The following is a 93,198-nucleotide window of genomic DNA, read 5'->3' on the forward strand; positions in this document are numbered from 1 at the left end:
GGAGACATTTCCTCAAGCACAGTCATGACACGTGAGCTCATGTCTGCATAAAGCGCATAGTTGCTGCTGAATGTGACAATATTGTGCTTGTCGAAAAGGTCACGCATTTTGAAAAATGGATCACCCATCTTGATGCCAAGCTTTTTAGCCTCAGCACTTCTGGCAATGACACAGCCGTCGTTGTTGCTGAGAACCACCACAGGTCGCCCCTTTAAGTCCGGCCTGAACACAGTTTCGCAACTGGCATAGAAGCTGTTCACATCAGCCAGGGCAAACATTATTGAAATCCGTTAATGCTGAAGGTGACGACGCCGAAGACTTCCAACTCATCACCGCCGTCATGTAAGACAATTGGGGGGAAATCGGGATTCATAGGCACGAGCTGAAAGACTGGGTGCGTACAAAGCCGTTTGACTGTGTATTCTCCTCCCAATGAAGCGATGATTATGTCACCGTGTTTTGCCTGCAGGCTGCGGTCAACAACAAGCAATGATCCCTCATAGATGCCCGCATCCATCATGCTCATGCCTGTTGCCATTACAAAGTAAGTCGCTGCGGGGTGATTCACACAAAGTTCATTTAAATCAATACCTTTCTCAATATAGTCTTGTGCTGGAGAAGGAAATCCTGCCTGTACTTTATCTTGAAAGAAAGGGATCAGGAGCTTTATTGGCTCAGGAATTGGGTAAAAGATATTCATAATTCGCGCCCATAAATACTGTTCATGCATACAGTATAATCATGGGCATTACGTGCTGAAAAGCCCGATCATCAACATTTCTGTTATGCCGCTGATCGGCAAGGGAAGAATTTATGTGGAGGGTTCTTCATAATCTTCGGAGCTGGGCACGGTAATGATAGGCGGCGCTTCTTTCCATGGGTCCTCATTTTCAATCGCGGTATTTTTAATAACTTTGGATTGATCTTTGATGCTTGCGATCAGCGCTCTTGCATCATCCGGCTTGTCCAGTGCCAACTCCACCAGTTCGAATAGAGTCTTGATAGCCTCCGTGTGATACGCCGCTGCAGCGCCTGCTGTGTTCAGGTATTTGAAGTTGGGGATAACGGTACCGTCGCTAAACTTCCTGTCCCCGTTGTAGGTAATCGCCTCTTTACATGCCCGTTCCACGTCCTGCGCAATCAGCCCGACTTCTCTTCCCCCGTCTTTTTTACCGTAGATAGAACCGTTAAAAGTTAGAACGGATGCTAATGCGTTTTTTACTTTTTCAATGTCGAACTTGTGACGGATATCAGATCCAGATGTCCAGGTGCCGGACGCTGTCGCATTGCCGCCTCGGAGAAACTCCCATCCGCCGCCTCCAGACAACGCGACGAAATAAGACTGAATTGTAGTATCTCCAGCTCGCCGTATACCTGTCTGAGCAAGTTCGTTATACCAGCGGTAAACTGTCCAACCTATAGGATTCCCCACGCCACCGCCTGATGTGACGTTATTTATTTCTACTCGGTTGTTCTCTCCTGCCGCTACGGCTAAACCTGCAGCAGCACCAGCGGTTAGTGAACCTGAAACGGCTCCGCCTGCTGTAGAAAATGCGCCTAATGCTGCCCTTGCGGCGGCGGCGGTTGCAGCACCTGTTCCACCGTTTACAATCGGCAAGGTGCCATTAACGCCAGAACCAAGAGGCACTTGTATTTTGCCGTACTGAGGAACCCATTCAGACCAGTTAGGGGATGCAGGGGTGAATGCACCCGTCAAACCACGGGTATATGTCTCTCCTTGAAAGGAGATGTACATTTGCTGGCAGCCATAGGCTGATTTAGTCACATAGAGCGTCCCGGCTTTTGCAATCGGGTATCCGTTGGCAACGATCGCATTGGCGTTTGCTGTCTGGTAGTAAATATTGAAATCAGTCACATTCCCCAGACTGTTTGGCGTCACTGTGGCATTCAGAAGGCCACCGTCGGTATAAGCTTTCGCCATGTCAGACGTCAGTTTTGCAAAACTACTGATGTTTACGACCGTTCCATCAGGAGCCGTTACACTGACAGCGCCAGTTCCGGTCATGATTTGCTGCCAGCCGTCCATCTGTGACTGGTAGTAACCCAGCTGCGCGGCCAAGCGTTTGGAAAAGTCAGGTATCGAATCCGTATAAAAGCTCATCACCGCGTAAGCAGAGCCAGCGGCCACGGTTCCGGCAGAGGTCGTGAGGGTAAGGTGATTAGCATCCTCCACGCTGGCAATCTCATAGATTTTAACGGTGCCCGATGCCGGAAGCAGAAAGGCTTGCCCCGGTCCGATGCCGAACTTAGCATCTAAAAAGTTAGTGCCAGTGCCGGTGACTTTTGTTGCCGCTACGGCGACTGTGCCTGTTTTATACCAAGCCATGTTGACGTTACTCCAGATAATAAAAAACCCGCCGAAGCGGGTCTGTTTAGGTTGGGTAATTTATTTTTCACACGTCGTCGATGTGAAGTTTGATCTGCTAACCCAGCGCCAGCCAAAAGGGTCACCAGCTTTATACTGGGTTTGGCTGGCGACCTTGCGTACGCCATAAATCTGTACGGTAGTTTCCTGCCCTGCGATCAATGCCGTTCCAGAACAGACGGGCGCCTGCTTCTCAAGAATGCCTGAGCACCCGGAAACCAAAACCGCCAGACCAATTACCATCATAATTTTTGTCATTTTTCTGTCCCACGAATATCGATGACAGAACGATAACAACGATATTTATGAGGGTATAATTGGTTTAATAGATCAATTACTTGAAATTGATCGTTCAAAACGATCGTTGAATCCAATTCATTGATTAGTAAGCAGATACATCAAGTGCGTACACCACGTCGTTTGAGTTTGCATAGCCAACATTCTCGAGCTGATCACCTCCCGGACTGTCTGTCTGGGTAGAGGATATTCGAGTAGTTGACCCGTTGAAGTATGCATAGGTCTGAATGGGTGACTGGAAAGGGCGCGTTGCGCCCCCAGAATGAATAACGCCGACCATTAAGCCAGTCATCTGTGGCATTACCGCGTAATTTCCGCTGAGTGTGGTATCGATGTTGTACCCCAGGTTGGCCGGATTACCCGGCGTTCCAACAGCAATGGGTGGATTCATCACCTTGGTTTCATTGGTCAGTATGCACTGTCCCTGAGCGTCGTTTATCGCTATCCCCCACGCCGGTTTCGGCTGGGGAATGACGATGCCAAAAATATAAACAGTGACATTACCTACGCTGCCGCCGGCAAGTCTGCCTACCGTAAGCGTATATACACCACTATTATTACTGAGCCTGCCGTAAACACCGGTTACATCGGATTTGAAGGCGACAACAAAGGGGCTCGAGACAGAGACGGCTAAGTTAATCACCCCGCCGCTTCCGCCAAAGTTGTAAACATTCTTTGAGACCAGACTCATCGGCGTCGTTTCTGGCGTTGAGAATGGAATACCATACTCATCGACCAATATTGCCCCGTAATTTGCCATGTCATTGCTTCACTAAGTAAACGATCAGCCAACCTTCAGCTGCCGTGAATGTACCGGTTGAATAATCAGAACCGGCATTTGAGAGGGATACGCCGGTCGTGGAGGTGGTGATTCTTCGCCGGGCCGATGAAAGCTCAGCCCCCATGACCGGCGACTGCATCACGGACACCTTATAACCAGAAGGTACGACATATGACCATGCCCCCGACACCTGGTCTTTTGATAGATAGATTGAGCCCAGTATCAGGATCCTCACCAGCCCCGTGTTATTGGGGGTCCTCGAAGCACTCCATGTTTGAATACCAAAATTCGCCAATCAGAATACCCCCGTCAGTTCCCCGATCTGCACACGCAGGACTCCGTTACCATCTGCAACGCTGATCGTTGTGTTGGTGGTTTTCATCTTGCCACCGCTGCCGGCACCGAAGTTCACAAAGGTACCGGCTTTATCCAGCCGCCAGCCGGAAACATTAGCCACGTAGTTAGTTGACTGAATGAAGTTGCCGATCTTGGCGTTATCAATGGTGCCTTCACCTATAAATGCTTCATTCATGAAAGTCTGCCCATTGCGAATGGCAAAGAACGCTTTTGGTGTACCGTTAACATCAGACATGACTGTGAAATTGCTCGCCAAAAATGCCACGTTCGTTTGCATGCCTTCCGGAGTATTTTCAATGCCAATACCCATGCCCGCTGCATAATAGGTACCATTGCTGGTCACGCCCAACTTTATGCTGTACTGAGCAGACACATTCCCAGCTAAATCAGCCATTGCGCTGGCGGTTGTCTGCACGACGGCATTTGTTTCACTGAATTGAGCTTCTACGGTCTGCTGATACTCAGCAAAGGCTCTGCCCGCATCAGCCTGCGCTGTTTCGGTGGCTGTCACGCGAGCCCGAATAATCCCTGTAGCTGCACGCTGCCCGGTGGCATCTTTGTCATTGGAAAGCGAATTCTCAATAGCCGCTAATGCGGAGCTATCGAAGGAGGCTTCAGTAACGCTGGCAAGGCTTGCGATGGCCTGTTCCGTTGTCGTCTGCGCCGTTTGCAATGAGCCTATCGATGCCGTATTTCCGTCGGTCGTTGTCTTGACGCTGTCAATCCGTGTGCCCAGAGCTGTATCTGCAGTAGAGCGCGCTGTCGCCTCAGACGTTATTGCTGTGGTGTTATTTCCGACCGTCGTTGTCAGGCTATCGATACGATCACCCAGCGCGGTGTCAGCTGTAGCGCGGGCCGTCGCTTCGCTTGTGATAGACGTCGTATTATTTCCAACGGTTGTCGTTAGATTATCAATACGCGTACCCAGCGCCATATCTGCCGTAGCGCGGGCAGTCGTCTCCGTGGTGATTGCAGTTTTATTGTCCCCCACCTGAGCATTAGTCAGATCAATACGCTTGCCCAGCGCCGTATCAGCGGTGGCGCGTGCGGTAGTTTCTGTGGCAATCGCCGTCTTATTACCGTTCGCAGTAGCGGTTACCGCTGAGATCTGCTGAGCCTGATTAACATCATTTTGCTGAAGGATGGTGACCTGTGTGACAACCTGAGCGATTGAAGATGTGCTGCCGCCAGTTATGGCGTCTACCTTTCCTTGCAGGTCGGTATTCACCTGGTTGATATGGTCGTTGGCGTCAGCAATAGACTGCTCAGCGGCTGCAACAGAGTCATTAAGTTCAGAAACGGTTCCTTCTACTGAGTCCACCCTTGATGTGAGCTGTTTACCGGCTTCAGTCGATAAAAATTCATCGCTAATGTAATCGAGAATATCGCTGGCATCAGAACTGGATACGCCACGAATGCTCCCCGTCCATCCCCCTTGATTACCAATTTTGTCGACCAACCTGGCACGGAACCAGAACTCGCGGCCTGCAGCCAGCCCCGGCATGGTGTATGTACTCAGCGGATAAGGTGCATCCGTCAACAGCTGCGGCGCTGCAAAATCCGAGGTCAGGCTGTATTGAATTTCAGTCTGCTGCGTATCCTCGGCTCCGGCAGGGAATCCCCAGTTCAATGTGATCCCAAATACGATTGCCGTGGCGGCGAAACCTACCGGTACCGGCGGCATACCGATCTTGCCAGATAGAGAGGTCAATACTGAATAACCCCACGAAGAGGAAATTTCTGCAGCATTAATGGCGCGGACCCGCACCAGGTATTTTCCTGAGTAAATACCTGAAACATCGAATGAGTTAGTGGAAGATCGGGCAACAGATACCCAGTTTCCATCATCTTTCCGCCATTGGGCATCGTAAGCAATCGCGCCGTCAGCTTTATCCCATGTGGCATGCAGCGTGGCCACAGAGAGCCCCTGAATCACGGTCGACGTATTGCTGACGGTGATGTTTGCCGGTATAGCCTGCGTTCCGGCAGGCACAACGCTTATCGGACGGTCGTCAATCACAGCACCGGTGTCGATACGGGCGTATTTATCAGGATCGTGGTAAGCGGCAGTGATGGTAAATGTGTTGTCGTTATTGTCTTTTCGACCGACAACGCGATATTGCTGAACGTAAAGAGATTCAGATTCAACTACCCAAACGGATTCTACCCGCGGCACTTCCCCGAAAGCCGTCGTCACTGTGAGCACCTTACCGCTGACCGACTGGATTGTCCGGCTCTGCGATGCACCAGACGGCAGGTTTAACAGGAGGCGGTCACCTGCAACAGCATCCGGCACGCGATCAAGCGTTATTGCTCTGCCATTTACCGAACTGATACGTCCGCCAGTCACTTTGCCGGAAAGCAGCTCGTCAGCAATACCGATAATGTAGCCAGGCAAAGGGATCATGCCGTCCAGCCCAACATCAAAAGACACCAGTCGGTCTTTGTTGTTGGTGAGGATCCCCCAACGGCCTTTCCGGTTTGCTTCCGACTGGCGCGTGCACCCAATAGCAGTAAGCTCGAGCTGATTGAAGCCGTAGCGTGTCACTAAATCCTGCTCGAAAACAGGCTCCATCGCGTCACTGTAAGCATTATCAGGGTCAGACCATGAAACCAAAGCGGTCGTATAACGTGCCTTTGTGGTGCTGCTGGAGTACGTGAACAAACCATCAATGACGTTGGCTCGGGTGTAGTTGTAATCGATGTCCCGTGGCATGTCCGCTAGCGCAACCAACTGATTATTGCCCCAGTAGGTCATGCCGCGGAAGATGGCCGCAAAGTCACGAAGTACATTGAACGCGCTGTTCCTGTCTTGCACGTACACATTGCAGATATAACGAGGCTCGGTTCCACTCCCCCCGCGACCGTCCGGCACCATTTGATCGCAGTATTGCGAGACGCGGTAAAGCTCCCACTTATCAATATTGTCAGCAGTGAGCCGCTGGCCGAGACCAAAGCGGTTATTAACGACAATGTCGTAAAAGATCCACGTTGGGTTATCAGTCCAGGCCCATTTAAACGTACCATCCCAGGTACCTGAATATGACCGGGTCACAGGGTCGTAAGTTGTCGGGACGCGAACCACGCGCCCTTTCGGCTCGCATGAAATCTGAGGGATAGATCCGTTGAACTGGCTGGAGTCGAATTCGATGTAGAGCAGTGCGGTATTCGGGTACCGAAGTTTGGCATCAATGACTTCGGTATAGCTCTCGATTGTCATCTTATCGCCGATCAGCGAGCTGGTTGAATCAGCTGTCAGGCGTCGCACGCGCAGCGTCCACGTTGATGCTGACTGTGGCAGATCAATACGGCGGCTGCGCTCGTAGCCGGTAGTGGTTTTACCACTGACGGACTCGGTCAAAATATTCCGCCAGGTACCACCATCCGTCTGCAGGTCGATCGCGTACTGAACCGTAAAACCGTTAATGTCCCCTGAATTCGATTGCTGGTACAAAGACGGCCATTTCAAACGCACGCGGGCGGCAGAGAGCTGCGAGTTACTGAAGGTATGAGTCCACGGCTTAACCGTCGTTATTTCGGTACTGACGCTGATCTCGTTTTCGGTACCGGGAACGCCCTGAATATAAGTCTGATCCTGAGTGCCTGAACGAAACTCCCACGCAACGCCGCTGAAGTTGCTGCTGCCGTCGGCGTTGGTGATCGCCGTACCGTCGAGAAAAATGCTGGTACCATCAAGCTCGCCACTGAGTTCTCCCTCGGCCAGCGCCAGAAGAACCTTTGCTTTAGCAACTGACTGCAGATCATCTGGTGCTTCAGTGGGTGTTCTTGGGGAAGAGCTGCCGCCTTTGCGGCCTTTGATTGCGGTAGCTGTTGCCATATTGCGCCCATAAAAAAAGCCGCACTTAGGCGGCTGGATTGGAATGACTGATCGAATATCAGGATGTTGCTAATTTGCTGATGAGGATATGTTAGATGTGAGATATCACATGCTCAGGGCATGCCAAACATACTTTAAAGATAATACTCAGCGAGGATAATATGCCGCTTGTTAATAGGAAGATTCATCTCAACTGTAAATTCGAAGACCTAAAAGATGCAGAAAAAGAAGTGGTTCAGCTAAAGATGGTTATTGGCTTACTTATTGCCAAAATGCCATTAGACCAACGAGAGAATATTATTCTTGAGTTAAATGGCTTTGGACTTGGAGATTTTGCTAAGCAATTCACTCAGTTCGTCATTGAGTAAATAACGAGAAAAACCTTACTGCTGATCCTCAGCATAGATACCAGCAGAGATAATAGCCCCGCCGATGCGCCGCTTGCCGTAAAGCAGCGGTACCGGATTACCTTGAGCGGTGGTATTGGTCACGCCGCCGAACGCGTAGGAGGCTTTGTTATCGGCATCCTGTTTACTCGCCAGGCCTCCAGCCTGCGGGGATAGCATTTGGATGACGCCGCCGAGAGCCATGGCCGAGCCTACTTTAACCATTCCTGCGCCAATAACCCCACCAACCCCTGTCCAAGATGTCATTACCCCCACAATCGCACCAATCGCGACTAAAGCCACCCCTAAGACAGTTTGAAACATTCCCGCTTGCTTGCTTCCTATAATCACTGGGGCAATCCTTATATCAGTAGAACTATTATCCATTTCAAGCTCAGGTAACATGAGATTTCTTTTCCCACTGAAAACTGAATAAGTCAGGCCCCGTCGCTGACTCGTATTAAGGAACTGTTCAAACCCAGGCAACACTACACATAACGCTTTTACTGCTTCTTTGGGTGTTTTAACTGCCATTCTGTGCACTCTTCCAAAAGTAGCGCCAAGGACACCATAAAGCCGTATTGTGCGAATTTCTTGATTAAGATTTTGCATGTTGCATCTATAAAAAAGGCTGCCTATAGGCAGCCTGATTGGACATAAGGAATATTATTTGATTTGCCACATTCGATATTGGCCGACTGCGCCAATTTCTGTTTCATATTCTTTGTATTTACCATCAGCAGTGACAGCTAGTGATTTAGACCACTCCGTTAAGGCACAAGAGAATCTAACCTTCATTGAATGCACACCTGGAGTTAAATAAAGATCTGCATACTGATTTTGTTGCAGCCCAGCAGCTTCTTTTTCATCAATGAATACGAGAAGAGGACATCCATCACCAAGCGCAGATCCAGACAATTGTTTGGCACGATGGATCCGTATTTTTGTTTTATCAGATGATTGCTCGCTAAACCCTTCATCCACGTTTTTAGTTGGCTCGTATGGTTTTGCCGCACACCCCGCCAGCCCGAGCGCCAGCACTGCTATGAGTAGTTCTTTCATCATTATCCCTCTATGTTCAGGCAGTAATGATAGCTGAAAGTTTTAATTTTAAACCGCAAAATCAGTGACATCTGCTAACATTACGCAGTTGTATGAATAAGGTTGATAAGTATCAATTTGAAGAAGTACTCTTACTGCGTGAAAGTAAAGGATTGTTATGAAGAAGAAATTTATCGTTATGGTGTTACCGGCATTGTGGTTAATGAATATTTCCACTGCGGCCAGCGCATCAAAGTCAGTGTGTAGCAACATCACTCTCGATCAGGCTATAAACGCGGTAAAAGATGACTATTATCATAAACGCATTGAGCGTTGGACAAACGACCTTACTCTGTTAGGCACATCTAAACCACAGCTCAATTTTGATAAGAGCAAAGTGCAAATTACCGATGTTTTTCTCCTTCCATTCACCGCGAAGGGAGAGAAATCTTCTAAACAATATTTCGCAACTTACCAATGCAAAAACGGTGAAATTGAATATTCTTCAAAATAAGATAAGCCACCTTACGGTGGCTATTTTTCATCGAAAACCTGTACCTTTGACCGCAACCTGCCCAGGCATAGAAATTTGGTAGGGTTTACCTTTAGTGTAATTAAGCACTTTTGTTGAAAACTCCCCCATAGGCCCTCGAAAAGTACTAGGGTTTGCATCGTAAATATCATTATAACCGCGGACTACACCATCATAAGTCCATGCACCACTGGACTGAATAGTCAGTTTCCCCTCAGTTTTTAAAGTAACATTCCCCAGATATGACGCCGGAATAATGCCATCTAACATGGTATTTCGATTGAAGTTTTCTGCAATCTGGAAAGTACCTACGCGACCACTGTTTACTATATTCATCACCGGATCGATCTGATTAGGTTGGATACGAAGACCGATGTTTTCAAGTTTTACAAAGCGTTCTTTACCATCACCCCACATATAATGTGCCCATGCAGCAATGGAAGACATTGCAGTACCGCTTAACTCATTTACGCTCTGGGTATTATAGTTAAAGTTACCTGCGCCAGGGCCTAAATGAACAGCATCATAATTGCTCATTTTTGGTTGTTTGACTAAACGGCTATCGGCATAACAGAACGTCGCAACGTTTGAAGCAACTACTTGCATCGTTTTTGGGTCGTTCAAATTATGGGTATCCATATAATTAGATATCCATCTGGCACAACCCTCTGCCACTTTAGATGTCTGATAATATGGAAGTGTTACTTGAAGAAATAACTGTCCAGAATTTGGCCCTTGTGCTGCGTATCCAAAAGATGAATAGCCATTGCCGAGGAAAGTACTTGGAGTGGGCGGAGCCACAATGGTCATTGTATCACTCATAATGCATTCTCTTGTTGATGTAATGAGTAATATTTATATCGAAACAAATCAGATTTAGATATCCACAAGTGTTGTGTCATCCATTGCAAATAAAGTAAAAAGATTACCCCTTACCATGAGTAAAAACCCTCCAAAGAGGGTTTTTATAAAGCAATTTTTGTAATATCAGGGAACCCTGTGCACACGTCCGAACTTGAAGTTCAGAGTAGAGTCGTACATCACGCCTTGCGAGAACATAAATACGTAAAGCTGATTTCCAGTGTAACCACCGTAGCTGTTCTTGGCATTGACCTGAACGCCGGACGCGTGTCCATAAATCACTCCGCCACTCGTTGACGCCATAGATCCATCTTGCGAATAGGCCTTAAAAGGTGGCTCGAATGTGTATCTTGCGGATTCAGGATCCTTTAATGCAGAGGCCATATAATTTTTTATTTGTTGCTGATAGTCATTAGGCAGGCTTCCATAATTAGCGCTTGAAATCTCAACCTGCGAAGGGGGTTTTGGTGCACAAGCAGTTGTTAGGAAAACCGAAGTCATAATTAACGCAGCCAGAAAGATAATTTTTTTCATATTCCTATTCTTGTAAGTAACTGTTCGTTACATGGTAGCAGAGGCTATGAGTAAGATAACGCCCAAAATGCAATGAAAACGCATATAAATTAGTTATTTGTCGGCATTATCTCGATTAGATGTCTTGTATCTTTTAAATTCATCCTGAACAAAACTCAGGCTACTTTTGTTTAAATCCATCCCTTTTCGGCACTTCTCCAGATCGGTTCCAATTTTTTCGTAATCGTCACCAATATTTTTGCTGTTGTTCAAAGTGTCGATCTCTATCCATGCCTTACTCGTATCAGACAAACAATTTAGTCCCTGCACGTTAAACTTTGTCATGTGCCACAGATACGATGGAGCAGACAAAATCAACGGCATGCCAAAGACAGCGGCGAATACAAAACCAATGGCGATTAAAATCATTCTACCTTTCAACCTCATAAGATCCCCTTGCTAGCGTTTTCACATAAGATATTTATCGTCAGTTGAACAAAGACCTACAGGAAAATTACAATGATTTACAGCGAATTGGAAAGCAAAAAGCCCACCTGAGTGGGCTACTCAATGTCCTTGTGGCGCGCGACTTTCATCGTCCTTTCCTGCCAATACCCACCATAAGGCACACGCTGACTCAACCGCCCGTACATGTGATGCAGCATCATATTGCCTTCCAGCAGGATCCCCGCGTGATTCCATTTATCCGATTGAACCTGCATGATCACCAAATCCCCTGCAGCTGGCGCGCCGGAGAACTCCCGAAAACCGCATTCGTACCAGCAATCCTGATAGAAATTATCCGGATACTGTTTTTCCCACCACGGATAATCGACACGGTAATCGTTCAACTCAATGCCGTGCGTCTGCCGGAAATAGCTCATCACCAAACCCCAACAGTCAGTATGTCCCAGCACGAATGGTCGCTCGAGTAACGGCAGTTCCCCGCGCGGCAGGATGGTACGTAAATCCCCCTCCGGCCAGCTGACGATGTGCCAGGGCAATTCAGTGGCGTCACATTGGGCCTTGTCCAGCTCGCTCGGCTGAGTCGTTGCGTCTGGGTGGCTGTGGACTACGGCTATCACCGTTCCCCAGTCCTCCGCGTCAGCATAGCCCTCCGGATCGAGATGGAAATGCTCGGTCGGTTCAGAAGCCAGATTTCGGCATGGGAAGTATTTAATGACTCGCGATTTCTGCACCAGCAGGCCGCAGCACTCCCGCGGATGCTCTGCCTCAGCGTGAGCCATGATGGCCTGAATCAGTTTATCGTCCATAGGGTTAACTCTTCAGTAAACTGGTTCCGGGGAAGCCGCCAAAATCGAGCTCGTTGTTCGCACCAAACCGGCATTTGCAGCCGGACAATGATCCGGGGCAAACATCCCTTGATGGATCATCAACCGGGTTGTTGAATTTGTCGAAATAGGCGGTACCAGAATATGAACAGCCGTTACCCGTCCGGTACCAGCCATTTATCGCCCACACACAGATGGCGTGGATCTGGCGCTTTGGCAGCATTTCCCCCTGCAGGTCCATCGGGCTGCTTAAGGTGAATTCGACGAGCTGATTGTTCTCCTGACTTTTACTGTCGATATAAAAAACACTGAGTTTTTCTTGTGTTGGATCAGCCGTTGGATTGCCGCCCGTGAAATTTCTTGCATCGAGATAATGTTTCAGCGTGTCATGCACGATGACTTTCGCCTGCAGCATATCGTCGTATGCCAGACAGAGCGCCGTAATGCTGCTATTCAAATTAGCAACGGTGAGTTTGGGCTGGGCCGTTGAACCGTCAGTCGAGTCTTCGAGTCCCTCAATCTGTGTCGGCCACGCCGAGTACTCAAGCCCTTGCCACCAGACTGATTTCGGCAGTAATTTGGATTCATCACCACCTGCTGCCGCAATTTCTTCCGGCGTGTGGGGCAGTGTTTCATTGTGAAAGCGCAGAATATCTGCGCCAAATGCAGATCCATCCACTTCGAACAGGCGTAACTTATCGCCCGGCTCCAGCTTCTGGACGTCAGAATTCATGACCATGTGATTGCCTGCTTTCAGACCGAATAAGCCTGCTCAAATGTGAAAGAAACACTCATCGTAGCGCCGCCCGTCGGCATCGCCTTAATCGAGTCTTTCGTTACGCGATATAGACCGGACACGCCATAGGGAGGAGTCCAGACACATGCCTTAATGACATGCGCACGAACGAAGGCGAGGATAGGTTTCATGTCCTTTTCTCTCCCCTGAAAAGTGAGCGGCCACGTCTGGGTTTCGGGGTTGATGCCATCTCCGGCAACCTGTTTATACCCGTCGCCAAACTGAGCGCTGCGCACGCGCCAGTCATAACCCCCCTCAGGTGTTCCCTGCACGCGCCAGCTGAACGTTTCGAGTGCCATAATTTCCTCAATAAAAAACCGCCCGTAGGCGGTTAACGTGAGTTGTTTGCGTTGTAGATGAGACCACCGGGACGCAAAGCCTTCGCAATCCCATCGCGAACAGACTGGTCGATCACCTGCTGGTAAGCTTTACCAATGGCGTCACTGTTGCCCGACGTCTGCTGCTGATTGTTGCCGGTCTGAACCACAACGGACGTCTGCACAACCGTAGAGTTGGATTGACCACCGGACAGGCCAAACATACCGGCATTTCCGCCAACCAGACCGCCGTCTGCATAACCCCTCATCATGGAATACAGGTTATCGACGCCGATCCTGCTGGTCGCCTCCTTGGTCATGACGAATTCGCCGCGATGGACGATACCGGCTGGCGCTAATTTATCGCCCTCACCGGTGTAACCGCCGGAATCGAACGATAACCCGCTGTAAGCGCCCGATGAAAACGAACTGTTAGAGGTTGCCGTAGCGGTACCTGAACCGGCTGAGAATGAACTGCTGATCCATCCCATTGCCGCCTGAACGGCCTGTGCCAACAACAACTTATTGATGATATCGACGATGCTGGTCAGGAATGACTTGGCAAAATCCTTCACGTTCGCTTTGCCGGTTGTCGCCAGCGTTGTCATCATTGAGGCCATATCGCTTAGCGTGGTTTGCGCCAGCTGACCTGTTGCGGTGAATACGTCACTGGCATTCTCGCCGAACTGTGCGATCCCCTGACTCATACCAGCCAGCCAGTCACCCTGATTGGCATCTTCCTGATCCCATCCGGAACGTAACGCCTCTTTAGCCCGGTTGTATTCATCCGTGACCTTTGACAGCGCCGCCGGGTCAGTAATGCCGTCGGTCTGCTTGCGAAAAGTGTTGTCGAGCTGCGTTTGCTGATCGACGCGCCCGGCCTGCTTCGTGGTGAGCCCGAATTTTTCCTGAGTCTGGGCGTTCTTGCTGACGATAGACGTGGTGTAGTCCTGCATCTGCTTCAGCGCCTTCACCGCCTTCTCGCGCTGTACGTTCTCGCGAGACAGCTGCGCCTCAAGCTGCAGGCTGGCCGTTATTTCCCCTGCGCGCGCCAGCAGGGACTTCTGATCGGCGGTCAGAATAGTTTTGCTCTTCAGGTCGGCAATCTGCTGCGTGAACTTCGACAGCTGCTGCTCCTGGCTGGTGAGCGTGGCGCTGGCCGACACCTGATCCTTTAGGGCTGCGAGGCGCTGCTGGCTTGCCAACAATTCGCGGGTCCCCGCGTCATCCTGATAGGCTTTGGTTGAGCCTTTTGGAGTCTTCGGATCTTTGAAACTGTTGTTAACGTTTGTAATGAGCCGGTCGGCCTGCTCCTGCTTGATGACGCCACGCGTCAGCGCCTCATTGATGAGGTTTATCTGCTTGGTGCGTTTCTCGGCATTGCTCAGCGTCTTTTGGTCTATATCGCTGATCTGTTTCGCTAGAGATAAATTCTTCTCACGCGAATCATTTTCGGCCTTGTTCTGCGCTGCAGTCAGGTCAGCTAAAAGCATTTGCCCGCGTATCCGGGCTGCATCGGATGTTCCGGTGTCAGTATCGACGCCACCGAGCGCCAGTGTGCTCGCCCCACCGCTGGCCGCCTTCGCCCTTGCTAATGCCTCTTTTAACTGGTCATCGAGTGATTTCTGACGCCCTAAGTTCAGCATCGAATCCCATGCGCCGCTGGCCGCGTCACCGAGCGCTTTCCATGCACTTTGAAGGATGCCTAAATTGTCCGCTATCTCCTCAGACCGCTTACTGACAACCTGCGCGTAAGTATCGATAGCAAGATTGGCAGCTTCCTGAGTTCGCCCCTGCTGCTCAAGAGCGGCGATCTGGCTGTACGTTGACGCAGTAAGGAAATGGTACTGGTCGTTCAGCTGTGTAATCGAGGCGAGCGGCGATTTGCTCAGTGAGTTGAAATCTGCGATCAGAGTCGCCGTGGCTTCCCCCGTAGCGTCACTCATGCTCACAACAGCAGCCGTCACTGTCCGAAGCTGATTGGCCGTATAATTTCCCGTGGTGTTGAGCTTCGCCAGCGTGTCGGCAGAAACGGAAATCGTGGTTCCCGTTGATGCCGCAATCGACTTAGCCATCATTGAGAGATTGCTGGCCGTAGTCCCGGCGAAATTACCGGTCAGAATTAATGATTTGTTAAACTCGTCGAGTTCTTTCGCACCCTGATACCAGGCAATTGCCATGGTCGTAGCGGCGACGGCCAGCGCCAGCACGCCTAATTTTACCGGTGACAGGAATGACGCCAGTTTCTCAGCGTTTTCGGCGTTTTCAGATAAGCCATTCGCGCTGTCAGAGAGTGAATCACTGGCCTCATCATTCGCATCATTTAGGCCGAAAAGTTTCTCCTTGATGATTTCAAAGATGTTCCCCAGCCCACCGAACGAGTCCGATATCTGGCCGCCCTGCTGCGTCAGCACAAGCCACAGCGGCATGCCGCCTGCGATCGATGTTGCTATGTCAGTAAACTGAGCGGGCAGCTGGCGCATTGCCTGCCGGTACTGACCTGCGGAAATAGCCCCGGTTTTCCATGCCCCTTCCTGCTCCCGAAGTTTGGCGATGAGAGGGGCTGCCTGCTGTGTCACGCCTAACTGAGCAGCACGGTACTCCTGAATTTCAGAAGCCGTTTTACCCTGCAGCTCAATCTGCTCACGCAAGCGTTGCAGATAATTTTCTTTTGCTGTAGCCGCAGCCTTATCTTGTTGTGCAGCCGCTGCAGCAGCTCGTCCCTCTGCAGTTCGTGCTTCTGCTGCCCGTCCGAGCTCATCCCGCGTCTGCTGGATGGTGCGCGCCGCCTCCCGGAAGGTGTCACTATCAATCAACCCTTTGGCATTGAAGCGCGACAGCTGCTGCTCCATGTTGTCGAGCTTTTCGAATGCTGCCGTTACCGGATTGATCTGGGTCAGCAGGGTGCGCAGCTCCTGCTGCTGCTGGGCGGTGGCCTGAGCCGCGCCCTTCGTGCTGGCTTCGTTCTGCTTTAGTCCTTCAGTGAATTCGCGCACGCGCCGGTGCGTGTCTTCCACCTCGCGCGCGACCTCTGCCGACACTTTTGCCGCGACTTTGCCGCTGGTCCCGAAGTTATCAGCCCCCTTTGCCGCACCGGCCGCCGCGTCAGCAAATTTATCCAGCTCGTTGCTGCCGCGCTCGACGTCGGAGGTGTTGACCTTGAGCGAAATCGTTGCAATATCACCGGCCATTACGCCCCCTTATGCATGAGTGTCAGCGCCGTTCTTTCCATTATCCGGATGTCATGCAGCGCGGTTGCTTCGTCGTCTATCCCGTGAGTACGCATCAGCCAGGGCAGGCAGTTGTAATCCAGACCGGTCGCCCCGCTCATCCCCACGCGCCACTGCGTGCTGGCCGCCTGAAAGACGTCGAAGGCAGGCCAAACGTCAGGCCAGACATCGATAATGACCTGTTCGAAGTCATCCGCTGTCAGCCCCATACCGGCCAGCTCTTCAGCAGTGGGATCTGGCTTATAGAACGCCGAGGCAACCGCTATTAGTTTTTTTCGCGATTACCCAGCAGTTCCGCGTAATACGCTTTCATGATCGCTTCACCGGCCCGCGGATAGTTATCCAGCAGGGTTTCAACGTTTTCCTGATTGAACTCGTCAGGTAATGCCCAGCCTTCGCTGATTTCCAGCAGGAACTGAGAGATGTGTTTACCCTCTACCTTCTCCAGATCAGCCAGCTCTTTGATCGGGCGATGCTTAAACGTGAAGGTCACAATCCCCGGTTCATCACCCGGCACAGGAATAGTCACATCGGCTTTAAAAGTCGGGTTTGGTTTTAATTTGAATTTGGCAGCCATGGTGGCCTCGGTAAATGAGTGAAGAAAAAGCCCGTTGCCGGGCTCAAATTAGCGGGTTAATCAGCTGGAAGACTCCGACACGGTGTCTTTGTAGAACGTCATATCTCGAGACTGCACGGCAAATGCTGCCTGAACGGTTTCGACGGCGTTCACAGCTGTAGTTGGCTGCGGGTCGAAGGATGGAATGCCTGACCAGTAGCGCATTTCTTTGGCCTTTGGCACGTACATGCGAAGCGGCAACGTGTCACCACTGCGGTCACCGGCCGTCAGCACGCCATAGATTGGCAGGGTTGAATCATGCGCCAGGGTGAAGGTCTGAGTTTTGGCCGCTTTGTAGGTTGCCAGGTTGCGCTGGCGATCATCGGACAGGAACTGAATCTGCACGTACTGCTGATCGCCACCGCTGGAAGCGACCTCTGTGATTTGCGGGATCTCAGTCCACTCGGTAACTTTGCGTAAAGAGCCGCCACCGGCGCCTGCCGCAAAGAAATTGGTGTCTGAGGTATTGAGCACATCGATAGTGATCGACGTCGCTGTCTGGCTTGAGACGCGGGCGACCAGATTATCGATAAGCCCCCAGCCAGAGGAGATAAGAACAGGATCGCCCACAGCCAGACCGTGACCTGTAGCGACGGTGAACACAGCGCCCTTTGCGTTTGATACTGCGGTAGCTGCCACAGCGGCAGCGAGTTTTGACCCGACGAATACAGTCGCGCCGTTAGGCAATGCAAAGCCCATGGGGATTCTCCATTAAGAGGGATTTTAAACCGCCAACAGGCGGCGCTTACGAGATGTCAGCGCGGTAAGACATGCTGACGGGGATGGTGTAAGAGGTATCGGAAGAGATGCCCGCGAAAGCACTGGGGGCGCTGTTTATATAACAAGTCAGTCCGCCGTCACTCATCTCCTGATTCTCAGGGAACAGCTGGATCAGTTGTTCGGCGATGAGACCGCCAGCCGATTTTCCGGTACCGGCGGGGGAGATAATGTTAATCTGGAAAACGCCGCGAAATACTTTGGCCTGTCGGCTGAGGTCGATAGCAGTCGTCGTCGCAGGCATAACGTGAGATTCAAGATAGATGCCATCGGGAGGACTGAACGCGATGTTGTCAAAAGCTACCGTCAACCCCTTCGCCTCTGCCCACTCGCTCAGTCGCCCCTCAAGTAGCTGCGTTATGGCCTGTTGACTCACGGCCTCACCTCCTGCACCGAATCAGTAAAGAAGCGCTGAAACTCTTCAGCAGTGATCCGCACCATGCCGCCCGGCGCCTGCTTCGAATGTCCGAACTCCAACAGATACGCATACGGTACGTTGTTGCAGAAGTAGATGGATTTGGTACCCACCTTAAACGACGCCATGACCAGCCCGCCGGCTGCTTTTGTCGCCCCACCATTTTTATCAATAACGCCCGTTTCTCCTGTTGCTGATGCATCCAGTGAAACCTGCCAGTTACCCCGAAAACGGCCGCCGGTATAACCGGGCGAGGCTTTCACATCCATGCCGTCACTGACCCGTGCCTTGCGCTTCAGGCGTCCGGTTTTAGTCAGGTTGGAAGAGTCGGATTTCAGGGCTTCGTTATGGTCGAAAACCTCTTTGTTGTATGCCACTGCAGTCTGGTTAACCGCCCACACTTCGGGGTTTCCCACCGGGGACATATCAACAAGACGGGCGAGGATTTTGATGCCGGTAGCGCGGATCACTTCTTCCTGATTGGATTTGGCCGACGCAACGAAGGCGTTGATCGAGGCTATGAACGAATCGTTATCAGCCATCGTTACACCCTCAGCTGTGCTTTATAGCAAATAAGCGTCGCCGCCGGTTTTACTGGCCCCGGCAACACGACGCGGTACTTTTTGCCGTCCACCTCGATCCGGTCATCAGTCCTAATTTCGATGGCATACGTCGCCGTCAGTTTGACGTCACCATTCTGGATCCGCGTCCCATCGATTTCACCCGGCGCATAAGCCGTAATGACCCCGACCGGTGTCACCGTTTCAATCGGTGTGGCGACTTCTTTGCCTGCCACCATTTTTACGGATCCGCCACGCGTAAGCAGATATTGCTGGCCGTTCTCGGTCAGCAACCGCGTTGCGGTCGTGCGCATTCGCAGATAGTTGATTGCCATATCATCCTCGAACCACCTGAACCTGTGAGCTGCTCGTCACCATTCCACGCAGCAAGCCGTTCAGCCAGGTGAATGAAGGCGCATCGGTTGATGAACCCTCTGCATAAGAGACGCTGACCGCGCCGGTTACAGTTTCTTGTGTCACCTGTCCGCCTCCGGAAAATGAAGGTTGCAGATCAGTTTCCTGCGCTTCTACGGCTAACCGGCATTGGGCCTGGATGAGTTGTTTCGGAATAGACTTCCTCGGCATTGCATAGCCATCTACAACAACACAGCTGCGAGGCCAGGCCAGTGGTTGAAAAGGAACTGAACGGGTACCCTTCCACTTCAACGCTTCGAGGTAATCCATAGCCTGAACGAGTAACTGCTCGCATTCGGCGACGTCCTCCGGCACGGCGTAACCTCGCATTAAGGCCAATTTACGCATGTCCGCGACGCTGGCGTAACTTTCAAAGTCAGGCGAATCAGGATCTGTTATCAGCATCTCTCAGCTCCTTACTCGGATTCCGCAACGCGCCAGCCTTGATCCAGCCAACGGGTAACTTCATCGGCGTGAACATCTGCCAATACAGGACCATTTGTATGCTCTGGCTCATAGCGGAACATCGCAACGCTCGTTACATCAGCTTCAGCCGCGTTTTTTGCAGCACGCTGCTCTTTGGTTAATCCAGCCATAGCGGCCTCCAATAAATAAGGGGCCGAAGCCCCTTCAAATGACGGTTAACCCAGAACAATTACTGAGTGCGCAGGTTTAATTGATGCAACACCCCACGCCAAACCGACCTCGTAACGCACCTGGCGATACTGACGGTATAGAGCGATTTGGAAAGTAATGCCTGAGACTGGATCAGTAACATTCATGACGTCATCCGCTGTGTCGCCACCGTCCGGCATGGCAGGTGTGCGCGACGCCAGAAGGAATGCGTTACGGTCGAATGCCATGTTGGCGGTAAAGGCGCCGCCGATGGTGATCGCCGCATTATCAGCAAGGTCCTGACGTAGCCCCGGAGCTGCCAGTGTGATGGTTGTTGCAGTAGCAGCCGCAATAACATATTGATGCTCATCGCCTTCAAAAGTGACGAGCTTACCCGCAGTAATGGCCCCAGTACCGCTATCGACCGCAATGATGATGTCGCCTTCTGATTTGGCTCCGTTCACGAGGTAACCGCTGCCCGCGCCAGCTGCAACTCGTTTGACGCCTGCAGACTCGTGGATATTGAAGCCTTCAACACGCCCCAGAATACCCTCACGCAGCAGCTGATCGGTTCCCGCTTCATTGGCTTTGAACAGGACAGACTGTTTGCCGCGAAGATTAGAAATCGCAGATGAACCCAACACCATTTGCAGATCGGTCGTCGGGGAACCGTTGTCTGACAGAACCTGCCGTGCGCTGGCGAAATCAGAGAAATCTTCCTTCACCCCAAACGGTGCGGTACCCGCGGTGCCGACAGCGCGGGAAGATCCGTAATAAAGCGCGCCCAGATCGCCATCAACCTCATTCGCCAAAGCGCGGAAGGCCTGTTTGAACTGATCTGCGAGAATGGTGTTATAGGTACCGGAAGGACCAATCGCCAGCTGCTCTTCACCGTTCCATTTAACCGGCGCCATTTTGGATTTAGTGATCTTAACGTCGACTGAGCCAATATCCTGATCGCCGTCGTTTGGCGCTGTTGGGCCAGGAATAATGTCAGTGGTCGTGGCCACTGGCGCGACGGGTGCCAGTACAGACTGGCCTTTAGCAGCAGCATCGGCTTTGGTGTTGCGTGCAACGGCCGGAATAAAACCGACCTGTTCGCTGGATACCACGTCCAGCGCGGTGTAAATAGTAGGGATCAGGCCAGTTAAGGTATTAGACATGTGTTACTCCGAAATTAATCTACGATGCTCACGCCGTCTTTGAGCGCAGCTTGCTTGCCGGTATGATCCAGCGAGTCAAACGCATCGCGTTTCATGGTTTTTTGACCAGCCTGGTGCTGTGACTGCTGAGAGCCACCACCGCTGGCGCCGGATGATTTAAGGATGTGGTCTTTTTGCGGGTACTGCTCGACCAGGAACTCCAGCGCTTCGTCAAAGTCGGCCAGATCGCCGGGCTTGGTGCGTGAGTACACTTTGTTGCCGGATGGGTCATAGGCAACCACCTTGCCGTCCTCGATCTTGAAAGCCTGACCAAAGCGGGCCTGAACAAAATCAGCGGGGATAGCGACTTTATCTTTGATGAAAGACGAACCGTTGAAACGACCGCCGATCATTTCCTGATAGAGCTGCTGCTCCAGCTTGCTGCTCTTGCCGTTTGCTTCATCGAGCTGCGTCTGGAATGACTTGGTGATCTCAGCCTTCACCTGATCTACTGCACCTGCATCAATCAGCTTCTTCTGGTCGATTTTGGTCATCAGTTGGATGGCTTCGAGCGCCTTCGTCGGGTCTTCGATGCCTGAGAACTTCGCAAGCTGGGCTTCCGCCGCTTCTTTGCCTTCGCGGTGAGATTTAGCCTCGCCGTTCAGGGCAGTAATTTTGCTCAGTGCGGCTGGTGCATCGAACGGGATCTCTTTGCCATCATCGTGGATGAATACCGGCATTCCGTTTTCAACGACAACCTTTCCGTCAGCATCTAATTTCAATTTCATGGTTTTTCTCCAGGCCTTCCGGCCATAATCAAAAGGTCATCCGACCCGGCGCCGCATCGCATCCGCTAAACGGCAGGCATAAAAAAGGCCGCCCTAAGGCAGCCTCATATAAATATTTCAAATGTCTAAAAACCGGCTTTCTCAAACGCGGCGGCATCGATTTCTTTCAGCTTATTTAGCGTGATCCACTCCCCCTTATCAGAGAAGAAATCCGGCACCTTCATACCACCGTTCTGCAGAAGTCTGGCGCGAGTATCACCCAGCACCTGAACCTGCCGGTATAGAGATTGCTGACTGAGCCATTCGCTGTACGTGGTCTGCGCCGCAACCTGCCCGTCCATGCTGGCGCGGGTTCCCGCATCCATTTCATCTACATCGATGCCGAGTTCACGCCATGATTTCGTTACCAGCGTTTCGGTCGAGCGACAGCAAAAGTGGATGCGACCGGGTCCCTGCAGGTAAGGGACCTTGTGACCGATAGGTTTATTATCCAGCGTGTACCTTAGGCGGTCGCGAATGATGCAGGCCGGCGTGGTTTTGTTATCCAGTGTCGATAACCAGTCTTTACAGTCCACGATGTCGCTGTTGTGCTCTGCGAACTGGTTACGTGCTGTAGCCGCGAGGTGGCTGATCGCCGTCTTAGTGATGCTGGTTGCATTAGCCCGGCTCACCTGGATAGCGCCATCCTGAAAGTTATTTGTCGCCGTGCCGCGAACATTCCGCGCTATCTGTTCGGTAGGCTTACCGGTGAGATAACCTACCCGCACAGCGTTGGTGATCCGAGCCAGCCGATCGTTCTCCAGATTGGTCGCCCACTCGCTAAGCAAACGACCTTGAAATGGCTGGGCCATTGTTGCGGCATACACCTGATCTGCAGTGATAGCCGCCAACGGGAAACGATGTTTAACAGGCGCGGGCATGATTGCATCAAACAAGCTGAGCTGATAACCGGCCTCATGATCTGCGAAGCTCTGCAGCTCATCCGCGAGAGTGGAGAAAGTTGCCTGAATGGCTGTCTGGTTTATTTGCCGAACGCTGCCCAGCAATCCCTCCAGCTGGCGCACGGTGAAACTATTCGGCGCCAGCCCATCCATAGCAACCAATAACCGTGCGGTTAACTCAGCATCACTCTCGTTAAGGATTTTCACCATACGTTTCGAGACGCCGGTGGAATAACGGCTTACAAACAGCGCATGGCTGATCGCCTCATCACGTAACTGCTCATTGATCGTTGCCATTCGAACCGCCTGCCATGTTCGGCGCCAGATTGTTCAGCTCATCGATCACCAACTCGGGCTTAGCATCCGGATCAATGATGCGCAGGCTCTGCAGAGCACGTACTGCGTCAATCGGTCGGATATCGCCCCCCTGACGCAATGACTGGATAGCCATCGCCGCAGGTGCGTTGATCGTCTGCTCCGCCGCTTCAAGCTCTGTCCGCACATCGACATTTCCGCCTTCTGGCAATCCAAGCCAGTCGGCCATGATTTGCAGCACATTATCCAGCGCATCCTCGAGCGAGTTCGCCATGGTATAAAGCGGCGAATGCTCCTGCATGCGTTCTTCGTTGGTCTGATCGACGGATTTAGTGGAGGTGTTTTCAGCTCGCAGCAACTTCGCGCCAGCCTGCCGCATCTGCTGCTCTAAATCCTCGATTGAGGTTTTTCCGGCTCCAATCGCATTGCCGGTATGCTCGGTATATTCGATACCCTGACGAGAGCGGTCATCGAATCGGGTCGCCGTTGATGCCCCGATAGTCAGCTCCTGTCCTTCTGCAAGACCGTAAACGCTCAGGATTGGGACCCGCGCGACATGCAGAATGTTGTCCTGCTCGCTCTGGCTCTGCCAATGCTTGATGTTCAACATGGCAAGGTTCAGTAGCGGCGGGCTGCCGCACATGAAACCGGTGCGCTTGGTGTAGAGGGTAACGAGAGTGATATCGCGTCTTGAGGTGTTCCACTCCTCATGTACAGACCAAACTGAAGCGCCATCATTTCCAGTGGATTTGCGATAGATTTGCACTTTGCCGGGCGTCATGTAGCGGATCTGCTCGACCTTCTTCTGACTGAAGTCATCGCCTTTTTCGACGATAATCTCCTTTATTCGAAGTTCTGTTAAAACCACTGAGCCATTCTGGACTTTCGAGTCCCACCCGATCACCTGACGCGGATTAATCAGTGTCACATACGGCCGCGCGCCGGATTGCTTCTCCTGCGCTTTTGTCTTGACGGTATCAGTATCAACGCGCGGATAATCCACCAGCGCATGCGACAGACCGTATTGGGAAGCCATCCGGAAGAATTCCTGTGCCCAAACCTCCAACCGATTACCGGCCATATCTACGTTTTTGCAGATTTCAACGATTTGGTCCGGCGTTTCGTCGCTAAGCTTCACCGGCTCTGCAAATACACGGCCATTGTTCTGGCTTATTGTCTCTTCGTAGGCAGGCAGCAGAGTGGCCGCGCCCAGCCGTTTCTTATAGGCATCGATCTCTTCGTTCGGCCAGCGCGGCAAATAGCTTTCACCCAGCTGGCGCATGTAAAGCGTTCCGCCCATAAGGGCATCATTGATGTCCCACGCCTCGACCATGTTCCCATAGTCGAGATTGGGTGTTGAGATATCTGGCATGGTTTACATCCGTAGTGGGGTGGCTCTGCCCTGCGGCTTGATTATGGGGAAATCTTTCACGATGAAATAACCGCCAGCGTCGTTTGGGTGGTCGTTATCCGCCTTCTTGTCCGGCTCGCCGTTCTTATCCCATACCTGTTGCTCCAGACTCTCTGTATAGACAGGGCAGCGCTGAACATTTACCAGGTACCGGCGTTCACCCAATGCATTACAGAACATGGCGTTCATCGAGTTGATGCGGTCTTTAACCGGCGGGTTGGATGGGTTAACCAACACGCTGAATCCGGCCTGCTTCAGCTGTGCGATATCGGTCTCGCTGGCATTGTTTGATTTGCGGCTGTCCCCGGAGGCGTCGGGATAAATATAAATCTGGCGGCTGGCCACGTACCGGCCGCCTTCGTAGCGCCAGAATTCCTCCTGAATACGCTTAATCATCGCGGGGGTGTCGTAGACCTTTGTCAGTTCACGAACAGCGCGCGGCAGTCCATCACGTTTGACATGAACGATGGCAGCCATCTTGCCTACGTTGAAATCCATACCTATAAACAGCGGCTCACCCGGCTGCTCTTCATCTGCGCAGTTGTTCTTCTGTCGATTGAACTGATGGTAAATAGTGCCGCTTGCCAGGTTGGTGAACTGGCCGCGCAGGTAAGCTTTGATCAGCTCTTCGGGATAGGAACCCAGCAGCGAAGAAATGTAGTCCGGCGGCAAGTTCTTCGCATTGTCGAATGTACTGGCCTGCGTCAGTCCATACAGCGTGGACAATTCCGGCTTATCGCGCACCGCCTTCACGAACTGCTGATAAACGAACTTGAAGCCCTCAGGCGTTGTCGTCACATCAATGCCGTTTCGCAGGTTGGGCACGTTATAGCGCATACGAGCGATGATTTTACGCCACGCCTGCTGAGCTTTAGCCGCTGGCATGACGTCCAATTCATCCACCAAAGCGTTGCCAATCTTGAAACCGACTATCGTGGCCGGCTTTTCCATTGAGCGGCAAATGGTGGTGCCGCGATACATCCGGCCTTCGTAGAAGTGAACCTCTTTGTTGCTCTCATTGATCTTGACGTTCAGACCCCAGTCGAAAGCCACCTCTTCTACCGTCGGATAAAAAATGTCGCGGATCTGAGGGTAAGTCGGCGCGAAATATCCCTGGTTGATTTTTGGGAATTCCCAAAAGCCTTTGCAGATGCCACCGCAGCCTACCCACGTTTTGCCGCTGCCGAACCCTGCAACGTATGCTTTGAACTTATGCGGCATGGCGAGAAAGCGCGCCTGAGGGATGTTAAGCGTCGGACTGATCGCCATCTGGAACCCTCGCGTCTACAGCATTAATGATGATTTGAACCGGTGTGGGCTCAGTTCCTTCGTTCTTCTCATCCTGACGTGCACGCTGGTTCTCGATCCGCCTGGCCTCGATATCCAGCTCCTGAAGCTGCTTCGCCGCGGGGCTGTCAAACAGGCCGAGATGCTTCGCAACGTTCTCCAGCATGCGGCCACGATCTGCAATCAGAACCTGGACGCCGTCTTTCGTCACCTTCACGCCGTCATAAGCCATGCGCGCAGCCGGTGAAAGCCGCCGTGAATCATGGATGTGTACAGCGCCAGTCCCGTCACCGTTACATTGAGGACATTCTGGATGCGGCGGGCGCTTCTCACGAAAACCAAAGCCACCGGCAACATCCGGCGCAGGCTTTTTGTCGATGAGAGCCTGATCGCGAGCTCGTCCATATTCCTCTTCCGTCCACTGGTAACCATGAATCTTTCCCCAGCAGTAACGGCAGCAATACCGGCGATACTCGACCAGTTCGTTAACGTCGACCGTCGCCATGTTCCACATCCGGGCAACGATTTGATCGGCGGTTATCAGCTGGCGCTCAGCGATTGCGCGCAGTTGGCGATTGATGGCCTGCGCAATATGATCTTTCCTGATCAGCTGCGGGCCGGTCGATGAATCGGAATAGCCAGCGCGTAAAGCAGCCTGAGACGCGTTTTTATCTTTAAGGTATTCAATGACAAAGGCGGCTTGCATCGGTGTGAAACCGTCGTCGTCAATCAGTTCGTCTATGCTCGACACAACGGCTTCGATGCGCACATTGCGCATTTTCTTCTGCGCAGGTTGCGCAGTTTTTTGCGCATCTGTAACGGATGGTTTTTTGACATAGCGGCGCGCCGTGGCGTAGTTGATGCCCTGCGCCTCACACCAGTCTTTGGGGGATATGTTTGTTATGGCATGGTCGGCGAGGAAATGTTTCTGAATGGCCCCCCAATCCGGTTTTGCCATTTTTATCTCCCTAATGTATGTCTAAAAAACTCTAAATAATTGCCATTTTTGTGCCGATAATAGATATTTAGGCTTTTGACCTGTAACTACTAAGCCATATAGGATGAGGAGAGTAAGTTGGGACTTTTTGATGCACTAATAAAGATCATCGACTCCAATGAACCAAGTAACCTGAAAGGAATTATCTCTACAGGGAAGCAAAGGCAAGACGGTGGACATGATCATCGCTACAACACGGGTAACGATCGAACGCCAGCACAGCGTGATGGAGACAAAAAACGCCGAGAAGACTAAACAGGCTGCCTGATTTTTAAAGAAATCAAACAGCACATAAAAATTTTTTTTCAATTGATTAGATTTAAAATCGATTAAATACTCGCGGCAAAGTTTCTTTTTTGCGGCTGGGAGTCACAGTTTTCTCGCAAAAGGATGAAAAATGGCTTGGGAAACAATTTTTGATGGTTATGTATTGGGTGATCACATCACTGTCGAGTGGTATGTAGATGACGAAGAACAAAGTGAATATCCCGTTAAGGTCACGGCAACCGATAAATCACCCCCCAAAATGCTGGACCCAATCGTGGAACCTGGCAGCATAGTTATCCCACCTCCTCCAAACGACCCTGCTCAACGCTACATATCTGAATACGATAGCATTGATGACATGTATCAAGATTTCGCAAATGACACAGGAAGAAGTGCCGCATTCATGGATGAGTTAGAAAAATCTATTTCAAATTACTAAATTTTTTCAAACGATTGCCACCACTATGAAAAACGGTGTTGGCAATCTAAAACCGCCCGGTGGCGGTTTATTTCATTTGTTTAAGCGCTTTCTTTTCAGCCGCTAAACTGGTGATTGCTTCAACTCTTTTTTGGCGTTCATGCTTTTCGACGTACCACTCTTGAATAAGTAATTCGATTAGCCCAATAAGCATCTCAGCCTCTTCAGGGTCCACATCAACTATTACGCTGATATCGTTCTCCATGTGCGCGCCAATGTTGCCTATGTTACGAACAGCATCTATGGCTTTCCACATACCAGCTTCTATTTTATCTTCTATAGCCTTGATTTCATCCACCAATCTTGAAGGCTTAACCCCCCAAACATGCCTAATCATTCCCTGAAGGCATCTTCGAGATAGTGTGGCCGAAGCTTTTGGTGAAAGATTACTGATTAGCACTGCTTCTTTATAATCCTCGAGGATTGGAGCAGGAACATAATCTGGAAATGCTTTAACAGTTCCTTGTGGCAGTAATTCCCAATTATATAAAAGTTGGTTAGTACCATCATTTTTGTTAAGTGAAAAAGATAAGCTCAATTGGCGGCATTCATCATTAAGGCAAGTAATCGCTATCCAATTGGCTCTCAATGAGCCGAATGCATTTCCATCATCAAAAAAATTTGACGAAACAGTTTTATTTTGGCTCGTCACAACAGTTTTGTGTTGGCAATATGGGCAGGTCCAAGACATATCTCAACTCCCTTTGTAAAAGATAAAATCATAGCTCTCCCCATGTTCGAATTAAACATTTCATTTGCATATCTAGTTATTTGCTATGTTCTTTAATGTACTGTTGAAGTCCCGATATTTGCTTGATGTTGACATTGATACGTTCTCTGAGGTTGAAATATTCCCGTTCAGCGGAGTCAGTAAGTCGAGTGTTTTCACCAATAAAAAAACCGCCCATAGGCGGTTATTTTGTAAATGTTGAGTCTAAGCAATATCAATCATCGCTGTGGTCATCGCAAGAGTAATGATCACCTGAAGCATGGGTTGCTGGCTTCCCACAGTGATCGCATTCTTGATCGCTCGGAACTCTTCCGAAGTCGTTACCAAAATCTTCGTCTTCGTCATAATCATTGTCAAAATCAACCATCACAACCTCCTTTTCATAAGCGGAAAGGTGAGATTACGCCGAAGATTTATCTGGATAAAGCATTATCACAGTCAATCAGTTAATGTCTGCTGTAATGCTTACTCGACCCGCAGGCTGAATTTCGACGTAATATTCCTTACCCTGTTCGAACTGGTTGAATGCTTCAGGGTTTGAAATATGCATCTGAATCTGGCCACCCGGCGTGAGGTTAGACCAGCCTTCATTTTCATGGCTACCGGATGTGACTGCACTCATATGGATGGTACGGCTGGAATCATCATCTGCCTTTTGAATGAAGTGGCAGCGGAATTTTGCTTTTACGGTCATGGCTGTTTCCTGTCAGTGAATGTTGCAACGCTTCTGGGCTTCAGCGGCATAGCTCTGAAGGTATTGGATCACTTGGTCGTCTTTGATGACACTGGCTCGGAGATCGAGAACAGCCCGTCCACCAGCACCAGAGAGTTCGACTTGTGCTGCATCGCCCAGGCCGCCGGTTCCGGTAGTGCTGTTCCCGACGAGCTTGCAGGTGGCAAGATTTGCCGCGGCGATTCGCACCCGGCGAGTACCAGCAGCGATATCAGCACGCAACCGGTCATTTTTGGCCTGTTCATCTGCCATATCCTTCGTATGTTTGGCATCCAACGCAGCCAGCGCGGTTTGTGCTGCTTCGGTGCGCTTCTCCTGGTTGGTCAGGTCAATCACTGCCTGATCGCTTTGTTTCTTCAGTGCGGCTGTGTGGGATTCATTCAGCTTTGACACGTCAGCTTCCCAGCGAAGCCCTTCAACCCACCAGGTAAGAGCAGCGCCAGCCACGAAGGCCAGCACAATCGATAAATTGTTATTCATCCAGTCCCCAGCACGTCAGTTCGCTTTCCTGATCCCGGCGTTGAACTTGTCCGAAGCAATTATTTGCTCGAAAGTTGCAGTCTTTACCACCATCGCGCACCCAGCGCTTTATCTCGCTGCAGGCGCCGCGCTTATCGCCAGCGTTGAGCTTGCGGTAGAAAGTGGATGAGAAACATTTCGAGGGGCCGATGTTGTAGGGGCAGAACGAGGCGATGCCAGCAATCTGAGGCTGGGTAAGTGGAACGTGGACGTTTTTCTTCACCCAGGCAATCGCCTTGTCTGACTCCAGCCGATTCACCAGCGCGCACTTCGCAGCGGTCAGCCTCATACCTTTAGAGACCGGCTTACCGTCGACACGGATTGCGCCACGGCAAATCGTCCAAAGGCCTGTACCATCTTGATAGGCACTCAGGCTGTTGCCTTCTTTCTCATCCAGCAGTTGATCGAGAATAGCCGGGGCAGATGCGCCACCCAATACCAGCGCCAGCACAGCGGCACTGAGCTTAGTTTTATAATTAGCCATATCAGCCTTCCGCTTTTGAAAGCGCTTCGCTGATTACCTTCGCGGCTGCTGGCTTTTCGTGAGCTGGTTTAGCACGCGCGTCGTCAAGATAGTCACTGACAATTTTGGTGCGCTTTTCATTTTCTTTTCGCGCCTTGCGGGCGTCCAGGCGACCACTGACATACGACGCAAAGGAAATGAGAACGCCGATGAGGCCAAACAGCATGTAAACCATGTCTTGAGTGGTGAAACCGCAGGCGGCCGCTATCGCAGCGAACCACGCAAAGAACTGCGTGACGATGTTTCCTGAGCTTTGGTCCATTTTCATAGTCTCCCCCTCCGGTCGTCCGGTTGGGCGTTTAGTCTTAGGGAGCAGAGTAGCAACCACCCGCGTTAATAGAAGCACGGTATGTGATTGATAAGACTCTAAATTTTTGCAATAAAAAAGGCCGCCCGAAGGCAGCCTTTAGAAAGTTTTATAATGCTATGTAGTTACCGAGTCCATGAGCTGAGACCATTCTTCTAACTGCGGTCGGTAAATGAATCTAGCTTCATCAGGCTCGAATAAACTCGGACCTTTAACGATGTATGCAATACAAGGAAACTGCTCGGGCATTTGAGCTAATAGCTCTCGCTCAAGCAAATCATGATCAAACAATGGACTTAAGCCTTCGTCTAATCGAAGAAAGTCGTACGTCATCCACATTTTGTATTCAAATTCGTTTTTCAGCAGTTTCATAGCCCCTCCTTTTTTATCTAAAAAGGATAGCAATGATTTGGCCACACGGTAATAATTTGACACATCGTTGCCAACATAACCTGCAGGCAGGCTTAGAAATCTGATACTTGTCTAATCTATGACACCGAATTGTTTTGCCCATTCTTGTACCTGAGCACTGTAGATAAACTGCAAACCCTCAGGTTCAACAGGTCTTGGACCTTTGACAACCAAAACGATGCAGGGAAACTGATCTGGCATCTGATGTAAAAGTTCTCTCTCCAACTCATCCGGCTCCAACACAGAGGGGTATCCCTCTTCAAGATGAAAGTAATCCTTCTCCATCCATTCCCTGTACTCAAACTCGGACTTCAAGACCTTCATGCCAAATACCCCTGCATATTTAATTTTGTGTATTTGAGGGCCGGTTTTCACCGACACTGTTGGGTAATACTATTGATCCCCTGTGGGCACACATCTGAAGAAACTGGATGTAGCAATGACTCCCATGCACAACCAGACAATAGTAAACACAAAAGGACAGTAAAAAGTATTCTCATAAATCACATCCCAATCATCTGTTGGAAAATGATATCAAAATAATGCATCTGTAATTGGATATTGATTTACTCAAATAAAAAAGCCCCGGCAGATGCCGAGGCTTAAATCATTGGGTTATTAAAACCCCATCATTGGGAGGAATCTATTACACTTTCGGCAAGAATGCAACTAACGCGTCGCTAAAATTAGCAATAAGTTGAAATTATGCCGCCATCGTATCGCTACGCGTTATTTTCATAAACTGCGCGTCTGCCTGGGATTCCTCGGCCTCGCAGCGGCTGATCAGTTCATCGTAGAATGGTTTCCAATTCAGCGACCAAGTACGTTGAGGCAGCTCAGGCAACAACGCATTTACCGCGCGGTAAGCGCGTGAGGACGGGGAGGCTTTCAATCCAGTACCGTGACAACGCGGACATTCACGCTCCTCAGGCTCACTATATTGCCCTTCGGCCAGGCCCATCAAAGCATAATCGCAAACGACTCCCCCGCCGTTCGCCAGCGCTATTGCTGCAACTTTTCGGCGGCCTTTGCACTGCGGGCAGCGCACATGAGGATCATCTGCAGTGCGGCAATAAACCTCTACCGCCTGACCACAGAGAATCAACATGGCCTTTGCCATTCGTCGACCAGCAACTTTGCCGATAGTCACTGGCGCTATCTGCATGGCAATCTGCGCCAGCAGCTTTACAGCCTTATCCCTGCTCTGCCGGTCTTTCATGTGTTTTGCGAAGAACAGAGCGAATCCCAGTTCAGCGCGCGCCTGCGCCATACCCAGAGCAGCCATCACATCGGTACCGGTCAGGGCAGCAGATGCTGTCGCGCGCGATGAGTCACTGATCATCAGGCTTTTCGGTGAAAAATGCTTAATAGCTGCTTCGAGATTCATGCTGTTTCTCCAATAATTATCTGACCGGTTTCACCCCAAACCTTAGAGACGCGACCGTCCCAGATCCGGCAGTCGTCTTCGAAAATCGCATCGAGCAATGCTTTTTCCAGATTGTCTTTGTCTGGTTTCTGCTGGTGAGGTTTGCCAGCCATTTCTGTCTTTTTCTTTTTGCTCCAGCTGGCGGGCATGGGCAACACAAACGTGACGTGCCAGCCGCAATCAGGCAGAGAAATGCGGTTGAGCCGCACCTCGTCGCAGAAGGCGCGATAACGCAGCACGGGCGGGCGCTGTTTCCAGCGGTCTCTCTGCGTCATTCGTGGCTTTGGAATGGGCGTTATCGCGTAGGTTTTCATTAGGCTCCCTGTTGTGTTCTTAGTTGCTGGTATTCGCAGCGCGCCGGAATGGTCAGGCGGATGCCGCGCTGACGCGCCCACGTATTTAGCTGGTCGAGGTAAAGCCTCATTTCCCCGGTCTCGAGTAACTTGGTTGATTTCACGTATCGCGTTTCACCCATGACGGTGATCGCCTTCGCCGGACAATAAATCTCTTTGAGGTATTCATGCAGCTGCTCGCCGGTAAAAGTACCCTTTCCGGCTTTTACGAGCTGCCCGGCGATTTCGCCGTTCCATTTCCATAGCAGCGCGTTCTGGCTTACTGAACGCTTGTCATGCCACTCTTTGATGCTGACGCGGTAGCGCTTACCGGATGCGACCAGCTCTTTCAGTACAGGCCACAACTGCGCCTTAGTGGTTTCGTGCAGGCAGAAGTCATCCATCAAAAATCCTCCTTCCCATAACGGCGGCCTGCAGCTGCTGGCGCTGATTGGCGCTGTTTGCACATCTCGGCGGCGTGCGCCTGATCCGTTGGCTTGAAGTGGCCGTTTTTGAACTGCTGGTAAACGGTACCGAGCTCACCAAATCGGTTCTTGGTCACGATGATTTCAGCGAACGGCGCGGCAGGGCTTTCCGGGTCATACACCCCTTCGCGATACAGCATATAAATCCCGTCGGCGTCCTGCTCGATGCTCCCCCCGTCGCGCAAGTCAGAGTTAACCGGGCGCTTCTGGCCTTTCGGGCGTTTCTCCACGTCGCGCGAGAGCTGGCTGAGTGACATCACCGGTGTTTTCAGATCTTTCGCCATACGCTTCATGCCGCCGGATATATGGGCGATCGCCAGATCGTTGCGTTCAACACGCGGCTTCTCGATCAGTCCGAGGTAATCGCAAAGGATGAGAGAGAGATTTGGATATTTCCGTTTGTGCCGCTCCGCAATCGCGCGGATCTGCTCTATGGTGAGCTTCGATGCATCCACCACCCACACCTGCAGGCCAGACAGGCGCTTAATTCCCATCGATATGCGCGCCCAGTCCTCATCGTCCATCCGTGATGGCTTGCGCAGGGCTGAAACAGGCATATTGGCAGCGCCAGCCAGCTGGCGTTCAATGACCTGCTGCGCGCTCATTTCCATGCTGAAAATCAGCACGCCGCGCGGGAAAACGTCTTCCCCGATCCGAATAGTGCTTTCCGCCACGCCTTCGGCCACGGTCAAAGCAAACTCGGTTTTGCCCATGCCAGGACGCGCCGCAACGATTATCAAATCTTCGTTGTTTAGTCCGCCGGTAATTTCATCCAGCTCAGGAATACCGGTTTTCAGAGTATCCGACTCCTCGCCGTTCAGGAGACGATGTTCCAGCAATTCGGCATATGAGCCCATCAGCTCATCGATGTGAACGGGCTGAACCTCATCCGCCGGCCGGTTGATGCTCATCACCTGACTGACGAACTCCTGAATGGTATCGATCGCCCGTTCGTGGTTATTCGCACCGGTGATCTGGTCGTAATAGGTTTCCATCAGTTGGGAGAACTGGCGGATCTGAGAGAACTCGCCGACGATGCGCGCATAGCCTTTCAGGTTGGCCGCTGACGGACACTGGCGCATGGTTTCCATGACGTTAGCGAACTGGTCATTGCCCATTGCCTCAGCCACCAGCAAACCGTCGATCAGGCCGCGATTATTGGCTTGACGCTTAATTTCCTTAAACGTGTCTCGGTAAAACGGCACTGAGAAAGACTCATGGCTGAGAGTAGCCAGCACATCCGCCGCGTCTGGGGTATAGCCGTTCAGCAGCAGGCCGCCGATCACGCTTGCCTCGATATCCGTATTAATCACAGTGTTCCCTCCCGTACTTTGCGCAGCGTCTCTGGCTTCATCAGGTAATCAAAATTGGCGTGCCAGCCAAGGCCATCAGCGCCACCAAAATAATATTCACGGGCATCGGCAAGGAACGCCCTGAAGTACGCACGGAAACCTTCCGGTGTCTGTTTGGCAAGATGGCTCGCCAGCTCACGGATAGCGATCGAGCGGTCCCGGTATAAATCGGCTGGCGCCATGCGCCCAGCGGTCACTTCGTTGTAGGCGTCAATCACTGCCTGACAATCGATATCTACGCAGGTTTTCTGCCAGACCTCAGCGTCGGACAAGTACCCATCAAACCGGCTTACGCGGCAGATATTGGCAGGCTTAGCCACGGTGTTATTTCGGCGCTTCCAGGTCATCACTACCCAGCGAATAACTAACTGCAGGTCTTGCAGTGTGTAGGCGCTGCGAGACTTGGTTTCTGTCAGTAGCACTGCGAAAGGTTCTGCAGAACGGCAACTGCCTTGGGTGATCTCGTTGTAATACTCGAGAGCCTGTTTTGCTTCTGCCAGAACTTGTTCTGAAAACTCCTTCTCGGTTTCCCCCTTGGGGGCTTTAGGGGGATCTGTTTTTAATGTCTTTGGAATAATGTCTATGGTGTCCCCCTGTTTTGAGGGATAGCTCTCCCCTAGATTGAGGGATTTTTTATCCCCTGATTTGAGGGATAATCCCTCGTTTTGAGGGAGCGCCCATTCGGATACGTTTTTGTTGATACCAATCATCTGGCCTAAAGCAGATAACACGTTCATTTTCAGTAACTGCACACGCGTTTCACTCACGCGTTTTACAGGCAACTTTGCAATCTCGGAAAGCTGAGAGTTAGCTATCCGGTCACGGGGTTTATTCCAGCCGTATGTCAGCCTGATCACAGCCAGCAGAACCTTAAACTGACGCTTAGTGAAATCAGCACCTGCCAGCTCCTCCAGTATCATTGTTGCCAGCCGTGTATACCCATCATCAAGATCGGCCACGCGACGCTCCTCCCGCACTGTTGCTGCGCGGAATTGAATAATTTCAGCGGTGCTACTCATCCGTTTTATCCTCATGCTGCGCCTGCACCTTGCGCCATTCAGACGCAAAGCGTTTTTGAAATGCCTTGGGCGCCGCACCGATAGGATCGGCAGGCCGAACGAAGTCATAGCGGGTAAATTCTCGGGGTTGCGCAGCGCGCTTGTTCTTGTGCATAATGTTTAAAACCTCAGTGGTTTTTGCAGAAGTGATGGCCGTACTGTTCCCGCAGTACGGCTTTTCTTTTTGCAGTGTTCACTCTTCACCGCCCGGCCTGTGGAACAGCGCCAGCGAGTGCTGCTGAAATGCAGTAATGCTGTTGATCAGCACGTTGCCTTCAGACATAAAACGCTTCTTCTCCGCGTCATCGATCACGCCATCGGCTGTAATCTCGTCATACGTTTCCGCCAGCTTGCCCATGCGCACGGCCATTTCGCGGAACATGCGCCCCAGCTCGATATCGTCCAGCTCGTCCATATTTGGATTTGGCACGAAGGTACCGCCGCTGCGGAACGCGATTTCGTGCGCCAGCCGTGGATTACCAGCAGCTTTTTGCAGAACCATGGCGAAACCGAGGGGCATTACCTGCCCTTTCAGTTCTTTCAAGCGGTTATAAACGCCGTCTTCAGTCGTTTTTAGCCACTTCGCCGCTTCGAAATATCCACCAGGTAAATCTGTGATCAGATCCCGGCAAACATCGACATACCACTCAGGCTGTTTTTCGACGAGCCAGTTGGGGGCCTTCTTGTCCACTGTCTAGATCTCCGGATCGTGGTTATTTGAGAAACAATTGCGTGTTAGTTTTCGATTATTACTGCTCAGGCAACCTTTACCGGATGCGGGAAAAGTTCGGGTAAATCTGGACGAATTTGATATGCCTGGATTTGCCCCCCCGTTGCCTCTACAACAGCCGGAACCTTCTCCGGAGAAACACGCTTCTTGTTATGTAACCAGCACCAGACGTTCGGCTGACTTACACCAACGCGAAGAGCAAATTTTTTTTGGCTCCCTACCATTTGGATTGCTCGATTAATGGTTTCGTTGATCATAAAAAAATAACCTTGAGATTGAACACGTGAAAATAATAACTATGAGACTTAACAAAAGCAATACCCTTGGATATTTGACTAAAAATATCCGTGGTTATATGTTCGCCGGTATGAACAAAACAACGCTCGCTCAAAGATTGAAGATGGCAATGGAAGAGGGTGGCTTTACGCAGGCATCGCTTGCGGAGGCCGCAGGAATCTCACAACCTAGTATTTGGAAAATTGCCGCTGGAAGAAGCCAGGGTTCGGTTAAATTAGTTGATATTGCTAAAGCCTTAGGGGTGAGGCCTGAATGGCTGGCAGACGGTACTGGGGATATGAAAAATTTTAAGGAGGTTCCATGGTCCGATCAGGATCACAAAGAGAGAGGAGCTTCTGAAAGAATTTATTATGACCCATCAAGAATGATGGAAATATGGGATGAAAACGGCCCTACAGGTATGTATACCGTGGTCCCAGACATAGTCGATACCAAAAATGCCCACGCTTATCGCTTGAAGTTCCCAACTGGGTTTCCGGAATTACCGGATGGTTCGATGATCGTTGTTGACACCCGTGAACAGCCGGGTAATCAAGATTTTGTTTTCGCTGAGATAAAAGGCGTTCCCTCAGCATACAAATTTATATCAAGGGGCGGTGATAACTATCTTGATGTGGGTGATTCTCGCCTTCCGCTTATCCCAATGAATGATGATGTAAAGATTATTGGTGTCATCGTATACATGGCGCGTTCACTCAAACGATAAATCTCCTTATATGCCTTGCGTCGAAAGTTTGAAGCAGGGCACGCTTCTAAATACTTACCAACACCAACCCTCAAATACGCTCCTGTCATTACCGAAACTCCCACCTCAAAAGCACTGTATATAAACACGGTCTTGAATATCCATCCTACGACTTAAAAAATCAAGTTATTTTCTATTTAGCTTGCAAAAAACACCCTTGAAAAAAAACCTTAAGACTTTAACACCTTATTTTTCATTACATTAAACCCATGGGTTTTAAATTAAATAACTTAGGGTATTGCCATGAAAAATAACCTTAGGTATATTTCACTCATCGACAGCAACCACTGTCACCAAGAACAGGCATCGGGTGAGCCATGAAATCACTCCCAGCCCCGAGAGGGACCGACTGGCGACGAGCTCTTTAGAAAAGTGTTTTTACCACTGCCCCTGTTAACCGGGGGCTTTGGCAAGACCATTATCACAACGTGAAGGTAGGAGGAGAAATTGGAAAACGTACTTCTTATTGAAGATGATGAAACGAGTGAATTGTTGGTAATTCCGCATTCATCAATCAGTTATCTGATAGCGAAAAAAACTGAACAGCAAGGTGAGTTCACCCTGCTTGTATTGAACTGTGGGAAAACACAAATGCTCGACATGCCGGTAAAAGAGGCGTCTGAGCGGTTTTTTAAGAACCCTTAGAAGTCAGTTCTTGGCGGGTTCTTCTTCCGCAATTCACCATACTTATTGCTGACCAGCCAATAAAATTCTGGGTAAACCTCATCGTACTTCCGGAAGAACAGATTAGGGGTATCTAGCCCTTTTTGGGCGCTCAAAAAGGCGAATGTCAATTCTTGGGCTAATTTCTGGTGGGGATCAGAATTTTCCATCGAGGTTTCCATGTACGAAGTAAAAAATTTAACCGTCCTATTTCTTGAAGACGACGATTTTCAGAATCCCAATCTTACGATCGGGGACGGAGCTTTAAAAGATGAAGTCGACAAGGCATCACTTCTTGCAGAGGTCATCATTTACAAAAACATCATGATCAAGAACCGCTTCGGCAACGCAGCGAAATATCCCTTCACCCCATCTCTACCGCAATAAGTCAAAGAGTTACAGCCCGGAGTACCGCAGCAGTTCATTGGGCTTAAAAGTAAAGGCGGTGGATAGCTGGGCTATCATCCCAGCATACAACAGGTAAGAGCATTTCTCTGTGGCGAAGGAAACTCCAGAAGACCTCCCTGAACAGATTAATGCTCTTTCCGTTGTGTCGTAGCATAAAAGGCAATGCGCGGGGTTCCCTACCCCGGATCTGGTTCGAATCCAGCGACGCAGCTCTCTCCGTTAATCATCCAATGCTGTGTGTCTTCGCCCCATCCCCTTGGGGCATTTTTTTCACTCCATCGCAAAGAAGCCTGCCAGCGCGGGCGCTTTGTCATGGATTCAATCGGAGGTTCCAATGCAACGAAATCCACTTTCAACAACGCCGCGCCAGCGCACCTGTTCATCAATGCATGTCGCTTTGCCGGTCGTCTTGTTCAGCAGCTGCTGCACGCAGAAACACAGCTGGCCGGTCAGGCTGACTACTCACGTTAAACGGAGAACATCATGGAAATGAAGCCTGCACAAAAGATCCAGTACCGCCACAAGCTGTCAGGCGATGACGTTCGCAACTGGCAGCCGCTGACGTGGCGTGGCTTTTGGTTCCCGACAGCTCTGCTGTTCGCGGTGACGCTTTTCCTGCTGATGGTGGACGCCGTATGGATGTGAAGCCGAACGTGCCGAACAAGGCAAAAATCACGGAAGACCTGATTTTATCGCTGTGCATCGCTCGGCGCATGTCACCGGCGGCGCTCGAAAAGCTGGCTGTGCGGCTATCTCACCTCGAGGCAGTTCTCGATGCCCAAACTGACGCAGGAAATCAGCATGCCCATATTTAGAGTGATCGACACCGAAACCACCTCCATAGAGGGCGAAGTGATCGAAATTGCCAGCGTAGATATCGTAAACGGTGAAATCTGTAACCCCATCAGCGACTTTGTGCGCCCTTCTGAGCCTATCAGCTTTGAAGCTATGGCAATCCACCACATCACCGAGGAAATGGTCGCTGACGCGCCCCCAATCGCAGATGTGATTGATAAATACCTCGGCGCTGATCTCTACGTAGCCCACAACGCCGCATTCGACCGCGAGAAGTTGCCTCAGATCACCGCCCCATGGATTTGCACGCTGAAATTGTCCCGCAAGCTATGGCCGGAAGAGAAATCCCACGGCAACCAGTATCTGCGCTATCGGTTTGGATTAGATCCTCACGTTCCTGATGGGCTTTACGCACACCGCGCACTGTATGACTGCTACGTCACTGCCACCACCCTGCTCTACATGAACAGCCTGGCACACTGGAAAGTGTCAGAAATGCGGGATATCACCAATAACCCTTCGCTGCTGCACATCATGAAATTCGGGAAGTACAAAAACGAAACCTTCGTCGATATTGGCGCAAAGGACCCTGGTTACTTCCGCTGGTGTTTGGCAAACATGGAGCTGAACGAAGATCAGGAATTCACCATGAAACAGGCAATGGGAGCGATGTTCTGATGGGTACTCCAGTTCTGATACTCGGGGACTCCGGCGCGGGCAAGTCGTATAGCCTGCGCAACTTTGTGCCAGAAGAATGCCTTCTGATCCAATGCATCCCCAAACTACTCCCGTTCCGTTCGAAAGGCTGGCGCATTCACGGCCAGCCGGACGCCAACGGCGAACCGCAGCGCGGCAACGTTTTCCGTACCGATGACTGGAATGAAGTGCAGGACAAGATCCAGCGCATGGTTCTATCGAAATCGCGAAAGGTGCTGATCATCGATGACTTTCAGGTCGTCATGCAGCACGAAAATATGATGCGGGCCTACCAGACCGGCTACACCAAGTTCACTGAAATGGCCGATCACGTCTGGCGGATTATCACCGCCGCCACGCAGCTGCCGGACGACGTTCGCGTTTACTTTCTGGCTCACACCGAAGAAAGCGAAGGCAAGATCCGAATGAAAACCGCCGGGAAGATGCTGAACGAAAAGCTGACGCCTGAGGGGTATTTCTCCATCGTTCTGCGCGCCATCAAGAAAGACGGTAAGCACGTCTTCCTGATCAAAGGTGACGACAACGACACGGCCAAAGCCCCGCCTGACCTTTTCCCTGACCAGTCCGAAATGGACAACGACCTCAAAGCTGTGGACGTCGCTATCTGCGACTTCATGTCTGATTCCTTAGGAGCAACAATCTGATGCAACAACCAATGAGCTTTAAATTCGATCCGGAAGCAGCCAAAAAGGCTGGCACCATGGGTATCTCTGAGAACGGCGCTTATGAAGGCGTTATCTCTTCCGCTGTTTACACCTTCGGTAAAGACGGCAGTCAGTCGCAGGCGCTGGAAATTAGCCTCGACTCTAACGGCGCGAAAGCCAACTACCTGCGCATCAACTATCTGGGTAAGGACGGCGAGCCGACGTTCGGCATGGGTCTGATCTCCGCCCTGATGTGGTCGGCAGGCATCAAAGAAGCAGCGCCAGTTAAGGTGCAGGGGCCGGATGGAGTTGAATGGCACAATCAGGGTTTGGTTGGTAAATCAGTTGGCCTTGTTCTTCAGAAAACCCTGTATACGAAAGTCAATGGTGGCGAGGGTTACCGGATGGAGATCCGCCAGGCATTCAAGTGCGGGACCCGTAAAACATATGCCGAGCACGCCGAGAACCAACCAGCTGAAGCCGTCGACAAGATGGTTGCCGCACTGAAAGACAGAGATGAGCGCGATCCGAATGCTGGTACCAACGCGCAGCGCGCCAACGGCGCACACCCCCCAGCAAATCCTTATGCCAACCAGACGAATCAGACCAGAACATCTGGCCTGCAGAACCGTAACACAGCATCACAGCCGGTTCAGGACTTCGACGACGATATTCCTTTTTAAAAACAAGCAGCGCCAGCCCGCTCAGGGCTGGTCATCTCCCTTTCTATAGAGGCGATCACCATGCCTAAAGCAAAAACACATACCGCCATCGTCGTGCGTAACGACGGGCAGAAGCGCGTAAAAATACACATGACCGCCACGACGTGGGCCGTGTCTTCAAAAGAGTTTTACTACCGCGACACCGGCCAGCGCTGCGGCGGCCACGGTCGCGCCAGATTGCTACTGGATACCATCAAGCCGATCGAAGCGCCAGGTGCTGAGTAATGACCAGCGGGAAAGCGTATTGGGACGGACGGCAGGTAACTTGTCGCTGCCCCTCTTATGATTTTCCTCACAGATTCAGCGGCGGCAGATGCAACGGGTACCACATGGCGAAAGACTGCTTCGACAATCGTCTTAGCTGCCAGCATTGCAACTGCCTCCATCCCGGCGGCTGCGACGTGGTCAACGAGACCGAAAGCCCCGCTGAATGCCTGTACGTGCTGGATTTCTGCGCTGATTACCAAATCAAGTTACCGCACTGACTCATCAAATAGATGATCGATCATTTATTTCTGATCAATAAATGAGCGCCCCTTGTCCGACTACTCCAGTTGAACCTCAAAATAAGTTAGTCGTAAAATTTGTGGTCAGTAACACCCTGATGGTATTAGGCACTATTAGTTAAAAGCTGTTTTAGGTCATTTCTAAACATTCAGAAAAATAGTATTTTTGATGCCATTACATTTTTGAGGTCTGAAATGAAAATTAAGCCGTTAATTCTAGCCCTTGTGTTTGCCTCTTCTGTTTCACAGGCAACTGATTATGACATTGCAAATAAGTATAGTGAAAAGGCTAAGGTCTATGTTACCTGTGCTTTCTATGAGGGCTTGCAACATCTCTCTGATTTTAAAGAAAACAACGAGCATAAATTAATGAAGTATGCCGCGGAGAACTATATTAAATCAATGCATGAGTACGAACCTGACACCAACAGAGAAGAGCTATTGATTGACTTCGCAAGTTTTACTTCAGCACAACAGGCGTTGTTATGGGATGCCGATCCGGGACTAAACACCAATGCAGTAAAACAGGAAGCGGGAAGACTCTATAGCAAAGCGAATTGCCCATTATTGTTAGATGCTATTAAATGAAGACCTTACAGTATGTTGACAACAACATACATATCGACAGTTCTATATCTGGCAAGATAATTATTCACATGAAAGAGGAATTTTATGATTGACAGTAATCGCATAGTCGTACTTTTTGGAGTTGATAACCCACCTCCTGACAATCTCTTACAAGCAATTTTCGATTTTACGATGGGGTTTTACTATGCTGAGCAACGTCTTTTTGACCGGAATGCTGGCTTAAATGAAACCGATAATTACGCCGAAAACCTCATCCATCTAACACAAGAAAATCCTGTAAATTCAGATAGCATCTTTGATTTTTTTAAGCAACGCTACACAAACGAATTCAATGGCCCTGACGCGTTGGAGAGTCTCGCTGATTATCAGCCTGGGGCTCGGAATGCTATTTATGAAAAGTTAACAATTGACGAACCTACTGATGCGCAGAAGGTTTCTGCCTGTTTAAAAGTGATTATAAGATTGAGGCACAATCTTTTTCATGGGAACAAGGGAAGAGCTATTGAGATAGACCCTCAAGGACAAAGTCTCTTGATTCGTCGAGCAGTTCAATATTTATCTGAGTGGCTTACAAGAATCCCCCCGAGATAACTCACGTTAATCAGGCTGAATAAGGCGCCCTTTTGTATTTCTAAACGTATAGGATTAGAAATGGCAAAATTGAGTATCCCCGACCTGCGCCCGGCCGTTCATGACAATTTCGGTGATGAGCGATCAGGCGGCGCAAAAGATTAAGCATCTGGTGCGAGTTGAATAGGCATCACAGCATGTCCTACAACTTATCGCTTGGTTACCAAAGCGGCCCGCGTATACAGCTCAGCCTGAATGACACAACGGTACTGTTTCTGAAGATCGGTTAAGCGTTGGGCGTTGATGTCGTCGCGCTCATCGAAAAATTAGGAGATTGAAGAAGGATAAAAATTCTATACATGAGCTAAAATTATCCAAGTATTTAGTATGCCGCTAATCAAAAGGATGTTTTCTATGAGTTTAGAATTTAACTCTGAAGGTGCTCGTATCGGAATTGCAGAACACAATCAAAAAATTGAACGGTTAGTTGAAGAAGAATCTGAAATTACTCAAGCAGCAACTGAAGGCAGACCATTTAGCCAGCAACGTCTGGATGATATTGGGCAGGAAATAATCCGTAGAAAGAAGGAAAAAGACAAACTTCAGAAGGGTTTGGATTCTTTAGAGAAGCCAAAAGGTTGATAACTACATCCGCTATATAAGCCGCCTACGGGCGGTTTTTTTACGTCTGGAGAAAGCCATGCGTCACGTCATTCGCGGCAATCCGACGCCGCAAGAAAAGCAGGCAGCCGAAACCGCGCTGAGCTGCCACCAGCAGAAATACGGCGATTACGCCCGGCGAAAGAACAGCGAAACGTACCAGGTGCGCGTCGCGGGCCGGAACTACGCCATTGAGGTGATGAACCGGAAAGCGTCTTACGTGGCAACGGTCATGAATCACCATCGTTCACTTTCTAAAACATGCGGAGTACCGGTTTGATGTATCAGCTCATATATGCAGATCCGCCGTGGCAGTACAGTAATAAAATCAGCAACGGGGCAGCCGACGATCATTACAGCACCATGACACTCGAAGATATTAAACGCCTGCCGGTCTGGTCAATCGCTGCCGAAAACGCGGTCCTTGCGATGTGGTATACCGGCAACTTCGCCGCCGAGGCTGTCGAGCTGGCGCAGGCGTGGGGCTTCAAGGTTAAGACCATGAAGGGCTTCACATGGGTCAAGCTTTATGAGCAGGCGCGCGGACGTATTGAGCGGGCGCTGGCAGAGCAGACCATGATCGACTTTGAAGACTTTCTGGATGCACTCAGCGCCGAAACAGTCATGAACGGCGGCAACTATACGCGCGGTAATAGCGAAGATGTTCTTATCGCCACCCGCGGTGCCGGGCTCGAGCGCGTCAGCGCCAGAGTTAAACAGGTTGTTCACAGCTGCCGCGGCGAGCACAGCGAAAAACCAGCTGAAGTGCGCCTGCGTCTGGAGGAGCTTTATGGGTCAGTATCCCGCATTGAGTTGTTCAGTCGTGGTGACGCCGCTGGCTGGCATCACTGGGGCAATGAAAACCCGTTCAATGATATCGACCTGCTACCGGCGACGTTCACCGCTCTGGCGCCAGCGCGTAACTCTCGCGTCAAAGTGCAGATCGGGCATTATCTGGCGGTCACTGCTGGTGCATCACAAAAAAACCAAACCCAGATTAGTATAATAAATATTCCTTTGTCCCATATTGAGTCAGATCCAACACATCTCTCTCTTAAAAAGCGAAGAAAAGTGATGGGTGAAACCGAAATTCCCCTGACGAAAGAACAGATACTCGATAAGAGTGGTATTCAAGTTTGGGCTTGCGCCGCCGCTGCATTTGGTGATAAAGCGGAATTCACTTTCAATGAATCTAAATATGCACACTCATGGGCTGCAGATTCAATTGAACATCCAGAATATGTTGTAGTCCCCCCAGATAGAATTGCTAGGGCAGCAAGTCTTATCGATTCATTTAACGAAAATAAAACCTTAACGCATGGGGTATAACATTAACGAGAAATATTATGAGGAAGATGTCTAATACCGAGTGAGCTTTACAACAGATTAATATTATTCTAAAGAGAATAGAAAAAGCACACAATTTACTCAAATCATAGATAATCCCCCTAGGAGGCTCACAACAACATAAGAGAGTTGAGTGCCCAAATCCACGATCACTTGAGCAATCCAATTAATCCCTATTTTGTTAAAAATTAGATATTTAATCAGTCTCTATTATTAATAATTTTTCCATGAGTTTTTTGTTAATACAATCTCCATTTTCACCACTATGTATGTGTCTGTGGCAGGTTGGACAGATTGCTCCCACCCATTTAGGGTGATCAGGTCCCTCATCAGCTAATCTTTTCGTATGATGTGGTTCTAAATAGGGCTCACCATTTCGTTTCTTAAAAGGCGCTTCTTTATCGCAACACTCACAAATACCGTTTGCGCGTTTTAGTACATATCGCCGAACATCTTCACTACGCTTAAACCATGAAGCCTTAGTGTCGCTTGTTTGTTTGCTTCCTGTTGTTAATGCAGCTTTTAACGCTTTTTTACGCAACTCACTTAAAGATGACGATGGCGAGCCTGTATGGGTTTCGTTTACTAGATTAATCTCAACATCCTGAAAATAATCAACTGGCGTTAAATTAAAAATAATACCTATTCTATCTTTTCCTTTTATATCCTTACATTGTTTTTCAGCCCAAGTGTCACATTCGAACATTCCAGAGAATCTTACGCCAGCTTCTTTCTTTCGATCTTCGAATAGAAAAATATCTCGACCATTTTCCTTATGATCTCTAATAGCTTTATTCCCCTTAGAAAATACCATATTTCCGCTCTGACCTTCACCTGTATAAGAGAAAAGACCATCACTTGTCCAATCATCTTTATATCCATATAAAGATCCGGAATCACCGGAAAAAATAAATATTACAGAAAACTCCTTTGGAGTCCATATACCAGCTTGTAACTGACCGCCATATAAACTTAGGAGTTCTTTTCTTTGATATATCATACCTTTCTTTAAAAACTCTACAGGATGGGGCGTTTTAATAACTTTGAAACCTAGACTTGTTAATAGGGGTACTACAGTCTGGACTCCACCACTGAAATCTGTCGGCTTTAGTTTAACCCCAAATTGATGATAAAAAGCGGCAGCAACGATCGCTTTGGTATCATAACGTTCGTCGTTGTGTACTAAAAAGTATTTTCTAGAGTATCTGAAACCATAACTTTTAAGAAATACTTCTCTACCTAAAGAGTCACATTCCTCGATCGCTTTCATCACGGAAGTACGCGACGATAAATGGGAGTAGGTAAGATTCATTATAACTTCTCCTTCAGGAGTGAAAATTTTTGATGTAAATCTTATTGGTGACATTCTAATTTTTTGTTTGATTAAGTCATTACTTTTTTTAAAAAAAATTATTCAATCCTCTTCTGATTAAAAACTCATAACCTTTTGATTGTTCTACCATTCTACCTTCCACGAGTACATTTCAACCCACAAAGTTAATCTATCTCTTGATGGGTTCCAGTGGCTGTTTAGCGTGCTCATCAAACTGATAAATAGAGAGGTAGCCTTTTGAACAGATATGGGCTCACAAAAGCCGAAGCAGCTCAGTTTTTGGGTCTTTCTCTGCCCACGCTGACCAAATGGGTCAGAGATGGCCGCGTTCACGCCGAGCGCAAGGATCCATCGAAACCAAAGTCCCCTTACATCTTCACCCGGCAAGCATGTATTGCCGCACTGAATAAACCGATCAACACTGTCGCCGTGAGTGAGGGTGACATGCTCGAGGAAAAAACATGTCCATCTTCCGTAGAGGTAACATCTGGTACGCGAGCTTCTCGCTGCCGGGTGGGCAAAGACTTAAAGAATCTCTTGGGACAGCGAACAAGAGGGAGGCTCAGGAGCTGCACGACAAAAGAAAATCAGAGCTCTGGCGAATAGACCGGCTCGGCGATTTTCCTGACGTCACTTTTGAAGAGGCCTGTTTAAGGTGGTTGGAAGAACGGGCTGAGAAGAAATCTCTGGATGATGACAAAAGCCGGATGGGATTCTGGCTGATGCATTTTGAAGGGGTGAAGTTGAAGGATATTACCGAAGCCAAAATCTACACGGCGATTAGCAAAATGGTTAACCGCCGGGCAGCGGAAAACCATCGACTGCATTCACAATCATTGGCGAAAAGAGGGATCGAAGCGCCAAAGTATGAGCGCCAGACTGTCAGCACAGCGACGAAGGCTAAGCACCTTGCTCTGATGAAGTCGCTTTTGCGCGCAGCAGAGCGCGATTGGAAATGGCTGGAAAAAGCCCCAGTGATAAAAGTCCCTCAGGCAAAAAATAAGCGCGTCAGATGGCTCGAACCAAATGAAGCGCAGCGCCTGGTTGATGAATGTCCTGAGCCTTTAAAATCGACGGTGATTTTTGCGCTGGTTACCGGCCTGCGCAGATCCAACATCGTTAATCTCGAATGGCAGCAAATCGACATGCAGCGAAAGGTCGCATGGATACACCCGGAAGAAAGCAAGTCAGGCAAAGCTATTGGCGTAGCCTTGAATGATACCGCCTGCAAAGTGCTACGTGAACAGATTGGCAACCATCAAAAATGGGTATTTGTTCACACCACGGCAAGCAAGCGCTCTGACGGGTCAGTAACCGCGGCAGTCAGGAAATTGCGTGTCGATTCGAATACAGCATGGCGTTTGGCTTTGAAACGAGCTGGGATCGAAAACTTCCGCTTTCACGACCTGAGACACACATGGGCAAGCTGGCTGATTCAGGCCGGTGTCCCGTTGTCAGTTCTTCAGGAAATGGGCGGCTGGGAGTCGATCGAGATGGTACGGCGATACGCGCATCTGGCGCCGAATCATTTAACGGAGCACGCGAAGCAGATAGACGCTATTTTCGGGGTTTCTGTCCCAAATCTGTCCCACTCGCAAATTTCAGAGGGAACGACTGACAGTTAAGTGATTGTTTTTGAATGGTACGCCCTACAGGGCTCGAACCTGTGACCTACGGCTTAGAAGGCCGTTGCTCTATCCAACTGAGCTAAGGGCGCATTGCTTGTCCCATTCGGGAGCGTTGCGGGTTCGGATTATACGGGCAGACCGGGATGAGTCAATGGCTTTCGAACTCTCTGCTTAATGCCTGAACAATTTCAGGTTATTCCCGGCCTGCCCCGCAGCGGAATGTGATGCGTCTGGACTATTTTTCAGACTTCAGCGCCGCGGCAATCACGCGTGCAGAAGCATGGTATGCCACGCCTTCGTAAACGGTCAGCTCTGGCCGCAATGTCTGAACCACGCCGTTTTTGCCGATCACCGCAGGCTGGCCGATGTACACGTTCAGCTCTTCATCCCACGCCGACACCAGATATACGCTGTGCGCGTCAGATAATATCGCGTCCACCAGACGGGCCGTTGCCGTGGCAATGCCGAAACTGGTCCAGCCCTTGCCTTGCAGGATTTCCCAGCCACCGCCGCGCACGGCGTCCTGCATGCTGGCCCAGTCAACGTCACGGTCGCCCGCCAGTTGGGCCACCGGACATCCGCCCACAGTCACGGTGCTCCAGGCGACAAACTGTGATTCGCCGTGCTCACCCATCACGTAGCCGGTGACGCTTTGGGGGTCGATATCGAAGAATTCGCCCACGACGCGCTTCATGCGTGCGGTATCGAGCGACGTGCCGGTGCCGAAGACCTGAGAGTGCAGGAAGCCGCTGGTTTGTTGAATAATCTGGGTAATGACATCGCACGGGTTGGTGATGTTGACGATAACGCCGCCAAAACCGCTGGCAATCACGCGCGGGATCACTTCACGCACGGCGGCGCGCGTCTCTGCCAGTTCTTCGAGGCGATCTTCACGCAGCAGCGTTTTCGGGCCGACGGCGATGACCAGCACATCTGCGTTGTGCAATTCGCTGTAATCGTTGGCGATTATCTTAACGCGTGACGCGGTGAGAGATGCCATGTCGCGCAGTTCGAGTGCCTGACTGCCCGCCTTTTTTTCGTCTTCATCCAGCAAAACAATCGTGTCGCACAATCCCTGTGTGACCAATGAAAATGCAACGTCAGCCCCTACGTGGCCTGCGCCTATAATCCCGACTTTACGTGTCATGGGTTCCTTTCCTGATGATTTTAAAAGACCTGTTTCTAAAATAGACACTTTTTTAAGCACTGTCTCAGTGAATTTTCGAACAAGTAATTCGCATTCAACGCCTGACAGCGCCCGCCGCTTCTGACAAAATAGGCGCATCCCCTGCATTTTTTAATTGATGGATTTATTCCCCGATGGCAGCAAAGATTATTGACGGTAAAACGATTGCGCAGCAAGTCAGAAGCGAAGTGGCGGCGCGTGTGCAACAACGACTGGCGCAAGGTAAACGCGCTCCCGGCCTGGCCGTGGTGCTGGTCGGTGAAAACCCGGCATCACAGATTTATGTCGCCAGCAAACGTCGCTCATGCGAAGAAGTCGGCTTCATCTCCCGCTCTTACGATTTGCCCGCCACCACCTCTGAAGGCGAACTGCTGAAACTGATCGACGATCTGAATAACGACGGTGAAATCGACGGCATTTTGGTGCAACTTCCGCTGCCAGCGGGCATCGATAACATCAAGGTTCTGGAACGTATTCATCCGGACAAAGACGTCGATGGCTTCCATCCGTATAACGTCGGACGCCTGTGTCAGCGCGCTCCCACGCTGCGCCCTTGTACGCCGCGCGGCATCGTCACCCTGCTCGAACGTTATGGTATTGATACCTTCGGGCTGAACGCCGTAGTGATCGGCGCATCGAACATTGTGGGCCGTCCGATGAGCATGGAACTGCTGCTGGCAGGTTGCACCACTACCGTCACGCACCGCTTCACTAAAAATCTTCGTCATCACGTTGAAAATGCCGATCTGGTGGTAGTGGCGGTCGGTAAACCGGGCTTTATTCCGGGTGAATGGATTAAACCGGGTGCGATTGTCATTGATGTCGGTATTAACCGTCTGGAAAGTGGTAAAGTTGTCGGCGATGTGGAATATGATGCCGCCGCTGAGCGTGCTTCCTTTATCACACCGGTGCCGGGCGGCGTAGGCCCGATGACGGTCGCGACGCTGATTCAAAATACCTTGCAGGCGTGTGAGGAATATCATGACATCAGCGCCATTAAGTCTTAATTCATTCGTACCAAACACAAAGTCAGGAATACATGGAAACTTTTTTTCTCGAAAAGCACCCGCACGTTGAACTGTGCGACCTGCTCAAATTTATGGGCTGGTGTGACAGTGGCGGTTCCGCTAAGTCGGTCATCGCTGAAGGCCAGGTGAAGGTCAACGGTAAAGTAGAAACCCGTAAGCGCTGCAAAATCGTTGCCGATCAGCAAGTCGAATTCGCCAGCAATATGGTTGTCGTCAAAGCGTCTGTTGAATAACGTTTCAACGACGCAGACCGCGATAAAAGAAAATGCCCTGAAAGCGTAAGCTCACAGGGCATTTTTTTATCCGCAACATAACGCCGCAGCGAGAATTAAGGCGCCTGGGTCACCCACAGAACCGGCCATTCTCCGCCGCTGCTGTAGCCGTCACAGGCGGGTTCAGACGAAAATGCCGCCAGCCTGAACGCTTTGCCATCAAACACCCAGCGCGAGGCGACGCCGCAATCTCCGATCCCACGGCCTTTATCATAGGTCGAAAGCATGCCGGTTTTCGGGTCGAAATCTGCGTTAATCAGCTCGGGCGCCTGTTCATCCTCACCCAGTTTGAACGGCATGTTCAGCGCGAGATTTTCCATTTTGTAAGGTGCCTGACGCGATACCACAAATCCCAGAGCAAACAGATTGTAAGCCCCCATGTCGCAGTTGACGGTCATCAGCGCCTTCTCGTTGCTCAGGGCGAAAATATGCACTTCACGTTCTGAGGGATCGAGGCTGCAATCATTGTTCTCAATGGTGGTCGCAGCGTTCTGCGTGATGGCTGAGATCTCACTCTCGGACAAGGCGTGCGGTTCACTAAAACGTGGCAATACCGGCGCGACCGGCGCAGGTGGCACGGTATTCGCCGGTTTCGTGCCCCGGCTGGCCCAGGCCGTTTTGGTGCCGACCCGCCCCTGCTGGGCATCGATGGCCAGCAGCACCGCTTTCAACCCTTTAAGCGAAATCATCGGTTTCACCGGTTGCGCGGGATCCGATTTACCTGCCAGCTGAATGCTGCTGCCTTCACGAATGGCGGCGATGAAATCATTGACTACCAGACGGTTACTGCCCGAAAGGTGCTTTTTACTGATATCCCATTCGCGGTGATTAAAACTCAGCGTTTTTCCGTTCATCTGCAAACGCCCGGCAATCGGCGCATCGCTGCTTTGCTCGTCGCTGTTACGCTGGTAATCAATACTGAGGGTTGATTTGCCCTCCGGCCCGGCTTCGCGGGTGATTTTCATCACCAGTTCCTGACCATCCTGACTGTTGCGCGCAGCGCAGTGGTTCAGGTTATCGCAGCTCACCTGCCAGTCGTTATACATTGCCTGTATCGGCTCGGCCTGCACGCTAAAAGCCAGCATTCCGGCCAGCAGGCATAAAGGGGAGGTCATCCATCTGCACATTATGAGTCTCAGCTCTTCTCTAAGTTATCTCCCTGATAATAGCGTAACCTCCGCCGGGAGACTGCTAACAAACCAGCATTTTTTTATTCGAAATTAGAAAGAGATACCTTTCCCGATGGCTTTTTTGGGCAAACGATAATTTTTTTCTACTTATCAGATCACGTAATGGTGACGTAACGAAACTTTCAGTACACTGGCTTTCGCACGTCATTGCCTATAACGAAAAAATAATGGCGCAAAGGATGATTTATTTCTCTGGGAGATACTGATGAAGTTGTGGATTTGGTTGATAGCCCTGCTTGCATTGCCTGCTCTGGCTGAAGAGCCACCTGTGGTGTATTCCGGTACGCTGGGTAAAACCAGTATTGTGGTCGAGCTGGATTTAAATAAACCCGATGAAGTGACGGGCCGTTACTTCTATCAAAAATACCGTCTCGACCTGCCGCTTAATGGCTCGCTGGACGGGCAGGAGCTGAAACTTCAGGAAGGTCTGGATGATTTTGATGACACCCCGCGCCCTGAGTTTTCCCTGACCAAAGATGAGAAAGGCAACTGGCAAGGGAGCTGGACCAATCCGCAAGGCAAAACCTTGCCGGTGAAACTGCAACCTGCGCAGTTACCTGCCGTCACCACCGATGATGCCTGGCTGACCGCACTTGCTCACATCGAACCTTATGAGTTTTTACGCCTTTCAGGCCTGCAGCTGACCGCCGGTAAAAGCGAAAATTTCATGGGGTATCAGCTGCAATGGTGGACGGAGCCGCAATCCAAAATTACGTTGTTCGAAATTGCCTCCGGCTACCCTGATGCCGAGCTGCACGCGATCAATCAGAAGCTGCGCACCCGCCTGTGGCAGGAAGTCAGCGGCTGGCATGCCTGTATGCTCGGCGCAAGCCGCTTCGGTCAGGGTGAATATATGCAAACCGTGACGCCGAAATACCTGAGTAAAGACATCGTCAGTATCAGTATTTTCACCTCTTACGATTGCGGTGGCGCGCACCCTGATTTCGGTGAAGCGCCGGTGAATATGAATGCCAAAACGGCAGAATCGCTGACGCTGGAAGATGTGGTCTGGGTCGGCGAAGGTGCCCCTTTCCATTATCTCAATGCAGAAGATGGCGTCTCCACCGGGAAAAATGATGTCGATTTCGACACCTTTGCTCAGTATCGCGACAAGAAATGGGCACCCTGGCTGGTTAAAGAGCTGACGCTGGCGCATCCGGCAGAAATGAAGAAACCGACCGAAGAAAGTGATGACGATTGCGATTACTCGCAACCGGAAATCTGGCAGTTCCCGGCGTGGTATTTCACCCCTGCCGGGCTCTATTTTGATCCGAGTTTTGCCCGTGTTCAGCGCTCGTGCGAAGGGCCTGAATGGTCGGTGCTTCCGTGGTCAGCGATCAAGAAGCAGGCTGGCACCACCGCGGTCGCCACGGTGCAGTAACGCTTTTAGCGTCATGCAAAAACAACAAAGGCACCCTCGGGTGCCTTCTTCATTCTTAAGTGCTGAAATGAGTGCTGAACGTACCGGAACGGTTCAGGCCATCCATCCCTGAATCTGGGCGTATTGCAACAGCATGATGGTTTTACCGTCTTTGATACGCCCGTCTTTGATCATGGCCAGCGCCTGGCTGAACGGCACCTCAAACACATCGATGTCTTCGTCCTCGACCCCACCGCCGGCGTTCTGACGCTGCGACTCATCATATTCCGCCGCGAAAAAGTGCACGATTTCCGTCACGCTGCCCGGCGACATGTAAGCCTCGAACAGTTTATCGACTTTACCGACTGCAAAACCGGTTTCTTCGATCGCCTCTTTACGGATGCAATCTTCCGGGGAATCGTTGTCCAGCAGGCCCGCGCAGGTTTCCAGCAGCATTCCGGTGCTGTTGCCGTTGACGTAGGTCGGCATACGAAACTGTTTGATCAGCAGGACGGTTTTTTTGATTTTGCTGTAAAGAAGGATCGTCGCGCCATTCCCACGGTCATACACTTCACGGGTTTGCGGCTGGCGTTCGCCATTGCGTTTGATTAAGTCGTAGGAGAATTTACGCAGAACATACCAGTTGTCAGAGAGCAACTCGCTCTGGACATTTTCGATTCTGGAAGATGTTGGGTCAGATGCTGTTTCTTGAGAAAAAGTGTCGTGAGATGACATTCAATGCCCCCGCTCAGAAGTGGTGAGAGAAGCCAGGCATCATAGCCGGATTCTACTTCTCCCGCCATACTCAACCCTGCGCTATTGCCGCGATAAGCTGTTCGCGGTGGCGTTCAATCCATTGCCTGTCCAGTGGCCCCCAGCTGGAAAGCTGGTAGTAGCCGTCATTATTGCGTATTCCCTGCTGGATAAAATCCAGTTCAACGCCCATTCCCGGCAGCGCTTTCAGTACATCCTGCAAGGTGCGGCGCGGCCAGCCGGTGATTTCCATCAGCTTCGGCACGTTGGGTTTTTGTTCGTTGTCCAGCAACCAGCAAAGGTAGAGGCGGCGGGCAAACACCGAATTTAACATCATGTTGAACGCTCCGGGCGTTGTCATTAAAAGGATCCATCAAAAGCGTAGACTGTCTGGTGAAATATAACCCCGTGTTCAGGTGGGCTTTTTTACATTATCTCCTTTATTTCTCCACGTTTTATTCGCCCTGAGAAGGTAAAGTGCTTAGACGTAGAACGACACTCTAACATTCACTCCGTCCTGTTTGGACAGTACTGCCGCTGGGAAAATCTTCTCAGTGGATTTTTTTGTCAGATTACTGACATTCTGTTTGTTTGCTGATGTGAGTCACTCCCGCCAGAGTGATAACGAGGTTTTTGACGCATGGCCAATTTTTTCATCGATCGCCCGATTTTTGCCTGGGTATTAGCGATCATTCTGTCTTTGTCCGGCGCACTGGCGATTTACTTTTTGCCGGTCGAACAATATCCCGATCTCGCCCCTCCTAATGTTCGCATCTCGGCAACATATCCCGGCGCATCAGCACAAACATTAGAAAATACGGTTACCCAGATTATCGAGCAGAACATGACCGGCCTCGACAATCTGATGTACATGTCTTCGCAAAGCAGTAATGACGGTAAATCGCAGATTACACTGAGTTTTACCGCCGGGACTGACCCGAATGAAGCGCTGCAACAGGTGCAGAACCAGCTGCAACAGGCGCTGAAACGTTTGCCGCAGGATGTGCAAACGCAGGGGGTGACCGTCTCGAAAACCGGTGATACCAACCTGATGATGGTGGCGTTTGTCTCCACCGACGGCAGTATGGATAAGCAGGATATCGCCGATTATGTGGCCTCGAACATTCAGGATCCGCTGAGCCGCGTGGACGGCGTTGGCAGCATTGATGCTTACGGTTCACAGTACGCCATGCGGATCTGGCTTGACCCGGACAAACTCACTAATTACCAGCTGACCACTGCCGATGTGGTCACCGCGATCAAAGCGCAAAACAGTCAGGTAGCGGTCGGGCAGCTTGGCGGCGCACCTTCTGTCGATTTCCAGGCGCTGAATGCCACGATCAATGCGCAATCGCAATTACAGACGCCGGAGCAATTTCGCCAGATCACGCTGAAAGTGAATAAGGATGGTTCGCAGGTCAAACTGGGTGATGTGGCAGAAATTGGTCTGGGGGCTGAAAACTACAGCCTGCTCAGCCGCTACAACGGCCAGGCCGCGTCCGGTATGGGGGTAAAACTGGCGTCCGGCGCGAATGAACTGCAAACCGATAAAGCGGTGCGCGCGCGCCTTGAAGAACTTTCGCATTACTTCCCTCACGGCCTGAAAGCGGAAGTGGCGTATGAAACCACGCCGTTCGTTAAAGCGGCGATCACTGATGTGGTGAAAACGCTGTTTGAAGCCATCGTGCTGGTGTTTCTGGTGATGTACCTGTTCCTGCAAAACTTCCGCGCAACGCTGATCCCGACCATTGCCGTGCCGGTGGTGCTTCTCGGCACTTTTGCCGTGCTGCATCAGTTCGGCTACAGCATCAATACCTTAACCATGTTTGCGATGGTACTGGCGATCGGCCTGCTGGTGGATGATGCCATTGTGGTGGTGGAGAACGTTGAGCGCGTGATGAGCGAGGAAGGCCTCAGCCCCAGAGACGCTACGCGTAAATCGATGGGGCAGATACAAAGTGCGCTGGTCGGTATCACCCTGGTGCTCTCCGCCGTGTTCGTGCCGATGGCGTTCTTTGGTGGCACCACCGGCGCAATTTACCGTCAGTTCTCCATCACGATTGTGTCAGCGATGGTGCTGTCGGTGTTTGTCGCGCTGACGCTGACACCGGCGCTGTGCTCAACCCTTCTGAAACCTATTGCGAAGGGGCATCATCACGGCAAACGCGGCTTCTTTGGCTGGTTTAACCGCATGTTTGACCGCAACGCGCGCCGCTATGAAAACGGCGTGGCGGGGATTTTACGCAACAGCCTGCGCTGGATGCTGTGTTATGCCGCGCTGGTCGCGTTGCTGGCATTTATGTTTATTAAGTTACCGACCTCGTTCCTGCCGCTGGAAGACCGTGGTGTCTTCACGGTTCAGGTGCAGTTACCGCCGGGTTCGACACTGCAGCAAACGCAAAAAGTGGTCGAGAAAGTCGAAAACTACTTCCTGAAAACCGATAAAAAAGATGTGCTTTCGGTGTTTTCCACCATCGGCGCAGGGCCGGGCGGTAACGGGCAGAATGTCGCTCGTATGTTCGTGCGCCTGACCCCGTGGGATGAGCGTACAGGTGCGGATGACTCCTCCTTTGCGCTGATTGAAAAGGCCACCAAAGAATTCAGTAAGATTACCGAAGCCAGAGTGATCGCCAGCAGTCCGCCGGCCATTAACGGCCTCGGCAGCGCCACCGGTTTCGACATGGAATTGCAGGATCACGCCGGGCTGGGCCACGCGGCACTGATGTCAGCGCGTGATCAGTTGCTGGATATGACCGCCAAAGACAGCAATCTGATCCGCGTGCGTCATAACGGTCTGGATGACAGCCCGCAGTTGCAAATCGACATCGATCAGGTCAAAGCGCAGGCGCTGGGGGTGTCGATCACAGATATCAACAGCACGCTGAGCACCGCCTGGGGGTCGACTTACGTCAACGACTTTGTTGATCGCGCCCGCGTCAAAAAAGTCTACGTTCAGGCCGGTGCAAAATTCCGTATGCTGCCGGACGATATTAACCGCTGGTATGTCAGAAACGCCACAGGAACCATGGTGCCGTTCTCCGCGTTTGCCACATCATACTGGCTGACAGGCTCGCCGCGCCTTGAGCGCTACAACGGATATTCCGCGCTGGAGATTGTCGGGGAACCGGCAGAAGGCGTCAGCAGCGGTACGGCGATGGATACCATGGAAAAACTGGTGGCGAAATTGCCGACCGGGATTGGCCTCGAATGGACCGGGCTGTCGTATCAGGAGCGTTTATCCGGTTCACAGGCGCCTGCGCTGTATGCCCTTTCCCTGCTGGTGGTGTTCCTGTGTCTGGCGGCACTTTATGAAAGCTGGTCGATTCCGTTCTCAGTCATGCTGGTGGTTCCGCTCGGCGTGCTCGGTGCGGTGATTGCCACCTGGATGCGCGGGCTGGAAAACGACGTGTATTTCCAGGTCGGGATGCTGACCATCATCGGGCTGTCGGCGAAAAACGCCATTCTGATTGTCGAATTTGCCAATGATCTGAACGTCAGGGGCCGGGAACTGTTAGAAGCTACGCTGGAAGCCTCGAGAATGCGCCTGCGCCCTATCCTGATGACCTCGCTGGCCTTTATTTTCGGCGTACTGCCGATGGCGACCAGCACCGGCGCAGGTTCTGGCAGCCAGCACGCGGTGGGTACCGGCGTCATCGGCGGGATGATTTCCGCGACCGTGCTGGCAGTCTTCTTCGTGCCGTTGTTCTTCGTGCTGATCCGCCGCCGGTTTCCGGGGAAAACCACGGAACCGGTGATAGCCGATATCGTTGAGACAGCACCGGCAGAACTCAAATAACGGTAAAAAAAGTCGACAAAAAAGGCGTTAATGAGAATTAACGCCTTTTTTATTATTGATTTACTGGCTGTGAGAACCGTCGCTAACTGGACGTAATGGTCTTCCTGAACAAACGTTTTTTATAATGACGTGCTGACACTGAGAATAAATCTGTGTGCTTTACCGGCTATGTTTTTACTGTCACGGTGTGGCTGTTACGCGTTCAACATACGGTCGATAAAGTCTTTCCAGTTTCCTAATTCTTGCTCTAACATTTTGCTCCCCTTGATTGGACGAGGGGATTATACGGTTATATTTTAAACAAACAAATTATACCGACCGCTTATATAACCTGGATCACAATCCCGCCCCGTCTGGATCCTGCCCGCGTTTTGCCTCATTATGTGCCCTATCCTCGCGCCCGCATTCTGTGCTGGTGAAAAGTTCATAATTACTGACAGGTTACGTTTTTCTATGGCAACGACTTCGGCTTCAGCCCCATTTATTCTTTATGGCATTAAAAATTGCGATACCGTGAAAAAAGCCCGTCGCTGGCTGGAAGAAAACGGTGTCAGTTGCCAGTTTCATGATTACCGGGTTGAGGGGCTGGATGACAGCCTGTTGCAGAACCTGATCGACAAACAGGGCTGGGAAGCGATGCTAAACACCCGTGGCACCACCTGGCGCAAGCTCGATGAAGCAACCCGCGCAGGCTGTGACAATGAAGCCCGCGCTAAAGCGGTGATGCTCGCGCATCCGGCTGTCATCAAACGCCCTTTTTTACTGGCACCCAATGGCCAGTCTCTGCTGGGATTTAAACCAGAGAGCTATCAGCAATTCCTTGCGGAGGTAAAATAACATGAGCTGTCCCGTTGTCGATCTTGCCCAACAGTTGATCCGTCGTCCGTCACTCAGCCCGGACGATGCAGGCTGCCAGGAGATCATGATCGCCCGCCTCGAGGCCATTGGTTTCCACGTTGAGCCGATGCATTTTGGCGATACCCTGAATTTCTGGGCGACGCGCGGTGAAGGCAAAACGCTGGCCTTCGCCGGACATACCGACGTGGTGCCGACCGGCGATCATAAACTCTGGGTCACCGGCCCGTTTGAACCCACCCTGCGCGACGGCATGCTTTATGGCCGCGGCGCGGCGGACATGAAAGGTTCGCTGGCGGCGATGGTGGTTGCAGCAGAACGCTTTGTGGCCGCCAACCCGCATCACAAAGGGCGACTTGCCTTTCTGATTACCTCTGACGAAGAGGCCAGCGCGGTCAACGGCACGGTAAAAGTGGTCAATGCGCTGATGGAACGTAATGAACGCCTGGATTATTGTCTGGTCGGTGAGCCTTCCAGCACGACCCGCGTGGGTGACATTGTGAAAAATGGCCGTCGCGGTTCCATGACCGCCAACCTTCACGTTCACGGCGTTCAGGGCCACGTAGCCTATCCGCATCTGGCTGACAATCCGGTGCATCGCGCCATGCCTGCGCTGAACGAACTGGTGGCTACCCTGTGGGATAATGGCAATGAATTCTTCCCGCCAACCAGCATGCAGATCGCCAATATCAATGCCGGTACCGGCAGCAACAATGTCATTCCCGGCGAGCTGTATGTGCAGTTTAACTTCCGCTTCAGCACCGAACTGACCGATGAAATCATCAAACAGCGCGTCGCCGCGCTGCTGGACAGCCATAATCTGCAATATACCCTGAACTGGGTGGTGTCCGGCCAGCCGTTCCTGACCTCACGCGGGGCACTGGTCGAAGCCGTGGTTAACGCGGTTCGTCACTACACTGAGATGACTCCCGAGCTGCAAACCACCGGCGGAACCTCCGACGGACGCTTTATCGCACTGATGGGCGCGCAGGTGGTCGAACTGGGGCCGGTAAACGCCACCATTCACAAAATCAACGAATGCGTTCATGCCGCCGATCTTCAGGTTCTCAGCCGAATGTATCAGCGCATCATGGAGCAGTTAGTCGCATGATAACCCAAGAGATGCTGACCGGACGCTCAACCGCTCACCTGGTCACATTGGGCGACGGGACACACCGTTTGCAGCCAGAGGCAGCGGAGGCGTTTGCCCGGATGCAGCAGGCAGCGCGTGAAGCGGGATTTGATCTCCAGCCAGCCAGTACCTTTCGTGATTTTGATCGCCAACTGGCTATCTGGAATGGAAAATTTCGCGGTGAGCGACCAGTATTAGATAAGGACAGCCAGCCAGCAGACGTCAGCGGATTGTCTGCCGCACAGCGGTGCGAACTGATCATGCGCTGGTCGGCATTGCCGGGCGCCAGCCGCCACCACTGGGGCAGCGATCTGGATGTGTACGATCCGCATCGGGTGCCTGCCGGCCAGACGTTACAGCTGGAGCCGTGGGAATATGAGCAAGGCGGGTATTTTTATTCGCTGAACAACTGGATGTCAGACCATATGGCGGAGTTTGGTTTTTATCGTCCGTATGCTGAAGACCGTGGCGGGGTAGCTGTTGAACCCTGGCACCTGAGTTATCGCCCGCTGGCGCAGTTGTGTGCATCACAACTGACGCCGGAGGTGCTTATCAGTGCATGGCAAGGGCAAGATGTGGCGGGTTCTGACTGGGTTATCAGTGAGATGGCCACCCTCTTCCCGAGATTCATCGCCCTACCAACAAACAACATTTAAGGAGCACGCCATGGAGTGGATTAAAGATTACTGGTGGATCATTTTGATCATTCTGATTGGTATGTTGATCAGCGGTGTGAAGGAACTGCGGCGCGTTGATGTGAAAAAATACCTCAACGACAAACCCGAAATTCCACCGCATCGCGATAATAATGCCGAGTGGGACAAAGATGATGAATGGCCGAAGAAGAAGTAAAAGCAGTTAAAAACGAAGGCAGCCAAACTGGCTGCCTTTTTTGATCAATGCACCGGTGGCTCGTCATTCTGCAAATGCGAAATGGCGGTGTTGATCATGTGCGAATCCAGCCCGTGCGCCATGCCCGCCTGAATATTCAGGGTACAGGCGCAGCTTAAAGCGTTGAGCCGTTCGGCCGCACTTCTGGACTGGAACGGATTGATCACCGGATCCTGCTCGCCGTGAATAAAATGCACCACAGTGCCTGCCGCAATGGGTTTTTCCGGCAGATTAGCGAAACGGCCACTGAAAGCGATAATGCGCGAAGCGAGATGTTCTTCCACTTTGGTGGATTCCAGCGCCATGATGGTGCCCTGTGAAAAACCGACTAACGTGGTATTTTCAGGAGTGACACCGGTTTTTTGCTGCCAGTCGCGGACAATCTCAATAAACAGCGGCATCGCGGCATCAATACGCGGCTGGCGGTTTTTCTCCGTCACGCCCTGTACAGAGAACCACTGAAACCCACGGCCAAAGTCACAAATATCCGGGCTGCCGACGCTGACGACCTGAGCCTGCGGGAAAGAGACGGCGAAAAACTTGCCAATTTCACCCATCGAAATCGGGTTATCGCCCACGCCGTGAAATAATAAAATCAGCTGGTTAGCACGCGCTTCCGGCTGCTGGACGATAATCTGTTCTGAGCTCATGGGTTTCTCTCGTTTTAGGTTAATGGCGTCACTATACGCCGCCTGCCGGTGAGTGAAATCGGGTTTTATTGAATGAGTCTTTCCATTTTTTGCAATGAAATCTGCCCGTTATTCCCTCCGTCCGCAGGCTTTGAGTGCCTGCTGCGTTTCCTCTCGCCAGCGGGCGAGCAGCGCCCTGCGGCCGGTTAGTTGCAACATTTGCACGATTTCCGCGGTGCTTTTTCCCTGTTGTAACCAGGCACGCAGCGCCTGCAGCGGCAGCGGGCTGGACATCAGCAGGCGGCTGAGGGCGGGAAGACTGCTTTGTGCAGGACGATGCGCGAAGGCAAATCCGGCCAGTTCGCGCCAGTCGGCGTCATTCATTCGGGTGTCACCCTCAGGCGGGAACGGCAGCCGGATATCGGTCAATGTCGACAGCCAGCGCCAGTCACGGTGAAGCTGATTTAATGCTGCCTGAGCCAGTTCATGCCCCGCAGAACTGAGCGGTAATATCGCCATCGCGGCATAACATCCGCTACTGGCTTCTTTCTGCGTGCTGATACGCGCAAGCTGAAAACCGGCCTGACGCCACAGCGCGGCAAGTTCTTCGGTATAACCGAAACTCACCGACAGAAAATCCAGCCCCGCCTGCTGCGCACACTTTTGCTGTTCCGCCAGTAAATGGCGGGCGATCCCCTGCCGCCTCAGTGCCGGATGTACCGCAATCCGGCTGACGCGCCGTGAACGTAATACGGCGGCTTCGGGGAAACCTGCGTGAGCCGCGAGCGACTGCGCCACCAGATTGCCGCGCGGACGCCGCCGCCCCGCCCAGACGTCCTGCGCCAGCGCCTCGCTAAGTCCGCCCTCATCCACCAGCCACAGCGCACCGGTTAACGTCGGACCTTGTCTGGCGGCGCTGAAGGTCATCCCCGGCGCATCCAGTAAACGACGCAAATCCAGCGGTGAAGTGCGGTAATGCGCGCTGGTCAGCAGGCCGTAAAAATCCTTTAGCAGCGCGGGCTCCTGACACCAGCGAGCGGCATCAACCGGGAAAATTTCCGGCGTTTCACCGGTGTTATGCACGTCTGGCAGATGTTCTTCAAACAGCAGCAGTTCGCTGATCAATGGCTCGAGCGGATCCTGTTCCGACCAGCGTATCGGTGCGCGCAGCCGCAGATCGTGCCATTGCGGCAGTGATGCACAAAACTTCAGCAAAAAACCACGCCCGGTGCCTTCGTAACCCTCCACCGTGGTGGTAAGCAACACACGCGGGAAAACTTTGACCATTACCGAAAGCATCGGCGCAGGGATGGCTGCGGCTTCGTCGATAATCAGCCATTCAGCGCCGTTGACCGCCCCTTCGCGACACAAGGTCAGCAGAGCATCAGGCGCAATAAACCGTACCGACTCCGGTGCATGACAAAGAATGTGATCAACCGAACGTTTGCCCGGCGCCGTCACCCAGCAGGTGCCCGACCACTGCGCAGTCAGCATACCTGCCAGCGTTGATTTGCCACGGCCACGAGGCGCAGTCAGCACCCACACACCGGATTTTGCCTGCATCAGCCGTTGCAGAATCGTCTGCTGCTGCGGCGTTGGCTGACCATCTGGCGGCAGCCACCGCGCCGCAACGGGCAACGGGGAAAGTTCAAAATCGGTGTCTTGTCTGCACAGTGCAACGTGCTGCGCGTTTTGCAGCAAACGCTGAAAACGATGGATAAAACGGGGCGTGGCGATCGGTTGCGGCTGTTCACTCCAGCGCAGGCTGTCGCTGTCGGGCTGTTGCGCCCAAAGCTGCCAAGGCGGCACCAGCAAAATCAGCCAGCTTCCGGCTTTCAGCGTGCCGGAAAATGCAGCCAGTGCCTCGACATCCAGCCCGCTGCGCGCATCAAAAATGCCGTGTAAAACGTCCTGACCCAGCAGCGTCCGGGCCGCAGAGGCTGAGCAGGCGTTCACTCCGGCGGGCGGCGAATCACTGAGCCACACCCAGTCGCCTTCGCAGCCTGCCGATAAATGTCTGGCCTGTTCTTCACACCAGCCCGCTTCCCCGCTAAACACCAGTAAACGCCGCACACCCTGGTGCTGCATCTGATGCTGTAATGAGGTCAGGGACGCGGCGGGCATGTCAGCTTTTCCCTACCAGCATCGACAGTAAACCGGCGGCGATCAGCGGCCCGACCGGCACGCCTTTAAACAGCGCGACGCCGAGCACGGTGCCGACCAGCAAACCGGCAACCAGATGGGGCTGCGTTCCCATCAGCGTCAGACCGCGCCCACCCAGCCACGACACCAGCACGCCGACCAAAATAGCGGCGATAGATTTCCAGTGCAGGAAGGAATGCACAATGGTGCTGGCACTGATTTTTCCGCTGGCAATAGGCGCCATCACTCCGACAGTCAGAATGATAATGCCGATGGTCAGGCCGTATTTTTCTATCCAGGGGAAGAAGTTGTTCAGCGGCGTGATACGTACCGTCAGCAGGAAAAACATCGCGATAGTCACCGCGCTGTTGTGACTGATAATGCCGAGCCCGGCAAACACCAGTAAGATCAAAAGGGTTGGATCGAGAAAAGCCATAGCGTTCCCTGCGTTTTCCTGTCAGGAAGTAAAAAAGGCTCCGGGGAGCCTTTTGAATCGGTCATTGATTATTGAACAGTTTTTGCAGCCAGACCAGAACTGAATAGCCTGCATTTGGCAGAATCAGCGGCTGGCGAAGGTGTTGCACTGATCGGGATTACCAGTATCGAAACCGCGCTTGAACCAGGTATACCGCTGCTGAGATGTGCCGTGCGTAAAGCTGTCCGGCACCACGCGCCCCTGGCTTTGCTGTTGCAGACGGTCATCGCCGATCGCCTGCGCGGCGTCCAGCGCCTCTTTCAGATCGCCCTCTTCAAGCACATTTTGTTGCTGCATGGCATGGCCCCAGACGCCGGCGTAGCAGTCAGCCTGGAGTTCCATTTTCACCGACAGCTGATTCACCGCCGCCTGCGATGCGCCCTGCTGCATCTCGCGCACCTTGCGTTCAATGCCCAGCAGATTTTGTACGTGATGGCCGACTTCGTGCGCCACGACGTAACCCTGTGCAAAATCACCGCCCGCGCCCAGTTTGTTCTGCAGTTCCTGATAGAAGGAGAGATCGATATACACCGTGCTGTCCGCCGGGCAGTAGAACGGCCCCATCACCGACTGGCCGGTACCGCAGCCGGTGCGGGTTGCGCCACGGTACATCACCAGTTTCGGTTCGCGGTAAGTCATCCCCTGTTTCTGGAAGATTTCTTTCCAGGTGTCTTCCGTAGAAGCGAGGATCACCGAGGTGAATTTCGCCTGCTCATCATCTTTCGGGCTGATGGATTGCGATTGTGTCTGCTTTTGCACACCACCTGACTGCCCGCCATCGATAAGCGGTGTCAGATCAATGCCGTAATAACCGGCGACCAGCACCACGATAATAATCACGATGCCACTTTTCCCACGGATCGGCAGACGCATTCCGCCACCGCCCGGACCACCACCGGAGTTGGATCCCTGTCCGCGTCTGTCTTCCACATTGTCGCTTTCGCGACGCCCTTGCCAACGCATACTCCACCTCCAGACTGTTTTTATAAAGACTAGCCAGCGCGCGCGGTTAATACCATCCGCGCAAGGACGTAATTTTAGGTCAGAAGGCATTAAATGAAATAAAACAGTGGGGAAAAGGGGAAATTAAATGTGCAGGAAGAAATCGGGTGGCACAAATACCACCCGGTTTGATACAGCCCCGCTACGTAAACGATTGCGCGTCAGGGCTGAAAACTGACTGACGATCAGTCCAGTTTCACACCGATGCGGCGAGCAACTTCTTCGTAGGCTTCGATCAGGCCACCCAGACTCTGGCGGTAGCGATCTTTATCCATCTTGTTCAGGGTTTCTTTATCCCACAGGCGGCTGCCATCTGGCGAGAATTCATCACCCAGTACGACTTCACCGTTGAACAAACCGAACTCGAGTTTGAAATCGACCAGAATCAGACCGGCATCATCAAACAGTTTGGTCAGCACGTCGTTGGCTTTGTAGCTCAGCTCTTTCATCCGTGCCAGATGCTCTTCGTTCACCCAACCGAAGGTTTTGCAGTAAGACTCATTGATCATCGGATCATGCATCGCATCGTTTTTCAGGAACAGATCGAACAACGGTGGATTGAGTACCAGACCTTCTTCAATGCCCAGACGTTTTACCAGCGATCCTGCAGCACGGTTACGGATAACGCATTCAACCGGGACCATATCCAGTTTTTTCACCAGCACTTCGTTGTCAGACAGCAGGCGTTCCATTTGTGTAGGAATACCGGCTTCTTCCAGCTTAGCCATGATGAAATGGTTAAATTTGTTGTTAACCATGCCTTTACGGTCGAACTGCTCAATACGCTGACCATCCAGTGCTGACGTATCGTTGCGGAATTCCAGCACCAGCAGGTCCGGGTTTTCTGTGGTGTAGACGGTTTTCGCCTTGCCGCGATACAACTCAGCTAACTTTTGCATCTTTACTTACTCCAGTGGAAAAAACAGATGTAAAAAGGGGCCGAAGCCCCTTGGTATTATTTTGCACTGCTCTGGCTAAATGCGGCCTGCATGACCGCCACCATCGCGTCGTTCTGCGACTGGCTGAGAGCATGTCCTTTTGGATCAAGGAACTGCAAGCTACTGCGGTTGTCGAGGTCGCCAACCTGAAGTTTGTAATCACCGGATGACAGACCCGGATCTTTCGCACCCAATGTCTGCCACGCATCGTCATTCAACGGTTTGTAGGTGACGGATATTGTGCCCTGCGGACGGCTGCTGTCGGTCACTTTCATGCCGGCTTTCGCCAGGGCATTCGGCAAGCGATCCCACACCACGCCATAGCTGGTACGCACGATCAGCACCGGCAGGCCGGTATCGTCTGCGCCGCTTTGCACGTCGATCTCGCCAACGCGACGATTATCGAGACGGGCTTGCGTATCCTGCTGCACTTTATCCAGATTTGCGGTGATGGAGTTCATCATCTGGCTGTTATAACGCTGGATTTCAGCCGATGTGGTGACCGCTTTATCCTGCTGTTTCAGTTCAAGCGTTTTCACGGTCAGGGCTAACTGGTAGCTCTGCTGTTTCACGCTGATCTGATAACGGCCCTGATACTGGAAGTCTTCATCTGCACGATTCCAGTTAACGAAATCAGTGGTCAGCGTCTGGTTAGCATCATCACGGTTAGCGATGGTGTAATTGTTTTGCTGAACGGCTTTCACCACGTTGTTCCACAAATCACGGTTCTGAGCAGTGTTTTCCAGCAACACGGTACTGCTGTCGCCGGAGAATTGCGTTTGTGAACCATTCAGCAAGGCCAGAGGCTGCATCGGTGGACGGATGTCGAGCTGTTTGCCCACCGCACCTTGCATTGCACCGGCCTGAACATCGTACGTTCCGTTCTGTACAGGCAGAATCATCCCGGCAGGGGCTTTCAGCTCATGCAGGGCGGGTGCATCCAGATAGGATTCATCGCCGCTCACCTGGCGCTTGTAGCGCTGGTCGCTTGAACAGGCCGCCAACAGCATGATCAGGGAAACCCCAACCACTTTCGCTACGGCTGATTTCTGCAATCGGGTCATCTGGAAACTATTCTTGTCAAATAAAGAGGCCATCAAATCTTCCTAAGAGTTACAGCAAACCGGCGCTTTTTAATGCGTGTTCCACGACCGGACGGGCAGCATCTGTTAACGGCGTCATAGGCAGACGCAGAGTATCTGTTGCCATCAACCCCAGTGCCTTACAGGCCCATTTCACCGGGATTGGGTTTGCTTCTACAAACAAATTCTGATGCAACGGCATCAGGCGCTGATTCAGGCGACGCGCTTCGGCAAAGTTGCCACATGCCGCCAGTTCACAAAGTTGAGCCATTTCACGCGCAGCCACGTTGGCCGTCACAGAAATCACCCCTTTGCCACCGAGTTGCATAAAGTCCAGACCGCTGGCGTCATCGCCGCTCAGCAGAATGAAATCTTCATCATCAACCAGCACTTGGATCTGACTAACACGACTTAAGTTCCCTGTTGCTTCTTTAACAGCAACAATATTCTTTAATTTGGCTAAACGCGCGATGGTCGGCGGCAACATATCGCAGCCGGTACGTGAAGGCACGTTGTAGAGAATTTGTGGCAGAGAGGTGTTTTCAGCGATGGCTTTAAAGTGCTGAAACAGACCTTCCTGAGTCGGACGATTGTAATATGGGGTGACTGTAAGACAGCCCACAACGCCACTCTTTTCAAAACGTTGCGTCAGTGAAATCGCTTCGGCGGTGGCGTTTGCCCCAGTGCCTGCGATAATAGGAATGCGTCCATCGGCCAGTTCCAGCGTTTGCATGACCACGTCACCGTGTTCGTCATGACTTAACGTCGCCGACTCGCCTGTTGTGCCAACGGAAACGATCGCCGCAGTACCACTGGACACATGATAATCAATCAGTTTTTTCAGACTCGCGCGATCGACAGCACCTTTGGCGTCCATCGGCGTAACCAGTGCAACAATACTTCCCGTAAACATTGACCTTCCCCTCCACAAACAGGTCACTCATGGTACTTTTGACACCACTGCAAAAGCAAGCAAACAACGTGTTGTAAGCGCTTGTCCGGCGGTTTTTTTTATGTTTACCTTGGGAATACTCCCAAGCACGACAGGAAGACCCATTTTGCCGCAGCCACAACAACATTATCTGGTTATCACCGCGTTAGGTGCCGATCGCTCAGGTATCGTCAATACCATCACCCGCCAGGTCAGCAGCTGCGGCTGTAATATTGAGGACAGCCGGCTGGCGATGCTCGGTGATGAATTTACCTTCATCATGCTGCTTTCGGGCAGCTGGAACGCGATTACGTTGATTGAATCGACACTGCCGCAAAAAGGCGCCGAGCTGGAATTGCTGATCGTGATGAAGCGCACCAACGCGCCGGAACGCCCGCCGATGCCAGCGACCGTATGGGTGAAAGTGGAAGTGAAAGACTCCCCGCACCTGATCGAGCGTTTCACGGATTTATTCGATACACACCAGATGAACATTGCAGAACTGGCGTCAAAAACCCGTCCTGCTGAGGGCACAACGCCCGCCCAGCTTTCCATTCAGATGACGGCGCACAGTGCTGCTAATACCGATCCGGTAATTATTGAACAAGCCTTTCATCAGCTATGTACAGAACTGAATGCGCAAGGCAGTATTAACGTCGTCAGTTATTCTGAGAATGAAAATAAACTGCAGTAATCGCTAAGAGATACGGAGAAAGACAATGAGCCCACTGAAAGCCGGTGATCCTGCGCCGCAATTTAGTTTACCCGACCAAGACGGTGAACAAATTAATCTGGCCGACTTCCAGGGACAGAGAGTCCTGGTTTATTTTTATCCAAAAGCTATGACCCCTGGCTGTACCGTACAGGCCTGTGGACTGCGCGATAACATGGATCAGTTGAAAAGTGAGGGTGTGGAAGTGCTGGGCATCAGCACGGATAAACCTGAAAAACTGTCGCGTTTTGCTGAGAAAGAGCTGCTGAACTTCACGCTGTTGTCCGATGAAGATCATCAGGTTTGCGAGCAGTTTGGCGTCTGGGGTGAAAAATCCTTTATGGGGAAAACCTACGACGGTATTCATCGCATCAGCTTCCTGCTTGACGGCACTGGCAAGGTCGAGAAAGTGTTCGACGACTTTAAAACCACTAACCATCATGACATCGTGATGGCCTATCTGAACGAGAAGTCCGCCTGATAACTCACGGGTGACCCACGTTCATAAAAAAAAGCGCAGACGCGCTTTTTTTATTTCCTTCATTTCGCCCTGCCGGTTCAGACGCTTTCGTTGAGCAGTTCATCCGGCCAGACGTGCACCACCGCTTTGACCAGGGTCGCCAGCGGGATCGCAAAGAATACGCCCCAGAACCCCCACAACCCGCCGAACACAACAACCGACAGGATAATCACCAGCGGGTGCAGATTCACGGCTTCCGAGAATAGCAGCGGCACAATCACGTTTCCGTCCACGCCTTGTACCACCAGATAGGCAACGAGCAATGTCCAGAAATCGGCACCCAGTCCCCACTGGAACATCGCCACAATCACCACCGGGATGGTCACCAGCATGGCGCCGATATAAGGAATTAACACCGAGATCCCCACCAGCACCGCCAGCAGCAGCGAATAACGCAAGTCCATCACCCAGAACACCAGATAGGTGGCGACACCCACGATGATCATCTCAAGCACTTTGCCGCGAATGTAATTGGTGACCTGCTGATTCATTTCTGCCCAGACCTGCCCCGCCAGCCCGCGATCGCGTGGCAGAACGCGACGCACGGCATTCAGCATTTGCTCTTTATCCTTGAGCAGGAAGAAGACCATCATCGGCACCAGAATCAGGTAAATCGCCAGCGTCAGCAAACCCACCAGCGAGGCCACAGAATACTTCACGACCGATTCGCCCAGCCCGGAAAGTTTACTGCGCATATTTTCGGCCATCATGTCGATGATACCGGCATCAACCAGCGCCGGATAACGCCGGGGCAGCGTAGCGGCAAAATCATAGAAACGGTTAAGCATGCTGGGTAAATCCGCCAGCAAATTAACGCCCTGTTGCCAGGTCACCGGCGCAACAACAAAAATACCCAGCATCAGAATACCGGCGAACAGAATCAGCACCACGCTGACCGCCAGCGTGCGTGAAAGCCCGACATGTTGCAGGCGCACGGTTGGCCATTCCAGCAAATACGCCAGCACTATCGCCACCAGCAGCGGTGCCAGAATACCGTTGAGAAAGTAGAGAATACAAAAACCTGCAACCAAAATTGCCAGCAACGCAATGGCTTGCGGGTCGGTAAACCGGCGGCGATACCACTGTAATAACATGTCCAACATCAGAGAATGCTCCTGTAAATTCCGGTATCTGGTAGGGTTGCGCTCTTCGTTCCCTGCGCACTCTGACACAAGTAACTATCTTTTATATTTGTTGTCACACAACTGTAGCCGCAGAGTGTTTTAAACTCTCACGAGGATAGCTACTATAAAGTTCAGCGCAAACAATAGCGCCAGAAATAATGTTCATCCCTTCAGTTCACGGAAGAAAAGCTCTTAAAGCTCATCGGTGTGCGGATAAATTATTGGGAAGCAAATGTATATGGTAATGCGATTGAAAAAAACCGTGATCGCCCTGTGTCTGGGCAGCCTGTTCAGTAGCGCAATTTTTCCGGCAGGCGCTGATGACAGTTCATTCTGGTCGACACCGGCAACGTCTTCCGCCAAAACGACGACATCCCCCTTAGCGCCTTCGGTGAGCGATCAGTTACCGGATATTGGCACCACGGCGGGCGGAACGTTAAGCATTAATCAGGAATTGCAGATGGGCGATTTCTACGTCCGTCAGATGCGCGCCAGTACCCCGCTGATTAACGACCCTTTGCTCAATCAGTACATCAATGAACTCGGGCAGCGCCTGGTTGCCCATGCCTATTCAGTCCGCACGCCGTTCCATTTCTTTATTGTGAATAACGACGAGCTCAACGCCTTCGCTTTCTTCGGTGGCAACGTGGTGCTTCACTCCGCGCTGTTTCGTTATACTGACAACGAAAGCCAGCTGGCATCGGTGATGGCGCATGAAATCTCCCACGTCACCCAGCGCCATCTGGCCCGTGCGATGGAAGATCAGCAACGCAATGCGCCACTGACCTGGGTAGGGGCGCTGGGTTCCATTCTTCTGGCGATGGCCAGCCCGCAAATGGGGATGGCGGCGCTGACCGGCACCCTGGCAGGCACGCAACAGGGGATGATCAGTTTCACCCAAGGCAACGAGCAGGAAGCGGACCGTATCGGTTTGCAGGTTTTACAGCGCTCCGGGTTTGATCCGCAGGCAATGCCGGCGTTTTTACAGAAACTCGCCGATCAGGCAAGTTATTCCACCCGTCCGCCGGAAATGCTGCTGACGCACCCCCTGCCCGACAGCCGTCTGGCGGACGTGCGTAACCGTGCCAATCAGATGCCGCATACGGTGGTGCAGTCTTCGCAAAATTACCTGATGGCGAAAGTGCGAATGCTCGGTATGTACGGTTCTGAAAGCTTCCCGCTGACCGATGACTATCTGCAAAAACTGAGCAACGGCAACGTGCGCGAACAACTCGCCGCAAAATACGGTCAGGCGCTACAGTTTTATAAAGCCAAAAAATACGATCAGGCAAGGGCAATACTGGATCCGCTGATGGCGCAAAATCCGGGCAATGACTGGTTGCTGGATTTATCAACTGATAACGATCTCGAAAGCAAACGCGCACCTCAGGCCATCGCCCGTCTCGAAGCCGCAGGGGCCGCCAGCAGCACCAATCCGGTTCTTCAGCTCAATCTGGCGAATGCCTATTTAGAAGGCGCTAAACCGGCCAATGCCAGCAGGATCCTCAACCGTTATACATTCAATTATCCGGGCGATCCTAACGGATGGGATTTACTGTCTCAGGCGTCTGCCGCGCAGGGGATGCGCGCGCAGGAACTGGCCGCCCGCGCTGAAAGCATGGCGCTGATCGGCAGGTTAGATCAGGCGATAGAAATGCTGAGTAACGCCAGCGCATTGCAAAAATTAGGCAGTCTGGAACAAGCCCGCTACGACGCACGTATCGACCAGTTGCGTCAGCTGCAGGGACGTTTCCGCCAGTATCAGAAAGGCTGAATTTGATGATTAAGGAAGAGTGTATGCCAAAAGATGTCGCTATCTACCACAACCCGCGCTGCTCAAAGAGCCGCGAAACGCTGAAATTGCTGGAAGAGGCCGGGATCGAACCGGAAGTGATTTTATATCTGGAGACGCCACCGACCGTTGCGACCTTGCAGGATCTGCTGAACAAGCTGGGGTTTAGTTCGGCACGCGAACTGATGCGCAAAGGCGAAGAGATTTATAAGACACTGAACCTGAGTGAGAAAAGCCTGAGCGAAACACAGTTGTTGCAGGCGATGGCTGAAAATCCAAAGCTGATTGAACGTCCGATTGTACTGGCAAACGGCAAAGCGCGTTTAGGGCGGCCACCGGAACAAGTCAAAGAGATTTTGTAACCCCGCACGCCGGTTCGGGTTCGTGATGCGAACCCGGACTCCTTTCCGCTTACAGCCCCAGAATATCCTTCACGAACGGGATGGTCAGTTTCCGCTGAGCAGTAATCGATGCGCGATCGAGCTGATCGAGCGTTGTGAACAGCGTGCGCATTTCCCGATCCAGACGTTTGAGCAGGAACCGGCCAACATCTTCCGGCAATTCAAATCCGCGCAGTTTTGCGCGCAACTGTAATGCCTGAAGTTTTTCTTCATCGGAGAGCGGCTGCAGTTTATAGATTTGCCCCCAGTCAAGGCGCGAAGCCAGATCCGGCAGGCTGAGGTTCAGCTGGCGCGGAGGACGGTCGCCGGTAATAAACAGACGCGTGCGGCCGGTTTCAAGAATGCGGTTATAGAGATGGAAAACGGCCGCTTCCCATTCGTCATCTCCGGCAATGCCCTCGATGTTATCAATGCATACCAGCGCAAGATGCTCCATGCCGTCCAACACTTCTGGCACAAAATAGGCGCGTTTATCTAAGGGCACATACCCCACGGCTTCGCCACGCTGGGATAATTCCGCGCAGGCCGCGTGAAGAAGATGGCTGCGGCCGCCGCCTTCGCGTGACCAGAAATAAATATACGTGCCGTGTTCCTGATGCAATGCGGTCTGAATAGCAGATAGCAGAGAGGGATTCTCACCCGGATAAAAACTGGCAAAGGTTTCATCATCGGGGAGATAAAGTGGCAGGGAAAGCTGTGCCGGCGTATTCAGAAGCACCTCAACCAAAGCGGTATGAAGACCGCAGATGTTGTCTCGTCAATAAAAAGGAACGACCGAATTCTAGCAAGGATCCGCAACGAAATGAACTCTGCCGAGTGCAACCGCTTGTGATCCGAGCACCTGACCGGGAAGCGCTGCGCCCGCCGGTCAGGTGTTTCGTGAAAATACCGCGATCAGACAGGCGGATTTTCCCGCTCGTCTTCAATATCAATGATCTTTTCTTCGCCACGGAAGATCTCAATCACCTTAAACAGCAGGCTGAGGAAGATGCCGACAATGGTCGCCAGCGCCATGCCTTTCAGCTCCGCCGCGCCGATGTGGATCTTAGCCCCGCTGACGCCGATGATCAGGATCACCGCTGTCAGGATCAGGTTCTGCGCTTTGTTGTAATCGACCTTTGATTCGATCAGTACGCGGATACCCGATGCACCAATCACGCCGTACAACAACAACGACACGCCGCCCATCACCGGAACCGGCACCGCCTGAATGGCTGCCGCTAATTTACCGATGCACGACAGCAGGATCGCCAGTATCGCCGCGCCGCCGATCACCCAGGTGCTGTAGACCTTGGTGATCGCCATGACGCCGATATTTTCGCCGTAGGTGGTATTGGGCGTGGAACCGAAGAAACCAGACAGCACCGTCGACAGGCCGTTCGCCAGCATTGAACGGTGCAGGCCGGGGTCACGCAGCAAATCTTTTTTGACGATGTTTGCCGTCACGACCAGATGCCCGACGTGCTCTGCAATCACCACCAGCGCCGCCGGCAGGATGGTCAGGATCGCCACCCATTCAAAACGCGGAGTGTAGAAGGTTGGCAGTGCAAACCAGTGCGCACTGGCAATCGCGGAAACATCCACCACGCCCATAAAGAAGGAGAGCGCGTAACCGACCAGCACACCGATCAGGATCGGGATAATCGCCAGAAAACCACGGAACAACACCGAACCCAAAATGGTCACCGACAGCGTCACCACTGAAATGGTCACGGCGGTGGAATCCACCGGCGCGCCATCAGCAGGCAGCAGCCCGGCCATATTCGCCGCCACACCAGCCAGCTCCAGACCGATGACGGCAACGATTGCGCCCATCGCCGCCGGAGGGAACATCACGTTGATCCAGCCAATGCCTGCTTTCTTCACAATCAGCGCCACCAGGCAGAACAACAGCCCGCAGGCGATGAACCCGCCGAGCGCCACTTCATAACCCATCGGCAGCAGTAGCAGCACCGGTGAGATAAAGGCAAAACTCGAACCGAGATAAGCCGGTATTTTCCCTTTACAGACAAACAGATACAGCAAAGTCCCTATGCCATTGAACAGCAGCACCGTCGCCGGATTGATTTTGAACAGAATCGGCACCAGAACGGTGGCACCAAACATGGCAAAAAGATGCTGGAAACTCAGGGGAATCGTCTGCAATAACGGCGGACGTTCACTTACCCCGATGACACGACGGGTCATGGATTGATCCTCTGTAAAAAATGGCGGGTAAAAAAATCTCAAAAAAAAGCCGACTGCTTAGTCGGCTTATTGCTTGCTGCTTATTTCGTACCAAATATCTTATCGCCCGCATCACCGAGTCCCGGGATGATGTAGCCTTTTTCATTCAGCCCCTGATCAATCGAGGCGGTGTACAACTCAACGTCAGGGTGCGCAGCTTCCAGCGCGGCAATCCCTTCCGGTGCAGCCACCAGTACCAGCACTTTAATGCTCTGGCAGCCGGCTTTTTTCAGCAGGTCGATGGTGGCAATCATAGAACCACCGGTCGCCAGCATCGGGTCAACAACCAGCGCCAGGCGCTCTTCGATATTAGAAACCAGTTTCTGGAAATACGGCACAGGCTTAAGGGTTTCTTCATCACGGTACACGCCAACCACGCTGATGCGTGCGCTCGGTACGTGCTCCAGTACGCCTTCCATCATGCCCAGACCGGCACGCAGGATAGGCACAACGGTGATTTTCTTACCTTTGATCTGATCGATTTCGACCGGGCCATTCCAGCCTTCAATCGTCACTTTTTCAGTTTCTAAATCGGCAGTCGCTTCATACGTCAGCAGACTTCCCACCTCAGAAGCCAGTTCGCGAAAACGTTTCGTGCTGATGTCATTCTCACGCATCAGGCCCAGCTTGTGTTTCACCAGCGGGTGTTTCACCTCGACGATCTTCATTTTTTATTCTCCTAAGGTGGTTGAGCTGCAAAAAAAAATCGCGAGATTATAACGCCATTTTTTTTCAACGCCATAGCTTATAGCCTGATCTGGATCATCAGGAGCCCCGATAGAGTATAGACAGCCTAAAAATCATCATCGAATAAGGCGCTCGCAAACGTTTGCCTGCGCTGTTAGAATTGCCCCGCTTTATTCTTCAACCACCAACCCAAACCGCCGTGGGGACTTCGCAGTGACCGACAAAACCTCTCTCAGCTATAAAGACGCAGGCGTAGATATCGATGCCGGTAACGCATTGGTAGATCGCATTAAAGGTGTAGTAAAACAGACTCGCCGCCCGGAAGTGATGGGTGGACTGGGCGGTTTTGGTGCTCTCTGCGCGCTGCCGCAAAAATACCGTGAACCCGTTCTGGTTTCGGGCACCGACGGCGTTGGCACCAAGCTGCGTCTGGCGATGGATTTGAAACGCCACGATACTATCGGTATCGATCTGGTCGCGATGTGCGTCAACGATTTAATCGTTCAGGGTGCTGAACCGCTGTTCTTCCTCGACTATTATGCCACCGGCAAACTGGACGTCGATATCGCCGCCAGCGTGATCACCGGGATCGCCGAAGGCTGTAAGCAATCGGGCTGTGCGTTAGTCGGTGGTGAAACCGCTGAAATGCCGGGCATGTATCACGGCGAAGATTATGACGTCGCAGGTTTCTGTGTCGGCGTGGTGGAAAAATCAGAAATTATCGACGGCAGCAAAGTGGCTGACGGCGACGTGCTTATCGGTCTTGCCGCCAGTGGCCCGCATTCCAACGGCTATTCTCTGGTGCGCAAAATTCTGGAAGTCAGCAACACCAATCCGGAAACCACCGATCTGGCAGGCAAACCGCTGGCCGATCACCTGCTTGCACCGACCAAAATCTACGTGAAATCGATCCTTAATCTGATCGAAAACGTGGATGTTCACGGCATCGTTCACCTGACCGGTGGCGGCTTCTGGGAAAATATTCCCCGCGTTTTGCCGGACAATACGCAGGTCATTATCAACGAATCCAGCTGGGAATGGCCGGACGTCTTCACCTGGTTGCAAACCACCGGTAACGTCAGCCGTCATGAAATGTACCGCACCTTTAACTGTGGCGTGGGCATGGTCGTGGCACTTCCGGCAGAGCTTGCCGACCAGGCGATTGCTTTACTGAATGACAATGGTGAAAAAGCGTGGAAAATTGGCTATGTTAAAGCCTCTGATTCCGCTGAACGCGTAATCATTGAATAATCAGGTAAATCAACTGACTGAAGACAGGTACTGATATGAAAAGGATTGTGGTTCTGGTATCGGGCGAAGGGAGCAATCTCCAGGCTCTGATAGATGCCTGCCAGCAGGGACGAATTAACGCGCAGATCAGCGCTGTCTTCAGTAATAAATCCGCCGCTTACGGTCTGGAGCGCGCGCGACTGGCAGACATTCCGGCACATGCCCTGGATGTTAAAGCCTACGAAGACCGCGCGGCATTTGATATCGCGCTTGCCGATGCCATCGAGGCTTATCAGCCCGATCTGGTGGTGCTGGCGGGGTATATGCGTATTCTTACCGCGGATTTCGTCCAGCGTTTCGCCGGGCGCATGATCAACATCCACCCTTCCCTGCTGCCGAAATATCCCGGTTTACACACTCACCGTCAGGCGATTGACAATCAGGATGATGAGCACGGTACGTCGGTGCATTTCGTGACAGAGCAGCTCGACGGTGGCCCGGTTATTTTGCAAGCCAAAGTGCCGGTATTCAGTGATGACAGCGAAGACGATCTGGTGGCCCGCGTGCAAACGCAGGAGCACAATATCTATCCGCTGGTGGTCAGCTGGTTCGTTGAAGGACGTTTATCTCTGAAAAACGATCAAGTTTTACTGGATGATAATCCACTCCCCGAACAGGGTTACGCGGCGGATTAATCTGCCCGATCGCGATGATTTCACCAGAAACCGGCCCAGTGCCGGTTTTTTATTTCCTGTCATTTGACACTTGTTTACAGTTTAGCCGATATAATCCCCTTCCCGGCGCACGTTTAAACGTCGTTTGTGCGCCGACCTTCGTCTGAAACTCAGTCGTTTCAGATTTCATCTTCAGGAAGGTTACCTCAGGTAAAACGGCTTTTGATTTTTTGAGGAACACCCCATGTTTAGCAATAACAGCGTCAGATTACGTCCACTGGAAAAGGACGACCTGTCGTTTGTTCATCGTCTTGATAATAACGCCAGCATTATGCGTTATTGGTTTGAAGAGCCTTATGAGGCCTTTGTCGAGCTGACCGATCTTTATAACAAGCATATTCATGACCAAAGCGAACGCCGCTTTATCATTGAATTCCAGGGCGGACCTGTCGGCCTTGTGGAACTGGTGGAAATTAATCACATCCACCGCCGCGCGGAATTTCAGATCATCATTGACCCGCAGCATCAGGGCAAAGGTTTCGCCGGAGACGCGGTGCGTCTGGCAATGGATTACGCCTTCTCTGTGCTCAACCTCTATAAACTGTATTTAATCGTCGATAAAGAAAACCAAAAGGCGATCCATATCTACAGCAAATTAGGGTTTGAACTGGAAGGCGAATTGAAACAGGAGTTCTTTGTGAACGGAGAATATCGCAGCGCCATCCGCATGTGTATTTTCCAGCCGCAATTCCTGGCGAAATATAAAACCAAACCGGTGCAGATCAAACCGGAAGCGGTGATTGGCGCAGGCGCAGTCTGATTTAATTCAGCGGATCCTGCCTCATTTTCTGCGGGTGAAGGGCGTGAATGTCCTTCACCCGTAAGACTTTTCCCCTATTTTCCTCTCTTTTATTCCTTCTTCTAAAACTCTCCCTGTTATGTTGGACTTTCCTGTCAATCTTTCGCAATATTGTTAGTAGACACTAGGCCCCTCACACAAAAGGCTTGCTGTTACGCTGACGGTTTCGAAAAGCGAACGGCACGAAGATGATGTTGAGCTAAATTGCGGTGTTTTCAGGCAAAATTTTGCCTGTATGGGCCAGGTTGCAAGCTAAACGAACGGAGTGAAAATGGGTCAGGAAAAGCTTTATATCGAGAAAGAACTAAGCTGGCTGTCCTTCAATGAACGCGTCTTGCAGGAAGCAGCAGACAAAAGTAATCCCCTGATCGAACGGATGCGGTTTTTAGGCATTTATTCCAACAACCTCGATGAATTTTACAAAGTCCGGTTTGCCGACCTAAAACGACGCATCCTCATCAGTGAGGAGCAGGGATTTCTTGGCGCTTCCCGGCATTTGCTGAAAAAAATTCAGGCGAAGGTGCTGCGCATCGATCAGGAATTCGACAGCCTTTATAACGATTTGCTGCTGGAAATGGCGCGTAATCAGATTTTCCTGATTAACGAGCGTCAGGTGTCTGAGAATCAACAGCTCTGGCTGCGACAGTACTTCAAACATCATCTGCGCCAATTTATCACGCCAATCCTTATCAATCACGACACCAATCTGGTGCAGTTCCTGAAAGACGATTACACCTATCTGGCGGTCGAAATTATCCGTGGCGACGAGATCCATTACGCGCTGCTGGAAATCCCGTCCGATAAAGTGCCGCGTTTCGTCAATCTGCCGCCGGAAGCACCACGCCGCCGTAAGCCAATGATCCTGCTGGACAACATTTTGCGTTACTGTCTGGACGACATTTTCAAAGGCTTCTTCGATTACGACGCGCTGAACGCCTATTCGATGAAAATGACCCGTGACGCCGAATACGATCTGGTCACGGAAATGGAATCGAGCCTGCTGGAACTGATGTCATCGAGCCTGAAACAGCGTCTGACCGCCGAACCGGTGCGGTTTGTTTATCAGCGCGATATGCCCAATGAGATGGTCGAATTGCTGCGCGGTAAGCTCGGCATTTCTAACTACGATTCCGTGATCGCCGGTGGCCGATACCATAATTTCAAAGATTTCATCGGTTTCCCTAATGTCGGTAAAGCCAATCTGGTGAACCGCCCGCTGCCAAGATTGCGGCATCTCTGGTTCGATAAATTCCGCAATGGTTTTGCAGCGATCCGCGAGCAGGATGTGCTGCTGTACTATCCGTACCACACGTTTGAACACGTGCTTGAGTTGCTGCGTCAGGCGTCATTCGACCCGAACGTGCTGTCGATCAAAATCAATATTTACCGCGTCGCCAAAGACTCGCGCATTATTGAATCGATGATCCACGCGGCGCACAACGGCAAGAAAGTCACCGTGGTGGTTGAGTTACAGGCGCGCTTCGACGAAGAGGCAAATATTCACTGGGCGAAACGTCTGACGGAAGCCGGTGTACACGTTATTTTCTCTGCGCCGGGCCTGAAAATTCACGCAAAACTCTTTCTTATTTCCCGCCGCGAAGGTGACGAAATTGTCCGCTATGCTCATATTGGGACCGGGAATTTTAACGAGAAAACGGCACGCCTTTATACCGACTATTCACTGCTCACCGCGGATGCGCGAATCACTAATGAAGTCCGTCGGGTGTTCAACTTTATCGAAAACCCATACCGTCCGGTGTCCTTTGAGCATCTGATGGTATCGCCACAAAACTCGCGGGACATGCTTTACCGGTTGATCGACCGGGAAATTGCCAATGTTCAGGCCGGCGGTACCGGCGGTATTACGCTGAAAATCAACAACCTGGTAGATAAAGGGCTGATCGACCGTCTTTACGTGGCATCCAACGTCGGGGTGAAAATCCGTCTGCTGATCCGCGGGATGTGTTCACTGGTGCCTAATCTGCCCGGTTTTAGCGAAAACATTCAGGTCACCAGTATCATCGACCGTTATCTTGAACATGATCGCGTTTACGTGTTTGAAAACGGCGGCGATGCCAAAGTGTTCCTGTCTTCCGCTGACTGGATGACGCGTAATATCGATTACCGTATCGAGGTGGCCGTCGCGTTGCTCGATCCGCGTCTTAAACAGCGCGTGCTGGACATTCTGGAGTTGCTGTTTAATGACACAGTCAAAGCCAGAGTGATTGATAAAGAACTGAGCAACCGGTATGTTCCACGCGGAAATCGCCGCAAAGTCCGTGCGCAGCTGGCGATTTACGACTATCTGAAAGATCTGGAACAACAGAGTCAGCAAGCCTGAACCCCCTGGAGCGTTACATAACTATGCCCCTTAAAAACAGCTCATTGAGTGCCAAGCCACAGGAAATTGCGGCGATCGATCTCGGGTCGAACAGTTTCCACATGGTGATCGCGCGCGTCGTTAACGGCGCATTACAGGTTTTAGGTCGCCTGAAACAACGCGTTCATCTGGCTGACGGCCTCGACAGTAAAAATGTGCTCAGTGAAGAAGCCATTCAACGTGGGCTGGATTGCCTGGCTTTGTTTGCCGAACGCCTGCAAGGTTTTCCGGATAACAACGTCACCATCGTCGGGACGCACACTCTGCGTCAGGCGGTGAATGCTGAGGAATTCCTCAAGCGCGCCGCAGAAGTCATCCCCTACCCGATCGAAATCATTTCCGGTCAGGAAGAAGCTCGCCTGATTTTCATGGGTGTGGAGCATACGCAGCCGGAAAAAGGCCGCAAACTGGTGGTTGATATTGGTGGCGGATCCACGGAACTGGTCATCGGTGAGGATTTCGAGCCATTGCTGGCCGAGAGCCGCCGCATGGGCTGCGTCAGCTTTGCGCAGATGTTTTTCCCCAACGGTGAAATCAGCCGCAGCAATTTTAAACGCGCCCAGCTCGCCGCCGCACAAAAACTGGAAACGCTGGCATGGCAATACCGTCTGCAAGGCTGGCAGTATGCGCTTGGCGCATCCGGCAGTATTAAAGCCGCGCATGAAGTCCTGGTGGAAATGGGCGAAAAGGACGGTTTGATTACGCCTGAACGTCTGGAAATGCTTACCGAAGCGGTGCTGAACTTTAAGAACTTCGACGCGCTGGATCTTCCGGGGCTGTCAGAAGATCGTCAGTCAGTTTTCGTGCCGGGGCTGGCCATTCTGCGTGGCGTGTTTGATGCGCTGGCGGTCAAAGAACTGCGTCTTTCTGACGGCGCGCTGCGTGAAGGTGTGCTGTATGAAATGGAAGGCCGCTTCCGTCATCAGGATATCCGCACGCGTACCGCGAAAAGCCTGGCCGAGCATTACAACATCGACCGGGAACAGGCGCGCCGCGTACTGGAAACCACCGAGCAGCTTTACAGCCAGTGGCTGGCGCAGAACACCAAACTGGTTCAGCCTCAGCTCGAATCACTGCTGAAATTCAGCGCCATGCTGCATGAGGTGGGTTTGAGCATCAACCACACCGGTATGCATCGTCACTCTTCCTATATTCTGCAAAACACCAATTTGCCGGGGTTCAATCAGGAACAGCAAACGCTGCTGGCAACGCTGGTGCGTTTCCATCGTAAAGCGATCAAGCTGGAAGAGTTGCCGCGCCTGAATTTGTTTAAGAAGAAGCACTATATTCCGCTGATCCAGCTATTGCGCCTCGGGGCACTGCTCAATAACCAGCGTCAGTCCACCACGACGCCGGAATCTCTGCGGTTATCGACGGATGATAATCACTGGACGCTGCGCTTCCCTGCCGGTTATCTGGCGCAGAACAACCTGGTTCAGCTGGATTTCGAACGTGAACAAAGTTACTGGGATGACGTCACCGGCTGGAAACTGATGCTGGAAGAAGAAGACGTGGAGTCTTCAGAAAGCTAAGCCTTCCCGGCGGTAAAACAGCAAAAAAAACCTCTGCACGCGAAGGCGTCAGAGGTTTTTTATTTTTAGGATGAAAACTGAAGGTCAGTCTTTGCGAAACGCCAGCAGGGACGCCAAAGGTTCAGGTTTACCCACCAGATAACCCTGCATGTAATCAACCCCCAGCGCATGCAGGGCTGCCTTCTGCTCTTCGGTTTCGACGTACTCCGCCACAATGCTCAGATGTTTCATTCTGGCGACCTGACAGATCGACTGCACGATATAGCCATCCAGCGAATTGGTCAGCATGTTGCGAACGAAGCTGCCGTCAATTTTGATGATATCGGCCTGAATGGCTTTCAGACGGCCATAACTGGCATAACCGGTACCGAAATCGTCGATGGCAATCCGGCAGCCGTAATTACGCAGCTCGCGCATGGCAGAGTCAGCGTATTTCACGTCCTGCAATAAGTGTGATTCCGTCACTTCCAGAACGATCTGGAAAGGCTCCACCTCAAACTCAGCCATCAGGGTTTTGAAATCACGGGTGAACGTCGGGCGACACAGCGTCGATGGCGTAAAGTTGACGGCAAAACGCAGGCTCGGCAGACGCGAACGGTTCGCGTTGATAAACATCAGCGTGTGCCTGAGCACCCACATATCCAGCTGATAGGAAAGCCCAAACTCATGCACAACCGGCAGGAACTTATCCGGCATGACCAGATTTTCCTGCGCGCCATCGAACATGCGCAGCAGGATTTCATAATAATTGTCACCCCGCACGCCTGAGATAGGTTGCGCCATCAGAACGAAGCGATCGTCATCCAGCGCGCGCTGGATTTTATGCAGCATATCGACCTTCTCTCTGATTTCCAGCTGCACCTGGCTGTGATCGCTTTTGTTCGATTCCGGTTTACCGGTGGTCAGCGACACTTCGGCAATCCCGCTCAGTTCGCCCAGCAAGATCGGCAGATGCTCGACCGGTGAATAGACCGTGCAATAAGACAGACCGATATTAGGATGGAGCGGTAATCCGTTCCAGATCAGACGAAAATCTTCAACATACTCATACAGTTGCTGGAGTTTTCCTTCAACGTCTTCACTGTTAAGCCGCAGCACCAGATCGTAACCCGGTAAGTGATACACTTTTTCGCCCGGCTGCAGATACGGCTTCAGCCCCATCGCCAGTTGCTGCTTAAACTGAATACGCAGCTGCATACCGTAGTTACGGCTCAGCACATCCATATCGGAAACACGAACAAAGCACAGCAAGGAGCGCGGATAAATCGCCAAATCACGGTTAAAAGCGCGCAGGTTTGGCAAGGCGAAAACCGGATCCTGTAATGCGGCAGCTTTGAATTTTTTCATCAGCAGCCGCTGGCGGGAGGAGATCACCGCCATCAGCAACAGCGTGATGGTATAAACCAGCATCAGGGCGGACACGAAAACCAGATTATGGACAAAGTTAGTGTCAGAGATAAAACCCTGATAATAATGGAATAAAATGGTGAGCGTGATGGTCCAGACAATGCTGATGAAGTAATAGCCATAGCGCAGTGCACCGAACAGTAACACCGGGAACAGCAACGTCAGCGTGTAATCACTCAGCAGGATTTTCATGAAAGGCTCGCTGAGCCCCTGAATGCACAGCAGCGCTACCATTGTGCCCAGCACAATAAACCACAGCACCATTTCAGCCGGTTTCACACCGGGCGCACATTGTTTTCGCAACATCATGCGCAACACGCGCCAGTAACGCGGGCGGCGGATAATGCGGATAATCAGATAGATCAGATGCGAGTTGAGCAGAATACCCAGAATCATCGCCTGAAGATTGATAAGCGTACGCAGCGTCATAAAATCGCGTGTCGCCATCCCCAGATATTCTGGCAGCAGGCCGCTTTCCACGACAATTTGCAGCACAATAATGAAGAAGAACGTCAGGAAAATCAGCAGCCAGCCGACCCGCACCCAGGCCTGATTCATCAGCCCGAGCGGTGCAGACCAGCGGCTTCCCGCCTGCCAGCGGTAGCCCAGCCAGGCAAGAAACAGCGACGTGAAATAAATCACCGTCATCAGCGTTCCCATTTCCGCGCCCACGCGCAGGTAGTAGCGCAGGAAAAGCGTCAGCACAATGCCGGGGAATGCCGCCCAGTCAAACACCATCAGCAAGGCCACACAGGTCGCCAGCGGCATATAAATCAGATAGGTGCGCCCTTCCGGCAAGAAAATGATCGGAGAAAGCGACGAGCTGAGCGGGATCAGCACCAGCGCACAGAAGATCGGAAGCCCCCACCATTTATGGCGCAGTTCATTCCACGAGAAGAGTTTTTGCATCGGATCCATCGTAAGTTTCGCGTATGAAAGTCATGACGCAGTATAGGTGTCAGGATGAAACGGGCGTGTGTGAAACGCCGGGTGACAGTGACAACGGGTTCCGCGCGCAGTTATCGGCATAAACATCTTTTCACTGAAAAACGCAGAAAGAATAGAAACAGCGGAGGTTGGTGTCATGAATCACAAATTATGGCTGAATTCTAATCGGCTTTATATTAATGCTCTTGATGCTGATCAATAAACACATTCTTCCAAATATCCGCTAAATGAAGCTCAAACAATTTCGCACGTGATTAACCAAATAATAAATACATTCAAATCCATGAGATTAACTTTAAACGTATAGATTGTCTGAATGGTAAAGTTATCGTGCGACTTTTCTTACCGGTGAAAATAAACCGCACTTTTTGCATTTTTCCTTTATCTGGAGCGTCGTTTAGTTGTGCGTTATATTGTAAACGTTATCATTTACACTCTTTCATCACTTCTACCGGAGCAAAGATCCACTGAGCCGACACGACTATGTCTCGAAAATCCAACATCAAGATGACGAAAATTGTTCTTTCGGTAAGCTTCATTATTTTGTTCGGGCGACTGGTTTACTCCGCTTTCGGCGCGTATTCACATCACCAGAATCAAAAGCAAACGCAGACCGATACGCAGACAGTGGGGCCACAGCAACAGACGCCGGAAAAAACCTGTACCGGTACGCTGAAAACCTGCCGTTACTCAAAGGACTAAGGATCTCAAATGTCGGGTGAAAAACCGAAAAACTACGGCCAGAAACTGGCCGAAAGCCGCAGCAGGATCCTCGATCTCCTTCTGAACACCGATGACCTCGCCGACAGTATTCTGGGCGAGGAACCTGACGTTGATGACGCCACACGCGCGCAGCTGATGGATTACACCGCAGAGCTCAGCTCGCGGGTGCAAAAACTCCACGCAGCCGACGTCGCCGACGTCCTGGAAGCGTTGCCGATCCGCGAACGTCTGGCGCTGTGGCGTCTGGTCGAACCGGCAGCGCGCGGTAAAGCGCTGGTCGAAGTCTCCGAAACCGTCTGGGACAGCCTCATTGAAGAGATGAGCGACAAAGACCTGCTGAAAACCATGTCGCTGCTTGATGTAGACGATCAGGTGTATCTGGCAGAATATCTTCCCCGTGACCTGACTGGCCGTGTGCTGACCTCTCTGGAGCCAAAGCAGCGGGAAAAAGTCCGCGAAGTGATGAAGTTCAACAAAGAATGCGTTGGCCGAATCATGGATTTCGAGCTGCTGACCGTCCGTCCGGACGTCACGCTCGGCGCCGTTCAGCGTTTTCTGCGCTCCCGCAAAATCATTCCGCAGGCCAGCGACAAGCTCTTTGTCACTGACCGCAAAAACACGCTGCTTGGCGAATTGCCGCTGACCACCATTTTACTCAATCCGCCGGAGACCAAAGTCGCTGACGTGATGATTACCGATCTCACCAGCTTCGAGCCGGAAGATAAAGCCGAAGACGCCGCCAGCGCGTTCGAACGTTATGACCTGATCACCGCGCCGGTAGTGGATAAAAAAGGCAAGCTGATGGGACGGCTGACGGTGGAAGAGATCGTTGATTTCGTCAACAACGACACCGACAGCAATCTGCGCCGGATGGGCGGGTTAAGCCCGGAAGAGGATGTCTTTTCTCCGGTCAGCAAAGCGGTACGCAACCGCTGGGCGTGGCTGGCTATCAATCTGTGTACCGCCTTTGTGGCTTCGCGCGTGATTGGTCTGTTTGAACACACGATTTCGCAGCTGGTGGCGCTCGCCGCCCTGATGCCGATTGTGGCGGGCATCGGCGGTAACACCGGAAATCAGACCATCACGATGATCGTGCGCGGTCTGGCGCTGCACCATGTTCAGGTAGGGAACCTGAAATTTCTGATGTTCAGGGAGCTTGGCGTGGCGTTGATTAACGGTCTGGTCTGGGGCGGGCTGATGGGTATCGTCACCTGGCTGTTGTACGGCGACTGGCAGATGGGCGGCGTAATGACCCTGGCCATGATCCTCAATCTGCTGCTGGCGGCGCTGATGGGCGTCATTATCCCGCTCACGATGGTCCGCATGGGCCGCGACCCCGCCATCGGTTCCAGCGTGATGATTACCGCACTTACCGACACCGGCGGCTTCTTTATCTTCCTCGGCCTCGCCACTATATTCCTGATCTAAACCTCTTTTCCGGCCTGCGGGCCGGTAAACGCTTTCCCGCAGAATTTTCCCGATAATACCCGCTGAGAAACGCGTTTGATTTCTGCTACTGATTATTCGTTATCGCTGTAAGAGTGATGTAGAATTCATACTAATAATCTTAAAAAAATAGATATCCCTCCGACGCGAAGAATGCCGTCTTAACAGACGTTGTCTCAGGTGATGCGGGGGTTAATAACAGAAAAAACAAGTTTCACCGTTACTGCCTGCCACTCACGGCCAGTCAGAAAAAGGTTTGCACCGTGGAAAAAATAAAACAGACCACTTTCTTTTCGGAAAAGGTCAACTGGAAGGTGCCTTTGCTGACGGGCATTGCCATTTGTCTGCTGGCCCTTGCCTGCCTGGGAATCATTCAAAAAACCTCGAGTCTGGCCGGATTGTGGTTGCCGACGGCGTTGCTGATCCCGGTGCTGTTTCATCACCGCTATCTCGACTGGATCCCGCTGCTCTGCGCTGCGGCGCTGGGCATTGTTGCCGCGCATTTTATCGCGGGTACGCCGGTGCTGCTTTACCTGCCCTACACGGTGAATAATCTGATTGAAGCCACGCTCTGCGCCTTGTTGCTGCGCCGCGCGTTACCGGCGCAAGATCCACTTTCCGGCCTGAGCCACTGGGTCAAATTTCTGGTGATCGCGGTGATCTTCTGCCCGCTGGTAAGTTCGGTGTTTATGATGCTGTTCATTCTGCACATCCACACCGCGGCGGAATTGCAGGATCGTTTTGCCACCTGGTATATGTCAGAAGCGGTGGCTATCCTCGCGCTGACGCCGCTGGGGCTGATTTATCAGCGCGGCTACCTCAAACAAATTCTGACTTCACGTCGTCTTGTTGAACTGCTTGCCACACTGGTCATCACGCTGGCGCTCGGTTTTATGGCGCTTAAATGGCTGCCTTATACCTTTGCCTTTATCACTATTCCGTTGCTGTGGTCAGCTATCCGCCTGCCGCGCCTTGAAGCCTTTATTATTTTCCTGTCGATGACGCTGATGATCGCCCTGCTGCAAACCAGCGGTATTATCACCGTCCAGCCCCATGCCATACAGATCCCGCAAGGGCTGATCTTCCTGCCGCTGTTACTGATCCTGCTGCCCGCCAATGCGATGGCGATGGCGATGCACACCCTGCGTACCGAAAAGTCACATATCACGCAGAGCGAAAACCGCTTTCGCAATGCCATGGAATACTCGGCAATCGGCATGGCACTGGTTTCCCCGCAGGGTAAATGGCTGCAGGTGAATAAATCGCTGTGTAAGCTGCTGGGCTATGAAGCCGACTACCTGAAAACCCTGTCTTTTCAGGACATCACTCATCCGGAAGATTTAGGTAAAGACCTCGCCTTGCTCCAGCAATTGCTGGATGACGTAATTCAGAGCTACACCATGGAGAAGCGCTACCTGTGCCGCAATGGTGAAATGGTCTGGGTGTTGCTGGCCGTCTCCCTGGTGCGGGATGAGGATCAGAAACCGCTCTATTTCATCTCGCAAATCGAAGATATTACCGAGCTGAAACACACCGAAGTGACTAACAAGCGGCTGTCCGAAGCGCTGCATGAAGAAAAAGAACTGCTGCACATCACGCTCAATTCCATCAACGAAGCCGTGATCTCCACCGACCGGGATTTGAACGTCACCTTCATGAATCCGGTCGCCGAGAACATGACCGGCTGGAAAGAGTTTCAGGCACAGGGTCAGCCGGTCGGGCGCATTGTCCACATCACCAAAGGGCCGGAGGGGCCGCTGCTGGGTAATTTGCAGCAGTTCGATATCAACGAGAATTTGCACTCCTCCGTCGAACAGTCTCTGGTTCTGCACGGCCACAATACCGGCATGTTTGACGTCCAGCTGGCGGTCTCGCCGTTGCGTACCCTAAAAGATGAACCCATTGGCATTGTGCTGGTGTTGCAGGACGTCAGTAAATCCCGCGAACTGATGCGCAAACTCAGCTACAGCGCATCACATGATTTACTCACCGGTTTAGCTAACCGTGGCAGCTTTGAAAAGAGCCTGAAAAAAGCACTGAGTCTGACCGCGATACATCAGCAGCCGCACAGTCTGGCGTTTATCGATCTCGACCGGTTTAAGGCGATCAATGACACGGCGGGCCACGCGGCGGGAGATGAACTGCTGCGCCAGCTGAGCACGCTGATGCAGGATCACATCCGTAACAGCGACCGTCTGGCACGCCTGGGCGGCGATGAGTTTGCACTGATCCTGTTTGATTGTCCGCTGGAACAGGGGTTGTTAACCCTTCAGCAACTGGTGAACAAAATCAACGCGTTCCAGTTTATCTGGGAAGAACAGATTTACCGCATCGGCGCCAGCGCCGGGTTGACGCAAATTAATGATGCCAGGATCAGCGGCAGCGAATATATGGCGCAGGCCGACGTCGCCTGTTACACCGCCAAACACAACGGGCGCGGCCGGGTCTTTACCTATGAATCGCGGCAAAAACTGCAACTGTCTTCACACACGGCGCTGTTCCGCCCGGAAGATATCACCCGCATTCTCACCGAAAATCAGCTGACGCTGCATTGCCGCGCCGCATCGCCGCCGAAAACGCCGCTGTCGGTGTGTTTCTATCAGATATCGGTACAGCTGGCGATCCCCAATCAGATAGTGCAAACGGCAGCGCTGTTCCTGCAGGCCGCCCATTTTTACGACATGATGGCGGACGTTGACCGCTGGCTGTTACGGCGCGTGCTTTTGGATTACGGACAAGGCATCGCCAATAAAGGCATTTGTGTGGCCATCCCGCTCTCAACCGAAGGTCTTTTGCAACCGGCGCTGCGTGATGAATTGCTGCATCTGCTGGAGACCACGCCGCTGCCGCTGTCGTCGATCACCCTGATGATTGATGATGCCGTCTTGCTCAAGCATCCCGATTTGCGGACGTTTATCGGCGGTATCCGTCAGCAGGGATGTAAGATCGTGGTGCAGAATATCGGCAAAAACATGCTCGAATTTAACCAGTTAAAGGCCAATATGGTGGATTACGTGCAGATTGATCCGAGCTTTATGGCACAGATCCATTACAACCAGATGCATGAAGTGCTGGTGACGATCCTGCATGGCAACACTCACCGCTTGAACGCGCAGACGCTGGCGGGCCCGGCGGATATCAATGAGACGCTGGATAAACTCACCGGCATTGGCATCGATCTGGTCGGCGGCGATACCATTGCCCCGGAAACCTCACTGGAAAAACTGCTCAATACCGGTTACTTCGGCATTCACTAAGGCGTATCGGGCTGCCAGTCATTATTGAACCATAAATGCAGCGTGGCATAAGTGCGCCACGGCCGCCAGACTACGGCGTAACGGGCAATTTTACCCGGTGTCATCCCCGGAAAACGCTGCTTAATCAGATAGTCACCACCGAGAAAAACGTCGGGCGCCGACCAGGCGCGCATCGCGACATAACTGGCGGTCCAGCTGCCGATGCCGGGCATTGCCAGCAGCAATCGGATCCCTTCCTGCGCATCGGTTATGGTATCCAGTGGTAACTCCCCTGCTTCGACCGCCTGCGCCAGCCCGATCAGACAGGCTGCGCGTTTTGCCTGCACGCCGATACCGCGCAAATCATCCACCGTTAATTGCCCGATAGCGGCCGGAGACGGAAACAAATGCGTCAGGGCTGCAAACGGCGTGTTCACGGGTTCGCCCCATTTTTCCGTCAGCCGGGTGGCAAGCGTCGCCGCCATTTTTACGCTGACCAGTTGCCCGAGGATCGCCCTGACCGTCAGCTCAAAACGGTTAACGCATCCCGGTAATCTGAGTCCCGCTGCATTGTCTGCCAGCGCCCCCAGCCCGGCGGCAATCACGTCGGGTCGGGCATCCAGATCCAGCAAACGCCGCACCTGCTGCACAACCTTCCCGGCGGCCGGCTCCAGCGACGGTGAGAGTTCCAGTTCAACGCGATTTTCCGCCGGTACAGGCCGCAAGCGCAGCCAGCCGGTCAGCCGCTCGCCGTTGTGTAACACCGCCAGGGTACGCTGATAATCATCGCCGTCCTGCTGCTCAACGCCCTGCAACGCCCGCGCGCCGAGAAACGCCGTCATCCACTGCCAGTCATACGGAGGCTGATACGTCAGAAGCATGTTGCTCACAGGACAATCCTTATAAAAATGGCCCCCGGTTGGGAGCCATTGGTGTCATTTCAGGTAGCAATGAGATTACTTGCGACGCCAGGTGGTGCCCGCCGCACCATCTTCTAACACGATGCCCATTTCATTGAGACGGTCACGCGCTTTGTCCGCCATACCCCAGTCTTTGCTGGCGCGGGCATCGTTGCGCTGTTTGATCAACGCTTCGATTTCAGCGACTTCATCGTCGTTATCCGCCTGCGCACCGGATTTCAGGAACTGCTCCGGATCCTGCTCCAGCAGACCGAGCACACCCGCCAGCTGACGCAGTTCCGCCGCCAGACCGTTGGCCGCCGACAGGTCTTCCGCTTTCAGGCGGTTGATGTCGCGCGCCATATCGAACAGCACGGAGTAGGCTTCCGGGGTATTGAAATCGTCGTCCATGGCGGAGCGGAAACGGGCAACGAAAGCGTCACCACCGGCTGGCGTTGCGGCGGTATCCGTCCCGCGCAGTGCGGTGTACAGACGTTCCATCGAGGTACGCGCCAGTTTCAGGTTCTCTTCGCTGTAGTTAAGCTGGCTGCGGTAATGGCCAGACATCAGGAAGTAACGCACGCTTTCGGCATCATAATATTTCAGCACATCGCGCACGGTGAAGAAGTTATCCAGCGATTTGGACATCTTTTCGCGGTCGATCATTACCATGCCGGAGTGCATCCAGGTGTTCACATACGGGCCGTCGTGCGCGCAGCTGGACTGCGCAATTTCGTTTTCGTGGTGCGGGAACATCAGATCAGACCCGCCGCCGTGGATATCAAAATGATCGCCCAACTGTTTGCAGTTCATCGCAGAACATTCGATATGCCAGCCCGGACGGCCTTCGCCCCACGGTGACGTCCAGCTCGGCTCGCCCGGCTTGGACATTTTCCACAGCACGAAATCCATCGGATTGCGTTTTACATTGGCTTCCACTTCCACGCGGGCGCCCGCCTGCAGCTGGTCCAGATCCTGACGGGACAACAGGCCGTAATCAGGATCGCTTTCCACCCAGAACATGACGTCGCCGTTTGAGGCCACATAGGCGTGATCGCGGTCGATAAGCTTCTGCACGATTTCGATAATTTCCTGAATATGCTGCGTCGCGCGCGGTTCGGCGTCCGGCGGCAGAATATTCAGCGCAGCAAAATCATTGTGCATTTCAGCGATCATACGGTCGGTCAGTGCGGAGAAATTCTCGCCATTTTCAGCGGCACGTTTGATGATCTTGTCGTCGATATCAGTGATATTACGCACGTATTTCAGGTCATAACCGAGGTAACGCAGGTAACGCGACACCACGTCGAAAGACACAAAAGTCCGGCCATGACCAATGTGACACAGGTCGTAAACAGTGATCCCACACACGTACATCCCGACTTTACCGGCATGAATTGGCTTGAATTCCTCTTTTTGGCGACTCAGGGTATTAAAAATCTTCAGCATCAGGCTATTCCGTGTGTTGGGCGTAGAAAATGATGGTTGCGCGCTTTCGCGACGCTCGGGCTCATAATATAACGAAAACGCCTTCACCGAAACGGCATAAGGCCGCCGGACGGGCTTTAGTCCTCACAAACCGCCTGCTGACGGCAACTTTTGAGTTATGGTATAAGAAAAGGCTATAGTAGCGGCTCTTACTGAGAGCACACATCAACATAAGCAGGATGATTAATATGGTCACTTTCCACACCAACCACGGCGACATCGTAGTAAAAACTTTTGCTGACAAAGCACCCGTTACGGTTGAAAACTTCCTGAACTATTGCCGTAAAGGCTTCTACGACAACACAATTTTCCACCGTGTTATCGACGGTTTCATGATCCAGGGCGGCGGTTTTGAGCCAGGCATGAACCAGAAAAACACCGACGCACAGATCAAAAACGAAGCAGACAACGGCCTGAAAAACACCAAAGGCACGCTGGCGATGGCGCGTACCAACGATCCGCATTCTGCCACTGCACAGTTCTTCATCAACGTAACTGACAACGATTTCCTGAACCACAGCGGCAAAAACGCACAGGGTTGGGGTTACTGCGTATTCGCAGAAGTGGTTGAAGGTCAGGATGTGGTTGATGCGATCCGCGCAGTGAAAACCGGCCGTAGCGGCATGCACCAGGATGTTCCAAAAGAAGATGTTGTGATCAAAAGCGTCACAGTCAGCGAATAATCAACGTCGGGATGACCACGTTTTTTATCGCAGATATCCATCTTTGCGCACAGGAACCGGCAATCACTGCCGGTTTTCTGCGTTTTTTACGCGAAGATGCGCCGCAGGCCGACGCGCTGTACATTCTCGGGGATTTATTCGAAGCCTGGATTGGCGACGATGATCCACAGCCGTTACACGCAGACATCGCTGCGGCGTTAAACCACTTACACCAGCAAGGCGTTCCCTGCTTCTTCATTCACGGCAACCGCGATTTTCTGCTTGGCCGCCGCTTTGCGCGCGACAGCCTGATGACCCTGCTGCCAGAGAAAAAAGTCCTCGAACTTTATGGCCGCCGCGTCCTGATCCTGCACGGCGATACGTTGTGTACCGACGACGTTGCCTATCAGAACTTCCGCAAGAAAGTGCATAATCCGCTGATTCAAAAGTTGTTTCTGATGCTGCCGCTGAAATGGCGTTTAGGTATTGCCGCCAAAATGCGCGCCAACAGCAAAGCGTCTAATCAGGGAAAATCACAGGAAATTATGGATGTGAACCCGCAGGCGGTGGTGAATGACATGCAGGCGGCAGGCGTAGAGTGGATGATCCACGGCCACACCCATCGCCCGGCAATCCATGATGTACAGCTTGGGGCGAAAACTGGCCACCGCGTGGTGTTAGGGGCGTGGCACGAAGAAGGGTCGGTGGTCA

Annotated in this window: 109 protein-coding genes and 1 tRNA gene (1 of these 110 cut by a window edge); 42 read left to right on the forward strand and 68 right to left on the reverse strand. The window is 51.9% G+C overall.

Features of this window, described 5'->3' with window-relative positions; translation table 11 throughout:
- From ED901_RS11020 to ED901_RS11045, 6 genes are all read right to left on the reverse strand, one after another.
- On the reverse strand, window positions 1–278 hold the 5' portion of the coding sequence (locus ED901_RS11020) for a Y-family DNA polymerase (RefSeq protein ID WP_122095903.1). Its footprint begins 988 nt before the window's first position; the window shows 278 of its 1,266 coding nt (coding positions 1–278); its start codon is at window positions 276–278; the stop codon falls past the left edge of the window.
- On the reverse strand, window positions 278–700 hold the full coding sequence (gene umuD, locus ED901_RS11025; RefSeq protein WP_122096116.1) for a translesion error-prone DNA polymerase V autoproteolytic subunit: 423 nt from the start codon (window positions 698–700) through the stop codon (window positions 278–280). Before umuD ends, ED901_RS11020 begins: the two co-directional genes overlap by 1 nt.
- Window positions 701–811: 111 nt before the next feature.
- Complete coding sequence (locus tag ED901_RS11030) at window positions 812–2,347, reverse strand: pyocin knob domain-containing S74 family peptidase (RefSeq protein WP_122095904.1); 1,536 nt, start codon at window positions 2,345–2,347, stop codon at window positions 812–814.
- 60 nt (window positions 2,348–2,407) lie between these two features.
- Window positions 2,408–2,644, reverse strand: a complete 237-nt coding sequence (locus tag ED901_RS11035) for a cor protein (protein WP_122095905.1) — start codon at window positions 2,642–2,644, stop codon at window positions 2,408–2,410.
- A 124-nt stretch (window positions 2,645–2,768) separates the two neighbouring features.
- Window positions 2,769–3,443, reverse strand: coding sequence for a hypothetical protein (locus ED901_RS11040; protein WP_122095906.1), 675 nt, complete (start codon window positions 3,441–3,443; stop codon window positions 2,769–2,771).
- A gap of 316 nt (window positions 3,444–3,759) precedes the next feature.
- The gene (locus ED901_RS11045; protein WP_122095907.1) at window positions 3,760–7,659 is read right to left on the reverse strand and encodes a phage tail protein; all 3,900 of its coding nucleotides are present in this window, start codon (window positions 7,657–7,659) and stop codon (window positions 3,760–3,762) included.
- Between the two features lie 161 nt (window positions 7,660–7,820).
- Here ED901_RS11045 and ED901_RS11050 point away from each other — a divergent pair, with 161 nt between their 5' ends.
- Complete coding sequence (locus ED901_RS11050) at window positions 7,821–8,027, forward strand: hypothetical protein (RefSeq protein WP_122095908.1); 207 nt, start codon at window positions 7,821–7,823, stop codon at window positions 8,025–8,027.
- A 15-nt stretch (window positions 8,028–8,042) separates the two neighbouring features.
- Here the strand turns inward: ED901_RS11050 and ED901_RS11055 are convergent, their stop codons facing one another.
- Together ED901_RS11055 and ED901_RS11060 are read right to left on the reverse strand one after the other, a co-directional pair.
- Entirely contained in the window at window positions 8,043–8,657 is a 615-nt protein-coding gene (locus ED901_RS11055; RefSeq protein ID WP_122095909.1) for a tail assembly protein, read from the reverse strand.
- A 54-nt stretch (window positions 8,658–8,711) separates the two neighbouring features.
- Window positions 8,712–9,107: a hypothetical protein gene (locus ED901_RS11060; RefSeq protein ID WP_122095910.1), complete on the reverse strand. Its 396-nt coding sequence runs from the start codon at window positions 9,105–9,107 to the stop codon at window positions 8,712–8,714.
- 157 nt (window positions 9,108–9,264) lie between these two features.
- On the opposite strand from ED901_RS11060, the gene ED901_RS11065 reads away from it, so the two are divergent.
- On the forward strand, window positions 9,265–9,600 hold the full coding sequence (locus tag ED901_RS11065) for a YebF family protein (RefSeq protein WP_122095911.1): 336 nt from the start codon (window positions 9,265–9,267) through the stop codon (window positions 9,598–9,600).
- Between the two features lie 27 nt (window positions 9,601–9,627).
- Here ED901_RS11065 and ED901_RS11070 read toward each other — a convergent pair whose 3' ends face one another.
- From ED901_RS11070 to ED901_RS11170, 21 genes are all read right to left on the reverse strand, one after another.
- Window positions 9,628–10,440 (reverse strand): lipid II-degrading bacteriocin, encoded by an 813-nt coding sequence (locus tag ED901_RS11070; RefSeq protein WP_122095912.1) that lies wholly within the window; start codon window positions 10,438–10,440, stop codon window positions 9,628–9,630.
- Window positions 10,441–10,605: 165 nt separating this feature from the next.
- The gene (locus ED901_RS11075) at window positions 10,606–11,013 is read right to left on the reverse strand and encodes a hypothetical protein (protein ID WP_122095913.1); all 408 of its coding nucleotides are present in this window, start codon (window positions 11,011–11,013) and stop codon (window positions 10,606–10,608) included.
- Window positions 11,014–11,106: 93 nt separating this feature from the next.
- Entirely contained in the window at window positions 11,107–11,439 is a 333-nt protein-coding gene (locus tag ED901_RS11080) for a hypothetical protein (RefSeq protein WP_122095914.1), read from the reverse strand.
- Between the two features lie 116 nt (window positions 11,440–11,555).
- Window positions 11,556–12,266, reverse strand: coding sequence for a C40 family peptidase (locus tag ED901_RS11085; RefSeq protein WP_122095915.1), 711 nt, complete (start codon window positions 12,264–12,266; stop codon window positions 11,556–11,558).
- A 4-nt stretch (window positions 12,267–12,270) separates the two neighbouring features.
- Window positions 12,271–13,023, reverse strand: a complete 753-nt coding sequence (locus tag ED901_RS11090) for a phage minor tail protein L (protein ID WP_122095916.1) — start codon at window positions 13,021–13,023, stop codon at window positions 12,271–12,273.
- Between the two features lie 14 nt (window positions 13,024–13,037).
- Window positions 13,038–13,379 carry a phage tail protein gene (locus tag ED901_RS11095; protein ID WP_122095917.1) on the reverse strand — a complete coding sequence of 114 codons (342 nt, stop codon included), beginning with the start codon at window positions 13,377–13,379 and terminating at the stop codon, window positions 13,038–13,040.
- Between the two features lie 32 nt (window positions 13,380–13,411).
- The gene (locus tag ED901_RS11100) at window positions 13,412–16,588 is read right to left on the reverse strand and encodes a phage tail tape measure protein (protein WP_122095918.1); all 3,177 of its coding nucleotides are present in this window, start codon (window positions 16,586–16,588) and stop codon (window positions 13,412–13,414) included.
- Window positions 16,588–16,836, reverse strand: a complete 249-nt coding sequence (locus ED901_RS11105; RefSeq protein ID WP_112288431.1) for a DUF1799 domain-containing protein — start codon at window positions 16,834–16,836, stop codon at window positions 16,588–16,590. The genes ED901_RS11100 and ED901_RS11105 overlap by 1 nt, the downstream gene beginning before the upstream one ends.
- A 56-nt stretch (window positions 16,837–16,892) precedes the next feature.
- On the reverse strand, window positions 16,893–17,204 hold the full coding sequence (locus ED901_RS11110; protein WP_122095919.1) for a phage tail assembly chaperone: 312 nt from the start codon (window positions 17,202–17,204) through the stop codon (window positions 16,893–16,895).
- A gap of 60 nt (window positions 17,205–17,264) precedes the next feature.
- Window positions 17,265–17,942: a phage tail protein gene (locus tag ED901_RS11115; RefSeq protein WP_122095920.1), complete on the reverse strand. Its 678-nt coding sequence runs from the start codon at window positions 17,940–17,942 to the stop codon at window positions 17,265–17,267.
- A gap of 46 nt (window positions 17,943–17,988) precedes the next feature.
- On the reverse strand, window positions 17,989–18,396 hold the full coding sequence (locus tag ED901_RS11120) for a DUF4128 domain-containing protein (RefSeq protein WP_122095921.1): 408 nt from the start codon (window positions 18,394–18,396) through the stop codon (window positions 17,989–17,991).
- Window positions 18,393–18,977 carry a hypothetical protein gene (locus ED901_RS11125; RefSeq protein ID WP_122095922.1) on the reverse strand — a complete coding sequence of 195 codons (585 nt, stop codon included), beginning with the start codon at window positions 18,975–18,977 and terminating at the stop codon, window positions 18,393–18,395. Before ED901_RS11125 ends, ED901_RS11120 begins: the two co-directional genes overlap by 4 nt.
- Before the next feature lie 2 nt (window positions 18,978–18,979).
- Window positions 18,980–19,330, reverse strand: coding sequence for a hypothetical protein (locus tag ED901_RS11130; RefSeq protein WP_122095923.1), 351 nt, complete (start codon window positions 19,328–19,330; stop codon window positions 18,980–18,982).
- 1 nt (window position 19,331) lies between these two features.
- Complete coding sequence (locus tag ED901_RS11135) at window positions 19,332–19,814, reverse strand: DnaT-like ssDNA-binding protein (RefSeq protein WP_122095924.1); 483 nt, start codon at window positions 19,812–19,814, stop codon at window positions 19,332–19,334.
- Window positions 19,815–19,825: 11 nt separating this feature from the next.
- Complete coding sequence (locus ED901_RS11140) at window positions 19,826–20,005, reverse strand: hypothetical protein (protein ID WP_122095925.1); 180 nt, start codon at window positions 20,003–20,005, stop codon at window positions 19,826–19,828.
- Between the two features lie 45 nt (window positions 20,006–20,050).
- A complete protein-coding gene (locus ED901_RS11145) occupies window positions 20,051–21,187 on the reverse strand; it encodes a P22 phage major capsid protein family protein (protein WP_122095926.1) in 1,137 nt (378 codons plus the stop codon).
- Window positions 21,188–21,201: 14 nt separating this feature from the next.
- Window positions 21,202–21,954 carry a DUF6651 domain-containing protein gene (locus ED901_RS11150; RefSeq protein ID WP_122095927.1) on the reverse strand — a complete coding sequence of 251 codons (753 nt, stop codon included), beginning with the start codon at window positions 21,952–21,954 and terminating at the stop codon, window positions 21,202–21,204.
- 125 nt (window positions 21,955–22,079) lie between these two features.
- Window positions 22,080–23,192 carry a hypothetical protein gene (locus ED901_RS11155; protein WP_122095928.1) on the reverse strand — a complete coding sequence of 371 codons (1,113 nt, stop codon included), beginning with the start codon at window positions 23,190–23,192 and terminating at the stop codon, window positions 22,080–22,082.
- The gene (locus ED901_RS11160; protein ID WP_122095929.1) at window positions 23,176–24,582 is read right to left on the reverse strand and encodes a DUF4055 domain-containing protein; all 1,407 of its coding nucleotides are present in this window, start codon (window positions 24,580–24,582) and stop codon (window positions 23,176–23,178) included. Before ED901_RS11160 ends, ED901_RS11155 begins: the two co-directional genes overlap by 17 nt.
- A 3-nt stretch (window positions 24,583–24,585) precedes the next feature.
- Complete coding sequence (locus ED901_RS11165; RefSeq protein ID WP_122095930.1) at window positions 24,586–25,890, reverse strand: terminase large subunit domain-containing protein; 1,305 nt, start codon at window positions 25,888–25,890, stop codon at window positions 24,586–24,588.
- On the reverse strand, window positions 25,868–26,866 hold the full coding sequence (locus tag ED901_RS11170) for a terminase small subunit (RefSeq protein WP_122095931.1): 999 nt from the start codon (window positions 26,864–26,866) through the stop codon (window positions 25,868–25,870). Before ED901_RS11170 ends, ED901_RS11165 begins: the two co-directional genes overlap by 23 nt.
- 117 nt (window positions 26,867–26,983) lie before the next feature.
- Between ED901_RS11170 and ED901_RS25105 the strand changes: the two genes are divergently transcribed.
- Together ED901_RS25105 and ED901_RS11175 are read left to right on the forward strand one after the other, a co-directional pair.
- Window positions 26,984–27,160 carry a hypothetical protein gene (locus ED901_RS25105; RefSeq protein ID WP_162997840.1) on the forward strand — a complete coding sequence of 59 codons (177 nt, stop codon included), beginning with the start codon at window positions 26,984–26,986 and terminating at the stop codon, window positions 27,158–27,160.
- A 142-nt stretch (window positions 27,161–27,302) separates the two neighbouring features.
- Window positions 27,303–27,611, forward strand: coding sequence for a hypothetical protein (locus ED901_RS11175; protein ID WP_122095932.1), 309 nt, complete (start codon window positions 27,303–27,305; stop codon window positions 27,609–27,611).
- A gap of 67 nt (window positions 27,612–27,678) precedes the next feature.
- Here the strand turns inward: ED901_RS11175 and ED901_RS25380 are convergent, their stop codons facing one another.
- The 17 genes from ED901_RS25380 to ED901_RS11250 all read right to left on the reverse strand — a co-directional run bounded on the left by ED901_RS25380 (window position 27,679) and on the right by ED901_RS11250 (window position 36,510).
- A complete protein-coding gene (locus ED901_RS25380; protein WP_122095933.1) occupies window positions 27,679–28,341 on the reverse strand; it encodes a DUF4145 domain-containing protein in 663 nt (220 codons plus the stop codon).
- A gap of 76 nt (window positions 28,342–28,417) precedes the next feature.
- The gene (locus tag ED901_RS11185; RefSeq protein WP_122095934.1) at window positions 28,418–28,558 is read right to left on the reverse strand and encodes a lysis system i-spanin subunit Rz; all 141 of its coding nucleotides are present in this window, start codon (window positions 28,556–28,558) and stop codon (window positions 28,418–28,420) included.
- Window positions 28,559–28,594: 36 nt separating this feature from the next.
- Entirely contained in the window at window positions 28,595–28,747 is a 153-nt protein-coding gene (locus ED901_RS25110; RefSeq protein WP_162997852.1) for a hypothetical protein, read from the reverse strand.
- A gap of 75 nt (window positions 28,748–28,822) precedes the next feature.
- Entirely contained in the window at window positions 28,823–29,074 is a 252-nt protein-coding gene (locus tag ED901_RS11190; protein ID WP_122095935.1) for a hypothetical protein, read from the reverse strand.
- A gap of 12 nt (window positions 29,075–29,086) precedes the next feature.
- Window positions 29,087–29,593 (reverse strand): lysis system i-spanin subunit Rz, encoded by a 507-nt coding sequence (locus tag ED901_RS11195; RefSeq protein WP_122095936.1) that lies wholly within the window; start codon window positions 29,591–29,593, stop codon window positions 29,087–29,089.
- Entirely contained in the window at window positions 29,586–30,116 is a 531-nt protein-coding gene (locus tag ED901_RS11200; RefSeq protein ID WP_122095937.1) for a lysozyme, read from the reverse strand. Before ED901_RS11200 ends, ED901_RS11195 begins: the two co-directional genes overlap by 8 nt.
- Window position 30,117: 1 nt before the next feature.
- Entirely contained in the window at window positions 30,118–30,423 is a 306-nt protein-coding gene (locus tag ED901_RS11205) for a hypothetical protein (RefSeq protein WP_014416524.1), read from the reverse strand.
- Window positions 30,424–30,579: 156 nt separating this feature from the next.
- On the reverse strand, window positions 30,580–30,834 hold the full coding sequence (locus tag ED901_RS11210) for a hypothetical protein (protein WP_122095938.1): 255 nt from the start codon (window positions 30,832–30,834) through the stop codon (window positions 30,580–30,582).
- Between the two features lie 111 nt (window positions 30,835–30,945).
- Window positions 30,946–31,197, reverse strand: coding sequence for a hypothetical protein (locus ED901_RS11215; protein WP_122095939.1), 252 nt, complete (start codon window positions 31,195–31,197; stop codon window positions 30,946–30,948).
- A 379-nt stretch (window positions 31,198–31,576) separates the two neighbouring features.
- Complete coding sequence (locus ED901_RS11220; RefSeq protein ID WP_122095940.1) at window positions 31,577–32,260, reverse strand: antitermination protein; 684 nt, start codon at window positions 32,258–32,260, stop codon at window positions 31,577–31,579.
- Window positions 32,257–32,613 (reverse strand): RusA family crossover junction endodeoxyribonuclease, encoded by a 357-nt coding sequence (locus ED901_RS11225; RefSeq protein ID WP_122095941.1) that lies wholly within the window; start codon window positions 32,611–32,613, stop codon window positions 32,257–32,259. Before ED901_RS11225 ends, ED901_RS11220 begins: the two co-directional genes overlap by 4 nt.
- Window positions 32,613–33,035, reverse strand: a complete 423-nt coding sequence (locus ED901_RS11230; protein ID WP_122095942.1) for a hypothetical protein — start codon at window positions 33,033–33,035, stop codon at window positions 32,613–32,615. The genes ED901_RS11225 and ED901_RS11230 overlap by 1 nt, the downstream gene beginning before the upstream one ends.
- A complete protein-coding gene (locus ED901_RS11235; RefSeq protein WP_122096117.1) occupies window positions 33,035–34,426 on the reverse strand; it encodes a replicative DNA helicase in 1,392 nt (463 codons plus the stop codon). The genes ED901_RS11230 and ED901_RS11235 overlap by 1 nt, the downstream gene beginning before the upstream one ends.
- Entirely contained in the window at window positions 34,426–35,487 is a 1,062-nt protein-coding gene (locus ED901_RS11240) for a replication protein (protein WP_122095943.1), read from the reverse strand. The genes ED901_RS11235 and ED901_RS11240 overlap by 1 nt, the downstream gene beginning before the upstream one ends.
- Entirely contained in the window at window positions 35,480–35,641 is a 162-nt protein-coding gene (locus tag ED901_RS25115) for a hypothetical protein (RefSeq protein WP_162997853.1), read from the reverse strand. Before ED901_RS25115 ends, ED901_RS11240 begins: the two co-directional genes overlap by 8 nt.
- 78 nt (window positions 35,642–35,719) lie before the next feature.
- Complete coding sequence (locus tag ED901_RS11245) at window positions 35,720–36,217, reverse strand: YmfL family putative regulatory protein (protein WP_122095944.1); 498 nt, start codon at window positions 36,215–36,217, stop codon at window positions 35,720–35,722.
- Between the two features lie 65 nt (window positions 36,218–36,282).
- Complete coding sequence (locus ED901_RS11250) at window positions 36,283–36,510, reverse strand: transcriptional regulator (protein WP_371414305.1); 228 nt, start codon at window positions 36,508–36,510, stop codon at window positions 36,283–36,285.
- A gap of 44 nt (window positions 36,511–36,554) precedes the next feature.
- Here ED901_RS11250 and ED901_RS11255 point away from each other — a divergent pair, with 44 nt between their 5' ends.
- Together ED901_RS11255 and ED901_RS11260 are read left to right on the forward strand one after the other, a co-directional pair.
- Complete coding sequence (locus tag ED901_RS11255) at window positions 36,555–37,259, forward strand: XRE family transcriptional regulator (protein ID WP_122095946.1); 705 nt, start codon at window positions 36,555–36,557, stop codon at window positions 37,257–37,259.
- Between the two features lie 486 nt (window positions 37,260–37,745).
- On the forward strand, window positions 37,746–37,943 hold the full coding sequence (locus ED901_RS11260; RefSeq protein ID WP_122095947.1) for a hypothetical protein: 198 nt from the start codon (window positions 37,746–37,748) through the stop codon (window positions 37,941–37,943).
- On the opposite strand, the gene ED901_RS11265 is transcribed toward ED901_RS11260, so the two are convergent.
- A complete protein-coding gene (locus ED901_RS11265; protein WP_162997854.1) occupies window positions 37,940–38,131 on the reverse strand; it encodes a hypothetical protein in 192 nt (63 codons plus the stop codon). The genes ED901_RS11260 and ED901_RS11265 overlap by 4 nt on opposite strands.
- Before the next feature lie 10 nt (window positions 38,132–38,141).
- Here ED901_RS11265 and ED901_RS11270 point away from each other — a divergent pair, with 10 nt between their 5' ends.
- From ED901_RS11270 to ED901_RS25605, 13 genes are all read left to right on the forward strand, one after another.
- A complete protein-coding gene (locus ED901_RS11270; RefSeq protein WP_122095949.1) occupies window positions 38,142–38,348 on the forward strand; it encodes a hypothetical protein in 207 nt (68 codons plus the stop codon).
- Window positions 38,349–38,681: 333 nt separating this feature from the next.
- Window positions 38,682–38,840: a hypothetical protein gene (locus ED901_RS25120; protein ID WP_162997855.1), complete on the forward strand. Its 159-nt coding sequence runs from the start codon at window positions 38,682–38,684 to the stop codon at window positions 38,838–38,840.
- Between the two features lie 12 nt (window positions 38,841–38,852).
- Window positions 38,853–39,014 carry a hypothetical protein gene (locus ED901_RS25125; protein WP_162997856.1) on the forward strand — a complete coding sequence of 54 codons (162 nt, stop codon included), beginning with the start codon at window positions 38,853–38,855 and terminating at the stop codon, window positions 39,012–39,014.
- Entirely contained in the window at window positions 39,005–39,184 is a 180-nt protein-coding gene (locus tag ED901_RS11275; RefSeq protein ID WP_122095950.1) for a hypothetical protein, read from the forward strand. Before ED901_RS25125 ends, ED901_RS11275 begins: the two co-directional genes overlap by 10 nt.
- Complete coding sequence (gene exoX / locus ED901_RS11280) at window positions 39,171–39,842, forward strand: exodeoxyribonuclease X (protein WP_122095951.1); 672 nt, start codon at window positions 39,171–39,173, stop codon at window positions 39,840–39,842. The genes ED901_RS11275 and exoX overlap by 14 nt, the downstream gene beginning before the upstream one ends.
- Window positions 39,842–40,525, forward strand: a complete 684-nt coding sequence (locus ED901_RS11285; RefSeq protein ID WP_205965088.1) for an AAA family ATPase — start codon at window positions 39,842–39,844, stop codon at window positions 40,523–40,525. Before exoX ends, ED901_RS11285 begins: the two co-directional genes overlap by 1 nt.
- Window positions 40,525–41,208: a hypothetical protein gene (locus tag ED901_RS11290; RefSeq protein ID WP_122095952.1), complete on the forward strand. Its 684-nt coding sequence runs from the start codon at window positions 40,525–40,527 to the stop codon at window positions 41,206–41,208. The genes ED901_RS11285 and ED901_RS11290 overlap by 1 nt, the downstream gene beginning before the upstream one ends.
- 60 nt (window positions 41,209–41,268) lie before the next feature.
- On the forward strand, window positions 41,269–41,472 hold the full coding sequence (locus tag ED901_RS11295; RefSeq protein WP_122095953.1) for a hypothetical protein: 204 nt from the start codon (window positions 41,269–41,271) through the stop codon (window positions 41,470–41,472).
- Window positions 41,473–41,948: 476 nt separating this feature from the next.
- Window positions 41,949–42,341 (forward strand): hypothetical protein, encoded by a 393-nt coding sequence (locus ED901_RS11305; RefSeq protein ID WP_122095955.1) that lies wholly within the window; start codon window positions 41,949–41,951, stop codon window positions 42,339–42,341.
- A gap of 84 nt (window positions 42,342–42,425) precedes the next feature.
- The gene (locus ED901_RS11310; protein WP_122095956.1) at window positions 42,426–42,932 is read left to right on the forward strand and encodes a hypothetical protein; all 507 of its coding nucleotides are present in this window, start codon (window positions 42,426–42,428) and stop codon (window positions 42,930–42,932) included.
- A gap of 393 nt (window positions 42,933–43,325) precedes the next feature.
- A complete protein-coding gene (locus ED901_RS11315; RefSeq protein ID WP_122095957.1) occupies window positions 43,326–43,553 on the forward strand; it encodes a hypothetical protein in 228 nt (75 codons plus the stop codon).
- A 58-nt stretch (window positions 43,554–43,611) separates the two neighbouring features.
- Window positions 43,612–43,851, forward strand: coding sequence for a DUF4060 family protein (locus tag ED901_RS11320; RefSeq protein WP_122095958.1), 240 nt, complete (start codon window positions 43,612–43,614; stop codon window positions 43,849–43,851).
- Window positions 43,851–44,900, forward strand: coding sequence for an MT-A70 family methyltransferase (locus ED901_RS25605; protein ID WP_371414302.1), 1,050 nt, complete (start codon window positions 43,851–43,853; stop codon window positions 44,898–44,900). The genes ED901_RS11320 and ED901_RS25605 overlap by 1 nt, the downstream gene beginning before the upstream one ends.
- 214 nt (window positions 44,901–45,114) lie before the next feature.
- On the opposite strand, the gene ED901_RS11330 is transcribed toward ED901_RS25605, so the two are convergent.
- Entirely contained in the window at window positions 45,115–46,230 is a 1,116-nt protein-coding gene (locus tag ED901_RS11330) for an HNH endonuclease signature motif containing protein (protein WP_122095959.1), read from the reverse strand.
- Between the two features lie 482 nt (window positions 46,231–46,712).
- Here ED901_RS11330 and ED901_RS11340 point away from each other — a divergent pair, with 482 nt between their 5' ends.
- Window positions 46,713–47,876: a site-specific integrase gene (locus tag ED901_RS11340; RefSeq protein WP_122095960.1), complete on the forward strand. Its 1,164-nt coding sequence runs from the start codon at window positions 46,713–46,715 to the stop codon at window positions 47,874–47,876.
- A 15-nt stretch (window positions 47,877–47,891) separates the two neighbouring features.
- On the opposite strand, the gene ED901_RS11345 is transcribed toward ED901_RS11340, so the two are convergent.
- Both ED901_RS11345 and ED901_RS11350 read right to left on the reverse strand, forming a co-directional pair.
- Window positions 47,892–47,968 (reverse strand) — tRNA-Arg (locus ED901_RS11345).
- A 146-nt stretch (window positions 47,969–48,114) separates the two neighbouring features.
- Complete coding sequence (locus ED901_RS11350; protein WP_122095961.1) at window positions 48,115–49,026, reverse strand: L-lactate dehydrogenase; 912 nt, start codon at window positions 49,024–49,026, stop codon at window positions 48,115–48,117.
- A 173-nt stretch (window positions 49,027–49,199) separates the two neighbouring features.
- Between ED901_RS11350 and folD the strand changes: the two genes are divergently transcribed.
- Entirely contained in the window at window positions 49,200–50,072 is an 873-nt protein-coding gene (folD, locus tag ED901_RS11355) for a bifunctional methylenetetrahydrofolate dehydrogenase/methenyltetrahydrofolate cyclohydrolase FolD (protein ID WP_056771390.1), read from the forward strand.
- Window positions 50,073–50,104: 32 nt separating this feature from the next.
- Window positions 50,105–50,326, forward strand: a complete 222-nt coding sequence (gene ybcJ / locus ED901_RS11360; protein WP_056771387.1) for a ribosome-associated protein YbcJ — start codon at window positions 50,105–50,107, stop codon at window positions 50,324–50,326.
- A 95-nt stretch (window positions 50,327–50,421) separates the two neighbouring features.
- Here ybcJ and ED901_RS11365 read toward each other — a convergent pair whose 3' ends face one another.
- Window positions 50,422–51,480, reverse strand: coding sequence for a DUF1176 domain-containing protein (locus tag ED901_RS11365; RefSeq protein WP_240993914.1), 1,059 nt, complete (start codon window positions 51,478–51,480; stop codon window positions 50,422–50,424).
- Between the two features lie 280 nt (window positions 51,481–51,760).
- On the opposite strand from ED901_RS11365, the gene ED901_RS11370 reads away from it, so the two are divergent.
- Complete coding sequence (locus ED901_RS11370) at window positions 51,761–52,936, forward strand: hypothetical protein (RefSeq protein ID WP_122095963.1); 1,176 nt, start codon at window positions 51,761–51,763, stop codon at window positions 52,934–52,936.
- Window positions 52,937–53,029: 93 nt separating this feature from the next.
- On the opposite strand, the gene nudK is transcribed toward ED901_RS11370, so the two are convergent.
- A complete protein-coding gene (gene nudK, locus ED901_RS11375; RefSeq protein WP_122095964.1) occupies window positions 53,030–53,650 on the reverse strand; it encodes a GDP-mannose pyrophosphatase NudK in 621 nt (206 codons plus the stop codon).
- Between the two features lie 70 nt (window positions 53,651–53,720).
- Window positions 53,721–54,005 (reverse strand): helix-turn-helix domain-containing protein, encoded by a 285-nt coding sequence (locus tag ED901_RS11380; RefSeq protein ID WP_056771375.1) that lies wholly within the window; start codon window positions 54,003–54,005, stop codon window positions 53,721–53,723.
- 303 nt (window positions 54,006–54,308) lie between these two features.
- On the opposite strand from ED901_RS11380, the gene acrD reads away from it, so the two are divergent.
- Window positions 54,309–57,464 (forward strand): multidrug efflux RND transporter permease AcrD, encoded by a 3,156-nt coding sequence (gene acrD, locus ED901_RS11385; protein ID WP_056771372.1) that lies wholly within the window; start codon window positions 54,309–54,311, stop codon window positions 57,462–57,464.
- A gap of 194 nt (window positions 57,465–57,658) precedes the next feature.
- On the opposite strand, the gene ypfM is transcribed toward acrD, so the two are convergent.
- On the reverse strand, window positions 57,659–57,718 hold the full coding sequence (gene ypfM, locus ED901_RS25610; protein ID WP_112168684.1) for a protein YpfM: 60 nt from the start codon (window positions 57,716–57,718) through the stop codon (window positions 57,659–57,661).
- Window positions 57,719–57,917: 199 nt separating this feature from the next.
- Between ypfM and ED901_RS11395 the strand changes: the two genes are divergently transcribed.
- Genes ED901_RS11395 through ED901_RS11410 form a run of 4 tightly spaced genes read left to right on the forward strand, consistent with a single transcriptional unit; the run spans window position 57,918 to window position 60,303 of the window.
- Window positions 57,918–58,301 carry an ArsC family reductase gene (locus ED901_RS11395; protein WP_122095965.1) on the forward strand — a complete coding sequence of 128 codons (384 nt, stop codon included), beginning with the start codon at window positions 57,918–57,920 and terminating at the stop codon, window positions 58,299–58,301.
- A 1-nt stretch (window position 58,302) separates the two neighbouring features.
- Window positions 58,303–59,430 carry a succinyl-diaminopimelate desuccinylase gene (dapE, locus tag ED901_RS11400; protein WP_056771365.1) on the forward strand — a complete coding sequence of 376 codons (1,128 nt, stop codon included), beginning with the start codon at window positions 58,303–58,305 and terminating at the stop codon, window positions 59,428–59,430.
- Between the two features lie 11 nt (window positions 59,431–59,441).
- Window positions 59,442–60,107 (forward strand): M15 family metallopeptidase, encoded by a 666-nt coding sequence (locus tag ED901_RS11405; protein WP_205965099.1) that lies wholly within the window; start codon window positions 59,442–59,444, stop codon window positions 60,105–60,107.
- 10 nt (window positions 60,108–60,117) lie between these two features.
- Window positions 60,118–60,303 (forward strand): YpfN family protein, encoded by a 186-nt coding sequence (locus tag ED901_RS11410; protein ID WP_056771358.1) that lies wholly within the window; start codon window positions 60,118–60,120, stop codon window positions 60,301–60,303.
- Window positions 60,304–60,347: 44 nt separating this feature from the next.
- Here ED901_RS11410 and ypfH read toward each other — a convergent pair whose 3' ends face one another.
- The 7 genes from ypfH to dapA all read right to left on the reverse strand — a co-directional run bounded on the left by ypfH (window position 60,348) and on the right by dapA (window position 67,523).
- Window positions 60,348–60,992 carry an esterase gene (ypfH, locus tag ED901_RS11415; RefSeq protein ID WP_122095967.1) on the reverse strand — a complete coding sequence of 215 codons (645 nt, stop codon included), beginning with the start codon at window positions 60,990–60,992 and terminating at the stop codon, window positions 60,348–60,350.
- A gap of 108 nt (window positions 60,993–61,100) precedes the next feature.
- Complete coding sequence (locus ED901_RS11420; RefSeq protein WP_122095968.1) at window positions 61,101–63,095, reverse strand: tRNA(Met) cytidine acetyltransferase TmcA; 1,995 nt, start codon at window positions 63,093–63,095, stop codon at window positions 61,101–61,103.
- A 1-nt stretch (window position 63,096) separates the two neighbouring features.
- Entirely contained in the window at window positions 63,097–63,549 is a 453-nt protein-coding gene (locus tag ED901_RS11425; protein WP_056771350.1) for a DUF441 domain-containing protein, read from the reverse strand.
- 123 nt (window positions 63,550–63,672) lie between these two features.
- The gene (locus ED901_RS11430) at window positions 63,673–64,551 is read right to left on the reverse strand and encodes a neutral zinc metallopeptidase (RefSeq protein WP_056771347.1); all 879 of its coding nucleotides are present in this window, start codon (window positions 64,549–64,551) and stop codon (window positions 63,673–63,675) included.
- 224 nt (window positions 64,552–64,775) lie between these two features.
- Window positions 64,776–65,489 carry a phosphoribosylaminoimidazolesuccinocarboxamide synthase gene (gene purC / locus ED901_RS11435; protein WP_056771346.1) on the reverse strand — a complete coding sequence of 238 codons (714 nt, stop codon included), beginning with the start codon at window positions 65,487–65,489 and terminating at the stop codon, window positions 64,776–64,778.
- Between the two features lie 56 nt (window positions 65,490–65,545).
- Window positions 65,546–66,625 (reverse strand): outer membrane protein assembly factor BamC, encoded by a 1,080-nt coding sequence (bamC, locus tag ED901_RS11440; protein WP_056771343.1) that lies wholly within the window; start codon window positions 66,623–66,625, stop codon window positions 65,546–65,548.
- Between the two features lie 16 nt (window positions 66,626–66,641).
- Window positions 66,642–67,523, reverse strand: coding sequence for a 4-hydroxy-tetrahydrodipicolinate synthase (dapA, locus tag ED901_RS11445; RefSeq protein WP_056771342.1), 882 nt, complete (start codon window positions 67,521–67,523; stop codon window positions 66,642–66,644).
- Window positions 67,524–67,668: 145 nt separating this feature from the next.
- Between dapA and ED901_RS11450 the strand changes: the two genes are divergently transcribed.
- Both ED901_RS11450 and bcp read left to right on the forward strand, forming a co-directional pair.
- Complete coding sequence (locus tag ED901_RS11450) at window positions 67,669–68,235, forward strand: glycine cleavage system transcriptional repressor (protein WP_056771339.1); 567 nt, start codon at window positions 67,669–67,671, stop codon at window positions 68,233–68,235.
- Between the two features lie 25 nt (window positions 68,236–68,260).
- Complete coding sequence (bcp, locus tag ED901_RS11455) at window positions 68,261–68,734, forward strand: thioredoxin-dependent thiol peroxidase (RefSeq protein ID WP_056771336.1); 474 nt, start codon at window positions 68,261–68,263, stop codon at window positions 68,732–68,734.
- Window positions 68,735–68,811: 77 nt separating this feature from the next.
- Here the strand turns inward: bcp and ED901_RS11460 are convergent, their stop codons facing one another.
- On the reverse strand, window positions 68,812–69,876 hold the full coding sequence (locus ED901_RS11460; protein ID WP_056771333.1) for an AI-2E family transporter: 1,065 nt from the start codon (window positions 69,874–69,876) through the stop codon (window positions 68,812–68,814).
- 259 nt (window positions 69,877–70,135) lie between these two features.
- On the opposite strand from ED901_RS11460, the gene ED901_RS11465 reads away from it, so the two are divergent.
- Both ED901_RS11465 and arsC read left to right on the forward strand, forming a co-directional pair.
- The gene (locus ED901_RS11465) at window positions 70,136–71,671 is read left to right on the forward strand and encodes a M48 family metallopeptidase (protein WP_205965089.1); all 1,536 of its coding nucleotides are present in this window, start codon (window positions 70,136–70,138) and stop codon (window positions 71,669–71,671) included.
- A gap of 23 nt (window positions 71,672–71,694) precedes the next feature.
- Complete coding sequence (arsC, locus tag ED901_RS11470) at window positions 71,695–72,051, forward strand: arsenate reductase (glutaredoxin) (RefSeq protein WP_122095970.1); 357 nt, start codon at window positions 71,695–71,697, stop codon at window positions 72,049–72,051.
- A gap of 49 nt (window positions 72,052–72,100) precedes the next feature.
- On the opposite strand, the gene hda is transcribed toward arsC, so the two are convergent.
- From hda to upp, 3 genes are all read right to left on the reverse strand, one after another.
- Window positions 72,101–72,808, reverse strand: a complete 708-nt coding sequence (gene hda / locus ED901_RS11475) for a DnaA inactivator Hda (RefSeq protein ID WP_122096119.1) — start codon at window positions 72,806–72,808, stop codon at window positions 72,101–72,103.
- A 176-nt stretch (window positions 72,809–72,984) separates the two neighbouring features.
- On the reverse strand, window positions 72,985–74,277 hold the full coding sequence (gene uraA / locus ED901_RS11480; RefSeq protein WP_056771322.1) for a uracil permease: 1,293 nt from the start codon (window positions 74,275–74,277) through the stop codon (window positions 72,985–72,987).
- Between the two features lie 80 nt (window positions 74,278–74,357).
- The gene (gene upp / locus ED901_RS11485) at window positions 74,358–74,984 is read right to left on the reverse strand and encodes a uracil phosphoribosyltransferase (RefSeq protein WP_056771320.1); all 627 of its coding nucleotides are present in this window, start codon (window positions 74,982–74,984) and stop codon (window positions 74,358–74,360) included.
- Window positions 74,985–75,216: 232 nt separating this feature from the next.
- Between upp and purM the strand changes: the two genes are divergently transcribed.
- The 5 genes from purM (at window position 75,217) to ppx (ending at window position 81,678) form a co-directional block, all read left to right on the forward strand.
- Window positions 75,217–76,254: a phosphoribosylformylglycinamidine cyclo-ligase gene (purM, locus tag ED901_RS11490; protein ID WP_056771315.1), complete on the forward strand. Its 1,038-nt coding sequence runs from the start codon at window positions 75,217–75,219 to the stop codon at window positions 76,252–76,254.
- Window positions 76,255–76,289: 35 nt separating this feature from the next.
- Window positions 76,290–76,928, forward strand: a complete 639-nt coding sequence (gene purN / locus ED901_RS11495) for a phosphoribosylglycinamide formyltransferase (protein WP_122095971.1) — start codon at window positions 76,290–76,292, stop codon at window positions 76,926–76,928.
- A gap of 223 nt (window positions 76,929–77,151) precedes the next feature.
- Window positions 77,152–77,727: a spermidine N1-acetyltransferase gene (gene speG, locus ED901_RS11500; RefSeq protein ID WP_056771309.1), complete on the forward strand. Its 576-nt coding sequence runs from the start codon at window positions 77,152–77,154 to the stop codon at window positions 77,725–77,727.
- A 310-nt stretch (window positions 77,728–78,037) separates the two neighbouring features.
- Window positions 78,038–80,107 carry a polyphosphate kinase 1 gene (ppk1, locus tag ED901_RS11505; RefSeq protein WP_122095972.1) on the forward strand — a complete coding sequence of 690 codons (2,070 nt, stop codon included), beginning with the start codon at window positions 78,038–78,040 and terminating at the stop codon, window positions 80,105–80,107.
- Between the two features lie 23 nt (window positions 80,108–80,130).
- Window positions 80,131–81,678 carry an exopolyphosphatase gene (gene ppx, locus ED901_RS11510; RefSeq protein WP_122095973.1) on the forward strand — a complete coding sequence of 516 codons (1,548 nt, stop codon included), beginning with the start codon at window positions 80,131–80,133 and terminating at the stop codon, window positions 81,676–81,678.
- Window positions 81,679–81,762: 84 nt separating this feature from the next.
- Here ppx and ED901_RS11515 read toward each other — a convergent pair whose 3' ends face one another.
- Window positions 81,763–84,003 carry an EAL domain-containing protein gene (locus tag ED901_RS11515; RefSeq protein ID WP_056771301.1) on the reverse strand — a complete coding sequence of 747 codons (2,241 nt, stop codon included), beginning with the start codon at window positions 84,001–84,003 and terminating at the stop codon, window positions 81,763–81,765.
- Window positions 84,004–84,516: 513 nt separating this feature from the next.
- Between ED901_RS11515 and ED901_RS11520 the strand changes: the two genes are divergently transcribed.
- The 3 genes from ED901_RS11520 (at window position 84,517) to ED901_RS11530 (ending at window position 89,459) form a co-directional block, all read left to right on the forward strand.
- A complete protein-coding gene (locus ED901_RS11520) occupies window positions 84,517–84,735 on the forward strand; it encodes a YfgG family protein (RefSeq protein ID WP_056771298.1) in 219 nt (72 codons plus the stop codon).
- Between the two features lie 9 nt (window positions 84,736–84,744).
- Window positions 84,745–86,184 (forward strand): magnesium transporter, encoded by a 1,440-nt coding sequence (gene mgtE / locus ED901_RS11525; RefSeq protein ID WP_056771295.1) that lies wholly within the window; start codon window positions 84,745–84,747, stop codon window positions 86,182–86,184.
- A 281-nt stretch (window positions 86,185–86,465) separates the two neighbouring features.
- Window positions 86,466–89,459 (forward strand): PAS domain S-box protein, encoded by a 2,994-nt coding sequence (locus ED901_RS11530; protein ID WP_240993915.1) that lies wholly within the window; start codon window positions 86,466–86,468, stop codon window positions 89,457–89,459.
- Here ED901_RS11530 and alkA read toward each other — a convergent pair.
- Both alkA and cysS read right to left on the reverse strand, forming a co-directional pair.
- On the reverse strand, window positions 89,456–90,319 hold the full coding sequence (gene alkA, locus ED901_RS11540) for a DNA-3-methyladenine glycosylase 2 (protein ID WP_240993920.1): 864 nt from the start codon (window positions 90,317–90,319) through the stop codon (window positions 89,456–89,458). The two genes, ED901_RS11530 and alkA, sit on opposite strands and share 4 nt — an antisense overlap.
- Window positions 90,320–90,394: 75 nt before the next feature.
- Window positions 90,395–91,786 (reverse strand): cysteine--tRNA ligase, encoded by a 1,392-nt coding sequence (cysS, locus tag ED901_RS11545; protein ID WP_122095975.1) that lies wholly within the window; start codon window positions 91,784–91,786, stop codon window positions 90,395–90,397.
- A gap of 227 nt (window positions 91,787–92,013) precedes the next feature.
- On the opposite strand from cysS, the gene ppiB reads away from it, so the two are divergent.
- Together ppiB and lpxH are read left to right on the forward strand one after the other, a co-directional pair.
- Window positions 92,014–92,508, forward strand: coding sequence for a peptidylprolyl isomerase B (ppiB, locus tag ED901_RS11550; RefSeq protein ID WP_056771274.1), 495 nt, complete (start codon window positions 92,014–92,016; stop codon window positions 92,506–92,508).
- An 11-nt stretch (window positions 92,509–92,519) separates the two neighbouring features.
- On the forward strand, window positions 92,520–93,198 hold a 679-nt coding region (lpxH, locus tag ED901_RS11555; RefSeq protein WP_122095976.1), incomplete at its 3' end, for a UDP-2,3-diacylglucosamine diphosphatase.

Source organism: Rahnella sp. Larv3_ips (genome assembly GCF_003697865.1).
Lineage (GTDB): Bacteria > Pseudomonadota > Gammaproteobacteria > Enterobacterales > Enterobacteriaceae > Rahnella > Rahnella rivi.

What these genes read in the sequence shown, in the direction of transcription:
- ED901_RS11095 (WP_122095917.1), bottom strand. Translation starts at nt 13,379, where the DNA reads ATGGCACTCGAAACGTTCAGCTGGCGCGTGCAGGGAACACCTGAGGGG.
- ED901_RS11465 (WP_205965089.1), top strand. Translation starts at nt 70,136, where the DNA reads ATGGTAATGCGATTGAAAAAAACCGTGATCGCCCTGTGTCTGGGCAGC.
- ED901_RS11155 (WP_122095928.1), bottom strand. Translation starts at nt 23,192, where the DNA reads ATGGCAACGATCAATGAGCAGTTACGTGATGAGGCGATCAGCCATGCG.
- acrD (WP_056771372.1), top strand. Translation starts at nt 54,309, where the DNA reads ATGGCCAATTTTTTCATCGATCGCCCGATTTTTGCCTGGGTATTAGCG.
- ED901_RS11065 (WP_122095911.1), top strand. Translation starts at nt 9,265, where the DNA reads ATGAAGAAGAAATTTATCGTTATGGTGTTACCGGCATTGTGGTTAATG.
- ED901_RS11340 (WP_122095960.1), top strand. Translation starts at nt 46,713, where the DNA reads ATGTCCATCTTCCGTAGAGGTAACATCTGGTACGCGAGCTTCTCGCTG.
- ED901_RS11405 (WP_205965099.1), top strand. Translation starts at nt 59,442, where the DNA reads ATGCTGACCGGACGCTCAACCGCTCACCTGGTCACATTGGGCGACGGG.
- ED901_RS11275 (WP_122095950.1), top strand. Translation starts at nt 39,005, where the DNA reads ATGGATGTGAAGCCGAACGTGCCGAACAAGGCAAAAATCACGGAAGAC.
- ED901_RS11060 (WP_122095910.1), bottom strand. Translation starts at nt 9,107, where the DNA reads ATGAAAGAACTACTCATAGCAGTGCTGGCGCTCGGGCTGGCGGGGTGT.
- ED901_RS11150 (WP_122095927.1), bottom strand. Translation starts at nt 21,954, where the DNA reads ATGAAATTGAAATTAGATGCTGACGGAAAGGTTGTCGTTGAAAACGGA.
- mgtE (WP_056771295.1), top strand. Translation starts at nt 84,745, where the DNA reads ATGTCGGGTGAAAAACCGAAAAACTACGGCCAGAAACTGGCCGAAAGC.
- folD (WP_056771390.1), top strand. Translation starts at nt 49,200, where the DNA reads ATGGCAGCAAAGATTATTGACGGTAAAACGATTGCGCAGCAAGTCAGA.
- ypfH (WP_122095967.1), bottom strand. Translation starts at nt 60,992, where the DNA reads ATGAGCTCAGAACAGATTATCGTCCAGCAGCCGGAAGCGCGTGCTAAC.
- ED901_RS11285 (WP_205965088.1), top strand. Translation starts at nt 39,842, where the DNA reads ATGGGTACTCCAGTTCTGATACTCGGGGACTCCGGCGCGGGCAAGTCG.
- ED901_RS11320 (WP_122095958.1), top strand. Translation starts at nt 43,612, where the DNA reads ATGCGTCACGTCATTCGCGGCAATCCGACGCCGCAAGAAAAGCAGGCA.
- ED901_RS25110 (WP_162997852.1), bottom strand. Translation starts at nt 28,747, where the DNA reads ATGGTTGATTTTGACAATGATTATGACGAAGACGAAGATTTTGGTAAC.
- ED901_RS11425 (WP_056771350.1), bottom strand. Translation starts at nt 63,549, where the DNA reads ATGGCTTTTCTCGATCCAACCCTTTTGATCTTACTGGTGTTTGCCGGG.
- ED901_RS11380 (WP_056771375.1), bottom strand. Translation starts at nt 54,005, where the DNA reads ATGATGTTAAATTCGGTGTTTGCCCGCCGCCTCTACCTTTGCTGGTTG.
- ED901_RS11205 (WP_014416524.1), bottom strand. Translation starts at nt 30,423, where the DNA reads ATGAAAATGGACCAAAGCTCAGGAAACATCGTCACGCAGTTCTTTGCG.
- ED901_RS11255 (WP_122095946.1), top strand. Translation starts at nt 36,555, where the DNA reads ATGAGACTTAACAAAAGCAATACCCTTGGATATTTGACTAAAAATATC.
- ED901_RS11130 (WP_122095923.1), bottom strand. Translation starts at nt 19,330, where the DNA reads ATGGCAATCAACTATCTGCGAATGCGCACGACCGCAACGCGGTTGCTG.
- ED901_RS11170 (WP_122095931.1), bottom strand. Translation starts at nt 26,866, where the DNA reads ATGGCAAAACCGGATTGGGGGGCCATTCAGAAACATTTCCTCGCCGAC.
- ED901_RS11215 (WP_122095939.1), bottom strand. Translation starts at nt 31,197, where the DNA reads ATGAAGGTCTTGAAGTCCGAGTTTGAGTACAGGGAATGGATGGAGAAG.
- ED901_RS11350 (WP_122095961.1), bottom strand. Translation starts at nt 49,026, where the DNA reads ATGACACGTAAAGTCGGGATTATAGGCGCAGGCCACGTAGGGGCTGAC.
- ED901_RS11160 (WP_122095929.1), bottom strand. Translation starts at nt 24,582, where the DNA reads ATGCCAGATATCTCAACACCCAATCTCGACTATGGGAACATGGTCGAG.
- ppk1 (WP_122095972.1), top strand. Translation starts at nt 78,038, where the DNA reads ATGGGTCAGGAAAAGCTTTATATCGAGAAAGAACTAAGCTGGCTGTCC.
- ED901_RS11140 (WP_122095925.1), bottom strand. Translation starts at nt 20,005, where the DNA reads ATGGCTGGATTAACCAAAGAGCAGCGTGCTGCAAAAAACGCGGCTGAA.
- ED901_RS11290 (WP_122095952.1), top strand. Translation starts at nt 40,525, where the DNA reads ATGCAACAACCAATGAGCTTTAAATTCGATCCGGAAGCAGCCAAAAAG.
- ED901_RS11305 (WP_122095955.1), top strand. Translation starts at nt 41,949, where the DNA reads ATGAAAATTAAGCCGTTAATTCTAGCCCTTGTGTTTGCCTCTTCTGTT.
- ED901_RS11220 (WP_122095940.1), bottom strand. Translation starts at nt 32,260, where the DNA reads ATGAATCTCGAAGCAGCTATTAAGCATTTTTCACCGAAAAGCCTGATG.
- ED901_RS11370 (WP_122095963.1), top strand. Translation starts at nt 51,761, where the DNA reads ATGAAGTTGTGGATTTGGTTGATAGCCCTGCTTGCATTGCCTGCTCTG.
- ED901_RS25380 (WP_122095933.1), bottom strand. Translation starts at nt 28,341, where the DNA reads ATGTCTTGGACCTGCCCATATTGCCAACACAAAACTGTTGTGACGAGC.
- ED901_RS11165 (WP_122095930.1), bottom strand. Translation starts at nt 25,890, where the DNA reads ATGGCGATCAGTCCGACGCTTAACATCCCTCAGGCGCGCTTTCTCGCC.
- ED901_RS11115 (WP_122095920.1), bottom strand. Translation starts at nt 17,942, where the DNA reads ATGGGCTTTGCATTGCCTAACGGCGCGACTGTATTCGTCGGGTCAAAA.
- ED901_RS11175 (WP_122095932.1), top strand. Translation starts at nt 27,303, where the DNA reads ATGGCTTGGGAAACAATTTTTGATGGTTATGTATTGGGTGATCACATC.
- ED901_RS11080 (WP_122095914.1), bottom strand. Translation starts at nt 11,439, where the DNA reads ATGAGGTTGAAAGGTAGAATGATTTTAATCGCCATTGGTTTTGTATTC.
- ED901_RS11050 (WP_122095908.1), top strand. Translation starts at nt 7,821, where the DNA reads ATGCCGCTTGTTAATAGGAAGATTCATCTCAACTGTAAATTCGAAGAC.
- ED901_RS11075 (WP_122095913.1), bottom strand. Translation starts at nt 11,013, where the DNA reads ATGAAAAAAATTATCTTTCTGGCTGCGTTAATTATGACTTCGGTTTTC.
- ED901_RS11365 (WP_240993914.1), bottom strand. Translation starts at nt 51,480, where the DNA reads ATGACCTCCCCTTTATGCCTGCTGGCCGGAATGCTGGCTTTTAGCGTG.
- cysS (WP_122095975.1), bottom strand. Translation starts at nt 91,786, where the DNA reads ATGCTGAAGATTTTTAATACCCTGAGTCGCCAAAAAGAGGAATTCAAG.
- nudK (WP_122095964.1), bottom strand. Translation starts at nt 53,650, where the DNA reads ATGTCATCTCACGACACTTTTTCTCAAGAAACAGCATCTGACCCAACA.
- ED901_RS11105 (WP_112288431.1), bottom strand. Translation starts at nt 16,836, where the DNA reads ATGGGGCTGACAGCGGATGACTTCGAACAGGTCATTATCGATGTCTGG.
- purN (WP_122095971.1), top strand. Translation starts at nt 76,290, where the DNA reads ATGAAAAGGATTGTGGTTCTGGTATCGGGCGAAGGGAGCAATCTCCAG.
- ED901_RS11515 (WP_056771301.1), bottom strand. Translation starts at nt 84,003, where the DNA reads ATGGATCCGATGCAAAAACTCTTCTCGTGGAATGAACTGCGCCATAAA.
- ED901_RS11270 (WP_122095949.1), top strand. Translation starts at nt 38,142, where the DNA reads ATGTACGAAGTAAAAAATTTAACCGTCCTATTTCTTGAAGACGACGAT.
- uraA (WP_056771322.1), bottom strand. Translation starts at nt 74,277, where the DNA reads ATGACCCGTCGTGTCATCGGGGTAAGTGAACGTCCGCCGTTATTGCAG.
- ED901_RS11310 (WP_122095956.1), top strand. Translation starts at nt 42,426, where the DNA reads ATGATTGACAGTAATCGCATAGTCGTACTTTTTGGAGTTGATAACCCA.
- ED901_RS11185 (WP_122095934.1), bottom strand. Translation starts at nt 28,558, where the DNA reads ATGGGCGGTTTTTTTATTGGTGAAAACACTCGACTTACTGACTCCGCT.
- ED901_RS11420 (WP_122095968.1), bottom strand. Translation starts at nt 63,095, where the DNA reads ATGCCCGCCGCGTCCCTGACCTCATTACAGCATCAGATGCAGCACCAG.
- ED901_RS11045 (WP_122095907.1), bottom strand. Translation starts at nt 7,659, where the DNA reads ATGGCAACAGCTACCGCAATCAAAGGCCGCAAAGGCGGCAGCTCTTCC.
- ED901_RS11265 (WP_162997854.1), bottom strand. Translation starts at nt 38,131, where the DNA reads ATGGAAAATTCTGATCCCCACCAGAAATTAGCCCAAGAATTGACATTC.
- ED901_RS11125 (WP_122095922.1), bottom strand. Translation starts at nt 18,977, where the DNA reads ATGGCTGATAACGATTCGTTCATAGCCTCGATCAACGCCTTCGTTGCG.
- ED901_RS25115 (WP_162997853.1), bottom strand. Translation starts at nt 35,641, where the DNA reads ATGCACAAGAACAAGCGCGCTGCGCAACCCCGAGAATTTACCCGCTAT.
- ED901_RS11520 (WP_056771298.1), top strand. Translation starts at nt 84,517, where the DNA reads ATGTCTCGAAAATCCAACATCAAGATGACGAAAATTGTTCTTTCGGTA.
- ED901_RS11460 (WP_056771333.1), bottom strand. Translation starts at nt 69,876, where the DNA reads ATGTTGGACATGTTATTACAGTGGTATCGCCGCCGGTTTACCGACCCG.
- ED901_RS11240 (WP_122095943.1), bottom strand. Translation starts at nt 35,487, where the DNA reads ATGAGTAGCACCGCTGAAATTATTCAATTCCGCGCAGCAACAGTGCGG.
- ED901_RS11200 (WP_122095937.1), bottom strand. Translation starts at nt 30,116, where the DNA reads ATGGCTAATTATAAAACTAAGCTCAGTGCCGCTGTGCTGGCGCTGGTA.
- ED901_RS11070 (WP_122095912.1), bottom strand. Translation starts at nt 10,440, where the DNA reads ATGAGTGATACAATGACCATTGTGGCTCCGCCCACTCCAAGTACTTTC.
- dapA (WP_056771342.1), bottom strand. Translation starts at nt 67,523, where the DNA reads ATGTTTACGGGAAGTATTGTTGCACTGGTTACGCCGATGGACGCCAAA.
- ED901_RS11040 (WP_122095906.1), bottom strand. Translation starts at nt 3,443, where the DNA reads ATGGCAAATTACGGGGCAATATTGGTCGATGAGTATGGTATTCCATTC.
- ED901_RS11035 (WP_122095905.1), bottom strand. Translation starts at nt 2,644, where the DNA reads ATGACAAAAATTATGATGGTAATTGGTCTGGCGGTTTTGGTTTCCGGG.
- ED901_RS11295 (WP_122095953.1), top strand. Translation starts at nt 41,269, where the DNA reads ATGCCTAAAGCAAAAACACATACCGCCATCGTCGTGCGTAACGACGGG.
- umuD (WP_122096116.1), bottom strand. Translation starts at nt 700, where the DNA reads ATGAATATCTTTTACCCAATTCCTGAGCCAATAAAGCTCCTGATCCCT.
- ybcJ (WP_056771387.1), top strand. Translation starts at nt 50,105, where the DNA reads ATGGAAACTTTTTTTCTCGAAAAGCACCCGCACGTTGAACTGTGCGAC.
- ED901_RS11145 (WP_122095926.1), bottom strand. Translation starts at nt 21,187, where the DNA reads ATGTCTAATACCTTAACTGGCCTGATCCCTACTATTTACACCGCGCTG.
- bcp (WP_056771336.1), top strand. Translation starts at nt 68,261, where the DNA reads ATGAGCCCACTGAAAGCCGGTGATCCTGCGCCGCAATTTAGTTTACCC.
- speG (WP_056771309.1), top strand. Translation starts at nt 77,152, where the DNA reads ATGTTTAGCAATAACAGCGTCAGATTACGTCCACTGGAAAAGGACGAC.
- ppx (WP_122095973.1), top strand. Translation starts at nt 80,131, where the DNA reads ATGCCCCTTAAAAACAGCTCATTGAGTGCCAAGCCACAGGAAATTGCG.
- ED901_RS11100 (WP_122095918.1), bottom strand. Translation starts at nt 16,588, where the DNA reads ATGGCCGGTGATATTGCAACGATTTCGCTCAAGGTCAACACCTCCGAC.
- ED901_RS11395 (WP_122095965.1), top strand. Translation starts at nt 57,918, where the DNA reads ATGGCAACGACTTCGGCTTCAGCCCCATTTATTCTTTATGGCATTAAA.
- ED901_RS11225 (WP_122095941.1), bottom strand. Translation starts at nt 32,613, where the DNA reads ATGAAAACCTACGCGATAACGCCCATTCCAAAGCCACGAATGACGCAG.
- ED901_RS11330 (WP_122095959.1), bottom strand. Translation starts at nt 46,230, where the DNA reads ATGAATCTTACCTACTCCCATTTATCGTCGCGTACTTCCGTGATGAAA.
- purC (WP_056771346.1), bottom strand. Translation starts at nt 65,489, where the DNA reads ATGCAAAAGTTAGCTGAGTTGTATCGCGGCAAGGCGAAAACCGTCTAC.
- ED901_RS11055 (WP_122095909.1), bottom strand. Translation starts at nt 8,657, where the DNA reads ATGCAAAATCTTAATCAAGAAATTCGCACAATACGGCTTTATGGTGTC.
- ED901_RS11315 (WP_122095957.1), top strand. Translation starts at nt 43,326, where the DNA reads ATGAGTTTAGAATTTAACTCTGAAGGTGCTCGTATCGGAATTGCAGAA.
- ED901_RS11135 (WP_122095924.1), bottom strand. Translation starts at nt 19,814, where the DNA reads ATGCTGATAACAGATCCTGATTCGCCTGACTTTGAAAGTTACGCCAGC.
- ED901_RS11090 (WP_122095916.1), bottom strand. Translation starts at nt 13,023, where the DNA reads ATGGTCATGAATTCTGACGTCCAGAAGCTGGAGCCGGGCGATAAGTTA.
- ED901_RS11030 (WP_122095904.1), bottom strand. Translation starts at nt 2,347, where the DNA reads ATGGCTTGGTATAAAACAGGCACAGTCGCCGTAGCGGCAACAAAAGTC.
- ED901_RS11195 (WP_122095936.1), bottom strand. Translation starts at nt 29,593, where the DNA reads ATGAATAACAATTTATCGATTGTGCTGGCCTTCGTGGCTGGCGCTGCT.
- arsC (WP_122095970.1), top strand. Translation starts at nt 71,695, where the DNA reads ATGCCAAAAGATGTCGCTATCTACCACAACCCGCGCTGCTCAAAGAGC.
- exoX (WP_122095951.1), top strand. Translation starts at nt 39,171, where the DNA reads ATGCCCATATTTAGAGTGATCGACACCGAAACCACCTCCATAGAGGGC.
- ED901_RS11085 (WP_122095915.1), bottom strand. Translation starts at nt 12,266, where the DNA reads ATGGACGATAAACTGATTCAGGCCATCATGGCTCACGCTGAGGCAGAG.
- ED901_RS25605 (WP_371414302.1), top strand. Translation starts at nt 43,851, where the DNA reads ATGTATCAGCTCATATATGCAGATCCGCCGTGGCAGTACAGTAATAAA.
- ED901_RS11230 (WP_122095942.1), bottom strand. Translation starts at nt 33,035, where the DNA reads ATGGATGACTTCTGCCTGCACGAAACCACTAAGGCGCAGTTGTGGCCT.
- ED901_RS25125 (WP_162997856.1), top strand. Translation starts at nt 38,853, where the DNA reads ATGGAAATGAAGCCTGCACAAAAGATCCAGTACCGCCACAAGCTGTCA.
- ED901_RS11210 (WP_122095938.1), bottom strand. Translation starts at nt 30,834, where the DNA reads ATGAAACTGCTGAAAAACGAATTTGAATACAAAATGTGGATGACGTAC.
- ED901_RS11190 (WP_122095935.1), bottom strand. Translation starts at nt 29,074, where the DNA reads ATGACCGTAAAAGCAAAATTCCGCTGCCACTTCATTCAAAAGGCAGAT.
- ED901_RS25120 (WP_162997855.1), top strand. Translation starts at nt 38,682, where the DNA reads ATGGATTCAATCGGAGGTTCCAATGCAACGAAATCCACTTTCAACAAC.
- upp (WP_056771320.1), bottom strand. Translation starts at nt 74,984, where the DNA reads ATGAAGATCGTCGAGGTGAAACACCCGCTGGTGAAACACAAGCTGGGC.
- ED901_RS11430 (WP_056771347.1), bottom strand. Translation starts at nt 64,551, where the DNA reads ATGCGTTGGCAAGGGCGTCGCGAAAGCGACAATGTGGAAGACAGACGC.
- bamC (WP_056771343.1), bottom strand. Translation starts at nt 66,625, where the DNA reads ATGGCCTCTTTATTTGACAAGAATAGTTTCCAGATGACCCGATTGCAG.
- ppiB (WP_056771274.1), top strand. Translation starts at nt 92,014, where the DNA reads ATGGTCACTTTCCACACCAACCACGGCGACATCGTAGTAAAAACTTTT.
- ED901_RS11110 (WP_122095919.1), bottom strand. Translation starts at nt 17,204, where the DNA reads ATGGCTGCCAAATTCAAATTAAAACCAAACCCGACTTTTAAAGCCGAT.
- ED901_RS11410 (WP_056771358.1), top strand. Translation starts at nt 60,118, where the DNA reads ATGGAGTGGATTAAAGATTACTGGTGGATCATTTTGATCATTCTGATT.
- alkA (WP_240993920.1), bottom strand. Translation starts at nt 90,319, where the DNA reads ATGCTTCTGACGTATCAGCCTCCGTATGACTGGCAGTGGATGACGGCG.
- dapE (WP_056771365.1), top strand. Translation starts at nt 58,303, where the DNA reads ATGAGCTGTCCCGTTGTCGATCTTGCCCAACAGTTGATCCGTCGTCCG.